Consider the following 95353-nt stretch of genomic DNA (forward strand, 5'->3'; position numbering starts at 1 on the left):
TACAGCAGCCAGAGGAATGGCTCATCGACACGGATTGGACTGACCACGCCTTGCAGCTTCATATCCACCGGATTGCTTCCCAGCGCAGATACCGCAAAGTAAGCCGTATCCTTAAAGTACACATCCATCGTGCCTTTGAATGGACGGTCCACCTTCTCGATAAACCGTCGGATCTCCCCGTCGATATTCTCGAATTCGGTCAGGTCGAACCAGTCGCGATGCACCATGTTGCGGAACACATTACTGTTGGATTTGATGTAATCACCCTCTTCATCCTTGAGGGAATGCAGCATGTCGCTTTTGGTCAGTACAACGGCTGTCGGAATATTCGTCTTGGCTTTGTCCTGGTAAGCGATAAAGTCACCGAACATCGTCAGCACCACATCACGCGGCTCATCGTATCTTGGCGTCCACTCGCCTGGCTCATTGCCGAGGTTGATGCGGATTTTGTCCCGGATGGAACGAATCTGGAGCGGGTCCACCATGAACAGAATGCCTGCCGAGTTCTTGATATGCTGCCCGTGAAGTCCCAGATAGTCCTGCTCCACCATACCTTCACCAGCAACGTCAAAGAACACCAGTGTCAGCGGAGCTTTATCTTCATCCTTGAATACAAATTGGAAAATAAACGGCTCCTGCAGCTTCTCCTTCTGCGTGGAATCCAACAGATCGCCCCGCTCGAATAATGGTTCTTCATAATCCGCACGGAACCGGCGACTAATCTCCGCATTCAGCGGCATGCAGGCCGCATCAAAGTGATCTGCAGTGTAATGCTGCAATGTATGAATCAATGAAGTCATGTAGACGGATTTTCCCACCTGTGATGCGCCTATAATGGAAATGATATTGCTTGGTGCTTTGCCTGCCGTGACAGGCAGCTCGTTATGGCACTGTGGACACAGCCGACGCCGCGTAACGACACCATACCGATCGTTCAGTCCCATCACAATGTTATCCGAATAGATGCGATGTTCCTCAGGTACATCATGCGGAGCCAACACGGCTTCCATATCAAACACCGTATCCAGTCCAAACCGTTCGCGATACCGATTCAGCTTCGCATCTTCCCCAAGTGCGTAGTCCTCATCGTCGTCGCGATGATGCGCAGCCCGGAACACAACCTCCTCCGGTGAAAACTTGCTGAAGCAATACGGACATACGATATCGTAAAATAAAGGCCGCTCCTCCGGCTGCTGTCGTTTCAAAAACCGACTAAAAAAGCTCATAGCCACTCCCCTCCCCTGATCAGTTAGACAAAGTTGATTTACACTTGCACTACGATGACAGAGTAAAAAATTAGTCTAACTATCTAATCTGATATAAGCCTATAGGCGGCTCCATACTTTGGTCCGTCCGTGAAGAACAATCTCACGTAATCGTCCTTGGCTACCTCGACGGGTGGCATCTCATTTCTTCCGGGAGCAAAATCACTCACAAAAGGGTACACCGTGCCATCTTCCTTGTTCAACGGAACCCCGCCCTGCTTGCGGACATAACAGAGCGCTTCCTTCGGAACAGGTGCTTCGGCCGTGACGGTCATCAGCACACTTTTTCGTTTCTGGAAAAAACCGCTCTTGTACCGGATGGAAAAGCGAATATCCGCCTTGCCTGCGCTTGCAATCACCGTGTTGTCCCCATCACGCTGACGCACCAGAACTGGCCCGTCTTCCTCCATCTGACAGACATACACCGTGTACCGGATGGCACCAAAACCCGTGAAGCGATCCATATATCCATTACTCGCCTTGTATTCTTCTTTCGTGTATAGCTTCAGCTTGCCCTGTGCAGCCTCTTCCCCGGTACGATCATCGCTCATCATATCGAGCTCCAGCCGTTCAACATATACAGCTTCCACACGATCTGGCCAGAGCCAGCGAAGTGTACACTGGCTCTCGTCCACTGCAAGTGTCAGTCTGCGAATCAGGGGCGCTGAAGGTTCTGCATCCGTAAAACGCATCTATCGTCTACCTCCAGACGTTAAAATCCTTTGCTGCGCGTATCTCTTCCCCGCTGACCGAATCCTTCCGCCGAATTGGCTCCTGCACCAGCCTCGCGGCGCCCACGAGTCTTCCGCGGTGTATTCTCCTTGATTGGTATGATCCAGGTGAACAGGGTTAACACAGCAGATAAGATGAGCATCGCTCCAAATCTTACAAATGCATCACCAACCGCTGATCCGTCCAGACCCCATTCAAGCAGAAGTCCTGCCAATAGACCGGATACAGCACCACCTATACCGAAGCTGACCGCCAAATGGCGGTTATCGAATACCAGCCCAAGCGATATGCCCAGCGCTACGCCAATCAGAAGCAGAGCAGCCACTCGGAAAATAGCCAGATACGTACTGTTCTCCATCATGCCTGTACGTTCGGTCACCAGTGTACGTTCATCGATCGTATCGTAAATTTGCTGGAATGCCAGATTAAGGCCCCCGGAATCCGGTACATCATAGTACATACCACCCGTCTGCTGTGCAATATGACGCAGCAAGTCGGTTCCGGAAGGGTCTACCAGACTCAGACCTACTGTATTGACGGCAATCTGTTCATTTGCATACTCAGACAAAATGCCGGATGTGTCTAAATCACTGAATCCATCGGATAGCAGGATCGCCACCGTACCGCGTTTCGGGTCCTGCTTGCCCTTAATCTGCTCCATCGCTTCGCGCAGCACTGCATCGAAATTGGTGCCGCCCGAGGTCGTCACGATGCCGTCAATCTTGCTGTATACCTCATTTTTGGCCGCTTCACTGTCCATCTGAATGAACGGCTGCAGCAGCTGCGGCTGATCATCAAAGGTAATCACAGCTACCTGTTTATCGCTCTCCATTTGGCTGATCAGCGTTTTGGCCGCTTCAAAGCGTCCGTTATCCGGGTCCGTATCACTCATGCTGCCCGAATTATCGATCATCAGTATAATATCTTTGACTTGCTTCGCACCGCCCGGGTTAATCTGATACAGCAATTGCAGGGCAAGTCCGACGACAAAAAGTAGTGCCAGCGTTGCCGGAACAAGCAGTTTCCAGGACAGCCCCAAATATCTCAGCTTCCAGGAAGCTCCGTTCAGCTTTGGCGAGATCATTTCTGCGAGTAAGCAGAACAATCCCACGCTAAGCGCCAGCACGCCAAAGTATAATCCCATCAGCAATAGACGAGGCATTTCTCCAAGCCACTGACGCAGCATGATTTCTCCAGCCGCAAAGCCCACAGCTCCGCCAATGAGGCTGAACAGGACCAAGAGAAGATTGATTTTTCGCTGCATGTTTGCATGCATCCTTTCCAAACCAGCCAAGAGTGGCTGAATTAATACAAGATGGGCAATCAAAAATGAACGACTCCGTATCCCTGGCGAAAACAGATCGACGTTGAACCATGAAGGAACAATGAAAATTAAACTTGCCCGCCTCAAAGTTCAACCCCATCTGTACCTCCCTTCCGTCCATAAGAGACACGGCCTTATGTTTTAGCGCATGGGTGACAGCTTCTCGGCCAGATCGGAGGGATGCAGCTCATAACCATTCTCCGTATACGAATCGTAATACACCCGGCCGTTGCGATACACCATCAGGTCTTCCAGATGGAAGCCTCCCATCAGATTCAGCTTCTCCACACCACTGCTTCGTTCTTCGTATACCACACCCAGCTTATAAATACGTGACGTCTCTTCGGCATGCGCCGCGTAGTCCATGAAGGCACTATGGTGATCACCAAAGAAATATTTTTCTTCATAACGATGTTCCTGCGTATAGTCGAATACCCTTACCCGAACGACCGCCTGCTCCTCCAGTGTACGGTACAATCTGCGGAACAGATCATCACGGGTCAGTACGTTTTTGTCGCCATAGGTAATGGTAACATTCGCCCGTAGCAGCAACTCTTCTTCAAAAGGTACCCGGAGCGGATCTGCTGTAAGCAGCATGGCATGACATACTTCCATCAGACGTTGCAGGAGTCGCTCGTTTCCTTCCGTAGCAAGCCGGTTCATATCCCCCATATAGCGGTCTTCGAACCAAACATCCCGTCCGCGCTTTGCCTCCAAATCGGCGATCAGCGCTTCCGTCACTTTGCCGTAGTATTCCATTACGTTCTGCCCGATGTACTCATCGGCTGCGGCGATGCTCTCTAGAGCGGTCTCACGCAAGGTACGTTCCAGCGCTGCCAGTGTCTCCGTTACCTTCCGACTGAACGTATGCAGATGCTCCATCTCTGTGTCGTAGACACGAAGCAGCTGTAATTCATTCTCCAGACGCAGCAATTCAACCTTGGGTACATACACGCGCTCCAGCAAACAATCGATCAGATTGCGCACGTTTTGTTTGTCACGGAACAATGCCCGTTTGAACGACTGATCCTCTACCCGCTCCTGCTGCCGCTGCTCAAGCAAAGAACGTGCGGATTCAAGCTGCACCGATTTATCCCGGATCAGTCCAAGCAAGGCCTCACGCACACTGCCGAACCCGTTGTCACTCCAGGCGGCCCACTGAAAATATCCAATCTCGGGATGCTCCGTCCGTGATTGCTCGGCTTGGCGACGAAGCGAGCCTTCTGTGCTGCGCTGACGCACTCGTTCCTCGGCAAGACGGACCACGTTATCACGGAAGTACGCCTCTGCCCCATGGCCGAACAGCGCTCTCTCCGCTTCACGCAGTGAGAGCGGCTTTAGATCCGTGAAGCTGACGTTATGCGTCATAATGCCGCTCATGCCGCTAACCAGGTCCTCATCGGGAAGGATACCTTCCACTTTACGCTCTACCGAAGCCCCGTCCAGTCCAAAGAAGACGAGCTTGTCCTTGATGCTCCACTCGGGCTCCTGCCGCATCCGTTCAAGCAGATAACGATACAGGTGATACAACACCGCGAGTGCAATCGGTTTGTTCGGCCGTCTGATCTCGGCAAAACCTGCACTGGCATACCCATGCTGATCCGAAGTGGTACGAATATTGTTTTTGAACGATGTATTGTTATAGGTGTTGGCTCCAGTGCTTGAAACGGCACCGGAGCTATCTGGCTCCTGCTTCCGGTTCTTGAGCAGACAGATTCGGCAGATGATCTCGGCATTTTCGATCCATCCGCCCGGCACGCCGGTTCCCCGCTCGTTTTTGTCTGACAAAATATATACGAGATCGAATAATGGCGATGCAGGATGCACTACCGGAATAGAGATACCGTCCTCTGTAACCAGCAGATTACCGCTGAACGTATAGTCCAGCCCTTGCATGTAATCCAGTTCCCGCAAAAAAGCGAGTCCTGCTGCACTTGCATATCCAAAGGAATCGACCTGCTCCATCTCGCTGACCAGCACATGCAGATCGGTCTGTACCGACTTGAAGGATTGACCCAATATCGTTTCGGTCAGCTTGGTAAGCTCCGGTAACAACACATTTAATGGATCGTCTGCCCGAGTCACGACCGTCACGTAGATCCGATCGAATGATGAATACAAACGTCCGTATTCAGCAATACGATTACTCACCCGTCGCAAGGTGCGATTCAGACCATAAAGGGCCTGATCTGAATCGTGAAAACTGCGATGTACATCCTTACGAAGTGTCTTGGAAGGTCGCCCAGTCTGTGCCCGGGATATCGGAAGCACGTGGCGAGTCACCTGACCGTCATCGAACGAGCTGCGATCCATAGCTTCAGCCGGACGATGCCCAACTGGATATGATGATTGACGGTCATCGCTATGTTCACGTCGGTCAAGCTGGCCACCGTTTTCATTATCATGCTTCATTCTTCCGCTGCTGTCATGGTTCTGATGACGATCATCATCCTGATCTTCCGTCCCAATCTGTACGTACACTACGCCTTCTCCGTTATCCCATTTCAGCCGGTTGATCTCCTGAACAGCAGATACTGCCGGAGCGACCTGATCACCCACGAACAGGAACAGAGCGGGGTAATGGATGCTGCTGCGACCATCACCCAGGCTGCCCTGGCGCTCCTGCTCTGTTGCATACTGGGCTGCATACTTCTCCAGATTACGCTTCAGGGCATTGTTCGAGCTGAACTCCATCCCGGCCGCCATCTTACTTCAGCCTTCTGCGAATGTCATTCAGTTTCGATGACATCGTTCTGTAGAACTGATAGATGTCTTCCCCGTTCGCCAGTTCCACTCGCTCGTATTCCAGGCGATCACGGGATTCCATGAACAATGCAGCCAGATCATCTACCTTGCTAAGCAGTGGCGTGATATCTTCGGAAGCGGTCAGGTCGTTATCACGACGGGAAGCTTTGCGAAACAATGTGCTGCGATCCTTCTCCGCCAGTCCACGGAAGTTGCCAAACACTTCATATTCAGCAAAGTTGCGGCTCTTCATCAGGTTCGCGAACGGCTCCCATGCATCTTCTTCCGGATCACGGTCATAGACATATAGCGCACCCTTCTTCACGATGGTATCCGTGTAGAGTGCTTCGATGAAGCGGTCATACCACTGCTCCTCGTCCTGGTGCTGGGCGAGAATGCCTTCCAGTTCGGCGACTTTGGCCGAGATGGCGTTCATCTTCGCCAGCTCTTCACGTACCCGCGCGATTAGCTGCGGGGAACGTACCAGGTTTTCTTTGGCCATATCTTCATTAATACTTCCGAAAATGTCCTTCACCGACACCCGTGGCAATCCTTCGGATTGCAGGCGTTTCAGTTCCATAACTGCACGCTTCACTTCACCCAGGTTCGGCGTAGTAGACGTCAGGCGCATGTCGTAGGCACCCAGCTTTGCGGACAGATCGAACGGTTCGGTCGTAACAACGGCGTAGCGGTTGCTTGTATTTTCGTCAATCGTCTTGGCTGTAACAATCTTGTATCCTATCGCCTGCTCGAATTCCGTACGCACACGGGCATTGTATTGCTTCACACGAGTGTTCTCGTACACATCACCCCAGGACTTTTCAGGGATCGGAGACGGCAGATAGGTCCAGTTATTCTTCTCGGTTTGCACCAGATGGCGGCCGATGCCTTCTTTGTCCAAAATGGTACGTTCATAACTTTCCTCATATACTTTGAGCGGTGTATACACAAACAGCGGTACCCCGTTGCGCGTGTTCAGCCAGAAGATCCGGTTGCGCACTTCACTTTCCTTGACGGTAAAATGGGATTTGCCCACCGCATTGTTCTGATAGTTGCGAATCCCTCTCAGAATGCCCGGCGCCTGTGCTGGCACCGATACGAATCCCCAAGATGGGAAATGCAGACTGCCTGTGCTGTTGCTCAGATTGAACACCGGAACGGCCTCATCATCCAGTTTGCCTGCAATGAAGCGTTCCACGAATTTCTCGACCGACTCGTCCTGTCCATATTTGATAACCAGGAAGTCTTCCATCGAGCGGGTAATCAGATCGCCGAACTTCTCAGTCAGGAAATCAGAGATGGAGCTGACGATATCGATCTCGTTTTCCTTCACCCACTGGCTGGAGTTCTCCAGCAATTCACGAGAGAAGTCGCGAATCAAATCATCCGTATCGCGCTTATCCAGCAGTCCATCCACCACACTGACGATATCCGGTACACTTACAACGTTCCAATAGTACGTCTTGTTGCCTTTGTGATCGGACTGTTCTTCGCCGCGTGTGAGAATATCCCCGTTTTTGGAGAAAATCGAGCTGAGCGCGTTCAGCGTTTCGGTAAATACATTATAAATGCGGCTGTTTTCCTGATTCAGCAATTCGTACAAATCCTCGTAGAACTCGATCATCTGATCATTGCGTTCCACATCGGCGTGCAGCCAGTACTCATGAATTTTTGCTTCAATATAAGCATTCTTCTTCTTCTCTTTGGAAACAAAAGCACTCTTCGCATCGCCGAGCTTCTCTTCGGACTGCTCCTGAGCGGCCTCAATATCACGCGGAATGCGGAAGGCATTCTCACGCAGGGTTTCAATGTACGACTGAATCATCTTCAGTACACAGAAGCCTTTTTCCGTGTAGATCAGACGGGACACATAGAACGGACCCTGTTCGGGATGCAAAAACATACGCCGGATCTGTTCGGTGAACTGACCCGCAATCTCACCCGGCAGCTGCTTCTTCGCCTTGATATATTCTTCACGGGCACGAGCCAGGAAGTTCTGCTCCAGTTCGGTGTCCATGTTCACCACCTGTGATTTCACCACATTGCCATAGGACAGACGCTCGCTATTCTGGTAGCCTGGCAGCGGCTCCGGCACGCGGGCTTCAAAGGACTTGACCACACTTTCGAGATCAATGCCCAGTTTGCGGGCAAACTTCTCGGTATCCTCCTGATTCGGCGCTTTGGAGAACATTGTGCTCATTTTGTCGAACATGCGGTAAGCCAGATAGGTCGTCATCTCTTCAATCGGCAGTACCGCGGAAGATGCACCGATAATGTTGTAATCATAGTTCGCCGGGTAAGCCTTGTTCATCTGCGCAATGTTCGTACGAATGTTGCTAATATAGTCGTGGATGGCGAACTCCTCACCCGACTGCTTTTCCTCACTCGCCATGAAGTTGGTGATGTTCTCGGCGGTGACGTTCATGCAGTAATCGTAGGCGTTTTCCAGCAGTTTGCCTTCCGTATTGGTTGCGGAAATCAGATGACACAGGTTGAACGGCGGCAGCGGTGAATTTACGGTCAGAATATTGCCGTATTTCTGGGAGAAACGTTCTCCCCGGCTATCCACGTTCATCCAGTAATCCAGCTCTTTGAGCGCAGCGTAACCATTCTTGCGGATGTACTCACGAGTGTGTTCACTCAAGCTTTTGTTGGAAAGGTTCACATCTGGAGTGAACAGATATCCAAGCGTGTTCACGCGGTCAATCCCGGCAGAGCCATGATCGCGTTCGATAATCCCGCGAACGATATAGGAAATATCCAGGAAGCAACCACTGCCCGTACCACCGGAAAGACCTGTCAGCAGGAACACCATCAGTTTTTTGTTGGTGCCTACGGATAAGGTTTTGATCTTCTTGTCGATCGCCTGAACGACCTGGTTAATCTTCGTAAACAGCAGCAAACGTCCAGCCTGACGCACCCCTGCGGCACCGTTCATGCCATCGGTGATGCTCAGCTCCGGAGACAGCCAGTCCGTAATATACGGCTCCAATACGCTGCGGTTCTGAAGAAGTCCACCAATCTCGGCATTGGACAGCAATACGAATTCATTAATTGGATCAAGTCCGATGCCCTTATACTTTTTGGCGCGATCCTGTTCGTTCGTTTCAAAAGCAAGAAATTCCACATTGGACGGTTTGTCCATCTTTTTCTTGGATACCGGGTCCTGTGGCAGCTTGAAACGTCGGTTAATCTGGTATTTAAGACGCAGCAGCGCATCAATACCTGTTCCTCCAAGGCCGATAATCAGAATCGGGTTATCAATGGTATCGACTCTGATTTTCTCGCTGACAATCCCTCCGCCAAGCGATACATCCAGTTGCTGAATATGTTCTCTAACAATCGGTTTCATTCCAAGTCCTCCCTTTCGTCATCTGCAAGTGCAAATGCCTGTTATACCAGATACTCAATTAAAATGGTCTTGTCCGCCTGTTGCAGCGGGATGCTCAGTCGGTCACCGTTCTTCAGTTCAACGCCTGAGCTTGCATCAACGGCACGGCCGGATTTCTCCAACGTTCCGCCTGCGGTATTACGGATTATAATTCGATCCCCATTGCTGGGTGTAAATACATATTTTTCGGTTTCCTTCAATTCAGGGTCCAGCTGTAACAGCTGATGCAAATGAAATCTGCCCCGGAAGGAAGCCAGCTTTTTATATTGTGGATACGACTTGTCCCCTGTGTTTTCATCCCGAATTTCAATAACCATCTGCCCAACAAATCCGCGGTTTTTGCGTTTTAGCCAGCCCATGAGGAACCAGCCTCCAACAGCTACAACGACCAGGGCAATCACGCCAAGAATAACGGGTAACCATGGGAATGGTTTATCCTGTTCGCCAGCAGAAGTCGTAGGTTGATTTCCGCTTCCGGCTGCTCCACCCGCATTGATCGTAATTGGAGCACTTTCCCGGTAGAAACTGTCCTCTTCTGCACGGATAACAAGCTCATAGTTATGGTTGTCCGGCACTTCAAACGTTCCGGCGAACCCGGTTCCCGTGTTTTCGAGCGGTTGTTCCACACTTTTGCCTGTATCCAGATCGTTTACGACCAATGTCGCCTTCATATCGGCATACAGATCATTATCCTGCAGCGGTTGTCCCCCATTCTCCAGCTTGGCTGTCAGATCGACTTTGTCGCCCTTTGTATAGGACTTGGTCTTAATTGGGTCCACGACGAGCTGGAGATCATAGTTGAACAACAGGTTGATATCGATGCTGTCTTTGGGAGCCCCTTTTACCCGAAGTTTCCAGTCGCCTTCCTGGGGTTTAAGCAGCTTCACCAAGGAATAACTCTTCGAAGTTGAAAGCTTGGCTGCATTCGAATTCAGATCCACGGCCTTGCCGGAAGGATCGGTTAATTCGATCTGCACTTGTTTTGAAGACATGATCGAAATATTCGCTTCCAGTACACTGTCATTCGGTACGTTCACGGTAACTTCCTGATAACTGCCGTTTCCTGTAATGGAGGGCAGCTTCACCACATTCAGCTTGGCATGATCCGCAAAAATTTCACTCAGAATCTGCGGCAGGTCATCCGGCGTATCCGTAATGAAGGACTTGCCTCCGGTCTGCTGAGACAAATCTGCAAGTGCATCCTTGTTCAATTTACCATCCGCGTTCAGTCCAATCGTATAGACGGGAATCCCTTGATCCTTTGCTTCCTTGACTGCCTTTGCCAGATCCGCATCGGACTGAGCCTGAGTGCGGCCTTTGGTTTTGTTAAAATCATTGTTGCCGTCAGCCAGCAGCACGATCATTGGCGAGTGAGACTTGTCAGCCCCGTGGTTCAGCACATTCACCGCTTCAGCCACTCCGACAGAAATATCGGTATAGGGCCCTCGGCCCAGCTGATCAATAAAATCTTTCAGGCTGTTCTTGTCCGCATCGGACTGAATCTCCAGCAATGCCTTTTCCCGCTCCACCTGATCGGTGTAAGCAACAATCCCTACCTTGTCCCCCTGGACCGGCAGCATATCAATAAACATTTTCATGGCTTCATTGCTGATCTTGTCACGGTCACTTGTATTCATTGAATTACTTACATCGGCTACAAGTACCGCATCGATTCCACTTGTCTGTGCCTGAGCCGCTGCAGCATGAGGCAGCAACGCCTGAGGTAGCAGCAGCGTTAGAATTGCCAGCAGAACCAGAGTTCCGCTGAGCCAGCGTATTTTGCTTGTCCGCAGCATTAGGTGTACTCCTTCACGTTTGAGATTAAAATGGGAATAGTTTATTATAGGCGTCAAGCCTTAAGGAAATCTTAACAGTCTACTAATAAATTCTGAAAAGCACCCCTATCTTCAGTTACAGTTTTGTAATGACTGACAAAAATCGACGTTCTCACGTCTTAATCTGTCACTAAAGTTCCAACTATGGAAATATGATATAGTTATTGCCAGTAAACTGCAATATAACGACGCTTGATCAGTAAACATTATCGTTTATAAAATGAATATAAGCATCACACGTTAACGGAGAGGGCAGAAAGGTTGTTCTGCCATCGAAGTGACTCGGGTGTGCAAACAATAGTTCATCTTATAATATAAGCAAAATGATCAAGCCATAGAAAGGAACGGATTATGGTTACATACGGATGCCTCGCCATATTGTTTCTTTTTGTCATGATAAAGGGGATTGCGTTCCTGCTTCATCGGCGCAAACCCGTTTCCCGGGAAGATGCAGATCGAACCCTCTACACTATTCTGAATGGCGAGCGTGATTGAGCATGAGTTCTAAACAAGTTGTATCCATCAGGCCTTTTATAAGAACGACGCATGCTTTTCAAAAGTTGCGTGTCTGCAAGCGGTGCGGACAGTATACCTGTCTTTGGGAGGACCAGTGTACCGCCTGTGGGCGGGGCACACTCACCTCAGCCGAAGAACGCGCCGCTTCCCGCGTGAAACGTCGAATTGTACGCGACCTGTTCATTACAGTAATTCTTGGTGCGGCTGCTACTTATTTCGGCGAAACGATTGATCAGACCATGGCAGCGGCCAGCGTCTCCCTGCTGCTCCTCGCTGGACTGATCTTCATGCAAAAGCGATCTTTCCAGATCGAACAGCAGCGAGAATTCAAACGAATGCTTCGTCAGGATGAGGAGGCGATTCGTCAGGGCATTAACCGGAATTGGGCCCTTGTCGCAGAAGCGCGCAAGCAGGATGAAGCGCTCGCCTACGAAATGCTCAGGGAGATCGGCTCACTCGTCTACAACGACCGGATTCGTCTGCAGCAGGTTGCGTTGCTGCAATCCTTCGTGCTGCGCAGCGATATGGACCTGCAGCTCAAGCCTCTGCTGCTGCGCAGCTTCGAGCGGCTGCTCGCTGAATATATCGGTGAAATCGCACGGCTGAAGCCGGAATTAATTCGCGAGGATGCGATCCGGTATGTTGCCACATACGAGGTTAATATTTTGCAGCTGCACAACGGCATTCAGATCCTGACGGCTGTCGCCGCCGCGGCTGTACGCAAAAGTAAATATATTGAGTTGTTCCCTAGTCTTATTACCCGCTACGCCCGCTTTATGCCCAAGGATCGTTTCATGCGACTCTATCAAACTCTGGAACTGTATCCGGGTAAGGCACGCGGTGGTCTGGCGGAATCGGTGGGTCGGGTGTATAACGAGAAATATCGGGATTCTTACGCAGATGCTCATGTGTAAAGCTGTTGAATATGGACTCGAAACGTAAATTAGTGCAAACTCAATCCCTGTATATAGACGACCTGAAATCCGTTCACCCCTGCATGCGTAATGGAATTACGCGTGACATCGTATCATTTTTATCATATAAGCTTCGACGCAAAAACACCCCATCCTTAGGTCTAGGATGAGGTGTTTTGATGTTTGGAAAATCTATGACGTTCTTCCAGACTACCCGCTATGAGTTTTTATCTTTTACCGTCCGCGACGAGAATCCCGACGGTCACTCTTGGCCGGACCGCGTCCTGCGGAGTCCGGCCGACCTGCGCGCCCCTGCTTGCTTGGGCCGCCTTCACTACCGCGCCCGGAGCTGCGCTTGTCGGCGCTACGGCCGCCCCAGCCACTGCTGCGCTCATCGCTGCTGCGACCTGCACCGCGCCCGCCTTGACTCGCTGTGCTGCGACTGCTGTCGCTGCTGCGCGCGGAACCACGGCCTGCGCTGCGCTCGTCGCCACTGCGGCCGCTACTACGAGCACCGCTGCGTCCACCTTCACCGCCGCGAGAACCACCACGACCGCCACGTCCGCCTTCACTGCGGCCGGTACGACCTGCGCCGCGACGAGCACTGCCTGTCCCGGCGGAGCGTCCGCCAGAACGTTCTTCATCACCCTGACTGTTGATGGAACGTCTGCTTGCTCCAGTTGAAGCTACCGGACCTTCACTTGTCCACTGGATACGAGACAGCTTCTGATTGGTGCCTTCCTCAATACGAGCAAGCTCTGGTCTGTCATGCTGTGTTGCAAACGTCACGGCAAGGCCCGTGCCGCCAGCACGACCCGTACGTCCAATTCGGTGGATATAGCTTTCCGCATCATGTGGCATATCGTAGTTGAATACATGCGTTACGCCTTCAACATCCAATCCGCGTGCCGCAACATCCGTAGCAACGAGGATTTGCAATTTCGCGTCGCGGAATGCTTTCATTACGTTCTCACGCTTGGATTGAGACAAATCACCATGAAGTTCATCGCTCGCATAACCTGCTTCACGCAGATCTTCATTCAGCTTGGATGCACGGCGCTTGGTCCGGCAGAAAACAATCGCCAGGTACGGGCGATACGTATCAATCATGCCGCGAAGCGCCTCAAGTTTGCCACGATCCGTGCACTCCAGCACCTGCTGACGAATCTGATTGATCGGAATCACAGACTTGGAGGATACCTTCACATCCTCCGGATCTTTCATGTAGTTCTTCGCCAGGTTGCGAATGCCTTTCGGCATCGTTGCCGAGAACAGCATCGTCTGACGTTTGTGTGGCAGTTCACTAAGGATGGTCTCTACATCATCCAGGAAGCCCATGTGCAGCATTTGGTCGGCTTCATCCAACACCAGTTTTTTCACATTGTCCAGCTTCAACGTGCCACGACGCAGATGGTCCAGGAGACGTCCCGGCGTACCAATCACGATCTGTGTACCGTTTTGCAGTTTGCGCAGCTGTTTGTCCACATCTTGTCCGCCGTATACCGCGAGAACATGCAGTTTATCGTCGTTTGCAGTCAGCTTCTTCGCTTCTTCCGTAATTTGCAGCGCCAGCTCACGCGTAGGGGCAATAATCAGCGCTTGCGGCGAGCGGTCGGATACGTTAATTTTCTGAATAATCGGCAGCAAAAAAGCCAGCGTTTTCCCTGTACCCGTCTGCGCCTCAGCAATAATATCGCGCCCACCCAGCAATACCGGAATCGAACGCTCCTGTACCGGAGTCGGCACGGCGATGCCCTGTTGTTTCAGGATCTCGCACCATTCCGGGCGAATGCCCAGTTGTTCAAAGTTTGCCAATCGTTACACCTCTGTATATTCATTTAGATAAGTCCATTTCATAATTGCTTTCACTTGGCTTCAATCAAGACTAGTTTTCCGTATATCAATCATGATTATGAAATGAATTTTTTAAAAAGCAATCGGTCCGTTGCTCTTCTTCTCCATACCCTGTAGTTTACACGTTAGTCAAGCAAAACAAAAGGGGATTGAACGTTACTTTCCTGCATTTGTCCACAATTGTCCCTGATCATTGTGTTTAAAGCGTTAACGAATCATGCACACCTTATACTGTGGTGATGGTACCCTTTAAAATTGTAACGAATTCCAGCCACGTTATTCCAAGCTGATTTAACGAGAAAATGCAGATAATGAAAGAGGCCGTCCCGTCATGATCCTTCATGACTTGCAGGACAGCCCCTTATCATTCATCCATGTGACTAATCTAAATTCATTTATCTACATATTAAGCTCACTTGTTCATCTGTATAAGTTATTAGGAACCGTGCCCTTGTGCCGCGGCAAAACCACTCTTCTCAAGCAAACGGGAGCTTTCCTCGTTCAGTCCGCGCAGATGCACCGTTTTACCCAGCTTCGCATATTTGAATTTCACTTTACCAATGGCAACAACCGCCGTGTTATCCCAAATATGTGAGCCACCAAAATCAATCGTGATCTCCTCCGGGTCTGCCTCGGCATTGAACTCATCGACGAAACGGGAGGATGAACCGAAGAAGAACGGTCCGTGAACCCGATACACCTTCTGCCCTTGTTCCTGATTGGCCTGCACGCGAATCTTCGTTTGTTTCCAGCCAAAATGCAGCACACTGAGCACAACGCCGACCATAACACCAATCGACAGATCATGGGTGTAGACCACAATCGCTACCGTAACGACCATAACAATAGCTTCCGCCCGTGGCACACGCGCAATATTTTTGATGGAGCTCCAGTCAAACGTACCGATGCACACCATAAACATGACGCCTACGAGTGCACCCATCGGCACCTCTTTCACTACACCACTGAGCAATAATAATAATATGGCCAGGAAAGCCCCAGCCGTAAATGTCGATAATCGACCTCGGCCACCAGACTTCACATTAATAACCGACTGTCCGATCATCGCACAGCCACCCATGCCACCGAAAAGGCCATTAACAAAGTTGGCAATCCCCTGACCGCGCACTTCGCGGTTTTTGCTGCTCTTGGTCTCGGTCATTTCATCCACAATCGTTGCAGTCAGCAAAGATTCCAGCAAACCTACCAAAGCCATCGTGAACGAATAAGGCAGCAGAATCATTAGGGTATTAAGGGACCAGTCGATATTGGGCAGATGGAACATTGGCAGGGTACTTGTGAGGTTCCCCATATCACCTACGGTTTTAACATCCAAATTCAACAGCGCCGTTATGATCGTCATGATCACAATAGCAATCAATGGAGCCGGAACGCTTTTGAAAAAACGCGGCAAAATATAAATGATCGCCAGCGTACCCGCTACCATCGCATACATGATCCAATTCGCGCCCGTGAAATGGGTCAGCTGTGCCATAAAGATCAGAATCGCCAGCGCATTCACAAATCCGGTCAGTACCGAGTGGGGCACAAACGTAATAAACCGTCCAACCTTGAAAATCCCCAGAATAAACTGAATGATGCCCGTCAAAATCGTAGCGGCAAACAAGTATTCCACGCCATAATCCTTGACGAGTCCAACCATTAACACCGCCATGGCACCCGTTGCCGCCGAGATCATACCTGGCCTTCCGCCCGCAATCGAGATCACAATGGCAATTGTAATGGAAGCGTACAAGCCGACCATCGGATCAACGCCTGCAATGATGGAGAAGGCAATGGCTTCCGGAATAAGCGCCAGTGCTACCGTAATGCCTGCCAGCACGTCACCGCGAATGTTACCAAACCATTGTTGTTTTAACGTATTCATATGTCTCTTGCCGTTCCTCCTACGTGTATAACTTCAAATTTGTCTTCGCCTGATTTGCAATGGAACGGTTCGTCACTGATCAACCACGACAGACAGCACAAAACAGCGGAATACCCTCCCGCAAAATGAATCTATACGTGCCTGAATTACATGATTTCCCATGATTTAGCTAAGTTATCCGACATCAGGTCGGAACATGTCATTATCCGTTCCAGTGAGCACCACGTTATTCCATTGCTACTTCCAGGTTTCTTGCCTTCGAGACATCGTGAGCCGATCATAATGCCTCTTGGTTTTCCCCTCTCAGAAAAACCGGGTCCGTTAATGTATTGATCTATTATTATAGACATAGAAAGCGATATGTACTAACACAATTAAACTGAAAAATCAGGAGAAAATCTCGTATTTTCTTAAGATTGCGTTATTTTACTCCAAGATACTCTTTCTCAAACAAACTTTTCTCAAAAAATCTGTTGCGACTCGACTCTATCCTTTAGCCTGACGGTTTTTCTTTATAAAAAAAATGACCAGATAAATCATAGCTAAGATTGCTGTAGCTGCTAGACAAACCATTATGGCATTCATGGTTATGGTCCTAGCAATGATATAATACGCAAAAATGCCGGTTAAAAACGATAAAATCAAGTTACTACGCATCCTTTTCAAACAAACCTCACCCTTTCAAAAAAAATAACCCGCAAAGATCCTTTAAAAAGTCTCTTTGCGGGTCTTATTGTTATTAAAATCTTCCTGATTTGAATATCGAATAAAGCAGGAAGGCCACCATCAGAATCGCCACCAGGAATCCAATCTCAATGACCGGAATATCCCACAGCATGGTTGACTGGTGACTGATCGAAGAACCGATGATCAACCCGACCATAATGATACAAAATGCGAGCAGAACAATACTGAAAGACAGCCGATTACTGACCTGGTCCATTCTTCGCATGAGCGCATCCAGTTCAGGGACACTGATCTCCAGCCTTAGCTTGCCTTTGCTAATGATGGAGGAGAGCTGTCTTAGCTGTCCAGGCAGACCCATGACACTCTCAGCCATATCCGCAGCACTGCGGAACAGACGATTCTTGATCCTTCCGGGATTGAAGCGTTCCTTGATCAGCTTTCGACCAAAGGGTTCTGCCATATCCACAATACTCAACGTAGGATCAAGGTGTTCGACGACGCCCTCCATCGTGAGCAGCGATTTGCCCAGCAGCAGAATGTCGGCAGGCATCACAACCCGGTGTCGCTGGGCCACGCCGAACAGGTCATTCAGCGCTTGACCTACGCTAATTTTGGAAAAGGGAATATCGTAGTATTTGCTGCGGAGCTTGTCCAGATCGCTATGAAGCCCACGCAAATCCATATCATCCGGCATCATACCCAGCTTCTCAATCGCCCGGATCATGCTGTCCGTATCCTTGCGCATCAATCCGATAATGAGCGAAGCCAGATGCTGCTTCATCTCATCACTCAGGCTGCCCACCATGCCGAAGTCGATAAAGGCAAGCCGGCCATCCTTCAACACCATCAGATTGCCCGGATGTGGATCAGCATGAAAGAATCCATGAATGAAGATCTGATTCAACAACGAATCCACCAGTCTCTGCGCAATGTTATTCAGATCATGCCCACGTTTAATCAGCTCGTCACGATCATTCAGCTTAATGCCTTCGATGTACTCCATGGTGAGCACACGAGAAGAAGTTTGATCCCAGTAGATCAGCGGTATTTTCACTTTGTTATCCTGCTGATATTGCTGTGCAATCTTTTCCGTATTACGACCCTCGATCGTATAATCAAGCTCGGCCATCAGTGCCTGGGCGTACTCTTCTACCATTTGCGGGATCTGATATTGCTTCACCCAATCCCAGCGCTTCTCCGCCATAGCTGTCAACTCTCGTAAAATATCCAGATCACGCTGAACAATACGCGAAATGCCAGGTCGCTGGATTTTAATGGCTACCGCCTCACCGCTCTGAAGTTTGCCCAGATGCACCTGTCCGATACTAGCCGCAGCCACAGGGGTATCCTCGAACCGGGAAAAGATCTCCTCCAGCGGTGTATCCAATTCCTGTTCCAAAATACCCCGTGCCGTCTCCGAGGAAAACGGCGGGACCTGATCCTGCAGCTTCACGAGTTCGCGGATGACAGACTCCGGCAACAAATCCGCCCTTGTGCTTGCGAGTTGCCCCAGCTTGACGAAAGCCGGCCCCAGCTCCTGCAGCACAAGTCTAATGCGCTCACTCAGTGTTTTGGTAGTGGGTGCCTCACGCGACATCCATCGCCGGGGTATGGCCAGCAACTGGAACAAGCCCAGCTCCTCGACCATATAACCGAAGCCATGACGCACCAGCGCCATGGCAATTTCCCGGTATCTGCCGACATGTTTGATTCGCACAGCCATCTACTCGATCTCGTTTCCTTTGAGAGGAGGAACTTCAAGTGGAGCTGGGGATACATCAGGTTGAAGCTGTGGTGTGTGACCCAGTTCCGCAAGCTTTTTCTCCAGGACGGTAACACGCTGTTCCAAACTGGTTACATCACTCTCGGATGGAACGCCCACTTCCTGAAGGACACGCTTGACCTGTTCGTGAATCATTCTCTTGAACTGGCCCTGCTCTTCATCGCCCCGTTCCATTAGCCGTTCGACCAACGCTTTGGATTCACCGGGCGCAAGTTCCCCGCGCTTGACCAGATCATCCACGGTTTTCTCAATTTTCTCCTTGCTTACAACAGTAAGACCGAGCCCTAACGAGATCGCCTTTTTGAACAAATCGCTCATTCTTGTTATCCTCCTCTTCGTTGATCTCTATAGTATACCCCTTAAATCACCTACTCACAAAAGAGACGGTCCGGCTATACGTAACGCGCAGCCCATTTTCCTGCCTGCAAAATTAACTGACGATAGGTTTCATGTGCAAAAGAAGGTACATGATGTCCCGGCATAAGGTAAACTATGCGTCCAACACCATATCTATGTGCCCAAGCTGCGGGCTTCGGCCCTTCTTCGGATTGATACTCAAGCAGAACCTTCGTTTCGGCAAATGAACCGAATTCGAACTGATAAGGCTCTTCTTCCATTGTAAATCCCGAAATGCCTTCAGTCACCGGATGACTCTCCGCCGTTACTGTGAACTCCAGTGGTGCATATGGTGGATGATGCAGGAATTTGGCACCGACCATCTGCTTCAGCTCATAACGATTTTGGAGCGAAATTCCGTTATGTATGATGACCAGTCCACCACCATTACTAACATAGGACAATAAGCCTGCTGTCTGCTGTGGAGAGACTTTCCCCTTCCAATCGTCCATGTAACAGATACACACATCAAAGCCGGTTATATTTTCTTGCAGCAGCATGTTGCGATTCTCACTGCATTGCACAGTCATAGTATCGTGAAAAATCCGACTGATCTCCGCGTCCACACCTTGCAGCGGATGCCAGTCCGGATGAGTATAATCACCAAGTAATAACGCTTTTTTACGATGATCCATCATTAAAAACTCCTTTCAAATTACCTATAACAGAATTACCAAGGAAGGGTGTCCCCCTTGTAATCTACATACGCGGGCTGATCTCCCCTAAACTCCTTATGGCGATCAATGAGTGCTGTAATATACTGAGCCGATTGATCTGGCGTAAGATCTGCAGCGGTATTCAATTCCCCGCTCATATAACTCTGTACCCAGCCGGGATGAATCAGCATCACCTGCCCACCCTCATCCTTCAGACCATTATGCACCAGGCGGGCCTGCATATTTAGCGCAGATTTGGACATGCAATAGGCAAACCATCCATCTCGGCTGCACTGCTCAATACTGCCTGCCTCCGAAGATATATCGACAATTAGCTTATTTGTCCCTTGAAGAAGGAGGGGCAGCAGGGCATGAGTCACACGCAATGTCCCCAAGGTATTTACATTGAATACTTCTGCCATCTCCGCCATGTTTAACGGTCCGCGGATATGATCCGTAATACTTCCTAGTATAGCCGCATTATTGATAAGCATATCCAAATGCTCTGTATCCAGCTTAAGTGTCTCCGTGAACAAAGCTACAGATAGATCATCCGCAATGTCCAGTTCGATGGCGCGTAAATGTTTCGGATAGGCATCCGTCAGAAGACGAATCCCTTTGGACTCTTCCATGTCCAATCCTGCCGCATAGACGATATAACCTCTCTTCAGCATCTGCGCCGTCAGAGCCAACCCCAGTCCCCGGGCAGCCCCGGTTACACATACGGTTTTCATCATGCTGTCCCTCCCTCGCAAGCTTAATCTGTCTTTAATTCATTCCACATTATTATCCAAAAACCTTTAATTATGAATGGGTACAAGTAACTTCACGACCAAAGTCTCAGGAGAATCCCTATCCATCAGAGTCGTTCAGCTTATATAAAATGCCCTTCGCAGAAACAGGAAACAAAAAAGTTCTGACCCCTATCGTCGGATCAGAACGGAAAACACTTCGTCATCTTAATTACGTTTCATTTAATGTTTCAAAATGAGTATAGGCGAAATCAATATTAAGGCAGAAGCTGAGCCTTGTCCGCAGATCTGGCAGCGTAATAACGCCCCAGTTCAACAATGAGGGCCCCCATCTTCTCATCTTCCGGGACCACAAGCGCCTCAATACCTTCTTCACGCATCGCGTTTGCCGTAACCCTGCCTACCGAAGCGGGCACCACACCTTGACGGAAGGCTTCCTGCATGGGTCCAAGCTTTCCCTTTGACGCCGCATATTCGACCAGAAACCGCACTTGCGGTCCACTTGTAAACGCGACGGCATGCACCTCATGCCGCAAAATTTCATTTAATAGCTGTTCCAGTTCGCCCTCTTCCGGCGGGACGTGGCGATAAGGGAGTACCTGACGAACCTGAGCGCCCTGATCCTCCAGCCATCTGACCAGCTTCGGTGCCGTCTCCCCGTGCAGCTGCAACATTACCTTCTTTCCCGCAAGATCATGAGGTGCGAACTCCCGAATCAACCCGTCTGTGCTGCCATCATCATCCCGCACCAGCGGAGTCAATTTACGCTTTCGCAGTGCATTGACAGTTTTGTACCCTCTTGCAGCAATCATGGAATCCGATAATACGTCCAGCAATTGATCCGCGATTTCCATATCCTCAGCCATATCAAAAATAGCATCCAGTCCCATCCCCGTCGTCAATACCGTCCAGTCTGGCGGGTCCGATATCCAGGATACCAGTCCGTCCCGAATATTACGGTCATCCAGAAAAACAGTTCCCTGTGCAGGTCGGACAAGCGGAATACCGCCCATTTTCTCAACCAGCAAGGACATCTCTTTGGATTTCCGTGGTCCTGTCAGTGCTACGCGTATACCCGCCAAATGTTGAGCCATCTATGTTCCCCCCGTTTATTCAGCCGAATGTCATCAGTCTGACTACAGTATACAGGGTACTTCTTTGAAGGGAAACCGAGTTTCCCCGCTTTTCGGCAGTTCATCTATAACGATTTTTGATGGGATATATCAGGAAGGCTGTAATTCTCCACCCTGTGGTCCTTCACGTTTCCCTTTGTCAGACTCATCTCGTTCCTGAGCTGCTTTTTCTTTTTTATCCTCTTTTGGCTGCTGCTTTTGCTTCTGATTATCCGCTGCCCGTTGATCATTCCTGTCTTTTTTGCGGGGGCGAAGAAACACGAAGAGTATTATGGGAAATAACACCTCGAACACAATCCCAATCCATGTCCACTCCCTTGTAAAACGAAAGAGCTCAATCGCATTTTTAAAAAACCAGAAAGCACATACAAAACCTACCAAAGCCACGGGTCCCGTCATCACTTTACCCGAAACTTTTGGGATCATCCGTTTAAGTCCCCAACAGACAAAGTACAGATCAAACGCAATTTTTGTAATTAACGTAGGTAGAGTTGCCGCTGCCAGTGCAAGATCGAACCGGTCAAGGAAATCACTGATTTGCAGCTGCCTTGCCAGCTCATAGGAAGGATATACTAACCTCGATGCAATCGGTACCCCCACCGCCAGGATCGTTTCGGTGATGATCAGCATCATTAATAAGGCTGCGATCGTAATGCCCCAAAGGACTGATTTAAAACGGAAGTCACTGCCTTTGACTACAAAAGGTATTGCAATCATCTCTCCGAAAAAGGAGAATATGTACCAGCTTCCCTTTCCAACACCAGCAACATCGATGTCAAAATACGGCATGAGATTATCCATGTTTATTTGCTGAATAAGCATGAAAGGCAATATCAACGAATTTAGCAGAAACAACGTAACATACAGCTCAGACATGCCAATTAAGGATCCTAGCCCTCCCCTTACGATAAAAACAGCCATCACTAACAGGGATACTACAATGATAGATAGAGGCGTTGTTTCTAGCAGTGTGATACTTACGTAATCACCGATGAGACGGATATCACGGGCAAATATAAAGAGAAAAAACAGGATGTACAGCAAGCCTGTCACACGCCCCAAAAAAGGAAAACGTCCCACCAGCGATTCAAACAGATCCTGATCGGGGAATCGGCGCTGAACACGGCTTAACATCCAAAGTGATGTTACCATGACAAAAAACACAGGGATGTAGGATAAATAAGCATGCTGTTCAGCATAGTAAATGGCTTGCGCATGGGGCTGAATCAACGTACCTGTAATACTGAGCAGCATGATGAGCAGCACCAACTGACGACCGGTCACTCCCTGATTCATGCAATACCTCCTTTCTATCTTATCTTTCAAGCTTCGAAATTTGTTGAAGTAACCTTAAGGTAACGGCAGCCAACGCTGAATCAAATGGGTAAGCCATGTAGTGACAAAGACTGTTTTGCTCAAATGCGTTACATAAAACCAAATCCCGGCGCTGATTACGATCAGACCGTAGGATAACCAGCGATTAATGGCCGCTGCCTGCTTCAAATGTTTGAAATCCATAATAATTACGGCAGCGACTACACCCAAATATGTGAACAGCAGCGGCTTAATCATGGACGATATCCTCCTCAGGCAATCCAAACGGTTTGTTGATAACCCCTACATTTTCAATAACAATATGTGGCTCCACACTAACTTTCACATCCGGATAAATGTCATCCCAGCGATCCTTTAACTTGTCCCACTCTTTGGGCAATTGCTGATGAATGGAGCGACCCAAACCCAAAATATCGGCAGGATATTTTTTCTGAATCAGCCTTACCCCATCCAGAATGTCATCTTGGATTTTCTGATGTATTGCTTGATTCAGGTTCTTAATCTCTTGCTCTCGCAGGTCGCCGTAGTTCGACTCGTTGTCTACAACAACTCCCTTGGCATACAGTTTAATCGTCACCGATACTTTTCCATTTTTGATATGAGGGTGCAATGAGGAGTTGTTTTCGTTCAGTTTAATAAAAATATCACCACTCCCTCGAGGAGCCTTGACCATAATTTCAGGCTCGTTAGCTTCACCCATAGCCAGTATAAGTGCACCAGCAGGCTCTTTTTCAATCATGCCTATCAGTTTGTCCTTCTTAAAAATAGCGATTCCATCCAACTTGATGTTCGTCTTAACGTCCTTCCAGTTGCCCGGCACATTGTCAACTGTCGTGGCAACAGGTAGAAACGGCTCCACCCCTTCGGAAAGAATCGCATCCGTAAAGGTCTTGAGAGTACGCGGTTTGCGCATATTCAGGAAGCACAATTCCCGCACCATTTCGGAAGGAAACTTCTCAATTGGTGCATCGGTATCCAGTACCTTGTATGCCGGGCCTTTGGTGATAATCGGCAGAGCAGAGAAACGGTTTAACGGGTAACGTGTAAGCAAATCCAGCATAGGAGCAACACCATCACGGGCAAGCGCTTCTCCAATCAGCATGGTACGTCGATGTGCATAATAAAGCTCACGAGAGAGTGCCTTTTGGCTTTCAATAGACGTTCCACGCAGAGTTTTGGCCGTATTGGATAACATGAACCAGGATTTGTCACCACTTGTGCCCCCACCACCACCTTCACTTCCAGAGGAACCAGACTGACCGGGAAGGGCAATTTGCAGACTGGTTCTGTAATTATCCTCTTCCTTATCGATAGCCAGACCAATGACAAAAGCGATATCATTAATCTCCTTCCGATCCCAGCAACCTGATATAAAAATAGTACATAGGAGCATGATGGCCACAGCATGCCGTTTGTGGATAAAGAACATGTGTTTACCACCCCTCCTCAGCATCAGGTGAGCCATTAATTTTCTCATTCATACGCTTCTGGTCACGGTGCACCGTTGAGGGACGATGGATCATGTTCCACCAAGGTGTACGAATAACAATATCCTTGGTATCCGTTTTACTGTACGGACTGAGACCGGACAGATAAGGCACACCGAAGGAAGTCATTTGTGTCAAATGCACCGAGATCAACACCAGTCCGAACACAATGCCATACAAGCCAAGCGCCCCGGCAAGCAGCATGATGGGAAAACGCAGCAAACGAACCGTAATGGCAAAATTAAAGCGAGGGATCGTAAACGAAGCAATCCCTGTCATGGATACGATAATAACCATGGGAGCAGAGACGATTCCCGCTTGAACAGCTGCCTGTCCAATGACAAGAGCCCCCAGAATACTGACGGCCTGACCTACCGTTTTGGGCAATCGGACCCCCGCTTCTCGTAAAGCCTCGAAGGACAGCTCCATAATGAGGGCTTCGACCAGTGCTGGGAATGGAATGGCCTCCCTTGCCCCCGCAATACTCAGGATCAGTGTTGTTGGTAACATATCCTGATGGAACGTTGTAATCGCGATATAAAGCGCAGGCAGGAATAACGCGATGGCAACAAACAAAAATCGAATCCACCGCACCAGATTACTGATAAAGAACCGTTCGTAATAATCCTCACTGGCCTGAAGCATCTGCCACATGGTCACCGGGGCAATAAGGGCAAATGGGCTGCCATCTACAAAAATAGCAAATCGGCCTTCCAACAGGTTGCCTGCTACTGTATCCGGACGTTCGGTATAATGCATCTGCGGAAAAGGGGAATACGGATGATCTTCAATAAGCTCCTCGATATACCCCGTTTCCAGAATGCCGTCGATTTTAATTTTATTGAGACGTTTTTTGACATCCTTAATCAGCTTGGGATCGGCAATGTCATCGATGTAGGTCAGCACTACATTGGTTTTGGTCTCAGTCCCAATCGTCATGCTTAACATCTTAAGCGCAGGTGTTTTGAGCTTGAAACGAAGCAGAGCTGTGTTCACACGCAATGTCTCGGTGAACCCCTCGCGTGGCCCGCGAATAACCGATTCCGTCTGGGGCTCCTCGACACCACGCCGCACGCCGCCCTTGACGTTGAAAAGCCAGGCCTCCTTGCTCCCGTTGATTAACAACAGCGCGGAAGATTCCAGCACTCCATCCGCTGCGGCTGCCCAGGAATCCACTTTTTTCACCTGCGACAAGGCGATTCGTGTGTCATCGAGAGGAGCAACAGGCTCATCGGTTCGTTGCTCAATCAGGCCGCGAATCAGAGGACGGAGCATATGCTCCTGAATATCTGCTGAATTCACGATACCTTCGATGTACACCAGCAGTCCTTCCACTTCAGGTGTAATCTTGACATTGCGGAATATGACATCCGAACAATCCGAGAAAATGTCTTCCAGTGCCAGCATATGGCTTTCATGTGAGAGGCCTATCGGCTGCCGCAAAATAGGGGGAGACGGCAGCCCCAAAGGGACATGCTTCTTTTTCCCCGAATCCCGTGAACCATCTTTCCCTGATGTTTTATCCGCCATATGCCGCCCTCCGTTCCTGTTTTTTATACAAGGTAGCTTGTGCCAGATCCCACGGAATTATGTGGTCTTTTTGTAAAATATCCAATCATTTTTTTCAATTCAGGCAACAAAAAAAAGGCCCCTGTATAAATAACAGAGACCTTAGGGGCCTAATCAATGGATGCAGCAAACTTCATTTACTTATTGGATGCTCTTGTCCACTTCTTTAATCATCTCTTGAATGGATTCCAGACCACCACCGGACAAGTACCAGTAATCGGGGTCAAGATAAACAATGTGTCCATCTTTGAAGGCATTTGTATTTTTGACCAAATCGTTCTCTATCACCTGTTTGGCTGGAGTTGCTTCACCACTACCTGCAACCACCGCACTCCGATCTACCACAAACAAATAATCCGGATTTTTCTCCATAACATACTCAAATGAAACGCTCTGTCCATGGGTGGACACTTCAATATTTGCATCTGCTGGAGTAAAACCGAACACATCATGTATCACACCAAATCGGGAACCCGCACCATACGCACTTAATTTGCCTTCGTTCGTCAGAACAACCAGTGCATTCTTTCCAGCAGCCGTTACTTTATCTTTTAATGCTTTAACAGAGGTATCAACCGATGCTAGTGCCTCTTCTGCTTCTTTTTCTTTACCAAAGATCTCTCCAAGCGTCTTCACATTCGAAGTCAGGGAGTTCATATAATCTTCTGTATCTACCGCCATATAAATGGTCGGTGCGATCTCGCTCAGCTCTTCATAGGAGTCTTGCAGTCGTCCTGAGATAATAATCAGGTCAGGCTTCATGGCATTTACTTTCTCAAAATCAGCCTCTTTCAAACCGCCAACATTGGTGTACTTTGCATCGTTATACTTTGCCAGATAAGAGGGAACTCCCTCCTGAGGTACACCGGCAACCTCTACCCCAAGCTGATCCAATGTATCCAGCACACCATAGTCGAACACAACCACTTTCTCCGGATTCTTCTTCACAGTTGTTTCGCCAAGTTTATGTTTAATGACGATTTCATCATTGGACTGTTCTGCTGCTGCATTCGCTTCTGATCCTGTGCCACTGCTGGCACCTGTATTTTCTGCTGTTTTACTTCCACCGCAAGCTGCCAGAACAACCGACAACACCACAAGCAACGTAAACAACCAACCCTTTTTCATAAATAGACACCTCTCGCTCTCTATATTGGTTTACCTTTTTAAGCAAAATACACACAAATTTTACGCCCATCAATCCATTGCACAGGGATGTGCATGTCATATACTTTCTGCAATACATCCGTATCAATGATGTCCTCCGTTTTACCTTCCTGCACGACACGCCCATCTTTGAGTGCAACGATATAGTCTGAGTAACAGGAGGCAAAATTGATGTCATGAATGACAATAACAATTGTCTTCCCCAATTCATCCACCATTTTTCGAAGCACCTTCATAATCTGTACGGAATGTTTCATGTCCAAATTGTTCAATGGTTCATCGAGCAGAATATACTCGGTGTTCTGCGCAATAACCATGGCGATATATGCCCGTTGTCGTTGCCCACCGCTTAGTTCATCCAAATATTTTTTACGGAAAGGAGCAAGCTCCATATAATCGATGGCTTCCTGAATCCACTGCCGATCTTCTGCCGTGAGTCTTCCTTGTGAATAAGGAAAACGGCCAAAAGCAACCAGGTCCTCCACAGTCAACCTGATATTTATGTGATTGGATTGTTTGAGTACTGATATTTTTTTGGACAAATCCTTGTTCTTCCAACCTTCGATCTCTTTTCCTTCGATCAGGACTTGTCCTGTATCCTTGCTGATTAGTCTGGTGATCATAGACAACAATGTACTTTTGCCTGCACCATTGGGACCGATAAATGAAGTGATTTTCCCTTTGGTAATATTCAGTGATACGTCATCCACTACCCGGACGCCGCCGTATTGTTTGGTTACATTTCTGACTTCTACCACGACTTATTCTCCTTTAGCAGTAAATAGATGAAGTACACACCGCCTACAAAATTGATAATGACACTTACTGTCGTAGCAAAGGTAAATACCCGCTCCACAATGAGCTGTCCACCGACTAATGAAACTACTGCGATAATGACCGAACCCCAGATCAGTACTTTATGACGATGTGTCCGGAATAACTGATGCGCCAGATTCACGACCAGCAGCCCCAGGAACATGATTGGGCCGACCAGTGCTGTGGAAATTGACACCAGAACCATCACAACCAGCAATAACCTTTTCACTATGTACTGGTAATCCACCCCAAGATTAACCGCGTGATCTTTGCCGAGGGACAGTACGTCGAGATATTTGGTAAACTTCTGTGCATACAGCAAGATCAAAATAATGGCCACCATGGAGATGATCAGCAGATCCGTATTCACATTGTTAAAACTCGCAAACATCTTGCCTTGCAGCACAAGGAACTCATTGGGGTCGATCAGTACCTCCATGAAGGAGGACATGCTCTGAAACAGCGTACCCAGAATAAGGCCAACGAGCAGCAGCAAATAAATATTGCGCCCCCCTTCTCTACGGAACATAAACTGATGCAGAAGTAGAGCAAACAGGGTCATTAACAGCACAGATACCGCAAAGTTAAGATTTTTGTTCACAAAGCTGATATGCGTGCTTCCAAATACAAACACGGCAAAGGTCTGAAACAACATATACAGGGAGTCAAGCCCCATAATGCCAGGCGTAAGAATTCGGTTGTTGGTTATCGTTTGAAAAATGGCAGTGGAGTACGCGATGCAGGCACCCGTGAGCACAATGGCAAGAATCTTTTTTCCTCTGCGAGGCAGAATATAATCCCAGTTGCCCCCGGATTGAATGACCAGAAATACACCAATCAACAGCACTGCCGCTGCAATCAAAATGCCAAACTTCCAGGTATTTGCCGTATACTTCATTCTCATGATCCATAAGCCTTTCTTCGAAGCAGTAAATACAGGAACAACACGCTGCCCACAACGCCCACAGTCAAACTGATGGACAGTTGATAAGGATAAATAATCAATTGACCCAGAATATCGCAGACCAGGACAAAAATCGCACCGAGCACTGCCGTATGAGGCAATGTATCCCTTAAGTTATCGCCCTTATACAGCGTTACAATATTCGGTACTACAAGACCGAGAAACGGAATTGTACCTACGGTGATAATGACGACAGCTGAAACCATGGCAACCAGAATCAGCCCGAGATTAACCACTTTTCGATAAGCCAGTCCAAGATTGGTTGAGAAATCTTCGCCCATACCCGCAAGTGTAAAACGATTAGCAAACAGATAAACGATAATGAGCAGCGGAATACTGATATAGATCAGTTCATAACGTCCCTTCATAATCGTGGAGAAATCCCCCTGTAACCATGACGACATGTTCTGGATCAAATCGTTTTTGTAGGCAAAAAAAGTCGTGACCGAGCTTACAATATTGCCAAACATCAAACCAAGGAGAGCGATGTATATCGTATCCTTGAATTTAACCTTCTCCAGTATCCGCATAAAGATTAGCGTTCCAGCCAGTGCAAAGGCAAAAGCGACCAGCATTTTTTGCAGTGGAGAAGCACTAGGAAACCACATCAAAGTAACAAGGATACCCAACCTGGCGGAGTCCATTGTTCCGGCCGTTGTTGGAGAAACAAATCGGTTGCGTGTCAGCTGCTGCATGATCAGTCCAATGACACTCATACTGATACCCGCCACAAGGATGCTGATTAAGCGAGGAAAACGACTGACTTGTAACACCTGAAGCTGGACTGGGGTCAAATGAAAAATATCCATAGGCGAAATGTCTGAATTGCCAATAAACAGGTATACGATAGACAAAAAAGCCAGTCCGATCAACATATAGCCTAACTTCATCTCTCTACTAATCCCCTCACCATTAGCCGTAAACAAATGTAGCTGTTCTACTTCATAATTTGATATTGATACTCATTATCAATTAAAATAATTATATCGATATTCATTTCGTCATGTCAACCATTCTCTGCTTCTCTTTTCCTTAATTTCATAAAACAACCTGAAACACATATAATCCATAATTAATTGTATATAAGGAAAAAGACCTTCCAATTGGAAGGTCCCATTAATGATTCATTTAGTCGGCAAAATAATCTTCAGGAACATAGCGGATCTCAGATTCCGCATATATGGTCAATGTATGGCGTTCTCCATCATAATGCACCCGGTCTCCCTGAACGTAATACCAGTGCTTCACCAGGGGCTGATCCTTGCGCTGTACAAAGCGAAACACGTTGAGCTCCTGTCTGAGCTCCATAATGCTGTCCACCACCTGTTGTTCTAAACCCGTAACGGTAAAAACAAATCCCGTGCCCTCTCTTTGATAGCGATAGGACAACGAATCGGTTTTGCTGTTCACCAGCCCTCGCCCAGTCACTGCATGCTTAACCATAAACCATTCCTGCTGCGTCATAAAGTACATCCTCCTTTGGATCTTGGAGTTCCATTCCATTTCGGTAAATTAGGGCAAATCGATTAACATATAGAAGGCGTCCTCGCTTGCATCCAGGTTCATGGATGTCGTCTGCTCCACACGAGCCGTGTCCCCTTCAGTTAACTGATGCTCTCCGTTCAAGCCAAGCTTTCCTTCAATGGCAAAAATGTACATACGGCGATCTTCTGCCTGATCATAGGTTAACGTCTGGCCTTTAGCCAATCGGCCAAGATAGATGGTCATATCCTGTTGAATGGATGCGATACGCGCCCCACCTTCAGGCGATACCACGGGTACAAGTGCTCCCGAAAGTGCGTCTGGATCAAACGAGGTCGTCTCGTAAGACGGCTCCAGCCCTCTTGTATATGGCATGAACCAGAGTTGTAATATACGTACTTCTTCGGTATCCGAAGCATTGTGCTCGGTATGAATCATGCCAGTACCTGCTGACATGCGCTGAATTCCACCAAATGATGTAACTGCCACATTGCCCAGGTTATCTTCATGACGCAGCTTCCCGTTCAGTACGATGGATACAATCTCCATATCACTATGCGGATGTGCCCCAAAACCACGGCCAGGAGCAATTACATCGTCATTGGCTACCCGCATGGGTCCAAACGCGGTATTCTCCGGGTCCTGGTATTCACCAAAGGAAAAGCTGTGATTGCCGCGCAGCCAACCCCGGTCGAAGCTGGAGCGGGAATCGGATGGAATGACGTTTATCATAAAGCGCACCCTCCTACAAGTTCTCTTATTTTTTCTTAGTAGCATACTTATTCTCATTGTACCAAATAGTTGGGCTTGTCGTCCAAAACAAAAAGCCTTTTCGCGGCTAGAACGGTTCACGCATACAATTACACGTAATCCGGTTTAGCGAGAAAAGGCTTTATACAGGAGATATGAGATATACCTGCTTATAAAATGAACTTGTTCCATCCCTATTGGATGTTAGACCCGTTATGCACTCACATTCTGGCGAGTGTTGCCTTGTCTAGAGAAGAAATGATCCACCGCCAGAAAACGGCTGCCTGTGAAAAGCATTGTCAATGAACCTGCCAACAGCAGGTAATCAAGCTCGGTACCACTTATGAACGGCTGTCCCACTTTGGCAGTAAGCAGAACGCCTCCCATAACGACGATGAACAATGCAGCAAATACACGGGTTCCCAATCCCAGAATCATGCCTGCACCACCTGCCAGCTCAATGATCGCTACAACAGATGCCAGAAAACCGGGAATGCCGATACTTTCAAAGAACCCGACGGTACCGCTAATTCCGCCTTCGAATTTACTCCAGCCATGCAATACAAAGATGAGACCAATCATGATCCTTGAGAAAAACAGTCCAATTTCCACACTTCGATTCATATTCATCTTCCTCCCTGGCGTTTAAGTTCAACGTGAAATTCAACCAATGGACCATACAAACAAGACAGACAGCAGCAGGATTACTGTGGCCGATATGAATACCGCATAACGGGGAAGCGTCAGCGCAACATCCTGTTCCGGGTCTAATAGACGGGATATACGAACATTCACCGAAGTGTCGGCAAAAGACGATTGAATAGCTGTCTCGCTAATTCTCCAATGTTCAGGGCAAGCCCGGATCAGTTTAAGCAGTGCACTACCAATGCCCGCGGCGTTCCCTGTCCGTTCAATCGCTTCATTGTCAGCCAGAATTTCTCTAATGATATTGTAATGTTTTGACGTATGCTTCAACACCGGAATATACGGCATCATGAAGGCAAATACCGACAGCAATGTCGTCTTGAGTGGATCACGATGCCACAGATGATGGACCTCATGATACACAACCGCTCTTTCTTCTTCAGCATCCAGCATAGTGAGCAGCCCTGTGGAAAGTACAATAACGGGTTTCCAGAGACCTATCGTAAATGCAACCGGTGACGGCTTGTCCACCACAATGAATCGGGCTTGTTTCAGATGACGGTATCGCGCTTCCAGTTTCCAAGATAGGGCCCCATCCTCCATCGACCGAAGCTTTCGTACCGCTGCACATGTCTTAATCATCCGATCCAGCAGCAACCAGCCTGTACCGGCAAACGTCAGAATCACCAGCGCCATAAGAACATGGCCTACGGATAACCAGCCCAGTCTGCTCATCCAGTGATTGCACAGCCAGAGCAGGTTAAACGGAATATCCCAACCGAATATTTTGTACATCGCGTACATGAACATCTGCATGAACACGAGTAACGGAATGCCAAACCCGACGGTAAACAAGAGCTTCGAGCGGGCCTTCCACATGTCAATCGCTATCCTTTTTCCATTGCTTAATCTTCTGCTCCAGACGCTCTATCAACCCTGCGTCTGCTTCATCCAGCGCATCCAGCATATGATTCAGAGCAAGTGCCCCGAATTCATCCACCAATTCATGTGATAATTCCTTGGATTGGTCGTTCATAAACTCCTCCCTGCTCTGCACCGGATGGTACAGTGACGTTCGGCCCTTCTGCGATTTGCGGAGCAGCTCCTTGTCCACGAGGCGATTCATCACCGTCATGACTGTATTGAAATTAACGTCTTTATCTTGTTCAAGTGCGGTTTGCACTTCGCGAATGCTGCTGCCTGGACGCGTCCATAAAATGTCCATGATCTTCGCCTCCAGCGGACCGAAAAATCGATTCAGCCCACGCTCACCCACTTTAAAATTGTGTATTCTCATATGTTCAGACACCCCTCACACTACCCATTGTAGTGCCAACAAACGAGAAGTCAACCTCTATGTCAGCTATTTATTGTAAATAATTTGTAAATATGTTTTCCATTTCAGAATATCATTTCATTGCACAAGGTCGGTTTATAGGTGAAAAAAGTCTAAAGACCGGGCAAGCCTGCTATTCTGCAGTCCTACCCGGTCTATTATAAAATCAATTATTCATTTCTGAAAAAGATGAATTTAAGTGCTTTATTTACGATCCTGTGATGGCATAAATGCGGAGATATCTACACCAAGTCCATGAGCCAGACGACCACCGAGCTGTCCATCTGCCTGGAAGAAGTGACACAAGGCACGCAACTGAGTCTGTTCCGGAACTGCCTTCAGGTCGTTGATCAGATTATCGAGCAAGTGTTGCTGCTCTACCGCCGTGAAGGAACGGAACAATTCCCCTGACTGTGTATAGTTATCGGTCTTCTCAATTTTCTCGCGCGTAACATGACCCTGCAGCGGAGCCTGACTGTCACGGTATTCCGGTGCTTCCACCGGGCTGTTGCCCGAGCTGTTCGGTTCATAGTTTACCGGAGATGGGTCCTGACTCACATTCATGAGTCCATCACGCTGATGATTGCGAACCGGAGCATAAGGGCAGTTCACCGGAATCTGCAAATAGTTCGGTCCGAGCCGGTGGCGCTGTGTATCCGGATAGGAGAACAGGCGACCCTGCAGTAATTTATCTTCGGAAGGCTCGATTCCAGGTACTAAAGCGCTTGGAGAGAAGGCTGCTTGCTCCACTTCTGCGAAGAAATTCTGTGGATTACGGTTCAACGTCATCGTTCCGATGGTCTGGAACGGTAACACATCCTCGGGCCAAGTCTTCGTTGGGTCGAGTGGATCAAAAGCGAAATCATCCATCTGCTCCGGCTTCAGCAATTGAACCTGCAGCTTCCACTGCGGGTATTGACCATTTTTGATATGATCGTGCAAATCCCGGGTGGCATGGTTGAAATCCTGCCCTTGTACTTCAGCCGCCTCTTGACGAGAGAAACCTCGTACGCCCTGAGCTGACTCCCACTTGTATTTCACATAATGAACTTGCCCTTGCGCATTGATCCATTTGAAGGCGTGTACGCCGAATCCATCCATTTCACGGTAGCTTGCTGGCGTACCCAGATCGGAGAACAACCAGGTCATCATATGCGTCGACTCCGGTGATAGTGTCATGAAATCCCAGTAGCGTGCAGGATCCTGGATATTCGTATCCGGCGCAGGCTTCAGGGAATGGACCATATCTGGGAACTTCATGGCATCACGGATGAAGAAGACAGGTAAATGGTTCCCCACGATATCATAGTTTCCTTCACGGGTATAGAACTTCACGGCAAAACCACGTGGGTCACGCGCTGTCTCCGGGGAACCTGTACCGTGAATTACCGTGGAGAATCGCACCAATACGTCCGTCTCTGTGCCAGGGTCTTGCAGGAAGTCTGCAGTTGTGTAAGCCTTCATGCTCTGCTCCAGTGTAAATACGCCATGTGCACCGGCACCTCTCGCATGAACGACCCGTTCCGGTATACGCTCACGATCAAAGTGGGCGATCTTTTCAAGCAGATGATAATCCTCAAGTAATGTCGGGCCTCTTCTTCCTGCGGTACGGGAGTTTTGGTTGTCACCTACGGGTGCGCCCTGATTGGTTGTCATGCGTTCTGTCATATCGTTATCCTCCTCATGTTGGTCTCATGCCTGCTGTATATACTCTATTAAAATCATATTCGACATCGCTTTAAATATACATTTAGACTTGATCTAACTGTTAAAATGATTCTAACATGTCCCACTCGCCTCTTGCATGAGGTTCACATGAGATTCAGATGAGTTTCTTGTTCGTTTCATGAATGAAATATGAACATCAACTTTGAGAACGATGAGCATTATTTCATTTCGATTCGATGGGTCTCATTTACGCTATCTAGTGGATACCCGCATACGTGTGACATGAACAGTATAATCTGCCCACAAAAAAAAGCGGACTAATCCGCCAGGCGGTAGCCCACTCCTCTTACCGTTACTATATATTGAGGCGAAGCCGCGTTATCGCCAAGTTTTTTGCGCAAGCTTTTGATATGAACATCCACTACATTGCTTCCACCCGTAAAATCCGTCTCCCAAATATCGCTGAGCATCTCCTCACGAGAAATGACTGCACCTTTGGCGTCAATCAGCTTCAGCAGCAGATCATACTCTGTCTTGGTCAAATGAATACGGTCATTATTCCGGTGCACGCTCATCCGCTCACGATCCAGCCATAAATCCTTGAAACCGATACGCTGTCCCTCCTGAGGCAGAAATCCGCGTTTCGGTGCTGCAGGACTATTGCCGATCATGCGCTGCACACGATATAACGCCTCCTGCGGACGTGCCGGCCAAACCAGTAATTCCTCCTGAAGCATCGGGCCACTGGCACTGCCAATCATCTTCTCCCCCACCAAATACAGACAGGGTGTTGCATATTCAGCTTCACGGTTCAGTCGGCTGCTGATGCCGGCAAATGCATCGATGGTTCCAGCAACAGACAGGTCATAGATTAACAGATCGAATACAAGCCGTTCATGCAAATCAGGCTCCCAGCGATGGAATACCAGCACATCGAAGCAGCTATCCGTTAGTGCCTTGACCAGTTCATGTACCTGACCCGGCATCGGACTGATCAGAATGACCCGTCTCGTGATCGGACAATTATCTACGAGGGGAGCTGGATCGGCAAGGGCAGGCTTGACCCGGATCGGCAAACGACGACCGGACAGGTTGATTTTTACTTGACCCGTTTGTTTCTGCATTCTGCGCAGACACCTCCAAAGACCACATGAGCGTGATCAATCGCATACCCGGTTTCCTCCGCAACTTGCTTCATCCATTGCGGAGGAACTTCCGTCATAACTTCATCCACCTTGCCGCATACTTCACACATAATATGTTGATGATCGTCCATGCGGGCATCATAACGACTCGCCGTCTCGCCCAACTTGAGCTCTCGAATCAATTCTTTATCCGTCAAATATCGGAGCGAATTATATACTGTACCATAAGCCAAATTATAACCTTGCTCCACCAGACGATTCATCACGTCTGCTGCGGTTGGATGGTCTTCGGAATGACGGACGACATCATAAACGGCTTGACGCTGTATCGTCAGATTTAGAGTTCTCACCAGCAATTCTCCTTTATTTACTCATTCAATAGTATATAAGATGACACAGCAATCTACAGACTGCTATGATTCCCAGAAACATCAAAATCAATTTTGATTTAGATTAAGTATAAATCTCATTGTATAATGAAGTCAATATCCGACTAATTTATTCATGAATTGCCATAGCCAAGCCTCTTCACAGCTCCCCCTCTCCTATTTGGGATATTATGGTTCGCTACCACACTGCTTTTCAGCTAAAATATAGTAATGTGCGCTAAAGGGGGGATGCTGGTTGCTAAGCACATTTTTCGTTAATGTCTGTGTCATGATTACGTTCATGTATGTGTCCGGAATCATCGCCAAATTCTATCGTATCCGTGTGCCCTTTCCCTCAATGCGTGTTCAGATGATCGGTGGTCTGCTGTTCGGGATCTATGGAACGGTACTGATGAATTATTCCTTTCCTTTGAATGAAACTACCATTGTAGATTTGCGTCATTTGGCTATCGTCACAGCAGCCGTATATTTAGGAGGATTCGCTTCAGTCATCTCGGGACTCGTCATTTCCATCCTGCGTATTCTCATGTTTGGAATGTCATCCGCTGCTATCGATGCAGCCTTCGTCATGACAATCATCGGACTGTCCGGTGTATATTTCGCCTATGCTCCTTGGTCGAGATTAACCAAGATTATTACCATGAACCTGCTGGGTATGACGCTGATCTTTGTCATTCTGATGCTCAATACTTCCAGCATGAATTCTTTAATGAAAGTATATCCATTACAGATAACCATTTCCTTTGTCGGTGGAATCTTTATTTATTTCATCGCAGAATTCATTAATAAATCCAATGAAATGTTGTTCCTGCTGGAGCGAAAAGCTTCCACCGACCATCTAACCAACCTAAGTAATCGCAGACAATTTGAGAAATCACTCGAGTTGGAACTGGAACGGGCACGTGAGACCAAGCAAAAACTATCCCTGTTGGTCATCGACATTGACCGGTTCAAAAAAGTAAATGACACCTTCGGCCATTCTTCAGGCGATGCAGTCTTGAAACAGCTCGGGCAATTGCTCATCAAGCATGCCCGCTCGGCCGATATCGTCTCTCGAAACGGAGGCGAAGAATTTGCTATTCTGTTGCTCGATTGTGGTCATCACCAGGCTATGGCGATTGCTGAGTCGATCAGGCAAGCGGTGGAGAAGTACCTCTTCGCTCTGCCGGATGGCAATACGATCCGGCTAACCATCTCGATCGGTGTTGCTGTGTTTCCGGATCACTGTGACGACCGGGATGATAACGATTTCTTTGAACAGGCAGATCGTGCATTATATGAAGCCAAGAATACGGGCAGGAATCGAGTCTGTTCCATTCCACTGCGTTCCATCACCCTTTCCGGCCCAAATTCAATCTAATTTCAAACGCAAAAGGGATGTCCCAGTAGCCATACAGGCTATCCGGGACATCCCTTTTTTCTTTATCAGCGCAAGAACAGCCTGAGTAGTTTAGCTTGCCTCAAGCTAATATTTGTTCGATTTCTTCAACGATTGCAGCATCCAGCTTCACCCCGGAAGCGGCTGCGTTTTCTTTCACCTGCTCGGGACGGCTTGCGCCTACAAGCGCACTGGACACGTTATTTTGGCGCAGAATCCACGCCAGAGCCAATTGACCGACCTTCAGATCCAGCTTGTCCGCCACTTCAATTAACTGACGAACCTTCGCGATCCGGTCACCGTTAATTTTCCCTTCATCCCAGCCCAGCTTTGCTGCCCGGCTATTCTCGGGGATATCAGATACCGAAGTGTATTTACCGGTTAAAAGCCCTTGTGCCAGTGGGGAATAGACCACCTGTCCAATTCCTTTGCGCTCGCCCAGCGGGATGATTTCATTTTCGATATAACGGTCGAACATGTTGTACACCGGCTGGTTCACCACAATATGATCCAGCAGCAGGCGATCAGCGGTACCCAGCGCCGCTTCCATCTGTGCCGCCGTCCACTGACTAACACCTACGTAGAGCACTTTGCCTTGACGCACCAGATCGTCCAGTGCTCGCAGTGTCTCTTCAATCGGTGTTTCGGTATGATAGCGATGGCAATAATATATGTCTACATAATCAACACCCAGCCGCTGCAAGCTGGCTTCGCATTGTTCCTTAATATGTTTACGGGACAACCCTTGATCATTGGGACCGTCACCCATTTTGCCAAAAACCTTGGTTGCAAGCACATACGAATCACGGGAATACGCTTTCAACGTCTGCCCCAGCAGCTCTTCTGCTGCACCCCGCTCGTACACATTGGCTGTGTCAAAAAAGTTAATGCCTTCATCGAATGCGGCTTCAATTGATTTCACCGCGTTTTCACGTTCCACATACCCTCCGTATGTCAGCCAGCTACCCAGGCTGATCTCGCTTACCTTCAGTCCGCTTCCACCCAATCTACGGTATTCCATTGAATGCACATCCTCCTCTAAACTGATTAATGATGAAGTTCCCTTTCTATTGTATCGTATTCAGCTCGGATTAAAAGGGCTTTGGAGCAGAATTTGGGAAATGGTTATGGATGAATATTAAAAAGCTCTGCTGTAAAAGCGGAGCCATCATGCGGGTCACTACATTACGTTTCTTTTTTGTTTATGCGAGATCCTAGTCTGTCTCAGTTAGCTGTAACAATAAATTGTTCCCATGCTCCGCCGACAACGTTACGATTGGCGTACAGCACACCCCCATTATTCAAATCCGCACTGACATATTTACCGTTCGCAACGGATTTGAAAGCAACCAGCCCCCCGCCCAGATCTTCACGGGTAAACTTCTCCCAAGTAGATGGATACGTGGCCGAGGCGATCAAACGCCCGCCGTTATTCAGATCAGCTTGCACATATTTAATGTTGCTCATCGACAGGAAGGATACCGTTCCATCCGAGTTCTGGATGATTTTGAACCGTTCCCAGTGTCCGGCAGTATCCCGATTTGCAACCAGCGAATCCGACCCACCGTTCTCTGCGCTGACAAACGTACCGTTGGCATTGGCCTTCAGACTGGACCAGGTCTCTGTAAACGGAGCTGTTCCCGTATGTTTCTTGACCACATTCTGAAATGTGGTATTAGAGGCAAAGTTCGCCGTGGTGAACTTGCTCCATTTGGAAGCAATCGTTGCCGCACTGTCCGTATTCAGGTTAGGTGCCGGGTTGTTGTTATTATTGTAATAACCCCAAGTCCCGCCCCCTTTGACCTTATAACTCCAGTTCGTCCACGAAGCATTCAGTGCATTCAGACCGGACAGCCACTTCTCGGTCAGATCATCCTGACCAAACGAGAATTCGCCAGCTAACACCGGAACATTCCAATTCTTCTGATAGGACGCCATATCCTTCAACCAGCGATCCATCTCTGAATTGGTCAGATCCCAGTTGTTATAATCCGTGAATTGATAGTGATGCGTCTGATACATCACATTTGTCCAGCCATACGTCGTTGGCGGTGAAGCTGCCCACCAGTCGAAGAATGCCGCGATGATGATCATGTGATCCGCATCCTTGGCACGAACAGCTTTGTACATCCGGTCATAGAAATCCATCTTTTGCTTGATCTGAGCTGCATTTTCACCTATACCCATGGTTACGAGAGGTTCATTGAGCAGGTCATACGCGGCAACGGTTGGATTGCCTTTGTAACGTGTTGCCATCCGTTCCCAGATCTGAATGGTCCAGTTCTGGTATGTAGCATTGGTCCACAGTTGGTTGGAATTCTCCTGACCGCAGGAATGCCACGGACAGGCTGCTCCTGGTGCCCCGTGCAGATCGAGAATCACATACAGGTTCCGTTTGCCCGCTTCATCAATAAGCCAATCGAGCTTGCGGAACGTAACCGAATCAGGTTTCATGACACCACTGGTGTTCATAAAATCCTCCCAATAGATCGGCACACGCACAACGTTCATGCCCCAGTTCTTGATGTTATCCAGATCGCCAGCCTGAATCCAGTTGTCCTGATATCCATTGATCAGGCTCTGTGCACCCGATTCTCCAAAACGATTTGTCAAAGTACGTCGCAGTGTGTATTCATCTACCGCCCCGGATGGCGTCATCCATTCTTCCTGCAGCAGCCAGCCACCCAAATTGGTTCCACGCAGGTTTACCACGTTACCTGTACCCGAATTTTTGCGGACAACCGTCCCGTTAGCTTTCAGGAAATCCCCTGATCCAAAAGCCGCTTCGGCCTTCGAAGAACCTACGGCCGAAGCCAGCAGTCCGAGCAGCAGACAGCTGCACAATAGCATGATGGTGCTCTTCTTCAACATAGTTGACGCCTCCCTTGAATGGTCATAGCTTGAAGTATGACTGAACCAGGATGCAGCACTCACGACGGGTAACATAATGCTATAGAAACAGCGGGTCTACAAGTGGCGAAATTCCTGGATGCACCGCTATTTATCGCAACGAAGGAGATTCATGAAATCGATTACATTAAATTGAATACAAACCCTCTATTCCTCCACTATCCCCAATTATTGCTTCAATCGGTTATATCTTGTAATCGTTTTCAATTGGAATTATAATGAATTTGAATGAATTGTCAATCACTTATTTGGAGTTGTGAACCATATGGATGTCAAAATCATTGATGTCGCTGCCATCGCAGGTGTATCCCCGGCAACCGTATCACGAGTTATTAATCAGCACAGCAAGGTTAGCACCAAAACCAAAGATAAGGTGATGCGCGCCATCGAGCAATTGGGATACCACCCCAACGCAGCAGCCAAGAATCTTCGTTCACAGAGAACCATGACGATTGGCGTCATCGTTCCGGATATCAACAATTCCTACTATGCGGAAATAATCAAAGGCATTGAGAACATCGCCTACGCCCGCCATTACAAAGTCATCATATGTGATGCCCATAACCTGAAAGAGCGAGAAGTCGATTATCTTAATTTGCTGCTGGACCGGACGATTGACGGTGTCATCATTATCACTCCCATGCTGGCGGATGAGGAATTATTCAATCTCGCGGACAAGGGGTACCGTATTGGCATCGTTGGCAAATATATTGAACATGATCAGATTCCTTGTATATATACTGACAACGTGAAATTTTCCCAGGAAGTTGTTCAGCATCTGGTTGAGGCCGGACATCAAAATATCGTGTTCTTGAACGGTTACCCCGAAGCAATCGACAGCTATGAGCGGCTTGAAGGCTATTTGAAAGCCTTGCGCAATCATCAAATTCCATTTCGTCCCGAACTGATCGAGAATGGGAACTTCAACGAGGAAGGCGGGTACGAGGCCATCAAAAGACTGTTTAACAAAGGCCTGTCCTTCTCCGCGGTATATGCGGCCAATGATGAAATGGCCCTCGGCGTATATAAGGCATGCACAGAATACGGAATACGTATTCCCGAGCAATTGGCTATCGTAGGTGTGGACAACAATCGAATCAGCAAATACATTCATCCTACGCTAAGTTCGGTGAACCAGCCCAAGTATACGATGGGGGCCATTCTGATGGAGAAGATGATTGACATGATGAATACAAATGAATTTCAGGACAAACGTGTATTTAAAGTCGACTCGGAGCTGCTTGTTCGAGGATCGTCTTCCTTCCGAATAACAAATAAAGCGCACCCCTAACAGGTGCGCCTAATTTAATATACTTTTTTCATTTTCTTAATGCACAATGATGCTTAACGCATTCAACAATTCAGCCTGCTTCACCGGCTTGGTCAGGACCGCATCGAAGACTTCCGCTTCATGGGGATCGATATGCATACCATACGGAATCAGCACAATGATCGGTGAATCGGTAACCAGGAGCTTTAGCTTGTGTACAAAATCCACAGCGCCGCCCTCCAGCAGTCCCATATCCACAACGGCTACATCAGGCTTAAAACCCTCCTCAATCCAGTTGTACGCCTCGGTTGTAACCGAGGTCATATGCACATCCATCTTCCATCTTCGCATCAGGGAGGAGGCCCCTTGCAAAATGTCAGGATCCTTCGCAAGCAACACCTTTTTACCCCTCAGTCGGTGCTGAATATTGGCAAGCTGAGGCAGTTCCCAATGTTTGCGGAGCGGCAGGCAGATCTCGAATTCTGTTTCCTTGTCTCCCAGGCCGCGCACCTGAATACGGCCGTTCATAAGGATGGCAAGGTTCTGGCTGACCGCCAAACCGAGATTGGTTCCCACCAGCTTCTGTGTACTTATATTTCCGTCCAAATTGTTAAATGATCTAAGCTTTTTGTCCGAAGACAGCATGCGACCGGTATACTTCACATGAAGTCGAAGCGTCCCCGTTTCCTCTGCATCTCCACCATCCACAGTTGCTGTAACCAACACTGATCCTGTCCGTGTTGAATCTATGGCATACTGAATGACATGGGCCAATAGTTGTCCGATCTTGATTTCATCCCCGACGTAAACCTGAGATACATTCAGATTAAGGTTCAATCCCAGCTCAATGTTCTTGCTCAGCGCAAGTCCCGCATAGAGATAAACGGTATTCTCGATCGTGGTTACCAGATCAAATGGATCATCGTGTACAACTGTTTTGCCTGCATCGTTGACGTTAAAACTCATCATGTTATTTAGCAGTGAGAGCAGAATGTTACCGCTGGTCTCAATCATATTCACATACTCTGTCTGCTCGTCCGACATATCCGGTGTACGCATCAGGTCCGTCAATCCCAAAATGCCGTTCAGCGGATTACGAATCTCGTGGCTCATCAGCGACAGCATCTGTGTCTTGGTCATTGCCTCGGATTCCGCACGTTCCTTCTCTGCCTGCAGCTGCTCCTGTAGTTGCTCCGAATCACTCAGCTTCTGCTCCTGGACCTGCAGTGTATCTTCCAGATCCACGACATACCCCAGGAAAACAGCCATAGCTTTCAGCGTCTTCATATCCGTTTCACTAATCACATAATCGGGATTGTCCATCAGACATATGGTGCCGAACGCTTCGCCTGACCTCCGCAGAATCGGAATGCCCACAAAGAAACGATTGCCCAGTTCGCTCGTTACGTTCATCGATTCCGTAAGTGGATGTTCGCATGTATCCGTGATAACCATACTGCCTTCCTTATCTCTCAATACCAGGCTGCAATATGAAGCTTCAAATGGAAGTGCACTGCCTTTGGCAATCAACTGTTCCTCTCGGTTAAAAGCCTCCATAATAACATTGGTCACGCCATCATTCGTGGCAACAAAGATAGTGTTCACCTTTAATATGCCGCTTAACACGTCAACAATATGGGACGCGGCTTCCTGGATATTTTCATAGAAGCCTCTTGTAATGCTTACCGTTCCCATGACTCACCCCTCTTGTTTTAGCTGCATTTCAAATCCGTATTCCACATGATGATTCAATCGATTAACGAGGGTTCATATGTTCCGAAACAGCTGTCACAACCTATTCATATATGATTAACACTGTAGGAATCAAAGGGAAACATACCCGAATCCAATTTATTCCACGGACGGGAATCTGCTATGGACGGTATGATTCGATGACAGTAAAGTTAAGCAACCGCTTCCCTGGCAGGTTTTCTGTCCTTATTTCTAGCTTCGTCAACTATACTTACACGGTAATAGGAAATTATACGCTTACCCTCCGGCTTTGGAAACCTTTATCATACCAGAATAGAAAATCGCCACGTTCAACGCGCCCCACTTATGTGACGATCATCACACCCAAATAACAAGATATAGTTTATAAATGGATAAAGAAACTCTACATATAGTGTTCAATGAATTTACATTATCCCTATACAATCTCATTTTTTAGGAGGAATCTGTTATGAACATGCTTGAGTATGCCTCTCCACCGGCGCCTGATCTGCTATCTGACCTGGGAAGACGAATTATCGGTGCAGAAGACGCTGATACGCTGAGGGAGAATGCCAATCTGAACGGAGACTCGTTCAGCGGCAAGATGAGCAGGCTCGGTTCGGAGACGGCCAAGTGGCATGCTCTGCGTCATGTGCTGCCAGATGACCTTGCTCTAGCTGTGGAGAATGGTGATCTGTATGTACACGATCTGGATCAGTATGCCCTTGGAACGACCAACTGTATCTTCATCCCGTTTGACCGGTTGCTGGCCTCCGGCTTTAACACAGGCAACGGTTCGGTTCGTACACCACAGACGATCATGTCTGCCATGGCGCTGGTCGCCATAATTTTTCAATCCCAGCAGAACAGCCAGTATGGCGGCGTATCGGCCAATAAAATCGACTGGGATCTCGCACCTTATGTGAAGCGATCGTTCCGCAAGCATTACCGGAAAGCACAACGGCTGTTTGGGGAAAATGACCGGATTGAGGATGAACAGCTACATCTGAATAGTGATGAAGCGAAGGAGAAATGTCCACGAGCCTTTGCCTTTGCCTGTGAAGAAACGGAACTGGAGACCGAACAGGCTGCGGAATCGCTAATCCATAATCTGAACACCATGAGCAGTCGTGCTGGCGGACAGATTCCGTTTACTTCGCTGAATTACGGACTGTGCACTTCAGCCGAAGGTCGGCTTGTCTCCCGGTCGCTGCTGCAAGCGACCATTCGTGGACTCGGTAACGGGGAAACGCCCGTGTTCCCACAGCATATTTTCCAGTGCAAACAAGGCATTAACCAATCTGAGGGAGATCCAAATTACGATCTGTTCCGGCTCGCTGTGACCTGTTCCTCCCGGCGTATGTATCCGAATTTTGTCAATGTGGATGCTTCCTTCAACCTTCCCTATTATCGACCGGAAGATCCCGACACGATCATTGCCACAATGGGATGTCGTACACGCACACTGGCTGATCGCTTCGGACGCAATCGTCAGAGCGGTAAAGGGAACTTGTCCTTTAACACCATCAATCTGGTCAAGCTCGGCATACGATATGGGATCTGCCAGGGAACAAGAGCCATCGCTGACCGGGCCGGCTTCTATATGGCTTTGGAATCCGTCATGCGCAATGCTACGAATGGACTGCTGCACCGTTATCGAATTCAGACTAACCAGCCTGCCAAAGCATCGGACTTTATGATGCGGGAAGGGGTGTGGGAAGGTGGAGAACAATTGGCTCCGGATGAACCGGTGGCTGACCTGTTGAAGCATGGTACGTTATCCCTTGGTTTTATCGGGCTTGCTGAATGTATGACCGCCCTATATGGTCGTCACCATGGGCAAGACCTTCATGTACATCGAGAAGCCTTGAATATCATTCGTACGATGAGAGAGTTCTGCGACCGGATGAGTGAGTTGCATAACTTGAATATCACCTTATTCGCTACACCCGCCGAGGGCCTATCCGGCAAATTCACCAAGCTTGATCGTGAGCGATACGGCAGCATCATGGGGGTCAACGACAGGGAATATTACACCAATTCATTTCACATTCCGGTCTATCATACCCTTCCTGCCTATCGCAAAATTGAATTGGAAGCTCCTTTCCACAAGCTATGTAATGCCGGGGCAATCTCTTATGTCGAACTCGACGGGAATGTACGGGCCAACACCACGGCTTTCCAACGAATCGTGCAATACGCGCTGGCCCAGGATATCGGTTATTTCTCCATTAATCACCCGATTGACCGTTGTCCGGCCTGTGGTTATGAAGGCGTAATCGGAGAGGTATGTCCCGGATGTGAAGCTCATGAAAATCAGGTGCATTTCCAGAGACTACGCCGGGTGACGGGATACCTGACCGGAGATTACAAAGTACGCTTCAATACGGCAAAGCAAGCTGAAGTACGGGATCGGGTGAAACATCAGTGAATCTATATGGCTATATCGCCGAATCGGTGAATGAGGGAACGGGCCTGCGGGCCGTGTTGTTCATTAGCGGATGCCGACATGCCTGTCCGGGCTGCTTCAGCCCGGACTCCTGGAGCTTCCGTGCGGGTGAACCCTTCACGGAGGAACGGCAGCAGCAGATTTTGCAGGAAGTGACCGCGCATCCCTTGCTGGAAGGGGTTACGTTATGCGGAGGTGATCCTTTTTTCTCTGCCGCAGAGTGTGCATCTTGGGTTCAACAGCTTCGTGCGGTGCGGCCTGAACTGACGGTATGGGCCTATACGGGATTTGTATATGAGGAGCTTGTTGCCGACCCTGTGCGAGCAGAACTATCCCGCCTATGCGACGTTATTATTGATGGACCTTATATTGCAGCTGAGCGTGATGTATCTCTTCCTTATCGCGGTAGTCGCAATCAGCGCATCATTGATGTAGCCGCAACGATGGCTTGCCAGACAATCGTTACTATGCAGATGGATGCATGGTAACGATTTTTTTATTGGGTTGAATCCAGCACAACATGTGCTGGATATGTAGTTCATTTTGAAGCTTCATTTTGAGGAGACAAATCTGTCACTAAACCAAGGTTTCATACGGTTCAATTTTATTTCCGATCGGATTAGTAATATTTGTTGCAAGCTAGTAGGTTATCGTCTATGATTGGTAGCATACAAGCAAGTATACGACGATTGCATCATTATATAATCTATCATCTATGCTTGGTCACCAATTTCATAGCCGGAGATGTGCACGCACATTTCTGCACACGGAAACAGGTGCCGACCGCGCTACAGGCGTGGTCAGGCTTAAAAGGGAAGCACGGTGTAAGTCCGTCGCGGTCCCGCCACTGTAAACGGGGAGTCTGTACATAAACAATCCACTGGTGTATCCACCGGGAAGGACATGTACAAGACCATGATCCGTAAGCCAGGAGACCTGCCTGTTTCGACAGCATCGCATGACCTACGGAAGATAGGGAGGTGTTAGAGCAACCGCTAAAATAACTTATAGCAGGTGTTCTTTCCCATTCTATCTTTGTTCACAGACGTCATTCATGATGCCTGTTTCTCAGGGTATGACATTGGAAGGAACGCCTTTTTTTGATGCTTTCAAATGAAATACACAACATAGCTTCAACCTGAATGATGAGTTCACCATTATAAATGAGGAGGAATTTTACATGTCGCAATCACAGCAACAACAGGCACAAGTTCTGACAGGCAACCTCGGTTACCCTCGCATCGGTGCGGGACGTGAATGGAAAAAAGCACTGGAGTCCTTCTGGGCTGGCCGAATCGATGAATCCACGCTTCATCAGGAACTGACCACGCTTCGGTTGCAGGATCTGAAGAAACAGCAGGCACAGCAGCTCGATCTGATTCCTGTGGGCGACTTCTCCTACTATGATCATATTCTCGACGTATCCGCAATGTTTGGCGTCGTTCCTGAGCGCTTCAACCATACTGGCGGACCGGTGTCCGTATCTACCTATTACGCCATGGCCCGGGGTAATGACCAGGCAACAGCCTGTGAGATGACCAAGTGGCTGAACACCAACTATCACTACATCGTACCGGAGATTCATAATGATACTGCATTTGCTTTGCTTGAAAATAAACCCCTTGCCGCCTACCGCGAAGCGAAGCAGGAGCTTGGGCTGGAAGGTAAACCGGTCGTTGTCGGTCCGTACTCGTATGTACGGTTCGCCAAAGGCTATGACGCGGAACGCTTCGCGGAGATTGTCACACGCCTCGTTCCGGTGTACGCCCAGCTTCTGGCCGAGCTTCAAGCCGAGGGCGTACAGTGGGTACAGATCGACGAGCCTGCTCTGACGCTGGCTGTCTCTTCCGAAGATGAAGCCTTGCTGCAACAGGTGTATGCTGCCTTGGCACAAGCCGCACCGGAATTGAAGCTGCTGCTTCAGACGTACTTCGAATCGGTGGAAGCATATCCGATCGTGACAGCACTGCCTGTAGCCGGAATCGGCCTGGACCTGGTCCACGGCTATGAAGGCAATCTGGCCAGCCTGCGGGAGCATGGCTTCCCGCAGGATAAATGGTTGGGCGCCGGTGTCATCGACGGGCGCAATATCTGGCGCGCCGATCTCGCAGAGACGGCGAAGCTGCTGGCGCAGGTGGCTGAATTCGCTGCCGAAGGCAAGCTGATCATTCAGCCTTCCTGCAGCCTGTTGCATGTACCGGTTACTGCCGCTCAGGAGAGCGCGCTTGATCCGGTACTGCGCAATGCCCTGGCCTTTGCCGACGAGAAGCTGGAGGAAATTGCGACGCTCGGCACGTTGTTGTCTGGCGGCGCGAAGCAGGCAGACCAAGCAGCGGCTGTGGCTGAAGCCACCCGCCACGCCCAGGCGAGCACCGAAGCGGTGCGCCTGCTGAGCGAGTCCGAGTCACGGACACGCCTGAGTGGCGCTCCCGCAGGGGTGCACGCCGACGAGCAGCTGCTTCGCAGCGCGTCATTCCAGGAGCGGCGCGAATTGCAGCAGCAAAAATGGTCGCTCCCGCTGCTGCCAACGACAACGATTGGCAGCTTCCCTCAGACGGCGGAGGTGCGCAAGGCACGCGCCCTGTTCCGCAAAGGCGAATGGAATGCGGAGCAATACGATGCCTATGTGCGTGAACAAATTCAGGAGTGGATTACCATTCAGGAGGAAATTGGTCTGGATGTGCTGGTACACGGTGAGTTCGAACGTACCGATATGGTCGAGTTTTTCGGTGAGAAGCTGACTGGATTCGCTTTTACCAAAAATGGCTGGGTACAGTCCTACGGCTCACGCTGTGTGAAACCACCTGTCATTTACGGAGATGTGCTGTTCAATGAACCGATGACGGTGAAAGAAACGGCGTATGCCCAGACACTGACCAGCAAACCGGTAAAAGGCATGCTCACAGGTCCGGTAACGATTCTGAACTGGTCCTTTGTCCGCTCGGATATTCCGCGCAGCGAAGTGTCCTACCAGATTGCCCGTGCCATTCGGGACGAGGTTGAAGCGCTGGAGCAAGCAGGCATTGAGATGATTCAGGTTGATGAGCCCGCTCTGCGTGAAGGACTCCCACTCAAACGAAGCAAGTGGGATGAGTACCTGCAATGGGCCGTGGAATCCTTCCGTTTGGCAACAGCAACCGTGAAACCAACAACGCAGGTGCATACTCACATGTGCTACTGCGAGTTCGATGATATTATTGAAGCCATCAGCGATCTGGATGCGGATGTGATCTCGATCGAGACATCCCGCAGCCATGGGGAACTGGTAGGCAGTTTTGAGCAAAATACGTATGATAAAGGCATCGGTCTCGGTGTATACGATATCCATAGTCCGCGTGTTCCAGGCAAGGACGAGATGTTGAATATGATCGAGCGCGCACTTCAAGTGCTGCCAGCCGATCTGTTCTGGGTGAATCCTGACTGCGGATTGAAAACACGTGGTAAGGCCGAAGTCGTGGATGCATTGAGCATCATGGTAGACGCTGCTCGTACGGCAAGAGAACGGGTGACGGCTGACTCCTCAATCTAAATTCGATATTTCGCCACTTAGGCTTTTGGAAAAAGTTGTTTTATTAACAAAAGGGATGTCCCCTAGTCATGAAGATGACAAGGGGACATCCCTTTTTAGCGTTTTTATTTAACGAACTGAGCACTTGCTATTAGAGCTGCAACTTCCATAGGCTGCAGGTTTAACGAATATTGAAATAGCTGATACGCACTCCTGCGGACAACACCAGATAAACATCCTGCTGACCTGATGCACCTTGGAGGTCTGCCTTAACCGTGGACCAATGCTGGGCCTCGCCCTGTGCCAGTTCCACGCGTCCTGCCAACGCACCGTCAGGTGCGCCCAGTCGAACTTCCAATACCGCATCTGCCTGTTCTGCGGATACACGAGCTTCAAGCGCTGCTGCACTGCCCAGATCTGCATCTTTGAAGGCAATCCATCCTTGTTCACCAATCACACGGACAGAAGTTCCGCCTTCTTTGCTTTCATCCAGATCCACACCAAAGTATGCATCGTAGTTCTCGGCGCGAGTAGCCACACCAAGGTTACGTGAAGGAATGATCTCTCCATCTACCGTCAGGTCAGCAACAAGCTGAATATCCGAAGACGATTTCCCTACCATAATGGAGTACGTGCCGCTTTCAACCACATAACAATCACGGGTTACATCCCAGATTGCCAGCTCCTGAACCGGTAACGTGAAGCTGACTTTCACTGTAGCTCCAGCTTCAATATGAAGACGACGGAAACCTTTTAACGTTTTGAGCGGACGCTTCACCCGGGACTGTCCGGCACGCACGTACAATTGCACAACCTCATCACTGGCGATCATTCCTGTATTCGTCACATCCACAGTTACCGTAACTGTGCCTTCTGCTCCAGTTTGGAACGGATTCAACTCCAGATTACTGTATTTAAACAATGCATACGTCAATCCATGTCCGAACGGATACAGTACATCCCCTTCAAAATACTGATACGTGCGTCCGGATTGAATGATATCGTAGTCTCTGATATCAGTCAGCTGATCTGCGGACTGCACCCACGTCATATTCAGGCGGCCTGCTGGCGCATAATCGCCATATAATACGTCAGCTACAGCGTTGCCCAGCTCTTGTCCTGCATGGGAGGTATACAATACAGCCGGGATGTTCTCCTGTACCCAGTTGGATGTGAACGGGTAACTTCCCACGATAACTACAACGGTATTCGGGTTCGCTGCATAAACAGCTTCAACCAGACGCTGCTGGGATTCTGCCAGATCCAGGCTTGGACGGTCGATCTCTTCTTTACCGTTCACAAGCGGATTGTTGCCGACAAATACAATCGCTGTCTCCGCTTCCTTCGCAGCTGCTACCGCTTCCTCTAATCCATTCACCACAATATCCTTCTTGAATGTTTCCGTAGCACCGAATGATTTCAACTCTTCGGATACGGCGAACACATCGTTTCCGCCATTGGGTGCCGTTACGGTTTTGCCGTTCCACGTGGTCAGTCCCACACTTCCGTCCTGTTGTGGCAACAGATGGAATACTTCCTTTACAAACCAGCCATATACTTCATCCGCTGTTGCCGTAACCGTCTCTTCATCCGTCGTCAGGTATTTGCCATTACTGTTCGCCTGCAGCGTGTAGCTGCCAAATCCCCAGTCACTCAGTGTAAATGTCTCGGCATCTCCTGAAGCAATGATGGATGATTTCTCGTCTTCAGCCAGTCCAACAACCTTGCCGCTTGCCACGGAAGTCAATGTAATACGGTCATTACCATCCTTGAACGTAACTTTGTCGCCGCCTACTTTGGAACTGATCGCTTCAAACGGGGATACGCTATATGGCATGGTACCTGCATACCAGTCACGATAGACTGTTCCACCCAGTTGACCAATCACAGCCACTTTGCCGGATTTCGTTTTATCCAGCGGCAGTGTGCCTTGATCATTTTTAAGCAATACCACCTGTTCTCTCGCCGCTCTCAATGACAAAGCCTTCGCGTTCTCCGTCATCATCGCTTCTTCACCAATCGAAGCATATGGATTGCCTTCAGCCGGATCAAATTCGCCCAAGCGGAAACGTACACGGAATGTGTTAAACAGTGCCAGATCAATGTCTTCCATGGTAAGTGTGCCTTGCTCCAGTCCTTCACGCAGCGCCTGCTTCGACAGATCCGCATCATCGGTAATGCTGTCAATGCCGGCTTTGACGGACTCTACTGTACCAGGGGTGTGGGAATCATAGTATTTATGATCGTTCTTGATGCCCATGACATCCCCTGCATCACTCACGATGAAGCCATCCATGCCCCATTCACCCTTCACAATCTCGTTTACGAACGGATGCAACAATGCTGGCGTACCGTTAATAGAATTGTACGCGGTCATCATGGACTGCGCCCCACCCTCTTTAAACGGTTTCTCGAACGCTTTCAGGTAATATTCTCGCATGTTGCGTGGATCAATGCTTGATGAACCACTACCGCGGTCCACTTCATTATTGTTTGCCAGGAAATGCTTCAACGTGGCAACCGCCTTGTAATACTTCGGATGGTCGCCCTGAATTCCCTTAACCAGCGCCGTTGTCAGTTCAGCAGTCAGTTCCGGGTCTTCTCCATAAGCCTCTTCGTTCCGACCCCAACGCGGATCACGCTCCATATCAACTGTAGGTGCCCACAGCGTCAGACCGTTCACGGCTGGATTGCGTTTGTAAAATACACGTGCCTCGTCTCCGATCACGGAGCCGATCTCTTTCATCAGGTCTGCATCCCACGTACACGCCAGCCCTACCGGCTGTGGGAAGGAAGTGGCTTCGCCCAGCCAAGCCAGACCGTGAGCTGCTTCTGTGCCGTGTTTGTAAGCTGCGATACCCAGGCGCTCTACTGCTGGTTGGTATTGCAGCATGGATTCGATTTTCTCATCTTCCGACAGGCGGGATACGAGGTCCTTTACACGTGTATCGAGTTCGAGCGTTGTATCCTGAAAAGGATATTTCGTTTGGTTAGTCATGATATGGAATCTCCTTTGGGCTTTCAATGGTTTATTTAAAATGATAGCGAATACATTAACACGGCATAATTATGATGTGATTTTAATATATCCGACCTCATGAATCGAAGATTTAACCTTATAAAACAAGCATTTATTAGTCGGATGTTAACTCTTCTCTCCATTTACTAAAACGATTTCGGTAAACCTATCATATAGCATGTTTAGCAAAAAAAACAGGGGGCTTGCATAGGAAAATGTGAATTTCCCTCAGGAAAGTATGGGGTCAATCGTTTCATTCTGGCACAGTATGGTAATCATGGATAAGAGTAAAGTTTTGACGTATTTATGAGCTGAGCATAAGCCCTAATGAACAAGATATAAGGAGGAAATCGAGTGAATGATCATCAACAGACCCCGACAGGTTTGCCCTCCATTCCGGAATCCCTGTGGAGAGCCACAAACACATTCAATGAATATCCGAAACTGACAGAAAATACAACTGCTGATGTAGCCATTATTGGTGCAGGCATTGCGGGCATTACGACAGCCTATTTGCTGGCTCAGACGGGTATGCGTGTGGTTGTGCTTGAAGCCGGAAAAGTACTGGATGGCACAACCGGCCATACCACTGCCAAGGTATCCGCACAGCATGGCGTGATATTCGATGAATTGCTGCATCATTTTGGCGAAGAACAGGCCCGCATGTATTATGAAGGTAATGCTACAGCCGCCAAATGGATGCGCGATCTGGTGAAAGAGAAAAAAATCGATTGCCAGTGGGCTGAGGAAGATGCCTATGTCTATATTCAATCCGAGGAAAACCTCAAAAAGCTGGAGATTGAACTGACCGCCTATGGCAAGCTAAATATTTCTGGTGAATGGGTCGATCCACTTCCCATCCCTGTCCCATCCAGAGCAGGTATTAAGATGCCGGGACAAGCCCGCTTTGACCCGCTCCGTTATTTGCATTACCTGCTGGAATCCGCGGTCAAGCAGGGTGTCCGCATCTTCGAACATACTACGGTTACCGATGTAGAGGAAGACGCCTCACTGCATGTGCGGACATATGAGAATGGTCCATCCGTAACGGCCGAACATGTCGTCGTTGCCTCCCATTTCCCGGTCTACGACCCCGGATTTTATTTTTCAAGGCTGCACGCTGAACGATCCTATGCTGTTATGGTTGAACCTCAGAAACCTTTCGCTGGTGGCATGTATATCTCTGACGATGGACCCTACCGTTCACTGCGTACTGTCATTCATAAAGGGAAGGAACACATCCTCTTTGGAGGAGAGAATCATAAAACCGGACAGGGCATTTGTACCGTCGGTCATTATGAAAATTTGGAGCGCTATGCAGCCGATACATTCGGCATTCGCAACATCCCATTCCGCTGGTCAGCTCAGGATCTGATTTCCATCGATAAGGTCCCTTATATTGGACCCATTACCGGACGACATGAACGTGTCTATGTGGCTACCGGCTTTGCCAAATGGGGCATGACCACAGGAACGATGGCTGGACATATCCTTACGGACCGGATTACCGGACGCGACAATTCTTACGCAGCGGTATTCGATCCTGCTAGGTTCAAGGTAGACCCTGGTGTGAAAAACTTCCTCGTAGAGAATGTCAATGTTGCCACGGAACTGATCTCTGGCAAAGTCGGCATTATTCACAAGAACACGGGACAACTCGGTAACGATGAAGGAGCTGTCGTTCGACATGACGGCAAACGGGCCGGCGCCTACAAGAACCCAGCTGGCAAACTCTTTCTGGTGGATACCACCTGCACCCATTTGGGTTGTGAAGTGGAATGGAATGCTGGCGAACGTTCCTGGGATTGCCCATGCCACGGCTCACGCTTCAATTACGCAGGTAAAGTGATCGAAGGCCCTGCTGTTAAAGACCTTACGGTATTGGACGCACAAGAATAAATTTAAGCTGATACCCCCATCGCTGTATATCTTCATCCCGTAGACCCGGATCGGAATCCGTCCTCAGACGGAAGTAACCGATCCGGGTTTTGCGTATGCTGATTTATAAGTGAATTAGCGAGAAACGAAGTTAGTCCCATTTGCGGCAAACCGTGACACAGAACTATTTTTAAACCACTACCTTGCATTAAACAGTACCGGATGCTATGATGAATTTACGACTACTGAACAATACACACTAGTGATTGGATAGAGCAACAAGGAGGAACCTAAGTGAATGTTAATATTCAATTCAAAAAAGGGGTGCTGGAACTATGCGTACTCGTGCTGATCAACCGCCAGGATCGTTACGGCTACGAACTGGCTCAAGCGGTATCCCAGCATATTGAAGTGGCTGAAGGTGCACTGTATCCCCTTTTGCGAAGATTGGTCAATGACGGCTATTGTACGACTTACTTGCAAGAATCCAGTGAAGGACCACCGCGTAAATACTACAAACTGTCTGATACTGGTCGTGATTATATGAAGACTCTCACGAATGAATGGAATAATTTTGTGCGCAATGTCGCAAATCTTATAGAGGAAGGTACCCCCAATGAATAGACAACAATTCATCCAGGCAATGGAGATTCATCTGAGACCGATGGACCCGCTGGAACGGGCAGAACTGCTCGCTGATTATGAACAGCATTTTGAGATGGGATTAAGAGAAGGAAGACCGGAAGAAGAAATTGCAAGAGAACTGGGGCATCCGATCGAGATTGCAAAAGAAGCGCTTGGTGATCGGTATGATGCACAGACGCCAGGATCTGATCCGTTCTATGCGCCAACATTCGAAGAAATGCGTCCTCAGCAAAGAGGAAATCGCGCTGCACGCAGCTTCTTCACGGCAATCGGACTTTTTTTCCTGAACATCATGCTGGCAATTCCACTAGGATTGATGCTGTGGTCGGTATGGCTCACAATTGCCAGTCTGTCGCTGCTGGTATTGGCACCGGTCGCTGCAGCAGTGGATTTCTTATATCTTGACCATTTCGAGTATTCTGAGATGTTCGTTTCGATTGGAGTATTCGGCATAGGCATTCTATTTGCCCTTTTGACAAAATGGATTTTTAAAGCCTTTAAGCTGATCACTCTTCAGTATATAAGATGGAATCAAAAGACGATGAAAGGAGATGTCTAACCATGAGCACCAAAAAGTGGATTGCTTTAGCGATACTATGTATCGGCATCGGATTGCTCGGAACCTCCATATACGGAGTTCAGTTCGGAGATCAGAGAGAAGCCTACTCCAAACGTTGGGAATTCAAAAACGATGAGCTGCACAACATCATAATGAACGCTAACTTTAGCGCAGATATTGAATTCGTAGTAAGTCCCGATTCCAATGGTTACATTGAAGTGGATGGTAAGTGGGACCCGGCCACAATTGAAGGTTTTAAACAGGCCTCGATCATGGATGGAACCTTTACATTAAACCAGAAAGAGCGCTCGCGTTTGCAATTTTTCACCCTTTATTGGAATACTCAGCAGCAAACGATCACGGTTGCACTGCCTGAAGGACATCAGCTGGATGACGTCAGCATCGTCTCTACTTCCAGTGATCTGGATCTGAAGGGTCTGCATGCCAAAACCTTGGACCTTAACAATACGTCTGGGAGCATTCACCTTCAGGACATAAATGTACCAACCATTCAACTGGATCTAGCTTCAGGGGACATCAAAGCCACGGCAATTGAGGGAACTATGGAAGTAAAACAAACTTCCGGAAGCTTCACGCTGGATGGCATGAATGGCGATGTAACCCGCAGTGTGCAGTCGGGGGATACCAAAATCATGAAATTAAACGGTGCGGCAAACGTTAAATTCACTTCCGGCAGTGTGAAGATCGAGCAAGCATCCTCCGGTTCAATGGATGTATCGGGACAGTCTGGAGATATTTCCATACAAGCAGCGCCTGATTTTGAAGGTATATTTGACGCACAGGCTATTTCCGGTGATGTGAATATCCCTGATTCCCCTATGGTAAGCCGTGATGTCATCAAAGCTCGCACCACCTCAGGCAGCATCAAGATCAAGCAATAATGTTAAATTATGATGAAGCAAATATTCGAACTGTGGGTAATATAGTATAATTAAATGCTAGTCCAATTCTAAGGAGGAATTACCCACATGGAACTTAAAAATAAAACGGCTGTCATTACTGGCGCTGGTAAAGGGATAGGCCGTGCCATTGCTCAGGCACTTGCCAAGGAAGGTGTACATCTCGGACTTATTGCTCGGACGGCCTCCGATCTGGAGGCTCTCCAGCAATCGCTGAGTGAGGAATATGGTGTAAAAGTAACCAGTGCCATTGCGGATATTTCGGATCGCACTCAGGCTGAGGCAGCCGTAGCTGCTATCGAGATGGAGCTTGGTGCGGTGGATATCCTTATTAACAATGCAGGTATCGCAAGCTTCGGCACCTTGCTGGATATGGACCCGGAAGAGTGGGAGCGCATCCTGCATGTCAATGTCATGGGTACATACTATGTAACTCGTGCTGTGCTGCCAAGCATGATCAAGGAAAGCAGTGGCAGCATCATTAATATCGCCTCTACTGCTGGTGAGCGTGGATTCGCAACGGGTTCAGCCTACTGTGCATCCAAATTCGCCCTGCTCGGCATGACCGAATCCCTGATGCAGGAAGTACGCAAATCCAATATCCGGGTTACTGCGTTAACGCCAAGTACGGTGAACACGGAGCTGGCAACCAATGCCGGACTGAAAGTTGGAGACGAAGACCGTATGATGCAAGCGGAGGACGTAGCTGAACTGGCTTTGGCGACGCTCAAGCTGTCGGACCGTGTATTTGTTAAAGCCGCAGGCATCTGGACAACTAATCCGCAGTAAGCAGGAGTAGTCAGACCATTTATAAAGAACAATGAATGACGGAAGCAACCATTTCTAATGATGCACTCCGTCGCCATCTGGCCGCCCGAGAAACCTCTGGGCGGCCTTTTACATATTCAGCAGCCGCCATCGTGTCCGAATACAATTCATCAAAGCTGATTCTCTACCCTTATGATTAATGCAGCGTTACTTCTCTCATTCTCCATTCCATTATCCTCTGCTTATGCGTTCCACAAATGGTCCAGATCCAGCTCCTTGGACACGGCGATCAGCACCACCGCGGGCTCCTCCCCAATATTGGTTACTTCATGGGGAACGATGGCATTCCAGCTAAATGAATCCCCCGCCTCCAGAATCTCTACATCCTCACACTGCTCTGCGCGAATCTTGCCCTGTAGAATCAGGTGACTTTCTTCTCCAGCATGCTTGTTTACCCCCGTTGATGCACCTGCCGGCAGCTCCACAATGGACATCCGCATGGCACCCTTTGCCGTTAGATGCTGTACTTTAATCTGCCCGCTCCCGGCAGTTGTTTCCTTGCGCTCATCCTTGCGCACCACGTTCATCCGTTGTTCTGGTGAGAGCAGCAAGTACGGCAGTGGAACTTCCAGATAATCCGCGATACTTTCGAGTGTGGCAATGGAAGGTGAGGTTTTGTTATTTTCCACGTTGCTGATAAACCCCTTGGACAGCCCCGTACCCTCGCACATTTGCATGATGGTGATCTGTTTCTGTTTGCGGATCGTACGAATGGCTAGGCCAATATCCATGTTGCAAAACCTCCTCTTCTATAGAAATATCAACTCTTCAATCTATTTTGCGTCAGGTTCATAAAAAACAATCCGGTTGCCAAACGGATCAATCACTGTCATTTCCCTTAAATTCCACGGCGTGTCGGAAATGCCAGGTCTAGAATGTTTGTATTTTTTCCGATTAAGCTTCTCACGTAATGCATCCAGCGCATCCGTCTCCAATCGCAATGCCGCTCCAGGCGTGCAATCGCCATGATGTTCGGATAGATGTAATTGAATGGAATCGAGGGAGATCTGCATATATAACGGCAAGTCTGCCTCAAATCGATGTTCCCAATCCAATCGAAAACCCAAGTAATCCAGATAAAACTCTTTTGCTTTGTCTTCATCAAATATCCTCAGAATAGGCACGATTCCTTTGATCATGATTATCACGTCCTTGGGAGTAATATGTGCATTACTTTACCGATCTGCCTGATACAACGTTATTAGATCAATATAGATTCCTTATACGGAACATATTTTCATAATACAAAAAAAATATTGACCCTACAATGGAATCATGATAAATTTTGTTCATTAATAAGAATATTAGTTTTATATGAGTAAACTTTATTTAGATTATTATTTCTTATCAGGTGGTGATTCCATTGAGTTATTTATCGACTTACGAGGTTCGGCTTCCTTCCGATTACAATACAGAACAACACTATCCCGTGATCTTTGCCCTGCATGGCATGGGTTCGGATGAGCAGGATATGCTTCGTTTAATGGAGCCTCTTCAGTCCGATTTTATTATCGTGGCCATAAGGGGGCCCATTGTTCAGGGTAGCGGCTACGCCTATTTTCAGATTAAAAGCATTGGCAATCCCGTCCGGGAATTGTTCGACGCGTCTGTTCAGGGATTGCAGCAGCTAATCGGTGACTTGTCCGCCAAATATGCCATAGATCCCGCACGGCGTTATATCTCCGGATTCAGTCAGGGCGCCATTATGGCAATGACGCTCTCGCTAATCATGGGAGATGCAATCAAGGGAATTGTAGCCATGAGTGGTTACATTCCGCAATTTGTGAAAGACGAATACAAGATTCACCCCAACTCGTTGTTATCCGTATTTATATCGCATGGCGATCAGGATCATCTCTTCCCACTGCAACTCGGCGAAGATAATGCAAGTTTCTTCCAAGAACATACTCATAACGTTATGTTCGTTGCATATCACGGTGGGCACCAAGTCACCCCCGATCTATATCAACAATTTCAACAATGGCTTCGGACGGATGCCAAGCTGGCTGCCGAAGACCTGAAAGGACTGAATTCATAATGATGCCATCCCTGTTTGTCGCTCACGGTGCACCATCACTCGCACTGGAGGAGAATGCGTACACTGAATTTCTGCAAAAGCTCGGACAGGAACTCCCGAAACCTAAAGCGATCGTATTGTTCTCTGCTCACTGGGAATCTACAACCCAATTGGTTTCCTCGGTAGCGAATTACGAGACTATCTATGATTTTGGTGGCTTCCAACCCGAGCTGTATCAGATCAAATACCCGGCACAAGGACATGAAGAGACAACAGCGGAAATTCAGCGTCTGTTCGCGGATGCTGGGATTCCGCTAGAGAGCGACTCCGCTCGTGGTCTGGATCACGGCGCTTGGGTCGTTCTTCGTCTGCTCTATCCGGATGCGGGTATCCCGGTAGTTGCGTTGTCTGTAAACCGTTATCTGTCCAGTGAACAGCAATATCGGGTAGGACAGGCGCTCGCCACATTACGTGAGCAGGATGTTCTCGTCATTGGCAGTGGTGGAACGGTACACAATCTGCGTCAGTTAAATTGGGAAAGCGCAGATATTGATCCTTGGGCCATGGCATTTGACAACTGGCTGCATGACAAGCTGGTGAGCTGGGATACAGAATCCCTCTTCGCCTATGACAAGCTCGCACCATCCGCCCAAGCGGCTGTGCCTACGCCAGAGCATTTTGTGCCGCTGCTGCTCGCCATGGGCGCCGGAGACCAGAACAAGCAAGCATCACTCCTGTTCAAAGCCTATCAGTATGGCAACCTGAGCCTGTCTTGCTGGAAATTTGATTGAACATCGATTGATTAGTTTATATAACTCCATATATAAAAATAACCAAACACTCGTGTGAAACCGCACGGGTGTTTGGAGTGATATGACCTTTTTTGCATAATGCTGGGAGCTCTAAAGCAAGCTATAATAACATTTAGTGGAAATGAACAAGCTGTAATGACGGATTATTCTTTCTACACCTATCACATCTTTCTGGGAGGAACATTCGAAGTGGCTGAACAACCAAAGTCTGAGAGCTTGATGTCTCTCGTCAAAAAGGGAAACACCTCCTCGGCCGTAGCCATGGCAGGTAATGCGGTACTTGCACTGTGCAAAGGAGGAGCCTTTCTATTCAGTGGCAGTGGCGCCATGTTCGCCTCGGCGATGCACTCTTTGGCCGATGCCATCAACCAAGGGTTTGTCTTTGTCGGAAGTGTACTGTCCGAGAAAAAACCTACACGCCGCTTTCCAACCGGATTCGGACGAGTCATCAACATTTTTTGTATGATTGCCGTTATCGTTGTGACCATTATGGCGTATGAGACGATTCATGAAGGGATTCACCTCTTACAGCACCCTGTTGGTCATTCGGGCGGTCTCTGGATTAACATCGGCGTGCTGGTGCTTAACATTGTGATCGATGGAGCCATTCTGATCAAAGCGATGAAAGAAATTCTTAAGGAAGCACGCGCTCCCAAAGCGTCAGGCCTTGCCCTGTTCCCTGCTGCAATCAAAAATGTAGGACGTGCTGCACCGCCAACACGCCTTGTATTTTACGAAGATGTTGTAGCAGTAATCGGTGCGACACTCGCCCTGATTTCTGTTGTTGTCATTGCACTAACCAATTTTGCATTGCTCGATGGAATCGTGACGACCATTATTGGATGCCTGATGATCGCTGTCGCTTTCCGTGTCGGCTATGACAATATGATCGGACTGATTGGTGTAGCGGCTCCACAGGATGTTGAGGACAAAGTATCCCAGACCATTCTGGCCGACACTCATGTTGCAGATATCCAGATGATGCGCATTATTCAGGAAGGTCGTTATTACCACGTCGAGGGTCTGATCGAGCTAACGAAAGGGCTAAGCCTTGCTGATGCAGATGATATCAAGTTCCGTATTCAGGAGAAGTTAATGACAGATCCCGACATCGCCGATGCAGCCATCTCCATTATTGAAGATGATGGCGTGAACAGCTGGGGCAAGAAGCATTCGGATGTGGTGAAGTGAGGAATTACCCTCTTTTATAAAAGAAAAAGGCCCACTCTTCGCGGAGTGGGCTTCTTCACGTAGCTAACTACGTGACATAGGTAACTGCATGGCTACTGAATAGCTGCACTAAACTTGTTGGTTGGAATTCACTGACTGGCCGTCATGGGGTTTACTTCCGCCCACCCTGCTCCACCCCCATCTCCATCAATTTATCCAGCCATTTCAGACGGAACGTTTCTGTGGAGCCTTTGATTGGACTGATCTCGATTGCATATTTCGTACCTAGACTTTAGTCTAGGTCCAGTTTAACTCCAAAGACCGAGGATACCCTTTTGCGGTTCATGGTATGCTGTGAATAACGAGAAAACATACTCCATGACCGTTCGGGAATTGATCTTGTATTGAAAAGGAGAGATATCATGGCTAAACGCACCATCCTTGCGCCCGTCCTTATTTTGCTGGGCGTGTACCTGATTTTGAACCAGGGAGGTTCACTCGGACCGGGTACGATCTTTGCCACATTCTGGCCCACCCTGTTTGTGATTCCGCTGGGGCTGTTCTTCCACTGGCTGTACTTCTCCATGATTGGACGAGGAATTGGATTGCTGGTTCCTGGGGGCATCTTGCTTACGGCAGGTGTTGTCAGCCAGATCGCCATGCTCTTTGGCAACTGGAGCACGATGTGGCCTGGCTTCATTCTTGCGGTAGCGGTAGGTCTGTTTGAATTGTATTGGTTCGGTGGTCGCAACAAATGGCTGCTGATTCCGATCAACATTCTGACGGTAATCTCGCTGTTATTCTTCTCCGTCATGTCGATTGGCACGATGCTGAACAGTCTGTCCTTTGTCCAGCCGTTCGTGGCGATTGGGCTGATTATGGGCGGGGCGTGGATCATTGTGGGACGCAAAAAGCGCATGTAAATCTTATAGCGTTTACACTAGACCACTGCGGTGACAGAACAACTTCGGATCGCTGTTATCCCCAGATTTTTTTGAATCCCATCTAGAATGGGAAAATCCGGGGATAAAGGGACCGCTTCGCTTCCTTCGTTTGTTCTGTCGCCTCCGTTAACGTGTAAACAAAGTTAAGACAACCACCTAAGCTATTTGCTCTGAGGCAGGGTAAAAATATAGGGGTGCAGCTCGCCATTCAAGTGAAATGACGAGCTGCACCCCTATTTATTCTAACGAACTGTACACACGCTATTGGCGGTCATTTGCTCCCATTTGAGTTTTAACCAATCAGAGAGACGCTATACATCTCAATTAAATGCCTTTTATTTGCTATGCATTTTAAACTCGAGGAACAAATCGTTATAATGCGAGAGCATTTTTTTGCCCAGATTATTGTACACTTCCAGCTTGCCTGTCAGCGTCTCATCCGGATAGAATCGCTCGTCCTCCGAAATATCCTCTGGCAGCAGCTTCAATGCCTCGGCGTTCGGTGTAGAGTACCCGACATATTCAGCATTGCGGGCCGCATGATCCGGGTCCAGCATAAAGTTGATAAACTGATGAGCGCCTTCAATATTACTCGCTGTCTTCGGAATGACCATGTTATCGAACCATAGGTTCGAGCCTTCTTCAGGAACGACATAATCCAGCTTGTCGTTCTCATCCATAATCTCCGACGCATCCCCGGACCATACGAGTCCAACCGCCGCTTCTTCGTTCGCCAGCAGCATTTTGATCTCGTCTCCGACAATAGCTCTGACGTTAGGTGTCAGGGTGGATAGCTTTTTCAAGGCTTCCTGCAGATGGTCTTCGTTCGTATCGTTCAGCGAATAACCAAGGCTGTTCAGCCCCATGCCAATCACTTCACGGGCACCGTCGAGTAACAGGATCTGGTTTTTCAAACGCGGGTCCCAGAGATCATTCCAGCTCTCAAACGTTAACCCATCGACCAGTTCAGGATTGTACACAATCCCCACTGTTCCCCAGAAGTAAGGAATGGAGTACTTATTGCCCTCATCGAAGGACAGGTCCATAAACCGTGGGTCGATGTTGCTCAAATTGAGCAGCTTGCTGTGATCCAGTGGAACGAGCAGGTTCTCTTCTTTCATTTTGCTAATCGCATATTCAGAAGGAATCGCCACATCAAACGTGGTCCCGCCCTGCTCAATCTTGGTCAGCATCGCTTCATTCGAATCAAACGTCTGATATATCACCTTAATGCCTGTCTCTTGCTCAAATTCCTTCAACAGATCAGGGTCGATATAATCGCCCCAGTTATAGATGGTCAGCGTGTTGCCGCCCGAATACCCCTGACTCTTGTTCAGATACGAGGCCAGAATCATCAGGGCAAAGGCAGCGATGAATACAATCGCAAATGTCCGTACCAATTGCTTCATGGACGCAGCCCCTTTCCTCCGGGTGGTATCCGTGTTGCACGGCGATTAATGAAGTAGTACCCAACCACCAGCAGCACCGTCAGCAGGAATAGCAGCGTTGATAGCGCATTGATGGACAATGACACACCTTGCCTTGCTCTTGAATAAATCTCCACCGAAAGTGTGGAGTAGCCGTTACCTGTGACAAAGAATGTTACCGCAAAGTCATCCAGTGAGTATGTCAGGGCCATGAAGAACCCGGCAAAAATCCCCGGTTTGACGTATGGAAGCACCACACGAGTCAGTATCTGCCATGATCCCGCACCCAGGTCACGCGCCGCATCCATCAAGGTTGGACTCATCTCCTGAAGCTTCGGCAGTACCATGATGACGACAATTGGCACGCTGAATGCGATATGAGACAACAATACCGAAGTGAATCCAAGTTTGATGCCAATCATGGTGAACAGAATCAGAAATGATGCACCAATGATGACATCCGGACTGACGATCAGCACGTTATTGAGTGACAGCAACGTATTCTTGGTCCGTTTGCGCCGTACATGATAGATCGCCAGTGCCCCTGCCACACCGAGCATCGTCGAGATCGCCGAGGACAGAAGCGCAATAATAAACGTATTCAGTACAATAATCAGTAACCGGGTATCGGCAAATACTTCCCTGTACCATTCCAACGTAAACCCTTCAAAGCCGCGCATATGACCGCCACTGTTGAAGGAATAGAAGATCAGATACGCGATCGGTGCGTACAGTATGGCGAATACAACGGCCAGATAGACGTTAGACAGCTTTCCGTTTCTTCCCATTACGCACCTCCTTCTTGCCTGACCCGGTCAGGAACATAATGATCGCCATCGCAATAATCAAAAAGACGGCAATCGTCGAACCCATCCCCCAGTCCTGGGTGACGAGAAAATGCTGCTCAATCGCTGTTCCCAGCGTAATTACCCGGTTCCCCGCAATGAGGCGGGTAATCATGAACAAAGATAGCGCCGGAATAAATACGGCCTGACAGCCGGATTTCACTCCGCTGAGCGTTAGCGGGAAGATGACCCGGCGGAACGTCAGCCATGACGACGCCCCAAGATCCCGTGCTGCATAGATCAGCGACGGGTTCATCTCTTCCAGCGCGTTGAAGATCGGCAGGATCATGAACGGAATGAAGATGTACACCGAGACAAAGATAAAGCTGAAATCGGTGAACAGAATCTGTTGCGTGCCAATACCCACCACTTCAAGCAGGGAATTGGTCAGCCCATACGTGCCGAACAGGCCGATAAAGGCGTACGCTTTTAACAACAGATTGATCCAGCTTGGCAAAATAATAAGCAGCAGCCACAGCTGCTTGTGCTTCGTACGAGTTAGTAAATACGCCGTCGGATACGAGACCAACAGTGAGAACACCGTGATCAGAAAAGCATACCAGAACGAGCTCAGAGTCATCTGCATGTACACAGGTGTAAAGAACCGGGCATAGTTACCCAGCGTGAAATTGCCCTCCACATCGAAGAACGAGTAATACACCACCAGCAGAACCGGAGCAACTACAAACAACACCATCCATAACACATATGGAATCAGATACGCATTGCGTGTACTCGCCTTAGTCTGCATGAACGGCCTCTTGGTAGGCTTCCAGACGTTTGTCGAACTCTTCTTCCGTCTCGTTAAAGCGCATGACGTGGATCGCTTCCGGGTCAAAATACAGACCAATACGATCGCCTACCACAGCTTTCTTCGTGGAATGAACCAGCCACTCATTGCCTGCGTCATCGTAGGTGGATATCTCGTAATGCACCCCACGGAACAGCTGGGAGTCCACGTTGACCTGCATTTTGCCCTGTTCCTCGGTTGTAATCTCCATATCCTCTGGACGAATCACAATCTCCACAGGCTCGTCCTTCTGCAACCCCTGATCGACACATTCGTACTGTGCGCCAGCGAATTCCACGACAAAGTCCTGCTTCATTTTGCCGGATACAATATTGGATTCGCCAATAAAGTCCGCCACAAAGCGGTTAATCGGCTCATCATAGATATCATTGGGCGTGCCACTCTGTTGAATGACGCCGCCATTCAGGACAAAGATCTCATCCGACATCGCCAAAGCTTCCTCCTGATCATGCGTGACAAAAATAAACGTAATACCCAATCGCTGTTGCAGCTCACGCAGTTCATACTGCATTTCGGTCCGCAGCTTCAGATCGAGTGCAGAGAGCGGCTCGTCCAGCAGCAGAATCTCGGGTTCATTGACAATCGCCCGTGCAATCGCGACACGCTGCCGTTGCCCGCCGGACATCTCGCCAATTTCACGGTTTTCATAACCGGAGAGATTGACGAACTTGAGTGCTTCCAGCACTTTGTCGCGAATTTCAGCGGTTTTCATTTTTTTGATCCGCAAACCAAAAGCTACGTTCTCAAATACATTCAAATGTGGAAATAACGCGTAATCCTGAAATACGGTATTCACCTGCCGCTGGTGGGCCGGCACTTGGTTAATCACTGCACCGTTAAAATAAATACTGCCCTGTGTCGGCTCCGCAAAGCCGGCGATCAAGCGCAATATCGTTGTTTTCCCGCAGCCTGACGGGCCGAGTAGCGTATAAAATTTACCCCGCTCAATCTCGAAGCTGACTTCCTTCAATACGGCTTCATCCTGATCGTATTGCTGAGTCACCCGGTCGAACCGGATAATCGGTAGTTGTTCTGACATGCTTCATTTCGCCCCCTTTAAACTTGAGGTATACCTTGAGCCTGTACACTTCTTTTCATGCATGCTTCATTACAAATCCCATCTATTATATATGATTCAGCTATATCCGCAATGGTTTTGATGTAAACGCCATGTGTTATTTCTTCTTATTCTAACAAATACAGCATACATTACGGGTATATGTCGATATCTACGCATTCAGGTAGAGCGATTGAAGAACGATCAGAGTTCAGTTTATGTGCGAAAGGAGTCTTGTTGGTGGATATTCGCCGTAACCTGCCTTTGCTGATGATCATTTGTTTTCTTAGTCAGATGGGCGGTTTCATGATCCTGCCCCTGTTCCCCTTGTTTATTGAGGAATTTGGCCTGTCCGGCTGGATGATGGGGGTTATTTTTGCACTCTTTTATGTTGGCAAAGTGATTGGCGGGGTGCCCGCTGCGGCACTCTATCGGAAAATCGGGGGCAAGCGGGCACTGATTGCCATGCTGTTGCTGCTTGCTGTCTGTATGGGCGGGTTCGCTGTATCTTCTGCAGCGCTACTATTCGGCCTGCTGCGGATGCTGCAAGGGCTCGCTTCTACCGGACTTACGGTCGTCGTGCGTTCCATCATCGGGGATGAGGGCAATGTCGACAACCGGGGGCTGTTCAACGGTTATATCAGCAGCAGTGAAGGCGGGGGTATGGTGCTGGGTCCGGTCATCAGCGGCTGGCTCTCGTTGCACTGGCCGTTGTCCGTTCCTTTTTTACTTGTTACCGTGTGCTGTCTGATGGCTGTCGTTGCGGCAATGGGGATAAAGTCGGCATCAAAAGCAGAGCATTCGTCTGAAAGTGAGGTGAACGGTCTGACCTCAGGCGAGTCTCCAACTATTGTAAAACAAACGCATACGCCTATGGATACGAATTACACTGTTTCTCCAGCAAACGATATACCTAACCCAACCATTCCAGAACCATCCACAGGACTTACCCGGCGGCAGCAACTGATTGGCTACGGTACGGTGCATTTTCTGGAGATGAGTGCCTATGCCGTGTTTCTGACTTATTTTGCACTATATGCTGCTCATATCATGCACTGGGACCCGTTTGCGACCAGCCTTGCCTTTACCGTTGCCGGAATATCTACACTTGCGGCTGCCCCTATAGCAGGTTACTTGTCTGATCGGATGGGAGATCGCCTGCTGCTCTGCATGTTCGGCATGCTGATGATTGGCATCGAAGTGGTCGTTTTTCTGAGTACATCTTCTTATGTCTGGGTTTACGTGGGCATGCTGATCGGCGGCGTTGGAGGTGCATGTTACATGGATTCGTTCTTTGCGCACATCGGCGATCACATCCCGGACGAGGGCAGGAGCTCCGTCATAGGCAAAATTGTCTCTGCCGCCGAGATTGGCTCGATCGTTTCCCCTCTGGTGGCTGCGCTGCTTGTGGAGTATGGATCGCTGTATACTGTGTTCGTGTTCAATCTGCTTCTGATCGCTGCAGCCATTGCCGTTCAGGCAGTGATGCGCAGCCGCTACAGATCCAAACGGGGGTAAACGCACAAGACTGCCCACACCAGTGGGCAGACTCCATCATTTATTTATTCCTAATAAAGTTGCTATATGTAGTGCATTTTCTTCAATTTTACTTTTTAAATAAGGGTCTGTTTTCTCAGGCAATTCCGTCGGTTTATAGAACTTCGCTTCAAGGACTTCCACCCCATCGGGCTTCAACTCGCCTTCAAATTCCGTACAAATGTAACCAATGACCACATTATAATATTCATGTCCATTTCTTAATTTCGTGTATAACTCTTTCCCGGAAAAGACGCCGTATAGCTTAAGTTTCTTGATCTGTAGCCCAATCTCTTCCCTTACCTCTCTCATCGCACATTCTTCCACCGACTCGCCCAGCTCCATCATTCCACCTGGTACTCCCCACGTATCATCTGCATTTCGAACCAACAAAATTTCACCTGATTGATTCAATATTAAAATACTCGGTCTCACCAGAATAACAGGTGCATTGCCAACCATTTCTCGAAGCGATTCAATGTAACCCATGGATAACCGCTCCTATATAAAGTCATGGTCCTTATTATAGAAGTGCAATTAATTTCCATATAGAGAAAGAATATTTAGCTTCATTTCCTATTTTGGAGCCTGTTCTTTGATGAAAACACTTCAAAAAAATAACCCGCTCGCACACATCAGTGTGCAAACGGGCATTTCATTGGTGGATTCTCCGCCTTAGGCTGGTGATCCCCCACGAGTTGTTGGCTTTCCCTGTTCTGAAGTTCAGCTTCTACCTTTTCTGAATCCAGCTTATAGGAATGATCTCCATAGAAAAAGTTTGGCTTCACAATCTCATTGCGGTAGGAGCTGTGGAAAATATGCGTCGTCGCCGGAGACACGGGCGGAATCAGCCAAACCCAATCGCCTGTCAGCTCGCGCCCAGCCTTCTCCTCCCGCTGCTCAAACAAGGCAAATTGCGCTGCCGCCGTGTGGTGATCCACAATGCTCACGCCTGCTTTCTTGAACGAATGCAGCACAGCTACATTCAGCTCTACCAGGGCCCGATCCTTCCACAATGTCGTTTCACTCGACGTATTTAGGCCAAGCGCTGCCGCTACAGCAGGCAGTTTGTTATACCGAAACGTATCCGCCAGATTACGCGCACCGATCTCAGTACCCATATACCAGCCGTTGAATGGAGCTGCCGGGTAGGATATGCCGCCAATCTCCAGCCGCATATCGGCAATCATCGGCACACCGTACCAGCGCATGCCCAATTCAGCAATCTCGGGACGCTCCGGGTGTTCAATCCTCACTTCCACGATGTCTTCCTCAGGCACAGGATACCACTCAGGAGCTTGTCCTTGAGCTTGAATAATCAGTGGCAACACATCATATTGTGTGCCTTCCCCCTGCCAACCAAGCGAAATTGCTGTCTTCGTTAGCTCAACGGATGCAGGGTCGCCTACAATACCTTCCGTCGTTTCATATCCGGCATAACGAATCAACTGGTGATTCCAGATCCTCACGGGTGCTCCATTCGGTCCATCAGGTGGAAGGATCGTAATCATTGGAATGACCTTACCTCCGTTGGAGGCCGCTCGGATGTGCGTCAGCACAGCATCCGCTGCTGTTCCAACGGTATCTGCATGCCGCGCATCGATAATGCGCAGTTTATCCCAGAACAGCCGTCCGATGCAGCGGTTGCTGTTCCGCCATGCCATTTTACAGCCATGCTCCAGTTCATCCGCAGTATGCACATATGTGCCTGTGTGCTCAATCTCATTCAGAACTGCAACAAGCCGGGCCTGCGCGTCTTCACGCGAATGGCCCAGCTCCTCATAACATCTATATATAAACCGTTCAGCTTCATCCCGCAATTCTTCCAGGTCTGTCCGCATTATTCATTCCACCAATCTATACATCTTGAATGCCATCATTATACGGCAAGAACACCGGATTTGTAAGCGAACGGGCACTTTGTTCACGGACTCTACATATCGTTGTCAGCGGATGCAGGGGAACTTAGCTTATTTGCCCAAAAATGCGTTTAACATCCAGATTTCTTTATCCAATGCAGCGGTGAATCCAATCAGCATATCTTCAGTTGCGTTATCCTCGGCTTCGCCCGCTGCTTGAATACCCTGGTTAATTACACCCACCATAGCTCTCAGATCGGCAACTACTGTCTCTACCATGTCTTCAGCCGAGAACTGTCCCTGTGCTTCCTCAACTGGTGACAACCGCAGTTGTTCAGCCATCGTTGCGACCGGGCGTCCACCAATGGCCAATAGGCGTTCTGCGGCTTCGTCCATATTCGCTGTAGCCATGTTATATAACTCTTCGAATTTGGCATGCAGTGTGAAGAAGTGAGGACCTTTGACATACCAGTGGAAGTGGTGCAGTTTGGTGTACAGTACAGACCAGCCTGCGATCTGGCGGTTCAGGACCTCTTGAAGTTCAGTGGTATGGTTTGCAAAAGTATTGTTTCTAGTTTGGATTGTACTCATGGAATTTATCCCCTCTCGAATACGATATAGTTTTGATTTTGATAACGTAGTTTAACTTGCTTTCGTTTGTTTAATTTAATTTAGACTTAATCTAAATCTTGTTTTAATTATAACACTGCACTTATCCTTTGTGAAGGCTTTAGCCTACTCTTTCAAATGAAGATTCCATGAAGCTGTGCTTCATCTTGACTCATGTGGAAAGACTCTTCCAACACCTTTACACACAGTATCTATACCGCGATTTTCGCCGATATACAATGACAATCCTCACTCCGTATCCAACAACAAAAAAAGCCCTGATCCTCAAATGAGTAATCAGGACTGCATCAATGCACATAGCGCACGCTTTATTGTTGAACCAACTCGGATGTAAGGATACGACTTACCTCTTCATAACTACGCGCAACATGATGAGGTTGATGCTCTGATTCTGGCAAAGCATTACGATGGTTAAACCAGATCACTTTCCATCCGGCATCCACTGCACCGACAACATCATTGCGCCAAGAATCGCCGATGTAATAACTGGAGCTGGAATCCGATCCCGTCTGCCTGCTTACATGCTCAAACAATCTGCGATCCGGCTTGGCATAACCAAGTGTACCCGAAATAAAAATCCGTTCCTCAGGGATAAGGCTGGAAACATCAAGCGCTTCGAGCTTCTTCTGCTGATGCGCTCCTTCTCCATTGGTAATTAACCCTACTGTATGCCCTTCTGCAAGAAGTCTCCGTATAAGTTCATATGCCCCCTCAAAGGGTTGGATCTGAAACTGTCTATTTAAATACTGTGCTTGCAATTCTTCAGCCTGTCCCGATTGCAAGGGTAGTCCAAATTCCGCCATGGTCAGCTCAAATCTGCGATGACGCATCCGTTCCACCGCTTCCGGTTCGGGTACAGCAGACAAGTCTTCTTGGGCAGACAGCCAGTCGCTATAATAACGGAAACGATGGTATGCCTCGCCATACGGGAAATCGTCTGGCAGACCAAGAACCTCCTGTAGTGCTCCTCTCAGCGGCTGCAAGTGGTCATACAAGGTATCGTCTACATCGAAAAAGATGGCTTTAGCAGCATTTGTTATTTCTATCATCGTTGCTTGTCCTCCTGCGATGTGCTATCAACTTGTTATTCTATTCTTAGAATAAGGCTTTTTTTATCAAAATGTTAGTGAATAAAGAATTAATAAACATGAAATTGGTTTCAGGATCGTTTTTCCTCGAATTTTGTAAAGTATAATTATACTTTATCAGTAAATACTGTATAATATAATTATACTAAATGAAGGTTGGTGAATATAGTTGAAAGATCTGATAACCGAAGAGAGCATATTACAAGTACTCAGGGGTTTTAATAAATGGTGGGAGTCAGGGAAAGTTCAAGACGATTTTGCTAAACCAACTAAACGTTTTGCGTATTATGATGCAAAGCAAAGCTTCGAACACACAGAGATTCGTCGTCATGTCATTCTAACTGGTCCACGCCGTGTAGGGAAATCAACTATTATGTATCAAACGATCCATGATGCATTAGAAGCAGGTGTGCCTAAAAAGAATTTGTTATATGTTTCTTTTGATCACCCTATTTTAAAGATGTCTGAAATAGACAAAATTTTAAAAATTTTTATTAATAATGTTGCTGTCGATGAAAATATATATCTCTTCTTAGATGAAATTCAATATGCACATGAATGGAATGGATGGTTGAAAACCATTTACGACACTTTCCCTACTTACCGTGTAATGGCTACAGGATCAGCGAGTCCTATTTTAAGTGAGAAGATGCCCGAGAGTGGTGTTGGAAGGTGGACTCAGATTAGGATACCAACTCTTTCATTTTATGAATATCTTGAAATCAGAGAAATTCCAGTTCCATCCATTAACGAAACCTTGGGTCCGACATCTTTGAATTCTTTGACATCAGTTGAACTAGAACAACTTATGAAAGATTTGGAGCCAATAGAAAAACACTTTCATCGCTATCTTTTGATTGGAGGATTCCCAGAGATTGCTCGGACTGACGACATAAGTTATGCACAAAGAATCATTCGAGAAGATGTAGTGGATAAAGTATTAAAAAGAGATATGGTCTCCTTATTCAATGTTAGAAATATCGATGAGTTAGAGAGAATATTTCTATATTTGTGCATGACTACTGGTGATATAATGGAAGCAACTACAATAGCTAGTAATATGGGTATTACACGACCGACAGTTGTAAAGTACATGGCACTCTTGGAATTAGCAAATCTTATTTACTTGAGCTACCCGGTACAAATGACTGGAAAAAAACTTTTGAACTCGAAACCGAAGGTATATTTAGCCGATCCAGCGATCCGTAATGCAGTCCTTGTTAAAGGCGAAGAAGTCCTTCAAGATCCTGATCAAATGGGGAAAATTGTAGAATCTGCGGTATACAAACATATTAGTACTTTTTACTATAACTTCAATCCTCGAGTTGGATACTACCGAGATTCTAGCACGCAGAAGGAAATTGATATTGTCCTTATGATGCCTAGCTTTAAAATCTTAATGGAAGTAAAATATCGCGAAGACTCTCGTCTTAAGGAAACTGAAGCAATTGTAGAATGGTCAAAGAATGACAAAACAACTTCATCACTATTAATCACTAAACAAAGTGATGATTTTGGATTGTTTGGTCATACCTCAATTATGAGAATACCTGCCTTCGCATTCCTATACTTACTAGGGCATGCAGAGAAGCACCGATACAGAAAAAAGAGTTGAACTTGGGAACTTAATTCATCCAAAACTTCTCATATTTTCAGACAGAAACGATCCCCTACTACACCACTCATCGTGGCAAAAGGAGAGGATCGTTTGTTATGCTACATCACTCCACGATCAACGGTACAACCTTGCCTGCATTCACATCAATCAGGCCGTGATCCGTAATTTTCAGAGCTGGACTTACCGCAAGGGAATGAGTACTTATCGACATAATCGGGTTATAGTGCACATAACCAAGAGACAACATCGCTGCACGCAGTTTTTTCACTTGGTGGGACACTACCGCCAGCGGTTCCTCCGTCAAAATACCACCCACAGGGAGTTCGAGATGAGACAACACTTTACCGTCTTCCACCACACAGAATCCACCCTGGCTCGAAATTACCGTGTTAGCTGCCAAGATCATATCTTCACGATTGCGACCTACGACCAAAAGGTTGTGGTTATCATGGGAATACGTTGTCGCAATGGCCCCACGCTTGATCGTGTCTCCACCAATCAAACCATGTGCCCGGTTACCGTTCACACCATAACGCTCAAAGGTCGCAATCTGTCCATATTCACTCTCTTCCCAGAGCAGTTCACCATTCGCAGCCTGAACCTGTGCAATATGCTCTTCCACAAAGGTTGAACCGTCCTTCACCATCATAACCCGGCAGTTGTTTAGACCATTTTCAGATAACTGCGCGTCTGAGTCAGATGCTTCACTTTTCCCACTCACCTTCGGATCAGACAAACGAATTGCAAAATCCTCGGTTCCCAGCAGATCCAACTGCACGCTCTTGTAAAAGTGAGGTGGAAACTGCCCACTGATCCGGTCTTGCTTGTACGGTTCGTAGTCGTCATAAGCTTTACGGCCATTTTTGTATACTTGCTCTACTGCAAGTGTATCTAAGTTGGACAGCAGCACATAATCCGCCACTTTGCCTGGGGCAATGCTACCGCGATCAGTCATTTTCATTCGGGATGCAGGGGTCGAGGTTGCTGCGTAAATTGCATCTTCAGGGCGCATACCCATCCGAATGGCTTTACGCACGATATGATCCAAATGTCCCCGTTCCACCAGCGAATCAGGCATAACATCGTCCGTTACAAAGCAGAAATGCTGTGCAACATCATGCTGAATCAGGTACTCCATAACTTCTGGCGTCATCGATTTTTCCTGAATTTCTATAAACATGCCTGCCGCAATTCGCGCCTGCAAGCCTTCAATACTCTGATGGGTATGATCGGAATCCACGCCCGCATAGATCAGTCGGTGCAGATCCAGCCCAAGCAGTTTCGGTGTATGACCTTCGATCACAAGATCGGGATAGTTCTGGCGAATATGCTGGAGGATCTGGTTGGTCTTGCATTCCGGGTCCCGGATGACGTCCACATAGTTCATGATCTCACCCAGACAGATGATCTCTCCAGTAGCGAGCAGCACATCCATGTCTTCGATTTCGATTGAACCGCCCGTTGTCTCCATTGGTGTCGCCGGAACGGAGCTTGGGATGGCGTAGAACATGTCTACGGTTGTCTCGCGACTGGCCGACATCATCTCCTGCACACCTTCCAAACCAAACACATTCGCCATCTCATGCGGTTCCGCCACAATGGACGTTACCCCGCAACGGATCAGGCCATGGGAAAAGGTGGCTGGTGTCACCATCGTACTCTCGATGTGCAGATGAATATCAATAAGGCCCGGAATCATGTAACGTCCCCGTGCATCAATCACTTCATCGGCTTCAATCATTTCCGGTCCGCCTGACCCAACATACATGAATCTGCCGTCCAGTACAGCCACGTTGTTCATTTCGAATCGTTTATAATAACTGTTATACACATGTACATTCTTAATTAGTTGATCTGCACGCATGGGGCATAATCTCCTTCTTCATGAGCATTTTACAGCGATCCAGAGCGGTAGTTTACAAGTAGCCATACTACTCTGGATTCAACTGATAAAATGCCTCTTTTACTGCTTCTGCTTCCTGCTGCTATTCCACAAGGACAAGCTTATCCTGCGGGAAAATCAGATTCACACGCTGTCCGCTGAGATAAGGTGTCTCCATCTCCTGATTGGCTGTGAAGTCGCCAAGTTCTGTCTCGATGACGTACTGATAGCTGCGTCCAAGGTATGTGCTTACTTTTATAATCCCTGGCAAAGCATTAGCCATGTCTCCAGAGGTATCTCCGCTAACCATCAAATCATCCGGGCGAATCGCACCTTTGCGTGCACCGGGACGTGCCGTTCCGGGATGCGCAGTTGCGGTGAACAAACGACCACCCGCTTTCAGCGTGATCACCTCTCCTGCATCACTGCGCTCTGCGAATTCAATGAAATTGTGGAAACCGATAAATTGGGCTACAAATTCCGTGGCCGGGTATTTAAAAATCGTCTCCGGGCGGTCGAGCTGCTCGACAACGCCTTTGTTCATAATCGCTACCTGATCGGAGATGGAGAAGCACTCCTCCTGATCATGAGAGACATAAAGCGTCGTAATGCCCAGTTCCTGCTGAATGCGGCGAATCTCCACCCGCATATTGAGTCTCAGGTTGGCATCCAGGTTACTGAGTGGTTCATCGAACAATAGCAAATCCGGTTCAATAACCAGTGCGCGGGCAATTGCCACACGTTGACGCTGACCACCAGACAGTTCTGTTGGAAAACGTTTCTCAAACCCGTTCAGGTTAACCACCTCAAGGATGCGCATCACACGTGATGAGATATCCTTGTCTTTCACCTTGCGCATCCGCAGGCCGAAGGCCACGTTGTCATAGACAGACAGATGCGGGAATAGCGCATAACTCTGAAATACAAATCCGAAATTCCGTTTGTTCGCCGGAACCTTCGTATAATCCTTGCCGCCGAACATAAACTTGCCCTGTGTTGCTTCCAGGAATCCGGCGATGAGGCGCAGCGTAGTTGTTTTGCCGCAACCGCTCGGTCCGAGCAGGGAGAGCAGCTTACCTTTTTCCAGCTCCAATTGAAAATCCTTCAGGATCGTCTGGTTATCGTAAGCCACCGATACGCGATCCAATGTCAGCAATGCCATAGCGTTCTGCGCCTCCAATTAACGTTTAGTAAAGTATGAGAATCCGCCCATGATCCGTTCGATCACGAACATTAAAAGTCCAGTCAATACCATCAACAGTACGGAAATAGCTGCAATGGTTGGGTCAAAATAATTTTCAACATAGGTCAGCATCTGAATGGGCAATGTGCTTACCCCCGGTCCGGTCATAAACACGGAAATGTCCACGTTGTTGAACGATTCCAGAAACGCAATCAGCACCGCCGCGAGAATACCGGAACGAATGTTGGGCAGCACGATCTGGAAGAACGTTCTAACCCGTCCCGCGCCGAGACTCAGGGCCGCTTCTTCCACTGCAAAGTCAAAGCTCGACAGACTCGATGCGATAACGCGAATGATAAATGGCAGCATGATAATGGTGTGACCAATCAGCAGACCCAGATACATCGGCAGGTGATAGATCACGATCAGGTATTTCATCAAAGTAAAACCAAGCACGATTCCCGGAATGAGTACCGGGGACAGGAACAATGCATTCAGCACCGACTTGCCTTTGAAATCGTAACGACTAAGTGCATACGCAGCCGGAACCCCGAGCAACAGCGCCAGCAAATTTCCCAGCAGGGAAATGATGATGGACGTCTGGAACGTGCGAAGGAAACCGCCTGTGTTAAAAATATTTTCGTACCAGCGGAGAGAGAAGCCCTCCGGCGGAAATTTGAGTACCGTCCCCGGTTCAAACGAAGTCACCGAGATGATCAGAAGCGGGCCCAGCAGAAAGATAAAGACCAGCAGACTGAACAGGCCCAGCCCGATATGTTTCTCCCGCATATGTCTACCCCTTCGGATTTAAAGTTTTGGCCATTTTGTTCATGACACCGACCACGACAAATGTAATGACAATCATAATCGCAGCAACGACCGAGGCCAGATACCAGTCGTTCAGGGTCATAGCGTTCTGATAGAGGAACGTCGCAATGACGCGCTGTTTGCCTCCCAAAAGTGCAGGCGTCGTATAAGCCGTCAGGCTTCCGACAAAAACAAGTACGGCTCCGATCACAAGCCCTGGCACAGCCAGCGGGAACACCACTCGGCGGAATGCCGTGAAGCGTGATGCACCCAGGCTCTGTGCCGCCTTGAGCAGATCACCATCAATGTTCTCAAGCACACCGACCAGGGAAATGATCATGAGTGGCAGGAACAGATGGGTCAAACCGATCATCATGGCAGCCGGCGTATACAGAATATCCAGCGGCTTGTCCACGATCCCCAGTCCAACGAGGGCGTTGTTGATTAGCCCTTTGCGTCCGAGAATAATCATCCAGCTAAACGAGCGCACAACCGGGCTTGTTAGCAGCGGGAAGATGGCCAACGCGAGCAGAATGCCTTTGCGGCGCGGCGCTTTCCGTGAAATATAATAAGCTGTCGGGAATCCGAGCACCACGCAGACGATGGTGGTGACCACGCTGACTTGCAGCGTCGTAAGCAATATTTTCAAAAAGTAAGGGTCTCTGAAAAAATGCATGTATCCTTCAAACGTGAAGGAGTTTTCCTGAAAAAATGTCGATCCGATCGTCAGGACAATCGGAATGATCATAAATGCCGCCAAAAATATGAATCCTGGCAGCAATAGCCAGTATACTGATTTCTTCATCGCGGTACTCCTGACTTATAAAATGGTTTATATTCACATGTTAAAATCACAACTTTACACTATCTCACTCCGTGCCAGAAGAATCTTTCGATCGCTGTTATCCCCAGATTTTTTCGATCCTTTAATTAAAGGGTAAAATCCGGGGATAAAGGCGAGCGCTTCGCTTCTCCAGCTTTCTTCTGTCACTTCGTTCTCGTGTAAAAAAATGAATTTAACGGTCATAGCTACGCATTTAACGCGTTGATAAACAGTTCAAGGAAAGCTTCGGCGTCTACCGTTTCGCATACCAATGTATTGGGCTGTTCGCCCAGACGGTTTTGGAAGTCACACACCATCTGGCCATCACACAGGCGGCTGGCTGTCTCGACATCGACGTAATATGATTTGCGTCCAACCAGTTCCGGGGCAAGTGCGACGCCCACTGCCAGTGGATCATGCAGAGCACAAGCTCGGATGCCGTTCATTTCTTCGTAACGATTGATGTAAATCTCCGTGCTCTGTGCCACATAATCGCGAAGCACAGGATCAGTCAATCGTCCGATGGCTTCTTCATTCAGCAGCGTTTGACGGGTAACATCCAAGCCAACCTGCGTGAGCTTCTCGAAACCTGCATGCAGTACAATGCGTGCGGCTTCGGGATCGGCGTACGTGTTGTACTCCGCAGTAGGTGTAACATTGCCATGTCCACGAACGACGCCACCCATGAAGATGACTTCCTTCAATAATGTAGGCAGTTCAGGACACTTCATCAGAGCCAACGCCAAATTCGTCAACGGCGCGGTCATAATCAGTGTCAATTCGCCTGGGTATAACTTCGCCTGTTCAATGATAAAGTCCGGGGCAAAGCCTTCATCCGCCTGCTTGGATACGGCCGGATCAGGCAGCGCACCACCCAATCCGTCTTGTCCGTGAACCCGGTGCTCATAATGAGACTTGCGTGTGAGTGGGCCAGCCGCTCCGGCAATGACCGGAATGGAGGGTGCTCCCACCAACTCGAGTATTTTGCATGTGTTATCCGTTGCCTGCTGGAGCGATACGTTCCCACAGACCGTGGTAATTCCGAGAATGTCCAGCTTCCGACTCTTGACGGCCAGCAAGATCGCCAGCGCGTCATCAATACCAGTATCCACATCCAGAATGATGCGATTTCCTGTTTCACTCATGCATTCCCAACTCCTCTGCCGTTAAATGATTGCTTGCTGCAAATGTTATTTGTCGAGCACAATCGATATCATTACTGCGGATCAACCTTATCGTTCAAACGTTGATTACGCTTATTGTGCAATCTCACGGTTCCAACGATCTGTCCATGCTTTGGCCTGTTGATTCACAAATTCCATATCCAGCTTGTTCAGCTTGCCAACCACGTCTGCGCCATACGTTACGCCTTCAGCTTCTTCGGCACTCAATTCAACTTTGGTATTTACCGGGGAATCCACTTTGGCTTTGGCGGATTTGGCTTGTACATCCTGGCTTAGCTGCCAGTTGATGAATTCTTCAGCGAGTTCTTTGTTCTTGCTGCCTTTCACGACGTTGATCGTATTCATAACTGCATATGCACCTTCGCTAGGTGTAACAAACTTCGCATTCGGCACTGCCGCTTTCAGATCCTTGAAGTACATTTCCATAATCGGTCCGCCAGCAATCTCTTCCTGGGAGAACATGTTCACGAACTCGGAAGTTTGCGTGTAGAATTTAACCACGTTGCCGCTTAATTTTTTCAGTTCCGCAAATGCTGCATCTTCATTAAACGTATCGTTTCCAGCTACGCGGGAAGCAGCATCCAATACCATTGGGCCTGCTGTTGCCGTAATGTTTGGAATCGTCAGATTATTGGCAAACGCCGGGTCCCACAGATCCGCCCATGAAGTGACTTCTTTGGAAACAAGGTCCGGGTTATAAGCGATTCCGAGCTGTCCAACCGTGTAGGCCGGGCCGTAATCTTCGCCAAGCGGTGCTTTGGCAATATCATAAATATCGTTCACATTCGGAATTTTGGAGCGGTCAATTTTCTCAAACAAACCTTCGTCAATGCCTTGCTGTGCATAGTAATCAGACAAGTAGATTACATCGACATTGGATGTACCTTGGCGGATTTTATTCAAACGCTCAGCGTTGTTACCCACTTCAAGTACGATGTCTACATTATGTTCTTTTTCAAAAGGACCAAATACTTCTTCATTGAAGAAATCTTCCGAGAACCCCCAAGTGGAGATGACGAGCTTGGTTGACGCCGTGCCTCCGCTTCCTGATCCGCCTGTAGCGTCCTCTATACTGCTGCCGCATCCTGCAAGTAATACCGATGTCATTGCCACTGCCGCCAAACCGCTAATCCACTTCTTCATCATGATCCTGATTCCCCCTGATATGTGTGATTTTTAACAACCCAAACCATTAAGTTGAACTAGCTTGATATTCTCAACTAAAATTTTACACAATAACGTAGAGGACAGAAAAAACCTGAAGAAGCGAAGCGTTCGCCTGAAAGCTTTCTGAAAGAAAGCTACATCGGAAGCATACGCCTATTCCCGGATTTCACCTTATCTAAATGAAATTAAAGAAATCTGGGAATAACAGCGATCGGAAGGTTGTTCTGTCATCGGAGTGCCAGTGTAAATCTTTGTTAGTTGGGCTTATATAGTTCAACTTAAAAAAAACAAAAAGAAAAGCATTCTTGTATAAACAAGAACACTTTTCTTCGTAAACAAAGGAAAGCGACACCCGCTGCCGGTACATCATCGGTTTCTGCTCCAGAATCAATCCGAAGGCAGACGCCATCATATGAAATTGTTCGGAATCCGAATCATGGACTAGAACCGTGCGCAACGCATGAATCGAACCTGTCAATCCATCCTATGCTTGTTCCAAAATCACATTCGTAATGGCCCACTGCGTGGACGCATCATAATCCCGTAATACAGCTTCGATTGGCAAACCCATGTGCTGCTCCAACTTCTCCCTGAATTTCTTCTTATACAAGACAGACATACGGAAGTCCACTTCCAGCTTCAAGCCGGGGGCCTCCCCTTCCAGGGCGTCAGAGCGCGGTGAACGGCGGTGCTTCGCGTAGAAGGTCACGATGTTCTGATCAATGGTCACTCTCAGGAGAGTGGTCCCAAAGCCGAACAGTTCCTTCGAAATTTCGTTATAATACTGGCACATCTTCTTCTTGCTCTCATTGCTGTCCAGCAGTTCCATGAACTCACCCACATCATTTACTACCGTACGTTCGACGTGTTAACACGATTGATTATACATATATCTACGATTTTAGGCAACCCAAAAGATATAGTTAACATGAAAATAACACATAAAAGCGAACGATAGGTATAAAACTAGTGAAAACAATTCGTACGTTTTCAAAGTGAGCATGCTTGACGATACCTATATCCCTTTTCCCTATTATTGTTGCTTAAAAACCCATCTTTGATACTCGCTCTCTTGATGAGGCACACCTATTATCAGCTCTGATCCATCCTCAGATACGCCGAGTGCGTGCCCGTTATGTGCACTTGTAATGCGCGTTGTCCCGTCCTCATTTTTTGAAATATTCCAGCGTTGATTCGCATAACCAAGGTACGAGTAGAGTTGGATGCGATTCTGTCCTACATCCCAATCCAGAGACATTCCGCTCAAGGTTCGAATGGAGTATGAGCCGGAATCATCGCCTGTCGGTACAAGCACCCATTTGAAACTTCTACTTGCATTCTCTGCCTCGTCAGCAACCTTTATCACTTCTCCTCCTTCAGATGGAACGGCGTCCATCACAACGGGACGTCCTGCGTTACGAATCATCACCTGCTCCAGATCTGCTGTCTTCGTATGGATTGCATTCACATTATGAAAGGAGGCACTTCCACCAAATACATGAACACCGAAATGTCCTTCGGCAAACGTTCCATCCTGAAGATCTATGATTCGTTCTCCGTCCACATCAATCTGAATTTGCGGACCATCCGCCTGAATTTTGATGTGATACGTATGATCCTTACGGATGAATTTCGGGATTTGAGCAAGCACCTGCCGATTTTCGAATTTCCCATTAACTTTATAAAATAATCGGATGGACTTCAGATTCGGGTCAATATTCAAGTAGTAGCCGCTTCGACCATCCTCGCTTGCACGGAATACAATAGACCCCGCTCCCCCCTGAGTACCTAGCGTCAGATCAGCATCATATTGAAAATCGCCTGCCGTTTCCTGTGCGATATACTGTGTATCTCCACTATAGTTGCCCTGTATGCCTTGTTTGGCAACAAGCCACTCGGTAGTTGATTTATCCGACTTCCAACCAGACAAGTTGGTGTGGAATGTGCCACTGGATACTGTAAACGGTATTTCGGCAAAAGCTTTGCCATCTGCCGTCGATGCCGTTACTACAGCTTCGCCTGCACCCACGGCTCGAACGGTCGCTTTCGTTTTATCAGCATGAACGATTTGCGCCACTTTAGGATTATTTACCTTCCATTTTAACGGTTGAGCGGCACCTTTCCCTGGTCTACTTTCCACCGTGGCGTACAGCGTTTGCGTCTGCCCAACATTCGCCGTTCTTCTTTGCAAATCTGCAATAACCTGAGACTTAGAGGACGTGCTCTTTCTCCAAATGTTATCTAAGGCGTACACCTTCATGGAGCTCACCTTCACTTCCCCACCAAGGCTATAAAAAGCCATTGCTCTTCCCGCCGGATCTGGAAAAATGACATCCGAGAAGACAACCTTGCCATCATCGCCAAAGACCTCAACAGAGGATTCATCGACAAATATACGTAGCTTCACCTTTTGATTTTCCGGTTGTAACGGAGCCTCATGGACCTTGGTGAATAAGTCGGAGAAGCTCACGTCACCAGAGCCGGTGCGATCCACGTACATGTTCTGCTGATCCACCTTGTATCCTACTGTGGTTTTCTGCCCTTCTCTTTGACGCAGTTGAAAACCAAACTCGGTTACAGGGCTATTAGCCGGAATTTCCACTTCAGCTTCAATTTCATACGCCCCCGCCGTTAGGCCATCCAGCGGATTTTTTGATTTTGGTCCAATCATCATTTGTTGTACACTATACAGGTTATGCCGCAGCGTTTGGAGCTCAGTGATTGGTGTTTGTACCAAACGCACTCCTTCATCCGTGGTTCGAAGGGAGACTTCTCTCGGTATGGTCAGTTGCCCTTTCCAAGAGGAGGTTGGGAATTCAAACGGATAATCCCAGTTCGTCATCCATGCAAGCATCACTTTCCGTTGATCGGGCATATTTGCAAAGGACATCGATGCGTAGAACTCTTTACCAAAGTCCGTTCTCAACACCTGCCCAACCGGATGATCGTTCAGGAATTCCCCTTCAGCTGTCAGCTCGCCTACAAAATATTCCGCATCAGAGCCTTGGGTCTTCGGATTGGCTCCTGTACTAATCATAAGCACCCACTTACGTTGACCCGTTCCATCTACAGGCAGCTGGATGAGATCGGGACACTCCCATACACCACCACGAACGTACTCGCCATATCCGAAGTTATCGGTTAAGGTCCAATCGAGCAGATTCGTTGAAGTAAAGAACCGAATGTGATCCCCGCCAGACACGACCATTATCCAGCGGTTATGATCTTCATCCCGGGCGACCTTCGGATCGCGGAAATCCCAGCTTCCCGGATCATCACCATTCTTGCCAGGGTTCTCAATGACAATGGGACGATCTTCAGCGTATTGCCAGTTCCGTCCTTGATCGGTGCTGTAAGCAAGGCCGATGCGTTGATTACCACCAGGTCTATCCGGATGATAGGATGTGTAGTACGCAATCAGACCTTTTCCACCCGAATCCGTGAACAGACCCGATGCATTATTCAGATCAGCAATCGCTGATCCCGACCATACATGTCCCTGATCATTCCAAGGCAAGGCAATAGGTAAACGCTTCCAATTTGTGAGATCAGAACTGACTGCATGAGCCCAGGTGCCTCCATCCTGATGAAACAGATGATATTCTCCTTCATAATAGACTAACCCGTTCGGATCACTTGCCGATCCCCGAATCGGAGAATAATGGTACTGGGGACGATAGTTCTCCTTGTAGTACACCGACTCCTCCGTCACATAGATATCCTGAAAATAAGCCATGCCTTGTTGAACGACTAGTCCGATATTTCCATTAGCGTAGCTTTTATCTGTGACCTCAACAGCGGCAGGGGTGTATCCATCCACATAAACCTGAATTAAGCTGCCTGAGGCTATAACTTCAATGTGATGCCTCGCACCCGGTTGACTTGGAACCTTGCGATTCGAGCTGGCGAGCACGGTTCCGTCCGTTTTTCGAAGCTGCACCCGAACTTCTTCACCTTCCCTGATCAGGGCTGCTTCATATCCCCTCGCTCCATCTGTACTCGCCCTGAATAACAGCGCTGCTGAGGTACTTGCATTAGCCAGAGATATATTTCCTTCATATACAAAATCAGACGCCGCTTTCTCGTAAATAACTCTTCCTTTTCCCTGAGCGTTTCCTTTCCCTCTATAGCCCTTCAAATCCGGCTGCCATTCACCTACGCTGCTAATCGGTTTGCCCATGTTGCCATTCATGATGCTAACCTGCACATTCTGGAACAAAGCAGACCCATCCCAAACGTGCAGCCCCAATTTTCCTGTCGAGTACGCACTGTCTTTCACATCAATCATCGGGTCATACCGATTATCCCAATAGACCTGAAGGCGCTCCCCGTCCGCTTTGACCTTCAGATGATAGATGCCTCCAGATTCCAGGTTTGCTTTATGTTCTACATTTAACGTTCCCGGCTGTCCACTTGCATCTCTTAGACGGATTACACCAGCCTGGGGGACCACTTGCAGCATATATGAAGACCAGCCTGTATCATTGGATCGAAAAACAAGGCTTGTATCCGCTTTCATATCCTGAATCATCAAATCCGCTTCATAGATAAAATTATCGGCTCGTGTGGCCGATATGGCCATCACATTCTCCCCGGCATCGGAAGCCAGACGTAGTCCCTCATCCGTGTCTTCCATACTGCCTTTGCCCTGCAATGTCCAATCCGACAAATTTGTTGCTGCCTTGGACACTTTGGTTAACATATGAACCGCCTCCTCGTGTTGTTTCACTGAGCCCTCGGAGGTCTGCTCCCTCCTTTGCGAGGCATTTGTCTCCATAACAGCTGCTGTGGAATAGGCCCCAGCAGCAGAAGATCCAAGGAAACAAGATAATAGAACACAACCGATGGTTCGGAACATAAATTTCATGAGCATTCCCTCTTTTCGTAGTATTAGATGAGACAAAAAATCCCACAAAGGACGGTGCAGTCTCTTAGCAAAATAAGTGAACCTGCATCCGTCCCTTCTGGGACATCTCAATGGGGATCAAACACTATGAAGCTGACGTGACACGTTCCAGTGCCTCTAAACCCAATGCGAGAGCACCGCATAGTCCTGCGTGCTGGCCCAACCCCGGCTGGACAATATATTGATTGATATGTTGCGTTATTGGGGCTGCATTCACATACCCGTTCAGGTTCCGTGCGACCTGCTCTCGGATCATGGGAAACAGATGATTTTGCTGCATCACACCACCGCCCAGGATGACCTTTTGTGGAGAATGAAGCAGAATGGCCGTCGTGATGGACTCCGCGATGTAAAAGGATTCGATCTCCCATGCCGGGTGGTCTGCAGGCAGCTCGCTACCAGGGCTCTGCCAGCGGGCTTGAATGGCTGGCCCCGCAGCCATCCCTTCGAGGCAATCGCCATGATACGGACATAATCCGGCAAAATGATCCTCTGGGTGCCGTCTCGTCCGGATGTGTCCACCCTCTGGGTGCAGCAATCCATGCACACGTTTACCTCCCGCTACAAGTCCAATTCCAACACCTGTGCCGATCGTATAATACACACAGTTGTCCAGTCCCTGTGCTGCTCCCCAAGCGACTTCTCCAAGGGCCGCTGCATTCACATCCGTATCCCATCCGAAGGGAACCGGGAATTCGCGCTTCAATGATCCAATAACATTACAGTTTTCCCACCCTGGCTTGGGCGTTGTCGTAATATAACCATAGGTAGGGCTATCCGGTTGCAGATCAATCGGACCAAAGGAGCCGATCCCGATCGCCGTCACTCCTTTGTCCCTAAAATAGTCGATGACCTTCGCCAGTGTGATCTCCGGATGTTCCGTTGGAAAGCTGCACCGACCTTCAATTTCCCCGTGCTCGTTACCGACACCACATACAAACTTCGTTCCACCCGCTTCTATGGCTCCTATACGCATCTTACTGTCCCCCCGTGCTCATTCCGATTGACCTTCAGTTTGGATGGGGGATAGTTCGTAGATATGAAGCGAAGAAAATACTAAATCCTTGTTTCCGGACTGCACAGAGATTCCCTTGGAACCCGCATCTGGATAGATCAGATCGGTAATAACCCCCTGTCCGTCATTGGCAAATACCTCTACAGATGAGTAATCCACAAAGATACGCAGATGTTGTTTGCCGTCGTCTGCTTTCAATTCAGCTCCATGGCGACCCAGGAAATGTTCATGGAAACTGCCGACGCCTGATCGACTTCGATCGATATACACTTCATTCCGGTTAGCATCCACACCTACGAGCGTTACGTAGTCCATGCCACTTCGTAATGCAAACTGGACAGATTGATCAGAAGCCCATTCCGCATGAATCTCATAGTTTACAAGGCGCAAGGTGTCCAACTGCTCACTCACCTGGCTGATGGAAGCATCCTGTAGGGATAACACTGACGTGCGGAACTGTTCCAACTCGCGCGCTGGTTGCTGAATCAGCACGACTTTTCCGTCCCTTGTCTCCAATGTCAGCTCTCTCGCAATAGTCATCGCGCCGCGGTAGTCTTCGGTTGGCGTCTGGTTGGCATACATCCAGTTACTCATCCACCCCATAAACAGGCGTCGGCCGTCTTCTGCCGGAATGTCGGACCAACTGACCCCTGCGTAGTTATCCCGACCATAATCAAGCCAACGAACGGTATGGGAAGCTTCATCAGGAACAAATGTAGTGCCATTAAAATCTCCAGTGAAGTACTGCGTTCTAGAGCCTTCCTTGAAGGCTGGATCTGCACCAATGCTGACGAGCATTACCCATTTCTCCTGACTCGTATCTCCATCCACAGCCAGCGGGAACAGATCAGGACACTCCCAGACACCATCATGCGAACCGATTCCTGCGCCGAACTCACTGCCCAGAGTCCAATCCTTCAGATCGGGAGAATGGTACAGACATACCGTTTGACCACAGGCAATAATCATAATCCATTCTTTGGTCTGCTCATGCCAGAAAACTTTGGGATCACGGAAATCCACGAACGACTCATGCTCCAGTACCGGATTGCCCTCGTACTTAATCCATGTTCTGCCGCTGTCCTTGCTATAAGCGAGGCTTTGTCGCTGAACCGGATCATGGTCTGCTACCTCCTGATGATGGGTGAAAATAGCCACCAGTCCTGGCTCACCATCAAAGAATCCGGACGTATTGTTCCAATCCACCACAGCGCTGCCGGAGAATATCATGCCATGTTCATCCGGCGCCAAAGCTATAGGTAGCTCTTCCCAAGTAACCAAGTCCCTGGTTACCGCGTGTCCCCAATGCATAGGTCCCCATGTTGTGCCAAACGGATGATGCTGGTAGAACAAGTGGTACTCGCCTTTGAAAAACACCATGCCATTGGGGTCATTCATCCACTTCTCCTTAGGTGAGAAGTGATAGACTCCCCGGTAATCGGATGTTGAGATTGTAGACATTATGGTTTACTCCTTTGGATCAAACCGTTGAAGAGGAGACTTTGCTTCATTCCGCAATCTGATGCTATGTATGGCAGAATGCATAGTCTCCTCATCCAGTTTGTTTTATTTAGTATTGCGGTCATATCCCGCTTGTTTAATCTGAAGCCATTCTTGCAGTCCAAGACGATCCAGCTCTTTCAGATAAGCATCCCACTCCTGATCGATCTTTCCATTCTGATACCATTCCGTGCGCATACGCAGCACATAGGCGAACAGATCGGTCTCAATGGTGGAGAGGCGGTCGAGTTCATCAATCGAGAAGAATACGCTTGGATAGACGTTTTCTGCTTTCATGTGTGGAACCATATATTTATCGAGCAGTTCCATACGCCATGCAGCATCTTCCGGTTTGGTTGTGTATTTGTCATAGTAACTGTCGAGAATGGCGAGCGGTCCTGCAATGCTCGTTTTCTGTCTGAGCTCAACAGGTGCCGCGCCTTCCAGTGGAAGATGCTTCAGCATGCCTTTGGCTTCATCCAATTCAAAAATATTCTGCTGCGTCTCATCGCCATAAGTTCCCCAGTTGTTCTGCACGGATTGGAGCGGATCGTACAATTGGTCCACCCACTTCGCTGTGGATTCCAGATTTTTATTGCTGCTCGTAACAACCATGCGTCCCCGGTCGAGACCTATACCATTCGTACGTGCAACATTAATCTCTCCATTGGGCCCGGCAACCGGAGGCAGAATACCATAGGTATCATTCATACCTGTAATGTTGGCCTTATCCCAAGTGAAGTACATGCCATATTTGTTGTCTTTACCCTTGGCCAGATACGTATTCCAATCCTGCTGATACGCTTCCACATCCACAAGACCTTCCTGAACCAGTTCGTGAATGTATTTGACCGCTTCCTTGTAGCCTTCATCCGCTGCCGTAAAGACCACTTTTCCATCGTTGGTTACCACGGTGTGGTCCCAGTTCTCCCCGAGTCCAAATGCCGCAAATAAAAAGGTCAGATCTTCTCCGCCCGGCTTGTTAATGAAGGACAACGGAATTTCGTCGGCCTTGCCATTGCCGTTGGGGTCCTGGGTTTTGAACGCAATCAGCACTTGTTTCAGTTCTTCGGTTGTCGTTGGCATCTTCAGTCCAAGCTTGTTCAGCCACTCCACGTTGATCCAAGGCAAGTCATCCACCGCCTGTATGCGCTGCTTGCCACTTCCGAGCTCCTCAATCCAGGGAAAGGAATAAATATGTCCGTCTGGAGCCGTAATCATGCTCTTGTATTCAGGAGCTTCCTCCAGCACCTTTTGCAGGTTCGGCATGTATTGCTCAATCATGTCCTCCAGTGGAATGATGGCTCCATCCTTCGCGAGTTTCAGAAGATCATAATCTCCATAACCTGCGTCAAAAATGGCATCCGGCAAATCACCACTGGCTACCGCCAGGTTTCTTTTTTCCGCAAACACATCACTCGTATAGTTCTTCCAGTTGATATGCACATTGGTCTTCTCTTCAAGTCTCTTGTTAATCAACTTCTCGTTCGGATCAGCGGGGGCCAGCGGAGAACTCTGTGTTATAAAATTCAATGTCACTTTGCCATTAGGGGACTGGGCTTCACTAGCTGCACCACCTCCACCCCCACCACATGCCGAGAGCAGGAGCATGGCAGACAGCATGGAGATGGATGCCGTTGTAGCGGCTTTTCTGGACTTATTCACTTTTTTCATGATAATGACCTCCGTGGATTGTGTTGGGACGAAACTTGGCTGTATTTCAGGGCTGCTCACTATTTGAGTGAACCTACCATGACACCTTTTTCGAAATATTTCTGAAAGAACGGATACATGATGATGAGTGGCAGACTCGAAATGACAATGGCTGAATATTTGATCATTTCTGAAAGCCGTTTCAGTTCCGCCATCGCAAGCTGATCACTGATCATGCCTGGTGCAGCCTGATTCTGAATCAGAATGGAGCGCAGTACGAGCTGTAACGGATGGAGGTTGGGATTATCCAGATAGATCATGGCGTCAAAATAGGAATTCCACTGCCCTACAAACGCGTACAATGCGAGTACAAAAATAATGGGTTTGGACAACGGAATAACGATTTGGAAAAAAATCTTCATCTCGGAGGCGCCATCCACATTGGCTGCTTCTTTCAGTTCTCGCGGTACGCCTTTGAAAAAGGTTCTGGAGAGAATGATGTTCCAGACGTTGACTGCACCTGGAATAATAATGGCCCACACCGTGTCCAGCATGCCGAGATTGCGAACAAGCAGATAGGTAGGGATCAATCCGCCACCGAAGAACATCGTAATGATAAATATAATCATGAAAAACCCTCGCCCTGCCAGCCTTTCGTCAGACAGTGCATAGCCTGCAAATATCGAGACGGTCACCGTCACGAGTGCAAAGGAAACCGAGTACAGCACCGCATTCGCAAACCCTCGAATCATGGCCGGATTGGACAAAATCATCTGATATCCATCCAGACTCCAGTCCGATACATTGAAGGACAGCCCGCGATTTAGCAGCACGGTCGGGTCCATGAATGAGGCCACAACGATATAAATCAAGGGGACAACCACAACCAGTACAGCACAGGTAAGAAAGATCGCGTTCAGTGCGAGGATCAGACGATCCAGTCCCGTATGTTTGACTACCATGGGTAACACTCCTTTCCTAATAGAGGCCTTCGCCTTCATTTAATTTCTTCACGATCAGATTCACCGTAACCAGCAATATCACATTGATGACCGAGTTGAACAATCCGACCGCCGCAGAGTATGCGTAATCTCCGGACTGCAAGCCCACCTTGTAGACATACGTGGCAATGATCTCGGAGGAAGGCAAGTTCATGGACGTCTGCATTAGGTAGGCTTTCTCAAATCCAATGGACATGATCCCACCAGCGGCAAGAATAAATACGATGGCCATAATCGGACGAATCGTCGGAAGATCGATGTGGCGAATACGCTGAATGAGATTCGCTCCATCCAGATTGGCCGCATTGTGAAGCTCCGGATCGACATTAGCCAAAGCGGCGACATAGATGATGGAAGCCCAGCCCGCTCCGGTCCAGATATCCGACAAAATGTATATCCAGCGGAAATATTCAGGCTCGGACATGAACATGATCGGTTGACCGGTAATCCAAGTAGCGAATTGGTTAACCGGCCCTGTTGGGGATAGAAAGATGAACAGCATACCCACAACGACAACAACCGATATGAAGTTCGGGGCATACAGAAACAATTGAATATTTTTCTTCACACCGGCTTTACGTACCTGATTCAGCATGAGAGCAAGCAAAATGGGTACCGGAAAGCTGAATATCAATCCAAAAAAGCTGAGTTTAAGCGTATTCATAAAAATGACGTCAAAATTAGGCGAAGCCAAAAACTTCTCAAAATGCTTCAAGCCTACCCATTCACTGCCCATGATGCCTTTAATCGGACTAAAATCCTTAAATGCGATAATGGCTCCGTACATCGGGATGTATTTGAAGATAAGGGTCAGGACCAGAGCTGGCGCGAGTAACAAATACAAAAAATAATTCTTTTTGAACTGCTGCATCCTATGGCCGGTTGCTGTCCTTTCTTTCAACGCCCTTCCTTTACCCTTTTGGGTATCCACCGTGTTATCCAACACATGACCTCCGTTCATTCCTGAAGTTGACAATTGTTTGCAGTAAGGGCTTTCAATATTTACAATTGCTCATTTAATAATTTACAATTTAGCAGGTAATCTAGGCATTAGTCAATACATTATGTAAAAAATAATTGTGCATTTGATAACATTTTGCATATTTACTGAGTTCTGAGTGTGTACTAAATTGCATATATAACGTTTATTCAAGCCTCTTTAATTTGCGTTTATCGTTATAGTTAGTAGGACATTTCGTCTTGATCATCATTTGTAATGGGATTTCTGACTACATAAAAGACCTGCATCATCCGACTTAAAAATGTAAAGTAAATTGTGCATATGTAAAATTGAGATTGCTATTTGTTCCGATCTATTATACATTTGACTTAGATAAGAATGCGGACGACCATTTGATCATTAGAGGTGAAGCACTAAATGGCAAAAGAAAAAGTCACGATTCAGGACATCGCGGATGCCTTGGGCATTTCTCGGAATACGGCTTCCAAAGCCTTGAATGATAGCGGAAATATCCCTGATGAGACACGTAATCGTGTAATTAAAAAAGCAATTGAACTTAAATATAAACAGTTCGCTTATATGGAAAGTGAGTATGTTGTAACCAAGACCCCTGGCAATATTGCCCTGTTAACAGAAAATCTGCCCAATACATCCCACTTTGGTTCGTTGTTGATCAGTGGTCTGGAGAAAAGAATCAGCGCAGAGGGGTACAATCTTTCCATCCACATCGTGCGTGAGATCGATCAGGATTCGCTTACACTTCCCAACAATTTTGATATTTCCAACGTGGACGGCATCATCTGCATTGAGTTATTCGACTTGAACTATACTCAGCTTATTACTGATCTTGGAATTCCCACGATCTTTATCGACTGCGCTTCCAACGTATGTTATCCGGAATTCCACGCAGACTTACTGTTGATGGAGAACGAGCACAGCACATATCAATTAACCCGACAATTAATTGATAGCGGCTGTAAAGATATTGGATTTGCCGGGGATTACAATCATTGCAAAAGCTTCAATGAACGTTGGGTAGGATATCACCGGGCCATGCTGGAAGCGGGGTTGCAGGTCGATCTATCCCAATGCATTGTGGATGATGACCGCCTGTTCTTCTCGAAGCCCGGTTGGATGAACGAGCGAGTGGCAGAACTGAAGTCACTGCCTGATGCGTACGTATGCGCCAACGACTTTATCGCAGTTGAGTTGATCAGGGCGTTGAGAATGAGGAATGTTACCGTACCACAGGATATTGTCATATGCGGATTTGATAACGCGCCTGAATCCCGAATTATTGAGCCTGCATTAACGACTGTTCATATTTACAGTAACGAAATGGGCATCAAGGCTGCGGAGATGCTATTATCCCGGATTAACAATCCGTCACAGCCATATCAGGTCTCACATATCGTAACCAAACCGATCATACGGGAGTCTACTCCCGCGCTTGTGAGGGCCAACCCGCAGACCGTTTAACGGATCTCATTGAACCCTTAAAAACAAAAAGCCGTATCTTTCACGTCGAATGGATCGTGATGGATACGGCTTTTTCTATAGGAAATTATAGTTGCCCTTTGTATGGTGTACTCATGATATGGCGCAAGTAGGACGCAGTCGATCTAATCTGGATCTGCAGCTCCGTGTTACACGGATGCCCTGGCTGCTCCTTTCGCTGAACGTACCTCCGTACGAATCAGATTGAAGATCATCAAAATCAGCACAACGAATTGTGGGATGAATGTCTCCCATGTCGGATACATGCCAAGCCAGCCAATCGTCGGCAGACTCGGTGCGACATGCGCACCAAGCGTTGCCGAGACTTGAAGGGAATGAATGCTCTCACCAAGGAATCGAAAGACCAGATAATAAATCAGCAGCGTAGCGGTCAGGAAGAACCAACGTACAGGCAGACGTACACTGAACTGAATGATCGTCACTGCCAATATAATCAGGATGAGCAACGCTGCCCCCATACCAATCAACATCTGCGATGTCTCAATTGCAGGCGCCATACCGATATAAAAGATTGCAGTCTCCGCACCTTCACGCAATATAGCGAGACCCGCCACAGCGAAGAGTGACCACAGACTGCCCCGGGCCAGTGCACCGCCTACCTGTCGCTGTACATAGCTATTCCAGGAGCGGGTATTCGATTTGCTATGCATCCATTGTCCAACCGTCAACATCAGTACAACCGCTGCAAGCCCTGTATACCCCTCAATCATCTCCCGTGTGCTTCCCGAAGATGCCACAGCCAGGGTCAGCGACAGTACAATGGCCAGCGCCGCACTGAGCAGCAGACCACTACCTGCTCCAGCCCAGATCCAGCGCCGGGCCGCAGTCTCTCCACTCTTCTTGGCATAAGCTAACAATGCAGCCAGTACCAGAATAGCCTCCAATCCCTCACGAAGCAGGATCAAAGCCGAATCCCATGCCGTATATGAGGTGGTAGCCGTTAACGGCTCCAGACGATTGATCATTCGGGATACAACCTCGGCTGCCTTCGCCGTGTTTGGCGGGTTCGAGACGACGTATCCGGATGCTTCCGCCATTTCATTCTCAATGGCCGTATATGAGGCCGGAGATGATATCTGCACCTGACCTTCAACCAAAGGCCAGGCCACAATGAACTGCTCCAACCCCGTTGCAGCAGAAGTGGTGTCCCCCGCCTGAATTTGCTGCTGTATTTGCTCCAACAATTTCAGCAGGTCGGACAATGAAGAAGCACCTGACGATGCCGCCGCATCCTCAACTTCCCCTTCCTTGAGCGTCCCCGCACTATAGTCTGTGAGCAACGTAACTAGATCCTGCATACGCTCTGTTGCCTGCTCTTCCTTGCGCGGCTCCGCCTGCATGGATATACGAACCAGGCTGATGTCTTTCTCCAACTGGCTGTATACACCAAAATGATCCTGACGGATCGGAGCTTCAGTACTTTTCCAGGCTGTAACGATCCGTTTATAGGCAAGCTCTGCCTGTGTCCAGTCACCCTGTTCCATTGCACTCAAGCTTTTACGTGCGTCCGGCAATAGCTTTTCGGCTCTCTTCCGCACCCTGAAACGCCTCAATATACTGATTGGTCGCACGGGCCAGATCGGCCAGTGCTTTCTTGGCTGCATCAGAATCATTGCCAGACAGTGCCTGTTCCGCTTTGGACAAGGCATCGCTTACACTACTTACGGCCGTGTCAACCTGATCTGCGTTCTGCTCAGGCTCCAACGTGCTGGCACTATCCCACAGTTGCCGGAATTCGGCGACGTCCTTCGTGGCTTCTGCCAGCTTGCCTTGTCCCGCTTCAACCAAGGCGCTGCCCACAGGCGGCAATAGACCATCCAGTTGCTTTTGCACAGACAGCTCATGGTTTTGCAGCCCCTCGGCAGAAGCGTGTGGGACACCCAGTAAACGAATCACCCCGGACCCCACCAACAGGAACACCAGCAGCATTAGCAAGGAACGCATAAGCCCTCCTTTGTACTGCCGCCTTTGCGCCTTCCGATCTGTGATCCTGCCCATCATTTCATCCTCCCCATTCCTCTGAAACCGTTCATTGCCATCTATATAAATTGAACAAAAGAATATTTACACTTGCCACTTCGATGACAGAACAACCTTCCGATCGCTGTTATCCCCAGTTTTTTTTATTTCTATTTTCCATCGGGAAAAATCCGGGGATAAGCGTATGCTTCCGATGCAGCTTTCTTTCAGAAAGCTTTCAGGCGAACGCTCCGCTTCTTCAGGTTATTTCTGTCCTCT

Annotated in this window: 76 protein-coding genes and 1 riboswitch (1 of these 77 running past the window's edge); of the genes, 18 read left to right on the forward strand and 58 right to left on the reverse strand. The window is 48.3% G+C overall.

Annotation, left to right across the window (positions count from 1 at the left end; genetic code table 11):
- The 6 genes from P364_RS0125075 to P364_RS0125100 all read right to left on the reverse strand — a co-directional run.
- A protein-coding gene (locus tag P364_RS0125075) for a TRAFAC clade GTPase domain-containing protein (protein WP_024632789.1) crosses the window boundary here: on the reverse strand, nt 1–1226 show its 5' portion. The gene continues 34 nt to the left of window position 1, outside the view; the window shows 1226 of its 1260 coding nt (coding positions 1–1226); its start codon is at nt 1224–1226; its stop codon lies beyond the left edge, outside the window.
- Nucleotides 1227–1309: 83 nt separating this feature from the next.
- Nucleotides 1310–1957 (reverse strand): hypothetical protein, encoded by a 648-nt coding sequence (locus tag P364_RS0125080; protein WP_024632790.1) that lies wholly within the window; start codon nt 1955–1957, stop codon nt 1310–1312.
- A gap of 20 nt (nt 1958–1977) precedes the next feature.
- Nucleotides 1978–3261 (reverse strand): vWA domain-containing protein, encoded by a 1284-nt coding sequence (locus tag P364_RS0125085; protein ID WP_024632791.1) that lies wholly within the window; start codon nt 3259–3261, stop codon nt 1978–1980.
- Between the two features lie 201 nt (nt 3262–3462).
- A complete protein-coding gene (locus P364_RS0125090) occupies nt 3463–6027 on the reverse strand; it encodes a hypothetical protein (RefSeq protein WP_052016764.1) in 2565 nt (854 codons plus the stop codon).
- A 1-nt stretch (nt 6028) separates the two neighbouring features.
- A complete protein-coding gene (locus tag P364_RS0125095) occupies nt 6029–9418 on the reverse strand; it encodes a tubulin-like doman-containing protein (protein WP_024632793.1) in 3390 nt (1129 codons plus the stop codon).
- Between the two features lie 41 nt (nt 9419–9459).
- Complete coding sequence (locus P364_RS0125100; RefSeq protein ID WP_024632794.1) at nt 9460–11253, reverse strand: vWA domain-containing protein; 1794 nt, start codon at nt 11251–11253, stop codon at nt 9460–9462.
- Between the two features lie 536 nt (nt 11254–11789).
- Here P364_RS0125100 and P364_RS0125105 point away from each other — a divergent pair.
- Nucleotides 11790–12722, forward strand: a complete 933-nt coding sequence (locus P364_RS0125105; protein ID WP_024632795.1) for a hypothetical protein — start codon at nt 11790–11792, stop codon at nt 12720–12722.
- 234 nt (nt 12723–12956) lie between these two features.
- On the opposite strand, the gene P364_RS0125110 is transcribed toward P364_RS0125105, so the two are convergent.
- The 23 genes from P364_RS0125110 to P364_RS0125225 all read right to left on the reverse strand — a co-directional run bounded on the left by P364_RS0125110 (nt 12957) and on the right by P364_RS0125225 (nt 36585).
- Nucleotides 12957–14537 carry a DEAD/DEAH box helicase gene (locus P364_RS0125110; RefSeq protein WP_024632796.1) on the reverse strand — a complete coding sequence of 527 codons (1581 nt, stop codon included), beginning with the start codon at nt 14535–14537 and terminating at the stop codon, nt 12957–12959.
- Nucleotides 14538–15012: 475 nt separating this feature from the next.
- Complete coding sequence (locus P364_RS0125115; RefSeq protein WP_024632797.1) at nt 15013–16464, reverse strand: SulP family inorganic anion transporter; 1452 nt, start codon at nt 16462–16464, stop codon at nt 15013–15015.
- A gap of 739 nt (nt 16465–17203) precedes the next feature.
- On the reverse strand, nt 17204–18874 hold the full coding sequence (locus P364_RS0125125) for an ABC1 kinase family protein (protein WP_024632798.1): 1671 nt from the start codon (nt 18872–18874) through the stop codon (nt 17204–17206).
- Entirely contained in the window at nt 18875–19252 is a 378-nt protein-coding gene (locus tag P364_RS0125130; protein WP_024632799.1) for a phasin family protein, read from the reverse strand. It lies immediately after the preceding gene.
- Nucleotides 19253–19326: 74 nt separating this feature from the next.
- The gene (locus P364_RS0125135; RefSeq protein ID WP_024632800.1) at nt 19327–19965 is read right to left on the reverse strand and encodes a ThuA domain-containing protein; all 639 of its coding nucleotides are present in this window, start codon (nt 19963–19965) and stop codon (nt 19327–19329) included.
- Between the two features lie 35 nt (nt 19966–20000).
- The gene (locus tag P364_RS0125140) at nt 20001–20723 is read right to left on the reverse strand and encodes an SDR family oxidoreductase (RefSeq protein WP_024632801.1); all 723 of its coding nucleotides are present in this window, start codon (nt 20721–20723) and stop codon (nt 20001–20003) included.
- Between the two features lie 272 nt (nt 20724–20995).
- Nucleotides 20996–21832: a uroporphyrinogen-III synthase gene (locus P364_RS0125145; protein ID WP_024632802.1), complete on the reverse strand. Its 837-nt coding sequence runs from the start codon at nt 21830–21832 to the stop codon at nt 20996–20998.
- A 129-nt stretch (nt 21833–21961) separates the two neighbouring features.
- Nucleotides 21962–23167: a GerAB/ArcD/ProY family transporter gene (locus P364_RS0125150; RefSeq protein WP_024632803.1), complete on the reverse strand. Its 1206-nt coding sequence runs from the start codon at nt 23165–23167 to the stop codon at nt 21962–21964.
- Nucleotides 23168–23221: 54 nt separating this feature from the next.
- The gene (locus tag P364_RS0125155) at nt 23222–23443 is read right to left on the reverse strand and encodes a hypothetical protein (RefSeq protein ID WP_024632804.1); all 222 of its coding nucleotides are present in this window, start codon (nt 23441–23443) and stop codon (nt 23222–23224) included.
- Nucleotides 23436–24635 (reverse strand): Ger(x)C family spore germination protein, encoded by a 1200-nt coding sequence (locus P364_RS0125160; RefSeq protein WP_029881280.1) that lies wholly within the window; start codon nt 24633–24635, stop codon nt 23436–23438. The genes P364_RS0125155 and P364_RS0125160 overlap by 8 nt, the downstream gene beginning before the upstream one ends.
- A gap of 4 nt (nt 24636–24639) precedes the next feature.
- The gene (locus P364_RS0125165) at nt 24640–26223 is read right to left on the reverse strand and encodes a spore germination protein (protein WP_024632806.1); all 1584 of its coding nucleotides are present in this window, start codon (nt 26221–26223) and stop codon (nt 24640–24642) included.
- A 180-nt stretch (nt 26224–26403) separates the two neighbouring features.
- On the reverse strand, nt 26404–27390 hold the full coding sequence (locus tag P364_RS0125170) for a siderophore ABC transporter substrate-binding protein (protein WP_024632807.1): 987 nt from the start codon (nt 27388–27390) through the stop codon (nt 26404–26406).
- A 38-nt stretch (nt 27391–27428) separates the two neighbouring features.
- On the reverse strand, nt 27429–28187 hold the full coding sequence (locus tag P364_RS0125175; protein WP_024632808.1) for an iron ABC transporter ATP-binding protein: 759 nt from the start codon (nt 28185–28187) through the stop codon (nt 27429–27431).
- Nucleotides 28181–29149, reverse strand: a complete 969-nt coding sequence (locus P364_RS0125180; RefSeq protein WP_328285973.1) for an iron chelate uptake ABC transporter family permease subunit — start codon at nt 29147–29149, stop codon at nt 28181–28183. The genes P364_RS0125175 and P364_RS0125180 overlap by 7 nt, the downstream gene beginning before the upstream one ends.
- A complete protein-coding gene (locus P364_RS0125185) occupies nt 29146–30099 on the reverse strand; it encodes an ABC transporter permease (RefSeq protein ID WP_024632810.1) in 954 nt (317 codons plus the stop codon). Before P364_RS0125185 ends, P364_RS0125180 begins: the two co-directional genes overlap by 4 nt.
- Before the next feature lie 238 nt (nt 30100–30337).
- Nucleotides 30338–30673 carry a hypothetical protein gene (locus tag P364_RS0125190; protein WP_024632811.1) on the reverse strand — a complete coding sequence of 112 codons (336 nt, stop codon included), beginning with the start codon at nt 30671–30673 and terminating at the stop codon, nt 30338–30340.
- Nucleotides 30674–30721: 48 nt separating this feature from the next.
- Entirely contained in the window at nt 30722–31423 is a 702-nt protein-coding gene (locus P364_RS0125195; RefSeq protein WP_024632812.1) for a pirin family protein, read from the reverse strand.
- Between the two features lie 231 nt (nt 31424–31654).
- Entirely contained in the window at nt 31655–32065 is a 411-nt protein-coding gene (locus tag P364_RS0125200) for a DoxX family protein (RefSeq protein ID WP_024632813.1), read from the reverse strand.
- 39 nt (nt 32066–32104) lie between these two features.
- The gene (locus P364_RS0125205; protein ID WP_024632814.1) at nt 32105–32965 is read right to left on the reverse strand and encodes a M56 family metallopeptidase; all 861 of its coding nucleotides are present in this window, start codon (nt 32963–32965) and stop codon (nt 32105–32107) included.
- Between the two features lies 1 nt (nt 32966).
- On the reverse strand, nt 32967–33383 hold the full coding sequence (locus P364_RS0125210) for a BlaI/MecI/CopY family transcriptional regulator (protein ID WP_024632815.1): 417 nt from the start codon (nt 33381–33383) through the stop codon (nt 32967–32969).
- A gap of 243 nt (nt 33384–33626) precedes the next feature.
- The gene (locus P364_RS0125215; RefSeq protein ID WP_024632816.1) at nt 33627–35090 is read right to left on the reverse strand and encodes a catalase; all 1464 of its coding nucleotides are present in this window, start codon (nt 35088–35090) and stop codon (nt 33627–33629) included.
- Nucleotides 35091–35407: 317 nt separating this feature from the next.
- A complete protein-coding gene (locus P364_RS0125220) occupies nt 35408–36214 on the reverse strand; it encodes a winged helix-turn-helix transcriptional regulator (RefSeq protein ID WP_024632817.1) in 807 nt (268 codons plus the stop codon).
- Nucleotides 36190–36585: a Fur family transcriptional regulator gene (locus P364_RS0125225; protein ID WP_024632818.1), complete on the reverse strand. Its 396-nt coding sequence runs from the start codon at nt 36583–36585 to the stop codon at nt 36190–36192. The genes P364_RS0125220 and P364_RS0125225 overlap by 25 nt, the downstream gene beginning before the upstream one ends.
- 274 nt (nt 36586–36859) lie before the next feature.
- On the opposite strand from P364_RS0125225, the gene P364_RS0125230 reads away from it, so the two are divergent.
- Nucleotides 36860–37984 (forward strand): GGDEF domain-containing protein, encoded by a 1125-nt coding sequence (locus P364_RS0125230; RefSeq protein WP_024632819.1) that lies wholly within the window; start codon nt 36860–36862, stop codon nt 37982–37984.
- Nucleotides 37985–38084: 100 nt separating this feature from the next.
- On the opposite strand, the gene P364_RS0125235 is transcribed toward P364_RS0125230, so the two are convergent.
- Both P364_RS0125235 and P364_RS0125240 read right to left on the reverse strand, forming a co-directional pair.
- Nucleotides 38085–39023 carry an aldo/keto reductase family protein gene (locus tag P364_RS0125235; protein ID WP_024632820.1) on the reverse strand — a complete coding sequence of 313 codons (939 nt, stop codon included), beginning with the start codon at nt 39021–39023 and terminating at the stop codon, nt 38085–38087.
- A gap of 203 nt (nt 39024–39226) precedes the next feature.
- Nucleotides 39227–40873, reverse strand: coding sequence for a cellulase family glycosylhydrolase (locus P364_RS0125240; RefSeq protein ID WP_052016766.1), 1647 nt, complete (start codon nt 40871–40873; stop codon nt 39227–39229).
- Nucleotides 40874–41177: 304 nt separating this feature from the next.
- Here P364_RS0125240 and P364_RS0125245 point away from each other — a divergent pair, with 304 nt between their 5' ends.
- Nucleotides 41178–42203 (forward strand): LacI family DNA-binding transcriptional regulator, encoded by a 1026-nt coding sequence (locus P364_RS0125245; RefSeq protein ID WP_024632822.1) that lies wholly within the window; start codon nt 41178–41180, stop codon nt 42201–42203.
- A gap of 36 nt (nt 42204–42239) precedes the next feature.
- Here P364_RS0125245 and P364_RS0125250 read toward each other — a convergent pair whose 3' ends face one another.
- Complete coding sequence (locus P364_RS0125250; protein ID WP_024632823.1) at nt 42240–43877, reverse strand: histidine kinase dimerization/phospho-acceptor domain-containing protein; 1638 nt, start codon at nt 43875–43877, stop codon at nt 42240–42242.
- Between the two features lie 487 nt (nt 43878–44364).
- On the opposite strand from P364_RS0125250, the gene P364_RS0125255 reads away from it, so the two are divergent.
- From P364_RS0125255 to metE, 3 genes are all read left to right on the forward strand, one after another.
- Nucleotides 44365–46326, forward strand: a complete 1962-nt coding sequence (locus P364_RS0125255; protein ID WP_024632824.1) for an anaerobic ribonucleoside triphosphate reductase — start codon at nt 44365–44367, stop codon at nt 46324–46326.
- Nucleotides 46323–46832 (forward strand): anaerobic ribonucleoside-triphosphate reductase activating protein, encoded by a 510-nt coding sequence (gene nrdG, locus P364_RS0125260; protein ID WP_024632825.1) that lies wholly within the window; start codon nt 46323–46325, stop codon nt 46830–46832. The genes P364_RS0125255 and nrdG overlap by 4 nt, the downstream gene beginning before the upstream one ends.
- 269 nt (nt 46833–47101) lie before the next feature.
- Nucleotides 47102–47302, forward strand: a riboswitch (cobalamin riboswitch).
- A 222-nt stretch (nt 47303–47524) separates the two neighbouring features.
- Nucleotides 47525–49873 (forward strand): 5-methyltetrahydropteroyltriglutamate--homocysteine S-methyltransferase, encoded by a 2349-nt coding sequence (gene metE / locus P364_RS0125265; RefSeq protein WP_024632826.1) that lies wholly within the window; start codon nt 47525–47527, stop codon nt 49871–49873.
- A gap of 160 nt (nt 49874–50033) precedes the next feature.
- Here the strand turns inward: metE and P364_RS0125270 are convergent, their stop codons facing one another.
- Complete coding sequence (locus P364_RS0125270; RefSeq protein ID WP_024632827.1) at nt 50034–52850, reverse strand: glycoside hydrolase family 3 C-terminal domain-containing protein; 2817 nt, start codon at nt 52848–52850, stop codon at nt 50034–50036.
- A 375-nt stretch (nt 52851–53225) separates the two neighbouring features.
- Here P364_RS0125270 and P364_RS0125275 point away from each other — a divergent pair, with 375 nt between their 5' ends.
- From P364_RS0125275 to P364_RS0125295, 5 genes are all read left to right on the forward strand, one after another.
- Complete coding sequence (locus P364_RS0125275) at nt 53226–54770, forward strand: FAD-dependent oxidoreductase (RefSeq protein ID WP_024632828.1); 1545 nt, start codon at nt 53226–53228, stop codon at nt 54768–54770.
- 273 nt (nt 54771–55043) lie between these two features.
- Nucleotides 55044–55373: a PadR family transcriptional regulator gene (locus P364_RS0125280; RefSeq protein ID WP_024632829.1), complete on the forward strand. Its 330-nt coding sequence runs from the start codon at nt 55044–55046 to the stop codon at nt 55371–55373.
- Nucleotides 55366–55953, forward strand: coding sequence for an HAAS signaling domain-containing protein (locus P364_RS0125285; RefSeq protein ID WP_024632830.1), 588 nt, complete (start codon nt 55366–55368; stop codon nt 55951–55953). Before P364_RS0125280 ends, P364_RS0125285 begins: the two co-directional genes overlap by 8 nt.
- 2 nt (nt 55954–55955) lie before the next feature.
- A complete protein-coding gene (locus P364_RS0125290; RefSeq protein WP_024632831.1) occupies nt 55956–56855 on the forward strand; it encodes a DUF4097 family beta strand repeat-containing protein in 900 nt (299 codons plus the stop codon).
- Between the two features lie 87 nt (nt 56856–56942).
- A complete protein-coding gene (locus P364_RS0125295) occupies nt 56943–57662 on the forward strand; it encodes a 3-ketoacyl-ACP reductase (RefSeq protein WP_024632832.1) in 720 nt (239 codons plus the stop codon).
- Nucleotides 57663–57883: 221 nt separating this feature from the next.
- On the opposite strand, the gene P364_RS0125305 is transcribed toward P364_RS0125295, so the two are convergent.
- Nucleotides 57884–58432: a helix-turn-helix domain-containing protein gene (locus P364_RS0125305; RefSeq protein WP_024632833.1), complete on the reverse strand. Its 549-nt coding sequence runs from the start codon at nt 58430–58432 to the stop codon at nt 57884–57886.
- 42 nt (nt 58433–58474) lie between these two features.
- The gene (locus tag P364_RS0125310) at nt 58475–58840 is read right to left on the reverse strand and encodes a glyoxalase superfamily protein (protein WP_029881609.1); all 366 of its coding nucleotides are present in this window, start codon (nt 58838–58840) and stop codon (nt 58475–58477) included.
- 215 nt (nt 58841–59055) lie between these two features.
- Between P364_RS0125310 and P364_RS0125315 the strand changes: the two genes are divergently transcribed.
- From P364_RS0125315 to P364_RS0125330, 4 genes are all read left to right on the forward strand, one after another.
- Nucleotides 59056–59739 carry an alpha/beta hydrolase gene (locus P364_RS0125315; RefSeq protein WP_442952276.1) on the forward strand — a complete coding sequence of 228 codons (684 nt, stop codon included), beginning with the start codon at nt 59056–59058 and terminating at the stop codon, nt 59737–59739.
- The gene (locus P364_RS0125320; RefSeq protein ID WP_024632836.1) at nt 59739–60509 is read left to right on the forward strand and encodes a dioxygenase family protein; all 771 of its coding nucleotides are present in this window, start codon (nt 59739–59741) and stop codon (nt 60507–60509) included. Before P364_RS0125315 ends, P364_RS0125320 begins: the two co-directional genes overlap by 1 nt.
- Nucleotides 60510–60719: 210 nt before the next feature.
- A complete protein-coding gene (locus P364_RS0125325) occupies nt 60720–61721 on the forward strand; it encodes a cation diffusion facilitator family transporter (protein ID WP_024632837.1) in 1002 nt (333 codons plus the stop codon).
- Between the two features lie 401 nt (nt 61722–62122).
- Entirely contained in the window at nt 62123–62623 is a 501-nt protein-coding gene (locus P364_RS0125330; protein ID WP_024632838.1) for a hypothetical protein, read from the forward strand.
- A 356-nt stretch (nt 62624–62979) separates the two neighbouring features.
- Here P364_RS0125330 and P364_RS0125335 read toward each other — a convergent pair whose 3' ends face one another.
- Genes P364_RS0125335 through P364_RS0125350 form a run of 4 tightly spaced genes read right to left on the reverse strand, consistent with a single transcriptional unit; the run spans nt 62980 to nt 66766 of the window.
- A complete protein-coding gene (locus P364_RS0125335) occupies nt 62980–64053 on the reverse strand; it encodes an ABC transporter substrate-binding protein (RefSeq protein WP_024632839.1) in 1074 nt (357 codons plus the stop codon).
- Nucleotides 64050–64859 (reverse strand): ABC transporter permease, encoded by an 810-nt coding sequence (locus tag P364_RS0125340; protein WP_024632840.1) that lies wholly within the window; start codon nt 64857–64859, stop codon nt 64050–64052. Before P364_RS0125340 ends, P364_RS0125335 begins: the two co-directional genes overlap by 4 nt.
- Nucleotides 64834–65667 carry an ABC transporter permease gene (locus P364_RS0125345; protein ID WP_024632841.1) on the reverse strand — a complete coding sequence of 278 codons (834 nt, stop codon included), beginning with the start codon at nt 65665–65667 and terminating at the stop codon, nt 64834–64836. Before P364_RS0125345 ends, P364_RS0125340 begins: the two co-directional genes overlap by 26 nt.
- On the reverse strand, nt 65657–66766 hold the full coding sequence (locus P364_RS0125350; RefSeq protein ID WP_024632842.1) for an ABC transporter ATP-binding protein: 1110 nt from the start codon (nt 66764–66766) through the stop codon (nt 65657–65659). The genes P364_RS0125345 and P364_RS0125350 overlap by 11 nt, the downstream gene beginning before the upstream one ends.
- Before the next feature lie 258 nt (nt 66767–67024).
- On the opposite strand from P364_RS0125350, the gene P364_RS0125355 reads away from it, so the two are divergent.
- Nucleotides 67025–68302: an MFS transporter gene (locus P364_RS0125355; protein WP_024632843.1), complete on the forward strand. Its 1278-nt coding sequence runs from the start codon at nt 67025–67027 to the stop codon at nt 68300–68302.
- 36 nt (nt 68303–68338) lie between these two features.
- Here the strand turns inward: P364_RS0125355 and P364_RS0125360 are convergent, their stop codons facing one another.
- The 4 genes from P364_RS0125360 to P364_RS0125375 form a co-directional block, all read right to left on the reverse strand.
- Nucleotides 68339–68809, reverse strand: a complete 471-nt coding sequence (locus P364_RS0125360) for an NUDIX hydrolase (RefSeq protein ID WP_024632844.1) — start codon at nt 68807–68809, stop codon at nt 68339–68341.
- 146 nt (nt 68810–68955) lie between these two features.
- Nucleotides 68956–70161: a nitric oxide synthase oxygenase gene (locus tag P364_RS0125365; RefSeq protein ID WP_024632845.1), complete on the reverse strand. Its 1206-nt coding sequence runs from the start codon at nt 70159–70161 to the stop codon at nt 68956–68958.
- A gap of 129 nt (nt 70162–70290) precedes the next feature.
- Nucleotides 70291–70770, reverse strand: a complete 480-nt coding sequence (locus P364_RS0125370; RefSeq protein ID WP_024632846.1) for a Dps family protein — start codon at nt 70768–70770, stop codon at nt 70291–70293.
- Between the two features lie 347 nt (nt 70771–71117).
- Nucleotides 71118–71858, reverse strand: a complete 741-nt coding sequence (locus P364_RS0125375; protein WP_029881284.1) for an HAD family hydrolase — start codon at nt 71856–71858, stop codon at nt 71118–71120.
- 208 nt (nt 71859–72066) lie between these two features.
- Here P364_RS0125375 and P364_RS0125380 point away from each other — a divergent pair, with 208 nt between their 5' ends.
- A complete protein-coding gene (locus P364_RS0125380; protein ID WP_192271479.1) occupies nt 72067–73512 on the forward strand; it encodes an ATP-binding protein in 1446 nt (481 codons plus the stop codon).
- A gap of 106 nt (nt 73513–73618) precedes the next feature.
- On the opposite strand, the gene P364_RS0125385 is transcribed toward P364_RS0125380, so the two are convergent.
- The 13 genes from P364_RS0125385 to P364_RS0125445 form a co-directional block, all read right to left on the reverse strand.
- Entirely contained in the window at nt 73619–75379 is a 1761-nt protein-coding gene (locus P364_RS0125385; RefSeq protein WP_024632849.1) for an adenine deaminase, read from the reverse strand.
- A gap of 121 nt (nt 75380–75500) precedes the next feature.
- Nucleotides 75501–76559, reverse strand: coding sequence for an ABC transporter ATP-binding protein (locus tag P364_RS0125390; RefSeq protein ID WP_024632850.1), 1059 nt, complete (start codon nt 76557–76559; stop codon nt 75501–75503).
- 18 nt (nt 76560–76577) lie between these two features.
- Nucleotides 76578–77369, reverse strand: coding sequence for an ABC transporter permease (locus P364_RS0125395; protein ID WP_024632851.1), 792 nt, complete (start codon nt 77367–77369; stop codon nt 76578–76580).
- A gap of 4 nt (nt 77370–77373) precedes the next feature.
- Nucleotides 77374–78192 (reverse strand): ABC transporter permease, encoded by an 819-nt coding sequence (locus P364_RS0125400; RefSeq protein WP_024632852.1) that lies wholly within the window; start codon nt 78190–78192, stop codon nt 77374–77376.
- A gap of 224 nt (nt 78193–78416) precedes the next feature.
- On the reverse strand, nt 78417–79355 hold the full coding sequence (locus P364_RS0125405; protein ID WP_024632853.1) for a nucleoside hydrolase: 939 nt from the start codon (nt 79353–79355) through the stop codon (nt 78417–78419).
- A gap of 111 nt (nt 79356–79466) precedes the next feature.
- On the reverse strand, nt 79467–80537 hold the full coding sequence (locus tag P364_RS0125410) for an ABC transporter substrate-binding protein (RefSeq protein ID WP_024632854.1): 1071 nt from the start codon (nt 80535–80537) through the stop codon (nt 79467–79469).
- 508 nt (nt 80538–81045) lie between these two features.
- Nucleotides 81046–81390 carry a Na-translocating system protein MpsC family protein gene (locus tag P364_RS0125415; RefSeq protein WP_024632855.1) on the reverse strand — a complete coding sequence of 115 codons (345 nt, stop codon included), beginning with the start codon at nt 81388–81390 and terminating at the stop codon, nt 81046–81048.
- A 204-nt stretch (nt 81391–81594) separates the two neighbouring features.
- A complete protein-coding gene (locus P364_RS0125420; protein ID WP_024632856.1) occupies nt 81595–85263 on the reverse strand; it encodes a GH32 C-terminal domain-containing protein in 3669 nt (1222 codons plus the stop codon).
- A 289-nt stretch (nt 85264–85552) separates the two neighbouring features.
- Nucleotides 85553–86443 carry an ROK family protein gene (locus P364_RS0125425; RefSeq protein WP_024632857.1) on the reverse strand — a complete coding sequence of 297 codons (891 nt, stop codon included), beginning with the start codon at nt 86441–86443 and terminating at the stop codon, nt 85553–85555.
- An 18-nt stretch (nt 86444–86461) separates the two neighbouring features.
- The gene (locus P364_RS0125430) at nt 86462–87943 is read right to left on the reverse strand and encodes a glycoside hydrolase family 32 protein (protein ID WP_024632858.1); all 1482 of its coding nucleotides are present in this window, start codon (nt 87941–87943) and stop codon (nt 86462–86464) included.
- 105 nt (nt 87944–88048) lie between these two features.
- Nucleotides 88049–89656, reverse strand: coding sequence for an ABC transporter substrate-binding protein (locus P364_RS0125435; protein ID WP_024632859.1), 1608 nt, complete (start codon nt 89654–89656; stop codon nt 88049–88051).
- 59 nt (nt 89657–89715) lie between these two features.
- A complete protein-coding gene (locus P364_RS0125440; RefSeq protein WP_024632860.1) occupies nt 89716–90597 on the reverse strand; it encodes a carbohydrate ABC transporter permease in 882 nt (293 codons plus the stop codon).
- Between the two features lie 16 nt (nt 90598–90613).
- Nucleotides 90614–91507 carry an ABC transporter permease gene (locus P364_RS0125445; protein WP_236642143.1) on the reverse strand — a complete coding sequence of 298 codons (894 nt, stop codon included), beginning with the start codon at nt 91505–91507 and terminating at the stop codon, nt 90614–90616.
- Between the two features lie 507 nt (nt 91508–92014).
- Here P364_RS0125445 and P364_RS0125450 point away from each other — a divergent pair.
- Nucleotides 92015–93076 carry a LacI family DNA-binding transcriptional regulator gene (locus P364_RS0125450; protein WP_024632862.1) on the forward strand — a complete coding sequence of 354 codons (1062 nt, stop codon included), beginning with the start codon at nt 92015–92017 and terminating at the stop codon, nt 93074–93076.
- A 167-nt stretch (nt 93077–93243) separates the two neighbouring features.
- On the opposite strand, the gene P364_RS35635 is transcribed toward P364_RS0125450, so the two are convergent.
- Both P364_RS35635 and P364_RS38640 read right to left on the reverse strand, forming a co-directional pair.
- Complete coding sequence (locus P364_RS35635; RefSeq protein WP_328285974.1) at nt 93244–94653, reverse strand: FTR1 family iron permease; 1410 nt, start codon at nt 94651–94653, stop codon at nt 93244–93246.
- Entirely contained in the window at nt 94613–95116 is a 504-nt protein-coding gene (locus tag P364_RS38640; protein WP_328285975.1) for a hypothetical protein, read from the reverse strand. The genes P364_RS35635 and P364_RS38640 overlap by 41 nt, the downstream gene beginning before the upstream one ends.
- Nucleotides 95117–95353: the final 237 nt, after the last annotated feature.

It is taken from the genome of Paenibacillus sp. MAEPY2, assembly GCF_000499205.1.
GTDB classification, from domain to species: domain Bacteria; phylum Bacillota; class Bacilli; order Paenibacillales; family Paenibacillaceae; genus Paenibacillus; species Paenibacillus vandeheii.

Coding starts and splice junctions, on each gene's coding strand:
- P364_RS0125185 (WP_024632810.1), bottom strand. CDS start 30,099: ATGAAGTTAGGCTATATGTTGATCGGACTGGCTTTTTTGTCTATCGTA.
- P364_RS0125180 (WP_328285973.1), bottom strand. CDS start 29,149: ATGAGAATGAAGTATACGGCAAATACCTGGAAGTTTGGCATTTTGATT.
- P364_RS0125330 (WP_024632838.1), top strand. CDS start 62,123: ATGGCTAAACGCACCATCCTTGCGCCCGTCCTTATTTTGCTGGGCGTG.
- P364_RS0125415 (WP_024632855.1), bottom strand. CDS start 81,390: ATGGAACTGCTGGACAGCAATGAGAGCAAGAAGAAGATGTGCCAGTAT.
- P364_RS0125095 (WP_024632793.1), bottom strand. CDS start 9,418: ATGAAACCGATTGTTAGAGAACATATTCAGCAACTGGATGTATCGCTT.
- P364_RS0125170 (WP_024632807.1), bottom strand. CDS start 27,390: ATGAAAAAGGGTTGGTTGTTTACGTTGCTTGTGGTGTTGTCGGTTGTT.
- P364_RS0125235 (WP_024632820.1), bottom strand. CDS start 39,023: ATGGAATACCGTAGATTGGGTGGAAGCGGACTGAAGGTAAGCGAGATC.
- P364_RS0125345 (WP_024632841.1), bottom strand. CDS start 65,667: ATGCAGACTAAGGCGAGTACACGCAATGCGTATCTGATTCCATATGTG.
- P364_RS0125245 (WP_024632822.1), top strand. CDS start 41,178: ATGGATGTCAAAATCATTGATGTCGCTGCCATCGCAGGTGTATCCCCG.
- P364_RS0125145 (WP_024632802.1), bottom strand. CDS start 21,832: ATGGCTCAACATTTGGCGGGTATACGCGTAGCACTGACAGGACCACGG.
- P364_RS0125195 (WP_024632812.1), bottom strand. CDS start 31,423: ATGATAAACGTCATTCCATCCGATTCCCGCTCCAGCTTCGACCGGGGT.
- P364_RS0125420 (WP_024632856.1), bottom strand. CDS start 85,263: ATGTTAACCAAAGTGTCCAAGGCAGCAACAAATTTGTCGGATTGGACA.
- P364_RS0125440 (WP_024632860.1), bottom strand. CDS start 90,597: ATGGTAGTCAAACATACGGGACTGGATCGTCTGATCCTCGCACTGAAC.
- P364_RS0125250 (WP_024632823.1), bottom strand. CDS start 43,877: ATGGGAACGGTAAGCATTACAAGAGGCTTCTATGAAAATATCCAGGAA.
- P364_RS0125425 (WP_024632857.1), bottom strand. CDS start 86,443: ATGCGTATAGGAGCCATAGAAGCGGGTGGAACGAAGTTTGTATGTGGT.
- P364_RS0125190 (WP_024632811.1), bottom strand. CDS start 30,673: ATGACGCAGCAGGAATGGTTTATGGTTAAGCATGCAGTGACTGGGCGA.
- P364_RS0125320 (WP_024632836.1), top strand. CDS start 59,739: ATGATGCCATCCCTGTTTGTCGCTCACGGTGCACCATCACTCGCACTG.
- P364_RS0125150 (WP_024632803.1), bottom strand. CDS start 23,167: ATGAATCAGGGAGTGACCGGTCGTCAGTTGGTGCTGCTCATCATGCTG.
- P364_RS0125430 (WP_024632858.1), bottom strand. CDS start 87,943: ATGTCTACAATCTCAACATCCGATTACCGGGGAGTCTATCACTTCTCA.
- P364_RS0125125 (WP_024632798.1), bottom strand. CDS start 18,874: ATGGCTGTGCGAATCAAACATGTCGGCAGATACCGGGAAATTGCCATG.
- P364_RS0125210 (WP_024632815.1), bottom strand. CDS start 33,383: ATGAGAATACACAATTTTAAAGTGGGTGAGCGTGGGCTGAATCGATTT.
- P364_RS0125365 (WP_024632845.1), bottom strand. CDS start 70,161: ATGCGGACAGACCTGGAAGAATTGCGGGATGAAGCTGAACGGTTTATA.
- P364_RS0125130 (WP_024632799.1), bottom strand. CDS start 19,252: ATGAGCGATTTGTTCAAAAAGGCGATCTCGTTAGGGCTCGGTCTTACT.
- P364_RS0125090 (WP_052016764.1), bottom strand. CDS start 6,027: ATGGCGGCCGGGATGGAGTTCAGCTCGAACAATGCCCTGAAGCGTAAT.
- P364_RS0125360 (WP_024632844.1), bottom strand. CDS start 68,809: ATGGGTTACATTGAATCGCTTCGAGAAATGGTTGGCAATGCACCTGTT.
- P364_RS0125405 (WP_024632853.1), bottom strand. CDS start 79,355: ATGAGTGAAACAGGAAATCGCATCATTCTGGATGTGGATACTGGTATT.
- P364_RS0125205 (WP_024632814.1), bottom strand. CDS start 32,965: ATGTGGAAGGCCCGCTCGAAGCTCTTGTTTACCGTCGGGTTTGGCATT.
- P364_RS0125370 (WP_024632846.1), bottom strand. CDS start 70,770: ATGAGTACAATCCAAACTAGAAACAATACTTTTGCAAACCATACCACT.
- P364_RS0125200 (WP_024632813.1), bottom strand. CDS start 32,065: ATGAATCGAAGTGTGGAAATTGGACTGTTTTTCTCAAGGATCATGATT.
- P364_RS0125255 (WP_024632824.1), top strand. CDS start 44,365: ATGAACATGCTTGAGTATGCCTCTCCACCGGCGCCTGATCTGCTATCT.
- P364_RS0125295 (WP_024632832.1), top strand. CDS start 56,943: ATGGAACTTAAAAATAAAACGGCTGTCATTACTGGCGCTGGTAAAGGG.
- P364_RS0125270 (WP_024632827.1), bottom strand. CDS start 52,850: ATGACTAACCAAACGAAATATCCTTTTCAGGATACAACGCTCGAACTC.
- P364_RS0125385 (WP_024632849.1), bottom strand. CDS start 75,379: ATGCGTGCAGATCAACTAATTAAGAATGTACATGTGTATAACAGTTAT.
- P364_RS0125375 (WP_029881284.1), bottom strand. CDS start 71,858: ATGATAGAAATAACAAATGCTGCTAAAGCCATCTTTTTCGATGTAGAC.
- P364_RS0125395 (WP_024632851.1), bottom strand. CDS start 77,369: ATGCGGGAGAAACATATCGGGCTGGGCCTGTTCAGTCTGCTGGTCTTT.
- P364_RS0125240 (WP_052016766.1), bottom strand. CDS start 40,873: ATGTTGAAGAAGAGCACCATCATGCTATTGTGCAGCTGTCTGCTGCTC.
- P364_RS0125400 (WP_024632852.1), bottom strand. CDS start 78,192: ATGAAGAAATCAGTATACTGGCTATTGCTGCCAGGATTCATATTTTTG.
- metE (WP_024632826.1), top strand. CDS start 47,525: ATGTCGCAATCACAGCAACAACAGGCACAAGTTCTGACAGGCAACCTC.
- P364_RS0125435 (WP_024632859.1), bottom strand. CDS start 89,656: ATGAAAAAAGTGAATAAGTCCAGAAAAGCCGCTACAACGGCATCCATC.
- P364_RS0125165 (WP_024632806.1), bottom strand. CDS start 26,223: ATGGCGGATAAAACATCAGGGAAAGATGGTTCACGGGATTCGGGGAAA.
- P364_RS0125085 (WP_024632791.1), bottom strand. CDS start 3,261: ATGCAGCGAAAAATCAATCTTCTCTTGGTCCTGTTCAGCCTCATTGGC.
- P364_RS0125390 (WP_024632850.1), bottom strand. CDS start 76,559: ATGGCATTGCTGACATTGGATCGCGTATCGGTGGCTTACGATAACCAG.
- P364_RS0125340 (WP_024632840.1), bottom strand. CDS start 64,859: ATGGGAAGAAACGGAAAGCTGTCTAACGTCTATCTGGCCGTTGTATTC.
- P364_RS0125290 (WP_024632831.1), top strand. CDS start 55,956: ATGAGCACCAAAAAGTGGATTGCTTTAGCGATACTATGTATCGGCATC.
- P364_RS0125160 (WP_029881280.1), bottom strand. CDS start 24,635: ATGTTCTTTATCCACAAACGGCATGCTGTGGCCATCATGCTCCTATGT.
- P364_RS0125135 (WP_024632800.1), bottom strand. CDS start 19,965: ATGGATCATCGTAAAAAAGCGTTATTACTTGGTGATTATACTCATCCG.
- P364_RS0125115 (WP_024632797.1), bottom strand. CDS start 16,464: ATGAATACGTTAAAACAACAATGGTTTGGTAACATTCGCGGTGACGTG.
- P364_RS0125310 (WP_029881609.1), bottom strand. CDS start 58,840: ATGATCAAAGGAATCGTGCCTATTCTGAGGATATTTGATGAAGACAAA.
- P364_RS0125410 (WP_024632854.1), bottom strand. CDS start 80,537: ATGAAGAAGTGGATTAGCGGTTTGGCGGCAGTGGCAATGACATCGGTA.
- P364_RS0125305 (WP_024632833.1), bottom strand. CDS start 58,432: ATGGATATTGGCCTAGCCATTCGTACGATCCGCAAACAGAAACAGATC.
- P364_RS0125285 (WP_024632830.1), top strand. CDS start 55,366: ATGAATAGACAACAATTCATCCAGGCAATGGAGATTCATCTGAGACCG.
- P364_RS0125445 (WP_236642143.1), bottom strand. CDS start 91,507: ATGCAGCAGTTCAAAAAGAATTATTTTTTGTATTTGTTACTCGCGCCA.
- P364_RS0125450 (WP_024632862.1), top strand. CDS start 92,015: ATGGCAAAAGAAAAAGTCACGATTCAGGACATCGCGGATGCCTTGGGC.
- P364_RS0125155 (WP_024632804.1), bottom strand. CDS start 23,443: ATGATTAAGCCGCTGCTGTTCACATATTTGGGTGTAGTCGCTGCCGTA.
- P364_RS0125350 (WP_024632842.1), bottom strand. CDS start 66,766: ATGTCAGAACAACTACCGATTATCCGGTTCGACCGGGTGACTCAGCAA.
- P364_RS0125100 (WP_024632794.1), bottom strand. CDS start 11,253: ATGCTGCGGACAAGCAAAATACGCTGGCTCAGCGGAACTCTGGTTCTG.
- P364_RS38640 (WP_328285975.1), bottom strand. CDS start 95,116: ATGATGGGCAGGATCACAGATCGGAAGGCGCAAAGGCGGCAGTACAAA.
- P364_RS0125335 (WP_024632839.1), bottom strand. CDS start 64,053: ATGAAGCAATTGGTACGGACATTTGCGATTGTATTCATCGCTGCCTTT.
- P364_RS0125140 (WP_024632801.1), bottom strand. CDS start 20,723: ATGATGAAAACCGTATGTGTAACCGGGGCTGCCCGGGGACTGGGGTTG.
- P364_RS0125220 (WP_024632817.1), bottom strand. CDS start 36,214: ATGCAGAAACAAACGGGTCAAGTAAAAATCAACCTGTCCGGTCGTCGT.
- P364_RS0125215 (WP_024632816.1), bottom strand. CDS start 35,090: ATGACAGAACGCATGACAACCAATCAGGGCGCACCCGTAGGTGACAAC.
- P364_RS0125105 (WP_024632795.1), top strand. CDS start 11,790: ATGAGTTCTAAACAAGTTGTATCCATCAGGCCTTTTATAAGAACGACG.
- P364_RS0125080 (WP_024632790.1), bottom strand. CDS start 1,957: ATGCGTTTTACGGATGCAGAACCTTCAGCGCCCCTGATTCGCAGACTG.